Origin of the sequence: Jiangella aurantiaca (assembly GCF_004349105.1) — a bacterium.
In the GTDB taxonomy this organism is placed as follows: Bacteria; Actinomycetota; Actinomycetes; order Jiangellales; family Jiangellaceae; genus Jiangella; species Jiangella aurantiaca.
Genome location: NZ_SMLB01000025.1, coordinates 1 through 85,231, shown reverse-complemented (window position 1 = coordinate 85,231; position 85,231 = coordinate 1). Strand labels below are relative to the sequence as shown.

Below are 85,231 nucleotides of genomic sequence, written 5' to 3'. Positions count from 1 at the left end.
GGGGTGGGGGCGGTGGTGGCGGTGGCAGTGGCGGGTCAGACGGCACGCCGCCTCCTGGTGACCGCCCACCCGGCCGCGGCGAGCCCGCCGGCCAGGCCCACGACGGCGTACGGCAGCGGCCCGCGGGGGTCCTCGTCGCCCGCCGGGCCGGCCGAGACGGCGACGCCGCCGGCCGGGATCGCCGTCGGCACCGGGACCGCCGGCGCGGCCGGGGCGGGCGTCGCGGTCTCGGCCGGCGTCGGGGTCGGGGTCGGAGTCGGCGTCGGAGTCGGCGTGGGTGTAGGCGTCGGGCTGGGCGACGCGGTGGGACTCGGGCTGTCTGGCGTCTCGGACGGCGCCGGCGTCGAGACAGGGGGCGGCGAGACCCAGTCCGTCGGCGGGGGTCGCTCGCCGGCGGAACGAACCCCGCACACGAACCAGTCGGTGATGTCGCGGAGGTTCCCGCTCGGGTTCGACACGGACAGGCCGGTGAACGGCGGATCGGTGAAGATCTCGTAGTCGGGCCCGCCCCTCACGCCCACGGCGGTGATTCGGTAGCGCTGGTCGCGCACCGTCACACTGAGCCGGGTGCGATCATCGGAGAGCGACACGCGGATCGAGTCGCTGCCGGTGATGTCCGAGCCGCCCACGTCGCCGCAGCCCGCGCGGGCGTCCGTCCCGGCCGCATCGTCGGTGGCCGCGGCCAGGACGGCCAGCAGCAGCGCTGCGGCAGCCGTAGCCGGCAGCACTCGCAGTCCCTGCACGACGCCCCCCGACGTAGTGTTGCCCGGCCGCCGGCGACGGCACGGTCCCCAGTGTTATAGCGCGAAAGGCCTGAATTGTCAGCAGGTGCCCAGCATCTCCTGCAATGCCGCCTTCTCGGCGCTGGTGACGGTGAGGTCCCAGTCGTACTTCACGTCGGTCCAGTGCCGCGCGTAGTAGCACCACCAGTCGCGGTTCGGCGGCTTCCACTCCGACGGGTCGCTGTCACCCTTGGAGCTGTTGCTGGACGCGGTGACGGCGATCAGCTGGCCGCGGGCGAGGTCGTTGGCGAAGTCCTCGCGCCGCTCCTCGCTCCACTCGCCGGCGCCGGACCGCCAGGCGTTGGCCAGCGGCACCATGTGGTCGACGGAGACGTCGCCCGGCTCCTCGACCCAGACCTGGTCGTAGACGCTGTACCAGCGTCCCGCTGTCGGATAGCAGTCCGCGCCGGTGGTGACGCCGGAGCCGTCCCGGACCAGCACCATCTCGCGGGTGTTGCAGCTGCCCTCGGCCGGGCTCCAGTGCGGGAACCGGTCGCGGGAGTAGCCGTCGCTCGATCCAGGTGCGGCCACGGTGAGCTCGGCGAGCTGGCCGGCCGACTCCGCCGGCGACGGCGGATCCGGCGGGTAGGCGTTGGCGGGGCTGGCCGGCGCGAACGCGAGGATGACGGCGGTTGTCAGGGCGAGGACGAGGCGCACGAGGGCCGGATGGGACATGACCGTTACCTTTCAGGTAGCTCGCTGTTGTCCATCGTGTCAAGAATGTCCGGTCAATGCTGCGGATCGTCGACGACGAGGTGCCGGTCGAGTGAACACCCGGCCGGCCGGTAGCAGAGGTCGACGGCCCTGCCTTGCCAGAACCCCGGCCCAGTCGGACAATCCCGGGCGTGTCGTGCGGATGGAATCATCGTCCGTTACGCGGGGGGCCAGCGTTGGCTCGCGCTCCTCCGTGTCCAGTCGGCTGCTGCATAGGTGCCAGTCGTTCTGGAAGGAGGAGAGCACGCTATGCGACTACGTCTCCACGTGGCGGTCGTCACGACCGCATTGGCCCTGCTTGCCATGACGTTACCGGCCGCAGCCGATCACGCCTCTCGAGAAATGACCAAGAACATCCATGCCCTCGGGCACAGTGAACACATCGCCTCGTTCTTCGGTGTCGACACGGCTGTACGCCAGATCAGCTCCGACATCGCGTTCTGGGGTGACATCGCCTTTCACGGCAACTACGACGGGTTCCGGGTCGTGGACATCTCCGCGCCCGGCAACCCCAAGCTGATCCACCACCAGCGCTGCAACGGCGACCAGGGTGACGTCTTCGTCTGGGAGAACATCCTGGTCAGGTCATGGAACTCGCCCGCACCTGCGGGCCGGTTCTGCGACGGCGAACCGGTACCTGTCGGTTTCGAGGGCCTGCACATCTTCGATGTCAGCGACCTGTCCGACCCGGATCTCATCGGGTCGGTCACGCTCGACTGCGGCTCGCACACCACGACCGGCGCGCTCGACGCGGACAACAACCGCCTGATCGTCTACAGCAACGTGTCGAGCGGCTGCGTGAAGGGCGGCGTCGCACTGGGTAACGCGATCGACGTCGTCGGGGTACCGCTCGACGACCCGGGCAGCGCCAGTGTGGTCAACCAGGTGCCGATCGTCGGTGGCTCGCTCGGCACGAACAACGGCTGCCACGACGCCGGGCTGATCCTGGGCGAGGTCAACCTGCTCGCCTGCGCCAGCGGTCACGCGGCCAACGTGTTCAGCGTCGGGGCGCCGAACGGCGGCACGCTCGAGGAGCCGGTGTTCCTCTACAACGTGGAGGAGCAGGACGACCTCGGCAACAAGGTGGGCATCGGCGGCCGTTGGCACTCCGCGGCCTTCACCTGGGACGGCGAGGTGCTCGTGCTGGGGTGGGAGCCCGGCGGCGGCGCGGCCCCAAGATGCCGGGCTCAGGACGCCGACATCTTCAAGAGCATGTTCTTCTACGACGCCGACACCGGCGCGAAGCTGGGCCAGTGGGTCCTGCCCAGGCCGCAGTCGGAGGCGGAGAACTGCACCATTCACAACTACAACATCGTTCCGCTGAAGGACGGACGATACGTCGCGGTGGGCGGCCATTACCAGGCCGGCACCTGGGTCACCGACTTCACCGACCCGGCGAACGCCGAGACCGTCGCCTTCGCCGATCCGCCGCCGCTCCCGCCGGTCACCACACCGGGCGGCATGGTCGTCAACGAGCTCGGCGGCTCGTGGTCGTCCTACTGGTACAACCGCGTCATCTACGAGAGCGAGATCACCAAGGGCCTCAACCTGTACCGGCTCAGCGACAGCGTGACCGCACACGCCGTCAAGCTCGACCACCTGAATCCCCAGACCCAGGAGTTCAGCCTGCCCTAGCCAGCACGATCGCGGGGCCGCGCCCGGTACGCCGGACGCGGCCCCGTCAGTGCGGTACCGGTCAGACCCGGTGTGCTCGCCGTCACGTTGACGCTGGTACAAGCGGTGCTCGACTGATGCGTGTCCACCGAGCGGAACAGCAGGCCGCCGTAAACGGATACGTCGCCTTGCGAGCCGTTACACACGAAGTCCGACAGCGCCACGGGGTTCTCGGCCTCGGAGATGTCCAGCACCCGGAAGCCCCGGCTGTTGCCGGCGTACGCGAGCGTGCCGTCGAAGGCGAGGTCGGAGTTGGTCACGCCCGGCTTCGGGCTGTTGGCGAGCCTATTCGGGGTCGTGGGCCGCGGCCGGTAGGGCTGCGACAGGTGACCGGCAACGAGTGATCCGGTCCACCTGTTGCCGATTCCAGGGTCGGGGAGTAGGCACGAACGCGACCCGTTCCATTCCACGCCGGGCCAGCTGTTCGGGGAGCCAGAACCCGTCAGGGACAGAGACAGCTGATGCGAGGAGGCCGGCGGATGACACATCCATCGCGCCAGAGAAGAGCCACCCGCGCCGCCCTCACCTGCACGGCTGCGCTGTTACTCGTCACCGGGTTCAGCGCGGCGAGCGGACAAGGCGTACCGGCGCCCGACGGCTCGCCGGACGACCACGCCCACGACCAGCACGGGCCGAGCTCCGGCCACCTGCCCGGCTCGGTGGAGAACGTCGAGCTGCTCAGCTCGATCAAACTGACCGCTCACGAGGGCGACATCTCCGACGTCTCGGCACTACAGACCGCGGACGGCCGGTGGTTCGCCTACGTCGGCGACTGGGCCGCACACTGCGAGACCGGTGGCGTCCACGTCGTGGACTTCACCGATCCGGAGAAGCCCCACCGGGCCGGGTTCCTGAACAGCCCCGGCTTCGGCTATGTCACCGAAGGCGTGCAGGCGCTGCACGTCGAGACGTCCGAGTTCAGCGGCGACCTGCTCGTCATCAGCAACGAGTGGTGCCGGACCAGCCCGAACCCGGCGAACATGCCCGGCGGCATCACCCTCTGGGACATCACCGAACCCACCGACCCGCAGCTGCTCGTCCAGGCGTTCGGCGACTTCGACATCCACGGCAACCGGGCCAACGAGTCACACAGCGCGATCGCCTGGAACACCGCCGCCGGCAACGCCTACGTAGCGGCCATCGACAACGAGGAGGTCGACGACGTCGACCTGTACGACATCACCGACCCGCGCAACCCGGTGCTCATCGCCGAGACCCGGCTGCCGGGCGTGCACGTCGACGGTTACGGGCAGGAGAAGACCTCGCACGATTTCGACGTGCTCCAGTTCCCCGACGGCACCTGGCACCTCATGGTGTCGGACTGGGACGCCGGCTGGATCGACGTCGAAGTCACCGACCCGGCCGTCCCGGTCATCGTCGGCGACTTCGACTACGCCGAGTGTGACCAGGTCGTGCCAACAGCGTGCCCGCCGGAGGGCAACGCGCACCAGGGTGAGTGGAACAGCGACGCCAGCGTGTTCGTCGGCACCGATGAGGACCTCAGCCCGTTCCGGACGCCGATCACCGTGCTCGACGGGCCATTGGCGGGCCAGAGGATCGACGCCGGCGAGTTCGGCTGGACCAAGCCGGTCGCGACATTCCCGGACGGGAAGGTCAACGGCCCCACGATCTTCGGAGGCTACGGCTGCCCCGGCGATCCCGTCCCACCGGTATCGGCGCTCGGGCCCCTCGGCCCGGACGAGGAAGCGATCGTCATGTTCCAGCGCGGTCCGGTGAATGATCCCAACGACCCCAGGAACGCGTGCTTCTTCTCCGACAAGGTTCGCTCGGGTGAGGAGGCAGGATACGACGTGGTGATCGTGGCCAACCACCACACCGGCGCACAAGGGGGCGAGACCCCGGCCGCCTTCTTCTGCGGTGGCCAGGGAAGCCCGGTGCTCGGCACCGCGGCCGGCCTGTGCGTGGGTCACGAGTTCATGCACGAGGCCTTCGGGCGTACGCCGGACTACACCCTTCCGTATCCGCTGGGTGACCCCGGCGACCTCGAGCCGGACTTCGGTGACCTCGGTCCCCGGGTGTCGGCCCAGGCCGAGTTCGACGGGTGGGGCTACGCACGGGTGGTCGACACGTCGAACCCGGCCGCGCCCACCGAGATCGCCCAGATCACCATTCCCGAAACGGACGACCCGGCGTTCGCCACGGGCTTCGGTGACCTCGCTGTCCACGAGGTCGAGGTGCCGCGTGGCGACCCGAACGAAGGTGGCCCGAACGTGGACGACGACCTGCTCGCGTACTTCGCCTGGTACTCAGGCGGGTTCCGGGTGGTCGACATCAGCGACCCGGCCAACCCGGCCGAACTCGGCCACTACATCGACGAGGACGGCAACAACTTCTGGGGCGTCGCCCTCGCCACCGACCAGAACGGTGACCGCATCGTCCTGGCCAGCGACCGCGACTACGGACTGTTCATCTTCCGCTACACCGGCCCACTACCCGAGTGATCAGTTCCGCCGGGGACGACGGGGTGGGGCGCACGCGCCCCACCCTGTCCCCTGGGCTCAGTCAGCGGCACCAGCATGCCGAATGCTCACATCTCGTCTCGTCCGAGGTGGGCGGCGCATCTGCGGATTCTCGAGCATGCTCCAGCCGCCGCCGGCCGGATCGGTTTCCACTCATCCGTCGCCGTCACCCCCAGCCGACTTGTCGATCCGGACCGCGTCCCCCAGGTTCGAGTTGCCCTCCAGGAACGACAGGCTGGAGATCTCGTTGGCGCGCCGGCCGGTGTACTCCAGGATGTACAGCCCGTTCCGGACGTCCACGACGTAGATCAGCCCGTCCTCGACGATCGGGAAGCTCCACATCACCACCTTGTTCGTGCCCATGGACAGGGCTGGATCCTCATTGGCCACGGCCTGCAGCGGCGTGGGCGAGAGCCAGCCGACCTGGGTCATCTGGCCGGGGTCCTCGATGTCAATCACCTGGAACCCTCCGGAGTGCCAGGTGACCAGGGCGAGGTTCCTGGTCAGCGTGGGATTGTGGGAGGCGTAGCTGGCCCGCTCCTGGTCGGGCCGGCTGGGAGGCGGACAGGAGTTCTCCGGAAGCTTGTACTCGCCCAGCACCTGCGGCCGCGCGGGCCGGGCCACCTGAAGGGCTCGAGCCCAGCCCCACGGGCAGCCGAAGCCCGCGCTGGTGAACGTCCCGTAGACCTCGTCGGTGACGAAGGAGAAGGGCCGGCCCGGGAAGGGCACCGCGGAGTGCCCCGGATTGGGGTTCTCCCACGTCGGGCGATTCTCCACCGGCGTCAGAAGGTTGTCGTTCAGGTCGAGGACCTCACCGGGGGCATACCTACCCTCGGCCACGTCGGTCGTGTCCAGGATCAGGAAGAACCCGGACAGGTACGCCAGGTGCGTCTGCGTGCCGTCGACGGTCGGGGTCATCGAGTGCAGGGCGACGTTGGGCAGCACGGGGAACTGGTCGTTCCAGGTCCCCTGGGCCACCAGCGTCGGCGAACCGCCTTCCGGCACGGCGCTGATGTCGGCGATCAGCAGGTTCGAGTTCACCGGATTCCGGTTCCCGGTCGGGGTAGAGATCCACAGCAGGCCCCGGTCGGGGTCGTCCGGGTCCTCCCACAGGTAGAACTCGTGGGGCGTTCGGATCACGCCGTTGGCCTGACGAGGCACCCACTCGGAGAGGAAGGTGGGGTTGGCCGGGTCCGAGAGGTCGAAGAACCGGAACGTCGGGACCACGCCCGCCGCCACACAGGAGTGAATCACTGTGGAGCATTGGAAGGACTCCACGATGAGCAGCTCCTTGCCCGGCCACACCCGCAGCTCCCTGGTCGTCTCGCCGACATTGCCCGCAAACGGGGGCTCGATCTCCTCGACGACCCGGGGGTCCGAGGGATCGGAGGCGTTGACGACCAGGATTCCCGGGTGGACGTGGGGACAGGAGTCGAGATCGACCTCCCGACGCGGATCACCCGGCCCGCACCGGCTGGACCCGTCGGTCCGGTTCCCTACGTACACGAAGTCCTCGAACACAGCCAGCGCCGCGTTCATCCCGCGGTCGAACAGCGGGTCGTGCCCGACAAGGTCCACGTTGGACGACGTACCCGGCGTTCCCCCTCCCGGCCCCTCCTGCCGCTCCTGAGCGAAGGACGACCCTCCGCTGAGCGTGGCGGCCACCAGAGCCGCCACGACGGCGTTCACACGAATGCGCATGGCTTCCTCCTTACTCACATCTCGCCCAGGTACGCCGCCCGCATCTGCGGATCATCGAGCAGCTCACGTGCGCTGCCGGCCAGCACGATCGCACCGGTCTGGAGCACGTAGCCGCGATCGGCGATCGACAACGCCATGTTGGCGTTCTGTTCGACGACGAGGATGGTGGTGCCCTGCTGGTTGACCTGCCGGATGATCTCGAAGTTCTGCTCGACCAGCACCGGCGCCAGGCCCATCGACGGCTCGTCCATCAGCAGCACCTTCGGGCGGGCCATCAGCGCGCGGGCCACGGCGACCATCTGCTGCTCGCCGCCCGACAGTGTGCCGGCGCGCTGGTCGATCCGGTCGGCCATCCGCGGGAACAGGGTGAATACCCGGTCCAGGTCCGCCGCGATCTCGGCGCGGTCCATGCGCAGGTAGCAGCCGAGCTCGAGGTTCTCCCGCACGGTCATGCGCTGGAACAGGCGGCGGTTCTCCGGGACCATCGACAGGCCCAGCGCGACCAGGCGTTGTGTCGGAAGGCCGTTCACCCGCTGGCCGTCGAACACGACGTCGCCGTGAGTCGGCACGACATAACCGAGGATGGTCTTCAACGTCGTGGTCTTGCCGCTGGCATTGCCGCCGAGCAGACAGACGATCTCGCCCGGCTGGATCTGCAGGCTCACCTCGCGCAGCACCTGGATCGGTCCATAGTGGGCGCTGACCCGTCGCAGCTCGAGAACCGGCCGGGTCGTCATGCCGTCGCCTTCCGTCCCAGGTAGGCCTCGATCACCCGCTCGTCGCGGGCGACCTCGCGGTACGGCCCTTCGGCGATCTTCTGGCCGTGGTCGAGCACGACCACCCGCTCGGAGACACCCTTGACGACACGCATGTCGTGCTCGATCAATGCCACCGGTACCCCGGTCTCGTCGCGTATCCGCCGGATCAGCTCGGTGAGCTCCTGGGTCTCCCGCGGATTCATGCCCGCGGTCGGCTCGTCGAGGAACAGCAGCTTCGGCTCGGCCGCCATGGCCCGGGCGATCTCCAAGCGGCGCCGGTTGGCGTAGGAGAGCGACCGCGCCGGCGTGTCGAAGCGCCATCCCACGAGCCGGGTCCCGAAGAACGCCAGTGCTTCCTCCGCGCGCCGGCGGGTATCGGCCTCCTCCCGCCGGAACGACGGCGTCCGCAGAATCGCGCCGACGACCCCGGCCCGGGTACGGCAGTGCCGCGCCACCATGACGTTCTCACGCACGGTCATCTCGGGGAACAGCCGCACGTTCTGGAACGTCCGCGCGATGCCGAGCTGGATGATCTGGCTCGGCCGCAGGCCGACGATGTTCGTCCCGTCGAATGTGATCGTGCCGTCGTCCGGGCTGATCATCCCTGTGACGATGTTGAACACGGTGGTCTTGCCGGCGCCGTTGGGCCCGATGATGCTGACGACTTCGCCGTCGGCGACATCGAGATCGAGTTCGGTGATCGCCCGCACGCCGCCGAAGACCTTCGTGAGGCCGCGGATCTCCAGGAGCGCCATGGTGGGTTCCCTACTCTGTCTCTTTCGCACGCAGCCAGGCGTCCTGCTGGAGCTCCTGTTCGTGCAGCTCGGTCACGCGCCTGGTGTTGGGGATGAAGCCCTCCGGTCGCCGTACCATCATGAAGATCAACAATGCGCCGTAGAGGAGGAACCGGTACTCCTCGAACTCGCGCAGGATCTCCGGCAGGCCGACGAGGATCAGCGCGCCGACGACGACGCCGGGCACGCTGGCGATGCCGCCGACGATGATGAGCACCAGCACCGTGATCGACACGATCACCTCGAAGCTGTGCGGGAAGACCGACCCGACCTTGGCCGCGAACAGCGCACCGCCGAAGCCGGCCAGTATGGCGCCGATGACGAACGCCCACAGCTTGGCGGCGACGATGTTCACCCCCATGGTCTCCGCCACCAACTCGTCCTCGCGCATCGCCATCCATGCCCGGCCGATCCTGGAGTCCTGGAGGGCGTAGGAGATGTAGGCGGCGAGCAGGACGAAGGTGAAGACCACGTAGAAGAACAGCCGCGGTTGTGCACCACCGGCCTCGACGCCTGGAGCCAGCGGCACGTCGCCGACCCTGATGATGCCCTGCGCGCCACCGAAGATCGGCTTGAGCCAGTCGGACAGGAACAGCAGCCGAGCGATCTCGCCGAATCCCAGCGTGACGATCGCGAGGTAGTCCCCTCGCATGCGCAGCACCGGCGTGCCGACGAGAAGGCCGGCCACGGCGGCCGCCAGCACCACGAACGGGATGGCAGCCCAGAAGATCCACCCCACCCCGAGGCTCGACTGCGGCGACGTGAGCACCGCCGCCGTGTAGGCGCCGACAGCGAAGAACGCGACGTAACCGAGGTCCAGCAGGCCCGCGAAGCCGACGACGATGTTCAGACCCAGCGCCATCAGCAGGAAGATGCCCGCGAAGTTCAGGACGTCACTCAGGAACGGCCCCAGCACCTGCGGCAGCAGGCCGAGCAGGAGCAACGCCACGGCCAGGGTGGCGACCCTCACGATGCGCTGCGATCGGTCCGGGAGTCGGCGCACCCGCACTCGAGCTGGGGTCCGGCGCGGTCGCGTGAGCAGCAGGTAGAGCCCGGCACCGACGACGAAGACCACCGCGGCAGCCGGAGCGGTGAGCGCACCGCCCTGGTACAGGGCGTCGGCCAGCGGTGCCGTCCAGATGTTGGTCGTGGACTGAATGCCCCGTAGCACCTGACTGACCAGGCTGGACAGCACACCCATGACGATCAGCCAGACGACGCCTGCGACCACGGCCCGGCGCCACCGATCGGGCAGCAGGTGAAGTGCGCCGCCGAGCGCGCCCAGTGCGGCGTAGACCGCCAGGACGAGTGCGACGCCCGCGCCGACGCCCTGGCCGAAGGTCAGCAGTCGCGGCTCGGTCTCCACCAGATCCGGACGCACGTTGATCAGTACGTCGCGGACGTTCACGGCGTCGATCAGCAGGATGAAGGCCGCCATGACGACCGCGGCCAGGAGGCCGGCAAGCGCACCGCCGGCGGGGTTGCGCCACCCCGGGCGCGGCGCCGCGAAGCCCTGGAGCACGGCCGGCGCCTGCCCGGCGAGTGAGCCGACGATGAGCGGGATCATCAGCACCCACAGCACGCCGAGCGACAGCTCTGCGATGACGTCCCGTTCGGCGAACTCGCTGACCATCCCGTTGGCGGAGACGAACACGGCGACGACCCCGGCGACGAGCCCGAGCGTGACGGCCCGGCGGGCGCTGACCCCCTGCGCGGGCAGCAGGCCGGCCCCGGCGCCCACCGGCGCGTCGGTCGGGACGATCTGGTCGGCCATCGCTACCCGCGCTCCCCGCCCACGCGCTCACCCAGGATGCCCGTCGGCCGGAAGATCAGCACCAGCACGAGCGCGGAGAATGCGACCACGTCCTTGAGCTGGTGGGCGGCGGGGATGTCGAGTCCGGACAACACCAGGCTGGGGCCCAGCGACTCCACGCTGCCGAGGGTCAGGCCGCCCACCATCGCGCCGAGGATGTTCCCGATGCCGCCCAGCACCGCGGACGTGAACGCCTTGATGCCGGGCAGGAAGCCGCTGAAGAAGTTGACGTTCTGGAAGACCAGCCCGAACAGCAGCCCCGCGGCTCCTGCCATGGCGCCACCCACCGCGAACACGCGGGCGATGGTGCGGTCGACGTCGATGCCCATCAGGCGGGCGGTCTCCTGGTCCTCGGCGACCGCGCGCATCGCCCGGCCGGCCCTGGTCTTCTCGATGTAGAAGTAGAGCGCGATCATCATCACCACGGCGGCGACGATCACGAGCAGGTGGACCCGGAGGATCCGGAACCCGCCCACGGATATCGACCCGTCCAGCACGGGTACCGCCGGGTAGGCCTTGACGTCGACCCCGAACAGCGTGGCCACCGTGTACTGCAGGAAGAACGACGCGCCGATGGCCGTGATGAACGGGATCAGCCGTGGTTTCCCACGCAGTGGCCGGTAGGCGATCCGCTCCAGTCCCAGCGCCACCAGCGCGGACATCGTCATGCAGCAGAGGAGGACGACGAAGAGCCCTGCGAACGGCGCGGACCGCCACAGCGCTGTGCCGGAGAGCGCGCTGGACACGTAGTAGCCCGTCATCGCCCCGATCATGAACACCTCGCCGTGCGCGAAGTTGATGAACCGGAGCACGCCGTAGACCATCGAGTAGCCCAGCGCGATCAGGCCGTAGATCGAGCCTTGCGCGATGCCGAACACGATCAGGTCGCGCCATTGCTGGCCGCTCAGCCGCCCGCTGGTGAGGCTGTTGTAGGCGCCGACGACGATGACGACGACGGCGGAGATGCGAACGACCCACAGGAAGCCGTCGACCAGCGGCAGCTGAAGGACCCGCCTGGCGGCAAGCGGACCCTTCGGCGCCAGCGGAGTTTCTGCCATGCGCCTCCCTTGGCCGTCGGGTCACTCGGCGCTGATGCCGAGGGTCACTCCCCGGGCTCGAAGGTGAACAGGACGTTCCCACGGACCTGGTCGATCGTCTGCTGCTCGGCCGTGTTCTGCACGATGTCGATCTTGGGGTCGGCGCAGTCGCCGAACTCGTCGCAGGTGAGCGTCCCGGTCAGCCCCTCGAAGTCCTCGGTCGCATAGAGCTGGTCCATGAGCGCCTGGCGGTCGATCTGCAGCGTGCCGTCATCCTCCTCGACGGCGACCTCCTCGACCGCGTCCATGAGCATGTTCGCCGCGTCGTAGGAGTGTGCGTGGAACGCCTGGATCGGTGCTTCCCCGAACTCCGCCTGGTAGGCCGCTACGAAGTCCTCATAGGCCGACCCGGTGGGGGTCGCCGGACCGGAGAAGTACATGCCTTCGGTCTGCGGGATCACCACGAACGTGTCGGACAGCAGGCCGTCGGCACCCATCATCTTCTGGGTCTCGGCCAGCGCCGGGAAGTCCTTGGCCTGCTGGACGATGAAGTCGGCCTCCGGCTGGAAGATCGGGAAGAACACGATGTCGGGCGTGGCGGCGGCGACCTCAGTCAGCACCGGGCGCATGTCCGTATCGCCCTTGCTGATCGCGGTTGCCAGCACGACCTCGCCGCCCAGCTCGGTGAACGACGTGCCGAACGCGGTGGCCAGGCCCTCGGTGTACGGGTCACCGTCGTGGATGGTAGCCGCACGCTGCGCCCCGAGCTCGGTGAAGGCGAACTCGGCCGCGGCCTGACCTTGCACGACGTCGTTGTGTGACGTGCGGAAATAGCCGGGCTGGTTCGCCGCGCCCTGGGTGCCTTCGAGGTCCGAGGTCAGCGCGGGCGACGTGTTGGATCCGGAGATCGTCGCGATGCCCGTTTCGGCGAGGATCTCCATCGCGGGCACCGCCGCTCCGGAACAGCTCGTGCCGAGAACACCCATGACCTGCGGGTTGGCGACCAGCGCCTGGGCTGCCGTCGTGCCGCCTTCTGCCAAGCAGGCGTCGTCCTCGACCTGCGTCTCGACCGGATGGCCGAGCAGTTCACCGCCCCGGTCGGCGATGGCCAGGTCGATGGCACGCACCTGGTCCACGCCCAGGCTGGCGGTGTCACCGCTGATCGCCTGGATGACGCCGATCATGATGGGGTCATCGGGAGCGACCGTCACCGCCCCCAGCGGGCCCGGGGAGAACTCCTCGGGCGCTGCTTCTTCGTCGTCTGGCGCACACGCCGCCGCTATCAAGGCGATGACACTGATGACGGCGGGCGCAACCAGACTTCTGTGACCACTCATTGGCTCCTCCTCTCGTGGAGCCCCGGCGAGGCCGGACGGGTGGTTCCCGCGGCGACGCCGCGCATACCAGCAAAATACTGCGCAAGCCAGACAAATCGGAATAACGTGACCTGACCGCAACACCCTGCGCTGCCGCGGGCTGCGGACCGCTCGGCTGGTCCCGTCAGAGGTCGGCGAACCGCAGCCCGGCCGTAGCCAACTGGGTGAGCAACGGCGACGGCGCCAGCCCGGGCTCGCGGACCTCGGCCTGCAGCCGCTCCAGTGTCGCCAGCGCGGCCGCCGGGCCGAGCGCGTCCAGCAGCTCGAACGGTCCCGCCGGCAGCCGGCAGCCCAGCCGCATCGCCGTGTCGACGTCGGCCGCCGAGGCGTACCCGGTCTCGAGCATCGCGACGGCGTCGTTGAGGTACGGCACCAGCAGCGCATCGACGACGAAGCCGGCGCGGTCGGCGCAGACGACGGCCGTGAGCCCGGCGGACGCGGCGACCTCGGCGACGGTGGTCACGGCGGACGGCGACGAGACGACGGTGCGGACGACCTCGGCGACGGTCGCGGCCGGCCCGGCGAGGTGGAGCCCGACGACGTCCGCGGGCCGGCCGCTGGCGGCGGCGCTGGCGACCACGGGCCCGGCGCCGGTGGCCGCGAGCACGGCACCGGGGGCGGCGTCGGCGGCGATCCGCGCGAACGTCTCGGGGTCTCCCGGCGCGACGACGAGGTCGGCGTCCTGGCCGGCAGTACCGCGGACGACGTCGTGGCCGGCCTTCGCGAGCGCCTCGGCCAGCGGTCCGGGCGACGGGTCCAGGAACGCGACGCGGTGGACCCGGCTGTCCTCGGGGGTGACCACAGCGGAGCTCGCACCCACCCCGTCGATATCTGAGTAGTCGTAGAAGCCGCGACCGGTCTTGCGGCCGAGGAACCCCAGCGTCACCAGCTGGCCCAGAATGGGCGCCGGCGTGTGCAGCCGGTTGCGGCCCTGCCGGTACATCGTCTCGAGGATCTCGTACGCCGTGTCCAGCCCGATCAGGTCGAGCAGCGCGAGCGGCCCCATCGGGTAGCCCAGCCCGGCCGTGATCGCCGCGTCGATGTCCTCGCGGCTCGCGTGGCCGCTCTCGAACATCGCGGCGGCCCGGTTGAGGTAGCCGAACAGCAGCGCGTTGGTGACGAACCCGGCGCGGTCGCCGCACTCGACCGGGGTCTTGCCCAGCCGGCGGGCGAGCTCGGTGACGGCGGCGATGACCTCCGGCGCGGTGACGACGGTCCGGACGACCTCGATCAGTTCCTGCACCGGCGCCGGATTGAAGAAGTGCAGGCCGACCACCCGCTCCGGCCGCGAGACGGCGACGCTGATCGCCGTCACGGAGAGGGAGGAGGTGTTGGTGGCGAGGATGGTGTCCGCGCTGACGACGCCGTCGAGACGGCCGAACAGGTCGCGCTTGATTTCCAGCCGCTCCGGGACCGCCTCGACGACGAGGTCGGCGGCGCCCAGCGCGGCGAGGTCCGTGGTGAACTCGATCCGCCCGACCAGCGCGGCCTGCTCGTCCGCGGTGAGCTTGCCGCGGCGGACCGCGCGCCCCGTGGACGCGTCGACGTGGCCACGGCCGGCCGCGAGCGCCGCGTCGTCTCGTTCCACCCCGACGACGTCGAGGCCGGCGCGCGAGAACACCTCCGCGATGCCCGCACCCATGGTCCCCAGCCCGACGACGCCCACCCTGGCGATCCGCGCACTCATGCCGCGCAGTCTAGGTTCCCGGCCGGGCGGGACGTGGTCGTCAGGGTGTCGGCATCGTCGTCGCAGTGTCGGTGGCGGGCGAGAATTTCTTGATCATGTTCGCTGGCGGTCGCTGACACGCCGCCAGCGAACATGATCATGCTGGTCGGCGACGGCGCCAACGTCGTCATCGAACGCGGCGGCTAACTGCCAGGGGCGGTCACCGTTTACCCAGCGGAGGGTCCCCTCCGAGGGGTTCGGTCACCGTCCACCCCGGCGCGGTCCCCGCCCGGTTGGGCGGGAGTCCCCACCCTACGGGCGGGCTCTGACAAGCGCCCAGGGCCGGCGCGTCCAGCGCCGTGCGAACGTGACGCATCAGCCAAGCGCACGGCTTGCGAATTAGCTTAGGCGTACCTTACGTTGGCGCGGTGACCATTTCGCCCACTCTGCCCGCCGGCGGCCTGGCCGCGCGCGCGGTCGACCTCGCGTACGGGCGCGAGGTGGTCGTACGAGCCGCGTCGATCGAGCTGCGGCCCGGGATGGTCACGGCACTCATCGGCCCGAACGGCAGCGGCAAGTCCACTCTGCTGCGCGCCCTCGCCCGCCTGCATCTCCCCACGTCAGGCGACATCAGCTTCCACGACGGCACCGACGTCCTCAGCCTCGACCCGCGCGAGCTGGCCCGCCGCGTCACGCTGCTGGCGCAGAGCCGGAGCACGCCGGGCGGCCTGAGCGTCCGCGAGCTGGTCGAGTACGGCCGCCACCCGCACCGCGCACGCTGGACCGGCCGCGACCCCGGCGGGGAGCGGGCGATCGCCCGAGCCATGGCGCTCACCGGCATCGAAGCGCTGGCCGATCGCCCGGTGCAGGCGCTGTCCGGTGGGCAGGCGCAGCGGGCGTGGCTGGCCAGCTGCCTCGCGCAGGACACCGGCCTGCTGCTGCTCGACGAGCCGACGACCTTCCTCGACCTGCGCTACCAGATCGAGATCCTCGACGTCGTGCGCGAGCTGGCCGACGAGCACGGCATCGGCGTCGGCCTGGTGCTGCACGACCTGGACCAGGCGGCCGCCGTCGCCGACCGGATCCTGCTGCTCGAGGCCGGCACGGTGACGGCCGACGGCACGCCGAACGAGGTGCTGACGCCCGAGAACCTGAGCCGTGCGTACGGCATCCGCGTCGACGTCGACGTCGATCCGGTCGACGGGCGCATCTCCACCCGCGCCGTCGGCCGGCACAACGACGTCCGGCCGCACGCCACGGCCTAGCGGCCGTTCCACCCCACTGAAACCCACGATCACGAGGTACACCATGAGAAGAGCGCGCGCCCTCGCGGGCCTGTCCGTCGCGTTCGTGCTGCTCGCCACCGCCTGCGGCACGACGGAGGACGCGTCCGACGACTCCACCGAGGCCGGGTCGACCAGTGAGGCCACCGACGGCGGCGACGCCGCGGCCGGGCCGATCACCGTCACCGACTCGCGCGGCGTGGAGGTCACGCTGGACCAGCCCGCGGTGCGGGTCGCCGCCACCGAGTGGAACGCCGTCGAGAACCTCGTCTCGCTCGGCGTCATGCCGGTCGGCGTGTCGGACATCCAGGGCTACAACAACTGGGTGAGCGGCGCGCCGCTCGACGACACCGTCACCGACATCGGTACCCGCGGCGAGCCGAGCATGGACACCCTCGCCACCCTCGACGTCGACCTCGTCGTGGTCACCGACAGCCTGATCGAGGGCGCGATCGAGCAGATCGAGGCGACCACGCCGGTCGTGGTCATGCCGGGCGGCGACGTGCAGGACAACATCGGCCAGATGTTCGCGAACCTCGACCTCATCGCCGAGCTCACCGGCACGCAGGACCGCGCCCAGGAGCTGCGCGACGAGTTCGACGCGAAGGTCGAGGAGGGCAAGGCCGCCGTCGAGGAGGCCGGCGCCACCGGCGACCCGGTCGCGTTCGCCGACAGCTGGGTCGACGCCGGCACCGTCAGCATCCGCCCGTTCGCCGAGGGCTCGCTGGTCTCCGACGTGTTCGGGGAGATCGGGCTGGAGAACCCGTGGCCCATGGAGGGCGACCCCGTCTACGGCCTGGCGCAGACCGACGTCGAGGGGCTGACGGCGCTGCCCGGCGACGTCCGCTTCTGGTACATGGCCAACGACAATGACGGCGGCGACGCGTTCGCCGACAACCTGGCCGGCAACGCGATCTGGGAGTCGCTGCCGTTCGTGCAGGCCGGCAACGTGGTCCGGTTCCCCGACTCGCTGTGGATGTTCGGCGGCCCGACGTCGATGATGCAGTACGTCGACGCCGCCGTCGACGCGCTCGGCTGAGGCGGTACCGCCCGTGAAGTCCGGCCGCCTGGGCCTGGTGGCCGTCACGCTCGCGGTGCTGATCGCGGGCCTGGCGGTCGTCCACCTCATGCAGGGCACCGCGCAGGTCGGTGCCGGCGAGGTGCTGCGCTGGGCGGCCGGACAGGGGACCGACGAGGCCGGCGCGATCGTGCTGGCCTCGCGGCTGCCCCGGCTGCTGGCGGCGGTCGTCGTCGGCATCGCGCTCGGTGCGGCCGGCGCGGTCATGCAGTCGGTGTCGCGCAACGTCATGGCCTCGCCCGACACGCTGGCCGTCAACGCCGGTGCGCACCTGGCGCTGGTGGCGGCCGCGACGGCCGGGTTCACGGTGCCGCTGCTGGGCGCGGCCGGGCTCGCCTTCCTCGGCGGGCTCGGCGCGGCGGTGCTGGTGCTCGCCCTGTCCGGTCTCGGCGGGACCGGCGCGGTCCGGCTGGTGCTGGCCGGCACCGCCATCGCGCTGGCGTTCCAGTCGCTGACCAGCTCGCTGATCATCCTGTTCTCCGAGGAGACCCGCGGCCTCTTCGCCTGGGGAGAGGGGTCGCTCGGGCAGAACGGCCTCGGCGGCATTCGCATCATCGCCCCGCTGGTCGCTGTGGTGCTGGCCGGGCTGCTGCTGCTCGGTCGCAAGCTCGACCTCGTCTTCATCGGCGACGACCACGCCCGCATGCTCGGCGTCAACGTGCGCCGGGTCCGCGCCGGCGCGATCGTACTCGCCGTCATGCTGGCCGCGTGCGCCGTCACGCTGGCCGGCCCGGTCGGGTTCGTCGGCCTGGCCGCGCCCGCCGTCGTGCGGCTGGCCACGCCGGTGGTGCCCGGGTTGCACAAGCACGCCGTGCTGCTGCCGGTGTCGGCCGCGACGGCCGTGCTCATGCTGCTCGCGGCCGACGTCGGCCTGCGGGCGGCGATCGGGTCGCAGGGCGCACTCGAGGTGCCCACCGGCGTCGTCACCACGATCCTCGGGGCGATCTTCCTCATCGCGCTGGCCCGGAAGATCCGCGCCTCGGACACCGTCGGCGAGCCGCCGGCCGCGGGGGTGCGGGGCGGTGTGACACGGCGGCGCTTCGGCTTCGTGCTGGGCACGATGGCGGTCGTGACGGTCGCGGCCGCCGTCGGCGGCACGCTGCTCGGCGACTCCGTGCTGCTGCTCGGCGACGTCGTCAACTGGCTGAGCGGGCAGGCCGGACCGATCGTCAGCACCGTCATGGACACCCGGCTTCCCCGCGTCGTCGCCGGGCTGCTGGCCGGCGCCTCGCTGGCGCTGGCGGGCGCGATCATCCAGTCGGTCGCCCGCAACCCGCTGGCCGAGCCCGGCATCATCGGCGTGGCCGGCGGCGCGGGCGTCGGCGCCGTCACCATGATCACGCTGGTGCCGATGGCCGGCTTCTGGGCGCTGGCCGGTGCGGCCGGCCTCGGCGCCGGCGTGGCCGCGACGCTGGTGTTCGCGCTGGCCGCGCGAGGCGGCTTCGCCAGCGACCGGCTGGTGCTGATCGGTGTCGCGGTGTCTGCGGCGGCGCAGTCGCTGATCGTCGTGCTCATCACGCTCACCGACCCGTGGAACGAGACCAAGGCGCTGACCTGGCTGGCAGGGTCGACCTATGGGCGCTCGTTCGAGCACCTGGTGCCGATGTCGCTGGCGGTCCTCGCGGCGATCCCGCTGCTCTACGGCATGCGGCACACGATGGACCTGCTCTCCGTCGACGACCACACGCCGCGAATCCTCGGCGTGCACGTCCCGCAGGCCCGGCTGGCGCTGCTGGCCGGCGCCGTCGTGCTGACCGGTGCCGCCGTCGCCGGCGTCGGGGTCATCGGCTTCGTCGGGCTGGTCGCGCCGCACGCTGCGCGGGCCCTCGCCGGCCGGCGGCACGCGCGGATGCTACCGGTGGCCGCGCTGCTCGGCGCGAGCCTCGTCTGCCTGGCCGACGCCCTGGGCCGGACGGTGATCGCGCCGGCCCAGCTGCCGGCCGGGCTGGTCACCGCGATCGTCGGCGCGCCGTACTTCGTCTGGCTGCTGTTCCGCACCCGGGTGCGGGGGAATACGGCGCCGCGACGGCTGAGTTGGCGTGGACATGCCCCTCACCGGAAAGTACGAGCGGAGCACGTCTGACTGGGCGCGCAAGCAGGCGGAGGCGTACGAGGCGTCCGGCGGTACCGCGGCCCTGACGCTGCGCGGCAAGCCCGTGGTCGTCGTGACCTCCGTCGGCGCGAAGACCGGCAAGCTGCGCAAGACACCGCTGATGCGGGTCGAGCACGGCGGCGAGTACGCCGTGGTCGCGTCGGACGGCGGCAGGACCACGCACCCGGTCTGGTACCACAACCTCAAGGCCAATCCGCACGTCGAGCTGCAGGACGGCCCCGAGAAGCACGACTACCTCGCCCGCGAGGTGGCCGGCGAGGAGCGCGAGCTCTGGTGGAAACGCGCCGTCGAGGCGTGGCCCGACTACGCGACCTACCAGACCAGGACCAGCCGGGTCATTCCGGTCTTCGTGCTGACGCGGCTGATCGACTGACGGCGTTTCGCCGGCGGCCGGCCGGGTAGTTGCCAGGCATGAGCACCGATCAGGCCGCCCGCCCCAGTGAGTTCCCGCCGCAGCAGCAGGAGCCGCCCGGCCTCACCACCGAGATGACCCCGACGCCGGACCACGGCGAGGAGAGCTACCGGGGCTCGGGCAGGCTGACCGGGATGCGCACACTGATCACCGGCGGCGACTCCGGTATCGGCCGCGCGGTCGCCCTGGCGTTCGCCCGCGAGGGCGCCGACGTCGCGATCACGTACCTGCCGGAGGAGCAGGACGATGCCGACGCGACGATGCGCCTGGTGCGCGACGCCGGCCGCCACGGCGCCGCGTACGCCGCCGACCTGCGCTCGCACGACGCCTGCGTCGAGGTCGTGACCCGCGCGGTGGCCGAGCTGGGCGGTCTGGACGTCCTGGTGAACAACGCCGGCTTCCAGATGGCCCGCGAGGGCGGCATCGAGAGCATCGACCCCGAGCGGCTGGACCGGGTGATCAAGACCAATCTCTACGCGCTGTTCTGGATGACGCAGGAAGCCGTCAAGCACCTGAAGCGCGGCGGCTGCGTCATCAACAACTCCTCCATCCAGGCCTACGACCCATCGGTGTCGCTGCTGGACTACGCCAGCACGAAGGCCGCGATCAACAACGCCACCGTCAACCTGGCGGCCGAGCTCGGGCCGCGCGGCATCCGTGTCAACGCCGTCGCGCCGGGACCGGTCTGGACGCCGCTGCAGCCGGCCACCCAGCCGCCGGAGAAGGTGGCGAAGTTCGGCCAGGACACTCCGCTCGGCCGGGCCGGCCAGCCCGCCGAGGTGGCGCCGGCCTTCGTCTTCCTCGCCTCCCCGCGGGACGCGAGCTACGTGTCCGGCACCGTCCTCGGCGTCACCGGCGGCAAGCCCGTCTTCTGACGGCGACGGCGGTTACTGGTTGCCGCTGAGGATGTACGGTGGCCGAACGTCGTGGTGGTCGACCTCGCGCACCGGGGCGGCCAGCTCGCACTTCCCGTCGAGAGCGCAACGGACCAGTCCAACGCGGTTCTCGTCCTCCCACGCCTCGAAGATGAGGCTCCCGTCGGGCTGCCAGATAACGCCCCTGGGATTGATGCCCTCGACCGTCAACACTCGCTCGCCGGTGCGCGCGTCCGCGACCACGACCTGGTTCGCTAGCTCGGTCCCCGTGGAGGCCTCACCGGCGCGCTCGAGATCCTCGAGCTCCTCGGCCTTGGATCTGGTCGGTGCGACCGTGATGACCAAGTAGCGGCTATCCCAGGAGAGCGCCTGGCGGGCGACGAAGTCGTTCTGTCCGGTGGTCCACAGGACCTCCTCCGTGGCCGTGTCGACGACGCCGCTGCTGAGTTCGTCGGAACCGTTCGGCGACGTGAGGACCGCCAGGTCGCCGGCGCGGCTGATCGCGCTGGTGAAGCCGTAGTCGGTCCACGAGGTGACGGTGTCGGCGACCAGGTGCCATACGTGGACGCCGCCCGGGGCGTTGGTGGCGCTGTCGAGCACGACGCGGCCGCCGTCGAGGAAGCCCTTCACGATCCCGATGGATCCGTCATCGCCTATCTGCTCGCGCTCGTGCAGCACCTCGCCGGTGGTGGCGTCGGCCACGTAAAGCACTGTTCGGCCGGGGCCGGTGTTCCGGGATGTCGTCCAGTCGTGCTCAGCCCATGCGAGCAGCGTGCCGTCGGACGAGACGGCGAAATCGTAGATCTGGCCGGCGCCCAGCAGGATGCGCCCGCCGTCACGGGAGACCAGCGAGAGCTCGAAATCGCCTGCCTGGCCCTCGTCGTCGGTTGGCACTGTGAGCACGGCGAGTCCACTGTCGGCCACCTCGTACATCGCACGGAAGCCGCTGAAGTCGCCCTCGAACGGGATGGCCTCGCCGCCCACATACAGTGCGCCGTCGACGTACCACGGCGCCGACGGGGGTCTTCCGGTGGGCAGCTCGTCCAGGTCGATGGTGACGGCGGCGGGCGCGTTCGGTTCCTGGACCTGCTCGGGCGCGTCGCCGCCGGCCGCCGGGTCGACGATGCCGAGGCCGCCGCCGTCAGTGGCCAGCGGATCGGCAACGACGAACGCCGTCCCGGCGGCGACGGCGACGACGGTGCTGCCGGCGGTAGCGAGCCGGACCTTGGCCCGGCGCCTGCGCGCCTCCCGGAGTACGGCGTCGGCCAGGCCGGCCCGGGGCGGAACCCGCAGCGCGAGATCGTCCAGCGCGTCGCGCACCTGGTCTTCGAGGGTCATGCTGAGGCCTCCTCAGGAGTGGGCAGAGCGGCGCCGGCGGCCAGCTCCGGGGCGAGCACGCGCACCCGGGCCAGCGCCCGGGCGGTCTGGCTGCGGACCGTGCCGACGGAGCAGCCCATGATCTCGGCCACCTCGCGTTCGGGCAGGTCCTCGTAGAACCGGAGCACCAGGACGGCCCGCTGCCGTGCCGTCAGCCGGAGCAGCGCCTGGCGGAGGTCGAGCCGGTCGTCGACCTGGCCGGCGCCGTCGCCGACGGACCGGACCGGCAGGTCGGCGACCGTGTCTTCGCGGACGATCTTCCGGCGACGCCAGCGGCTGGCGTGGTCGTGGTAGATCGTGCGGCGGACATAAGCCTCCGGGTTGTCCACCTTGTGCCAGCGGCGGACGAGCTTGACCAGCGCGCCCTGGACGAGGTCCTCGGCCAGGTGCAGGTCACCGGTCAGCGCGTAGGCGGTACGCCGCAGCGCCAACGAGCGGGACTCGACGAACTCCCGGAACTCGCTCTCGGCTCGAGTATCCATCTCGTCCCTCTCGTCGGCGCTGCTTCCACGATCACAGACGCACGAGCATGGGGCTCACTATGTCAGTCGTCGTGGCGATCGTCGTCGTGGTCATCGTGGTCGTCGTCGGAGCCACGGCCGCTGTCGTCGTCGTGGTCGTCGTCGCGGCGGTCGTCGTCGACGTCGACGCGCGTGATCTCGCCGGAGAGCGCGTCCACGCGGACGTCGTGCTCGACGCCGTCGAGGTGGATCTCGACCTTCCACTCCAGCCGGCCGTGCTCCCACTCGGCCTCGACCTCGGTGACTGTGCCGCCGCCGACGTGAGCCAGGGCGATCCGCTCGGCCTCGGCGCTGCCCATCTCGACGTCGCTGCTCGGCGCGCTGGTGGCCGAGTCGCTCGGGGACGGCGACGGACTGTCGTCCGGCGTAGGCGACGGCGACGGGCTGTCGTCAGGCGTGGCGGACGGCGATGCGCTGGCCGAGTCGTCCGGCGTGAGGTCGCTGGGCGACGGGCTGTCGTCGACGACCGACGCGCGCGGCCGGCTCTCGACGTCGTCGGCGGTCGTGACGGCGTAGGCGACGCCGCCGGTGACGAGCAGGGCGGCCGCGGCAGCGGTGGCGGAGATCAGACGGTTGCGGTTCATGGTGGTGTCCTTCCTGTGCGGTGCGTGGCCACCACGTTCCCGCCGGCCGCCCTAGTGCCGCGCTGGGCGACGGTTAACGCCCGGCTAAGCCGCACGGCCCGAACCGAGGTCGACGACGACGGTGAGGCCGCCGCCCGCCGGGCTGTCCAGCCGGACGCCGCCGCCGGACTGCTCGGCCGTCCGCCGGACGATGTCCAGGCCCAGGCCGCTCGACCCGGACCCGCTGACGCCCCGCCGCAGCGCTCCCGTCGTCTGGCCGGACGGCAGACCGGGTCCCTCGTCGGCGACGACCAGCCGGGCGCCGCCGCCTTCGCGGGGCTCCAGCCGGACCGTGAACGCCGTCCCGTTCGGGGTGTGCGCGAAGACGTTGCCGAGCAGCGCGTCGACGCACGCCTCCAGGTCGCCGCGGGCCAGCGCGACCGGCAGCGGGCCGGGCGCGACGTCCACCGTCAGCTCCCGGTCGGTGTCCTCGGCCAGCACCGCCCAGAACGCGGCCCGCTCGCGCACCACGTCGGCGGCGTCCACCGTCACCGCCTCCGGGGCCGTGCCGCGCCGCCGGGCCTGCTGGATGACGTCGGTGACCGCGCGGTCGACGGCGTCGACGCCGGCCACGATGCGCTCGGACTGCTCGCCGGCGGGCAGCGCCTCGGCGTCCATCCGTAGCGTGGTCAGCGGGGTGCGGACGCGGTGCGAGAGGTCGGCGATGGTCTCGCGCTCCTCGCGCAGCAGGTCGGTGATGCGGCCCGCCAGCCCGTTCAGCGCCGTCGCGACGACGCCCAGCTCGCCGGGCGCGGCCGGGTCGGCGCGCGCGTCCAGCTCGCCGCGGCCCAGCCGATGCGACACCGCGGCGAGGTCGGCCGCGCCACGCACCAGCCGCCGCCCGAGGCGGTCCGCGACCAGCAGGCCGACCAGCAGCAACGCGACGCCCAGCCCGGCCAGCGCCAGCCAGGCGCGGGTCACGCCCTCCCGCAGCTCGGCGTCCGGGACGAACGTGCGGATGACGCCGAAGTCGCCGTCCGGCCGGCCGACGGCGAACACGATCTCGCGGCCGCCGTCGGCATCGGCGGACGCACTGGACCCGCGCCCGGCCAGTTCGACCAGCGGCGACCGGTCCGCTTCGGCGCCGAGCCGCGCGCCGTCCGGCAGGAACACCGTCACATCGAACCGCGAGGTGGCGTCGACCTGGTCGACGGTGAGCGCCAGCGACTCCCCCTCCGCGGTCGCGACCAGCGACGTCAGCGCCTGCGCCTCGACGGTGGCCGCCTGCACGGCGCGGTCGCCCGCGACATCGCGGACCAGCAGCGCCAGCGGCACGAGGAACGCCACCAGGACCAACGTCGTGGTGGCGGCGACGAGGACGAGGAGCCGGCGGCGCACTCCGTCACTCCTCCGGCGCGGCCAGTCGCACCCCGACCCCGCGGACGGCGTGCAGGTAGCGGGGCTCCTGTGCGGTCTCGCCGAGCTTGCGGCGCAGCCAGGACAGGTGGACGTCGACGGTCTTGTCGGCGCCGCCGTACGGGAGCCGCCAGACCTCCGTCAGCAGCTCGCGCTTGCTGACGACCTCGCCTGCGCGGGCGGCCAGGTAGTGCAGCAGGTCGAACTCGCGCGGGGTCAGCTCGAGCGCGGCGCCGTTGAGCGCGGCCTCGCGGCTGCGCGGGTCGACCCGCAGGCCGCCGACGGTGACCGCCTGGTCGCGTTGGTCCTCGCCGCCGCGCCTGAGCACGGCGCGGATGCGGGCGTCCAGCTGGGCGACGCCGAACGGCTTGGTCACGTAGTCGTCCGCCCCTGCATCCAGGACGGCGACCACCTCGCTCTCGTCGTCGCGCGCCGTGGCGACGATCACCGGGACGTCACTGACGCCGCGGAGCATGCGCAGCATCGCGGTGCCGTCGAGGTCCGGCAGCCCAAGATCCAGCACGACGACGTCCGGACGGTCGCCGACCGCCTGCTCCAGCCCGGCCATCGCCGTCGGCGCCGACCGGACCGCATGCCCGCGCTCGGTCAGCCCGCGGATCAATGCGGACCTGATCGTCGCATCATCCTCGACGACGAGTACCTGGGCCATGCGGTCGACATTAGGGCACGGTGGGCGGCGGGCCGGCCTCGTTCGGTGGTCGCCGGACGTCCGTTGAGGCTGCCTTAGCCGTCCCTTAACCCGGCCGGCGGGCATAGTGGGCCCATGGCGAGTCCGAGGATCGTGCGGGTCGGGACCGGCCTGCTGCTGTGGCTCGCCGCGGCGACCGGCGCCACGGCGGTCGGCATGGCGGCGGTCGGCATGATCGGCAGCGACATCCTCGGGTCGTCGCAGGAGCCGCTCACCCAGGCCGAGGTCGAACGGCGGCTGGCCTCCCCCACTGGGTCGCCGTCCGGGTCGCCGTCCGCGACTGGGACGCCCTCGCCGTCCGCGACACCGTCACCGGACCCCACGACTCCCCCGGCCGCGCGCCCGCGCGTGGTCGACGCCAACGGCGCCGGCACCATCACCGCCCAGTGCAACCCCGACGGCACCGTCCTCGTTCTGGCTGTCACCCCTGCCCAGGGCTACGACGCCGACGCGGACGACGAGGAGGCCGACGACCACCCCCAGATCAAGTTCGAGAACGACGCCGTCGAGGTCGAGGTCAGGTTGCGCTGCATCGACGGCGTCGTATCCGACGAGATCCGCCAGAACTCCGAGGACTGAACCGGCAGAGAAGCGATCGGCGTGCACGGCGACGGCATGCTGACCGGAAGCGGTGGCACCTCGAGGATCGACCCACGCACGATCGCGCGGCGACGCTGACCTCGATAGCCGGAATGGCGCTCTGCACCCGTGCCGGCGCCGCGAACGGATCGCTCGCTTTCGAGGTCGTCCGCGCGACCGGACACGTCAGGCGCTCAGCCGGCAGGTCAGCGGATCGACGCCATACACGTTGATCATTTCCTAGCCGCCGAACGGGCATTGCCGGTCCAGCTCGATGCCCAAGAGGAGGTTTCTGACCTGCTGTATTGCTCACACGCTTCCCGTAATCCAGGCCAGGTGTGTGCGGGCAGATCGGTCGTCCGAGGTCCGCTATCGTCGTGGCGGTCACCGCGGCATCCAGGTGCGCCAAATGCGGTGCTGGTGGCCGGAAGCCGGTCACGAACACTGACCTGAGCCGACGAGCCGCGTGTTGCCGTTCGACGGCAGGGAGACGCTGCGGTGCGTCTCGGGCAGCTGGGATCGAGAAGTCGCTGACGAGCCGATGGGTGAAGGAGAACGCCAGGTGACTGCAGTACTGACCGCGGCCGTCGTGGGTCTGGTGGTCTCGATCCTCGGAACCCGGGCAGCGATCTGGGGGCTCGTCCGGCGTGGCTACGGCCAGCCGATCCGGGACGAACTCTCGACGAGTCATCAGACCAAGAGGGGCACGCCCACAATGGGCGGGATGGTGATCATCCTGGCGGCGCTTTTCGGCTACGCAGTGGCCCACCTGATCGGCCGGTCCGAGCCGTCAGTCTCGGCGTTGCTCGTGCTCGGCCTGATCGTCGGGCTCGGTCTGGTCGGATTCCTCGACGACTACATCAAGATCTTCAAGCAGCGGAGTCTGGGCCTGCGCAGCCGGGCGAAGATGGCTGGGCAGGTGGTCGTAGCGCTCGCGTTCGCGCTTCTCGCGATCCGGTTCGAGGACGACCAGTCGTTGACCCCGGCGTCGCAGGCCGTGTCATTCCTTCGCGACACCCCGATCGTCCTGCCGGTCGTGCTGTTCGTGGTTTGGGCGCTGCTGATCATCTCCGGTACCTCGAACGCGGTGAATCTGACCGACGGTCTGGACGGCCTAGCCACCGGCGCGTCCGTCATGGTGTTCGGTGCCTACACGCTCATCGGGATCTGGCAGTTCAACCAGAACTGCGGTACCACTCCTGGACCGGCGTGCTACGACGTGCGCGACCCGCTCGACCTTGCCGTCGTGGCAGCCGCGCTGGTTGGCGCGTGCATCGGGTTCCTGTGGTGGAACGCACACCCCGCCAGGATCATCATGGGCGACACCGGGGCGCTGGCGCTTGGCGGAGCAATGGCCGGGTTGGCCATCACAACCCGCACCGAGCTACTGCTCGTCATTCTCGGCGGCCTGTTCGCGATCATCACCATGTCCGTGGTGCTGCAGGTCGGCTTCTTCAAGCTGACCGGCGGCCGACGGCTGTTCCGGTTGGCGCCGCTCCACCACCATTTCGAGCTCAAGGGCTGGAGCGAGGTCACGATCGTTGTCCGCTTCTGGATCATCGCCGGCATGTGCGTCGTCATGGGGCTCGGCATCTTCTACGCGGAGTGGGTTGTCGGGACGTGATTGCCATGGGGCCGCACTAGGCGCGATGCGCTGCGCCCTACATGTTGATCACGTGGCCGGAGATGCCGTGCACAGCTTCCTTGACCGCCTCCGAGAGCGTCGGGTGGGCGTGGATGTTGCGGCCGACCTCGTCCGCCGTCAGGTCCCAGAGCTGGGCCAGGGTGAGCTCGGGCAGCAGCTCCGTCACGTCCGGGCCGATCAGGTGGGCGCCGAGGAGCTCGTTGTGGGCGGCGTCGGCGACGATCTTGACGAAGCCGACGGGGTCGCCGAGGCCGTGCGCCTTGCCGTTGGCCATGAAGGGGAACTTCGAGACCTTGACCTCATGACCGAGTTTGCGAGCCTGCTCCTCGGTGTAGCCGAAGCTGGCCACCTGCGGCTGGCAGTAGGTCGCCCGCGGGATCATGTCGTAGTTGACGGGCATCGTCTCGGCGCCTGCGATCGTCTCGGCCGCAACGATCGCCATGGCCTCGGCCGCGTGCGCCAGCAGCAGCTTGCCGGTGACGTCGCCGATGGCGTAGACGCTGGGCACGTTGGTGCGCAGGTACTCGTCGACCTCGATCGCGCCGCGTTCGTTCAGGCGTACGCCGGTCTTGTCGAGGCCGTAGCCGTCGACGCGCGGGGCGAAGCCAATAGCCTGCAGCACCTTGTCGGCCTCGAGGACCTCCTGATTGTCGCCGGAGGTCACCGTCACGCGAACCTTGTCGCCGCTGTCGTCGATGCTGTCGACTCGGGTCGAGGTGCGCACGTCGACGCCGAGTTTCTTGTACTGGCGGGCGAGTTCCTTGGAGACCTCGGGGTCCTCCAGCGGGAGGATGCGCTCGAGGAACTCGACGATGGTGACCTGGACGCCGTAGTTGGCCATGACGTAGCCGAACTCGACCCCGATGGCGCCGGCGCCCGCGATGATGACGCTCTGCGGCAGCTCGCTCTCGAGGATCTGCTCCTCGTACGTGACGACGCGTTCGCTCAGCTGGGTGCCGGGCAGCAGCCGGGTCGTCGCCCCTGCCGCGATGATGCAGTGCTCGAACGTCACCGTCTCGTTGCCGCCGTCGTTGAGGCGGACGTCGAGGGTGTTCGCGTCGGTGAAAGTGCCCCACCCGTCGAACTCGGTGATCTTGTTCTTCTTCATAAGGTAGTGCACGCCCTTGACGCGGCCGTCGGCCACGGTGCGGCTGCGCTCGTACGCCTTCGAGTAGTCGGCCTTGACCTCGCCCTCGAAGACCAGCCCGAAGGTGTCGGCCTCGTTCTTGACGATGTGGGCCAGCTCCGCGTTGCGCAGCAGCGCCTTGCTCGGGATGCAGCCCACGTTGAGGCAGACGCCACCCCAGTACTTGGACTCCACGACGGCGACGGACTTGCCCAGCTGGGCCGCGCGGACGGCCGCGGTGTACCCGCCCGGGCCGGCGCCCAGGACGACGACATCGAAGTGCGCACTCATGATGAACAGCCTAGAGGGCGCGGGTAGCTGTATCGGCGTGACGTTCAGAACAACCGCGAGGTGGGGTCGTCGACACCGCGGAGGGCGTCGTAGTCGACGGTGATGCAGGTGATGCCGCGGTCGACGGCGAGGGTGCGGGCCTGCGGCTTGATCTCCTGCGCGGCGAACACGCCGCGCACCGGGGCCAGCAGCGGGTCTCGGTTGAGCAGGTCGAGATAGCGGGTGAGCTGCTCGACGCCGTCGATCTCGCCGCGCCGCTTCACCTCGACGGCGACGGCGACGCCCTGCTCGTCGCGGCAGAGGAGGTCGACCGGGCCGATCGGCGTCGGGTATTCGCGGCGCACCAGGCGCCAGCCGGCGCCGAACGTCTCGACCTGCTCGGCCAGGAGCACCTGCAGGTGCGCCTCGACGCCGTCCTTGACCAGCCCGGGGTCGGCGCCGAGGTCGTGGGTGGAGTCGTGCAGGATCTCGTGCAGGTTGATCACCAGGCGGTCGTCGGACTTGCCGTTCTGCACCGTCCACACCGCGGTGACGCCGTCCGACGTCCCGTCCTCGCCCGGATCCGGCTCACGGACGGTGAGCGTGCAGGGCGGGCTCATCCAGTTCAGCGGCTTGTACGAGCCGCCGTCGGAGTGCACCAGCACGCTGCCGTCGGCCTTCACCATGATGACGCGGGTGGCGAGCGGGAGGTGGGCGGTCAGCCGCCCGGCGTAGTCGACCTGGCAGCGTGCGATGACGATCCTCACCGCCCGAACTCTAGACCGCGCGGCGAGCCGAACCGAGCACCTACGCGTCGTGCTCGGCAGCGTGCTCGACATCATCGGAGCCGCCACGCAGGGACCACCGGCGCCGGAACGGCGTAGCGTGCGAACCGTCACGCACACCGAGGTGCGGGGGTCGGTCATGAATCGGATCGCGCTGATCGTGCTGGGACTCGTCGTGCTGGTCGTCATCGGTGTGGGCGGGGTCGTCCTCCAGCGGCAGGGCGAGCGGATGGACGAGCTGGAGGCGTCCGTCCGGGAATTGCGGCTGGCGGCCCAGGCGTCCAGTGCCGAGACCGCCGCCGACCGGCTGGACGAGATCGAGCGGCAGCTCGGGTTCGACGCGCCGTCGTGGCCGGCCGAAGCCGTCGACGAGCGCATCACACAGCTGGAATGGGATCTGGGCCTGATCTGCGGTTATCTGCACCGCACCGGCGCCGAGGTGCTGTGCTGACGGCGCTCAGCCGCTGAGCGCCGCGGCGAGCGCGGCCCGCTGCGACCGGAACCAGTCCTGACTGCGGCGGATGTTGTCGCCGGCGCCGTCGGCCCACATGCGCGACCAGCCGCCGCCATCGGTCTCGGCGCGGTGCTTCATGACGTGCCAGGTGCGGGTGAACCGGCGGTCGGCGACGTCGAGCAGGGCGGTCCGCTGGGCGGCGTCCAGCCCGTAGGCGTCGGCGAAGATCCGCACCCGGCGGCCGGCGTCGGCGTCGCGCAGCGCCGGGTCGCGGTCGGCCGGTCCGGCCAGCGGCGCCCAGTACCGCAGGGTCGTGACGACGTCGAGCAGCCGCGTGGTCGGCCCGGCGAGGTCGAAGTCGATGATGCCGACCGGCCGGCCGTCGACGAAGATCGTGTTCTCGAACGTGATGTCGTTGTGCCCGACGACGTCCGCGGTGCCGTCGTACGCGGGCCGCACGCCGGGCAGCTCGACCGGCGCCCGCCAGCTCACGCCGTCCGGCGGCACGAAGCCGGCGGAGCAGTCGTGCAGCCGGCGCTGGATGACGGCGATCTCGCGTAGGGCGTCCTCGGTGACGGCCCACGGCGCCAGCGGCCGGCCGCCCATCTCGCCGTCGAGGTAGGTGAGGATCTCGCGGCCCCGCTCGTCGAGGCCGAGGAAACGCGGCGCGTACGGGAAGCCGGCCCGCTCCAGGTGCCGGAGGTAGGCGTGGACGGCGGCCGCGCCCTCGGCCGGGTGCCTCCGGACCGTGCCGCGGACGCGCACGACGCCGTCGCTGACGTCGCCGCCGAGCAGCGGGATCTCGACCACGTCGTCGAGGAACGCGTCGACCGCGGCGCGGAACTCGGCCGGCCGCTCGACCCACGGATAGTGGCCGCAGTCCTCCACGACGGCCAGCCGCCCGGCCGGGAACCGCTCGGCCAGCGCGGCGACCGGCGCCAACCCCGTCATCGCGTCGTCGGCGCCGGCGACCACGAGAATCGGGGCGGTGACCGACGCGAGCCGCTCGGCGAGGTCGGCGGGCGGGTCGAGGCTGAAGTAGGCGCGGTTGGCGGGCAGGTCGTAGTGGCCGGCGGCGGCGTGGTCCCGCTCGGCCGCACCCCAGTGCGCGTAGCTGGACGGCGCGACCAGCCGCTGCCAGGCGTTGAAGCCCTCGTCGTCGAGGACGGCGGGCCCGGCGGCCAGCGCCGCCCAGGCGTCGTCGAAGGCCGGACCGCCGCCGCGGCGGCGCGCCGCGAGGCGCTCGGCGATCCGCTCGGCGTCGGGCTCGGCGTCGACGAGGTGGGTGGACGGCGGCGTGATGAGCAGCAGCGCCGCGACGTGCGCCGGGTACTGCACGCCGTACGCGACTGCGAGCCGGGTGCCGGCGGAGTGCCCGGCGACCAGCAGACGGTCCTGCCCGAGGTGCCGGCGCAGCGCCTCGAGATCGCCGGCCTGCCGCCAGTACGAGCCTGCCTCCGGCCGGTCCGGAGCCGGTGACTCGCCGACGCCGCGCAGGTGCGGGATCACCAGCGGGTGCCGGTCGGCCAGCCCGGCGAGATCGCCCAGGTAGGCCGGGTGCCGGGCCGCCCCGCCGGCGAGGACGACGACGGGCGGGCCCGCGGCGGCCGGCCCGGCCAGCTCGTCGTAATGCAGGGACGTGTCGTCGGCAGCGCGGTAAGCAGGCACGGCCAGGACGCTACCGCGTAGTGCCGGCGCGGTCGTCAGTGGAAGTCGCGGGAGCGGTGCCGGGCGTGCAGGGCGCGGGCGGCCTCGGGGTGCAGCTCCGCCAGCGAGGCCAGCTTGTCCGCGACCAGGTTGATGACGCCGTCCTTGCGCTCCAGGATCCCCCGCACGATCATGCAGGCGGCGTTGCGGGCGACCCGCCGGTGCCGTTGCCACAGCCCGCCGCCGCAGACGACGTTGACCATGCCGGTCTCGTCCTCGATGTTGAGGAACGTGATGCCGCCCGCGGTGCCGGGCCGCTGCCGGTGCGTGACCACGCCGGCGACGCTGACCCGGCGGTTCGGCTCGGCGGTGGCGAGGTCCTCGACGGCGAGGATGCCCTCGCGGCGCAGCAGCGGCCGCAGGTGCGCGAGCGGGTGACCATCAGGTGAGATCGAGGTGGCCCACAGGTCGGCCAGGGTCAGCTCGACGTCGCTCATGCCGGGCAGCTGCGGCGGGGCCGGGGTCGCGGTGACGGCCTCCAGCTGGCCCACGGTCTCGACGTAGCCGGCGTTCCACAGCGCCTCGCGGCGGGTGAGGCCGAAGCCGTCGAACGCGCCCGCGGTGGCCAGCGCCTCCAGCTGCCGGGCGTCGAGGCCGGCCCGGCGGGACAGGTCGGTCGGGTCGCGGAACGACCGGCCGGCGCGGGCCTCGACGATCGCCTCGGCGACGTCCTTGCTGATGCCACGGACGGAGTCGAGGCCGAGCCGGACCGCGTACCCGGTGTCGCGGCGGTGCTCCGGCGTGGGGTCGGGCGTCCCCGGGACCCACTCGGTGCGGCTGTGCTCCGGGATCAGGCAGTCGGCCCGCCCGATGGGCCGGGAGTCGCCGTCGCCGTCGGGCTCGATGCCGGCCGTGGCCCCGGACCGCGTGATGTCCGGACGCAGGACCCGCACGCCGTGCCGCCGGGCGTCGTGGACCAGCGACTGCGGGGAGTAGAACCCCATCGGCTGGGCCCGCAGCAGCGCGGCCAGGAACGCCGCCGGGTAGTGCAGCTTGAGCCAGGAGCTGACGTAGACGAGCTTGGCGAAGGACAGGGCGTGGCTCTCGGCGAACCCGAAGTTCGCGAACGAGAGGATCTTGGTGTAGAGCTGGTCGGCGTCGGCGCCGATGATGCCGCGCTTGGCCATGCCCTTGTACAGCTTCTCCTTGATGCTCTCGATGCGCTCGATGCCGCGCTTGGAGCCCATGGCGCGGCGCAGCAGGTCGGCGTCGTCGGGGGTGCAGTCGCCGACGGCGATGGCCATCTGCATGAGCTGCTCCTGGAACAGCGGGACGCCGAGGGTCCGCTCGAGCACCGGCTTCAGGTCGTCGTGGACATAGGTGGCCTCCTCTTTCCCGGTGGCGCGGCGGATGTAGGGGTGGACGGCGCCGCCCTGGATCGGGCCGGGGCGGATCAGCGCGATCTCGATGGCGAGGTCGTAGAACTCACGCGGCCGTAGCCTCGGCAGCGTCCCGATCTGGGCCCGGCTCTCGACCTGGAACACGCCGATGGAGTCGCCGCGGCAGAGCATGTCGTAGACCGCCGGCTCCTCCTTGGGGACGCTCTGCAGCTCCCACGCCTCGCCGAGGTGCCCGGCCACCAGGGTGAACGCATGGTTCAGCGCGCTCAGAATGCCGAGCCCGAGCAGGTCGAACTTGACCAGCCCCATCGACTCGCAGGCGTCCTTGTCCCACTGCAGGACGGTGCGCTTGTCCATGCGGCCGCGCTCGATGGGACACACCTGCCCGATCGGCCGCTCGGTCAGGATCATCCCGCCGGAGTGGATGCCGAGGTGCCGCGGCGCCCGCATCAGCTGGTTGGCGAGGTCGACCACCTGCACCGGGATGTCGTGCCCGTCGGCGTCGGCCTCGGCCACCGCGCTCCAGCTGTCGACCTGCTTGGACCAGGCGTCCTGCTGCCCCGGCGAGTAGCCCAGCGCCTTGGCGGCGTCGCGGACGGCCATCTTGGGGCGGTAGCTGATGACGTTGGCGACCTGGGCGGCGTTACGGCGGCCGTACCGGTCGTAGACCCACTGGATGACCTCTTCGCGCCGGTCGGAGTCGAAGTCGACGTCGATGTCGGGCTCCTCGTCGCGGTTGACGGAGATGAACCGCTCGAACGGCAGGTCGTGGAAGACCGGGTCGATGGCGGTGACGCCCAGCGCGTAACAGACCGCCGAGCTGGCCGCCGAGCCCCGTCCCTGGCAGAGGATGCCTTCGTCGCGGGCGAACGCGACGATGTCGTGGACGATGACGAAGTAGCCGGCGAAGTCCTTCTTGTCGATGATCTTCAGCTCGTAGTCGACCCGCTCGCGGGCCGCCCGCTCGTGCTTCACGCCGCGGTAGTAGCGCTGGAAGCCGAGGTCGACCAGGACCCGCAGCCAGCTCATCGCCGTGTGGCCGTCGGGGATGTGCTCCTTCGGCAGCCGCGGGCTGGCCTTGTGCAGGTCGAACGCGATCTCGTCGGCCAGCTGGACGGAGCGCGCGACGGCGCCCGGATAGCCGGCGAACCGGTCGGCCATCTCCCGCCCCGTCCGCAGCGACGCCGCGCCCCACGCGGGCAGCCAGCCGTTCATCTCGGCGAGACTGCGCCGCGCCCGGATCGCCGCCATGGCCGAGGCCAGCCGGTGGTCGCCGGGGTCGGCGTAGTGGACGTTGTTGGTGGCGACGACCGGCAGCCCGCGATCGTCGGCCAGCCCGGCCAGCAGCCGGTTGACGTCGTCGTCGCTGGGATGGCCGTGGTCGAACAGCTCGACCACCACGTGGTCGCGGCCGAACATCGCGGTCAGCCGGTCCAGCTCCGCCGCCGCCGCGGCCGGTCCCCGCGCGGCGAGGGCGGACCGGACGGTGCCCTTGCGGCAGCCGGTGAGCACCAGCCAGTGCCCGCGGCCGGTGTCGGCCAGCTCGTCGAGGTCGTAGACGGGCTTGCCCTTCTCGTCGCCGCGCAGCTGGGCCTCGGTGATGGCCCCGGCCAGCCGGTGGTAGCCCTCGACGCCGCGAGCCAGCACCAGCAGATGCTCGCCGCGTGGGTCGGGGACGCCGTTCTGCGGCGCGTCGAGGCCCAGCGACAGCTCCGCGCCGTAGACGGTGCGCAGGTTCTCGGCGGCGTACTTCTGGGCGATCTCGGCGAACAGCGGCGCGCCGTAGAAGCCGTCGTGATCGGTGAGCGCCAGCCCGTGCAGCCCCAGCTCGATGGCCGCCTCGACCAGCCGGTCCGGCCCGCTGGCGCCGTCGAGGAAACTGAAGTTGCTGTGCGCGTGCAGCTCCGCATATGGCGTGACCGGCTCGTCCGGGCGTTGCACCTCGGCCTTGCGCTTGTACGGCTTGCGCTTGCGCGACCCGGGGCCGTCCTCGGGCGGCACCGTCGGCCGGTCGGACAACCGGCGCTCCAGTTCGCCCCAGGGGATCGGCGGATTGTTCCACCCCACGTCACGCCCCCTCTCGGTCAGTCATAGCCGGCCTCGACCCACCAGCCGTCGTCGGCGCAGGTCATCAACCACGCCCGGCCGTCGACGGTGACGATCTGGAAGCGGGCGACCCAGCTGGCGGGGTTCTCCCACCACAGCTCCTCCACCGGCCACGGCCCGGACCACGCGCTGACGGGCTGCCAGCCGTCGCCGAGCCCGTCCGCACGGAACCGGGCCGGCGGGGCGCTGACCACGCCGCGTTCGCTGACCCATACCAGCTGGCCACGGTCGTCGACGACGACCACCGGGCGCGGCTCGGCGAAGACGCGGACCGGCGCCGGCGGCGGGAGGCTGCCCGGCCACGGGAGGTCGACCGGACGGAGCCCGACCGGCCGCTCGCCCCACGGGACCAGCGCCTGCCGGTCGGCCGGCGCCCGGCCGCCCTGCACGGTCGGGACGGTGACCGCGTGCGGGCCGAGCATGCCCTGGACCCGGGCGACCGCCCGCTCCACGCGTTCGTCGGTGCCACCGCCCCACAGCGCGGCGGCGTGCGCGCCGGCCGGCTCGACGGTCTCGGGGACGAACCGCACCAGCTCGACCGGCGCCGTGACGCCCTGGGTGTTCCGGAGCTGTCCCCGCAGCTGCCAGTGGACGCGGTCGACCAGGTCGGCGGCGCCGAACCAGCGCGAGTGCGCCCACACCCGCGACGACGCGACCTCGTGGTCGCACTCGGCCTCGATCAGGACCTCGGTGCAGACCAGCCCGCGGCCGGCCAGCTGGGCGACGAACCGCTCGGCGGTCTGGCGGACGCTGAAGCTGACGGCCTCGACGGTGTCGAGCGGCGGTTCGAACCGGATCTGGCACTCCAGGTCGGGCGGCGGAGTGCGGGCTCCGAGCAGGGATTCGTCCTCGCCGCGGGCGAGCCGGTGCACCTTGGCGCCGTAGCCGCCGAACCGCGCCTGGACGTCGTCGCCGTCGAGTTGGGCGAAGTCGCCGAGCGTCCGCAGCCCCAGGCGGCGCAGCAGGCCCGCGACATCGTCGTCGTCGATGACGCCGACCGGGAGATCGCGCAGGAACGCCGCCGACCCGCCCGCCTCGACCACGACGGTCTCCTGCGGCCCGGCCCGCCGGGCGGCCTGCTCGGCGGTGAACAGGTCGTCGGCGACGCCGATGCGGCAGTCCCACACGCCGGCCCGGACCAGCCGTTCGGCGATGAGCGCGCCGGCGGGGTCCTCGCCGCCGTAGAACCGGCCCGGCGCGCGCACCGCCAGCAGTCCCGGCCGCAACGGCGCGACGCCCGGCCGCAGCTCCTCGACCGCCATCAGCACCGGCTCGAACACCCGGGCGTCGCGGTCGGGATTGTGGTCGATGAGTCTGAGCTCGGGACAGCGCGACTGGGCGTCGCGGCGGCGCATCCCCCGCCGAACGCCCTCGGCCCGGGCCGCCTCGTTACAGGCGACGACGGCGTTGGCGGCCAGTACCACGGCCGGCGCGGTGCTCTGGACGGAGTCGTCCTCGGCCATGGCCGCGACCACCGGCCAGTCCGGACACCACACGACGAGGACGCGGCGGCGGCTCATCCCGCTACCTCCAGCCCGGCCGCGGCCGGGGCCGGGGTCGTCGCGTCGGGGATGGGCCCGCCGGTCTCCAACGCCTCGAGGTCGGCGCCGGACACCGTGCCGTCCGGCCCGGGCAGCCACAGCCACGCCGACCGCGGCCGGCCGCCGGCACCCCGTCCGTACGCCTCGACCTTCACCCGCCGACCGCGCAGGTGACCGCCGCCGTGCTCGGGCCCCACCCACAGCGATGACGACACCCGCAGGCGGGTCTGCGCGCCCTCCCAGTCGCCGACCGAGACCAGCGCCGTCCCGTGCCGCCGCGCCAGCGCGACGAGCCGCCTGGCCAGCTGCCCGGTGACCTGGCCGGGCGGCCGCACCAGCACCACCTCGACCGACGTGAGCAGCACCGCCACCACCTCGGCCCACTGGTCGCCGGGGTCTTCGACGACCACCACGCGGCCGAGATCGGCGCCCATGTCGGATGCCGCCAGCACGCCGAACTCGGACAGCCCCACCACCGCCGACCACGCCCCGGCCGCCGTGGCCCCGGCCAGGAGCGCCAGCGGCAGCACGCCCGCGCCGTCGACCGCGACCACGTGCCCACGGCGCAACCCGCCGAGCAGCGTGCGCAGGGCCGGCAACACCGCGACCAGCTCCACCGGCTGTACGGCGAAACCCGCTCTGGCCAGCGCCGCTTCGGCCTGGTCGCGTCCGAGTACCGTCACTCACTCATCGTCGAACACATGTTCGAGAGGTGTCAAGTCGATCTGCACTACCCCAGCTGGTCGCGGCGGCGGGTCAGGTAGGCGGTCTCGGCGGTGTTGCCGGCCAGTTCGATGGCTTTGTCGTACGCCGCGCGCGACTCCTGGCTGCGGCCCAGCCGGCGCAGCAGGTCGGCGCGGGTCGCGTGGTAGGCGTGATAGCCGGCCAACGCCTCGGTGAGGCGGTCAACGATGGCCAGTGCCACCTCCGGCCCGTCGAGCTCGGCCACGGCGATGGCTCGGTTGAGGGCGATGATCGGGGAGGGGTCGAGGTGGACGAGCTGGTCGTAGAGGGCGAGGACCTGCGACCAGTCGGTGTCGCGGATGTCGCGGGCGGAGGTGTGCACGGCGTTGATCGCGGCGAGGATCTGGTAGCGCCCCGGAGCCACCCCGGCAGCGGCAGCGGCGAGGCGCTCGCGCACCAGCCGATGACCCTCGGCGATCAGTTCCGCGTCCCAGGCCCCACGGTCCTGCTCGTCGAGGGCGACCAGTTCGCCGCTGGCCGAGATACGGGCGGTGCGGCGGGCCTCGATGAGCAGCATCAGCGCCAGCAGCCCGGCCACCTCACCGTCCTCGGGCAGGAGGGCACGGATCAGGCGGGTGAGCCGGATGGCCTCGGTGGTCAGGTCGTGTCGTACGGGGTCGGTGTCGGGGCCGCTGGCCAGGTAGCCCTCGTTGAAGACGAGGAACAGGACGGCGAGTACACCGGAGACGCGTGCCGGGAGATCCTCGGCGGACGGCATCCGATAGGGGATGCGCGCCGCCTTGATCTTGGCCTTGGCGCGGGTGATCCGCTGCCCCATGGCGGTCTCCTGCACCAGGAAGGCACGGGCGATCTCGGGCACGGTCAGACCGCCGACCATGCGCAGCGTCAGCGCCACGCGGGTCTGCATCGCCAGCGCCGGGTGACAGCAGGTGAAGATCAGCCGGAGCCGGTCGTCGTCGATGGCGCCGGGAGGCTCGGGTGGGGTGTTGTCATACACCATCTGAGCCTCCTTGTGCTTGACGTCGCGCTTGCTCTCGCGCCGGATCCGGTCGATGGCCTTGCGAACGGCGGTGGTGGTCAGCCAGGCGCCGGGGTTGGGCGGCACGCCGTCGGCCGGCCACCGCTCGACGGCGGTCGTGAACGCCTCGGCGGCCGCCTCCTCGGCGATGTCGAGGTCACCGAAGCGCCTGGTCAGGGCGGCGACCACCCGGGCCCACTCGTCGTGGTGGGCCTGAGTGATCGCCTCCTCGACGTCGCTCACTGGAACGGCCGCACCTCGATCTTCCGATCGCAGACCTTCGACGCCTCGGCGGCGAGCTCGAGCGCCACATCCAGATCGGGGGCCTCCCACACCCAGACGCCGGCGAGGTACTCCTTCGACTCCACGAAAGGCCCGTCACTGAACACCGCCTGCTCGCCCCGGTTGTCGATGACCTTGGCCGCGTCGGTGTCCGCGAGTCCGCCCGCGAAAACCCAGTAGCCCTCGGCGATCAGTCGTTCGTTGAACGCGCTGATGGCAGGCTGCCTGTCCGTGCTGCCGGGATTGCTCTTGTCATCGATCACGGAAACCAGGTACCGCATCTGAAGATCATCTCCTGTGGTGTCAATGCGTGGTTCGGTCAGGGACTTCAGGCCGCTGCATACCGCGGGCGCCCGGCCGGCCGGTAGACCTGGATCGTCACGCCCTTCGAGTCGACCCGCGACTCGATCAGGTCGAGCGCAAGATCCGGACCGGTCTCCGGGAACAGTCTCGCGCCCTGGCCGAGGATCACCGGGATCACGATCAGAATCATCTCGTCGACCAGATCGTTCTCCAGCAGCCACCGGGTCAGGGCGCCACTGCCGTGCACCTGCAGCTCACCCTCGGCCTCGGCCTTCAGCGCACTGATGGCCGCAGCGAGGTCACTGCGGAGAACGGTCGTGTCCTCCCAACGCGGCGCGGTGAGCGTGGTCGAGGCAACGTACTTGGAGGCCTCGTTCAAGGCCACGCCGATGGGATGTGCGCGCATCTGGTCGATTGATCCCCAGGAGCCGGCGAACAACTCGTAGGTGCGCCGGCCGAACAGGAACGCCTCGGCGCGCTGGTAGGTCTGCGTGATGAACGTCCTGGTCTCGTCGTCACCCGCCCCCCGGGCCCATCCGCCGCGCTCCAATCCGTTCCTGCGGTCATCCGACGCGGTGCCGTTTCCCTGCATCACTCCATCGAGAGTGACCTGGGTCATGGTCGTCAGCTTCATGATCGCGGTTTCCTTTCCTTGGGGCACCCTCGTGGGCGGCCTCTCACCGCTGCTACGAACACCGCTGCCCCGATCCGACACCGCCTCCAGGAACTCTTTCGACCTTTCTGGTCCGCCGGCTGTCCGCGCGGTCATCATGCCGATGCCCGACCGGCCACGCGGCGCTGGTGCCGGACCACCCGCGCGCGGGTGCCGCACGCGTCGCCGCACCAGCGCTGGTTGCGGCGATCGCGCAGGTAGAGCTGGCCGCAGCCGGGAGCGTCGCATAACGCGAGCCGGTCGGCGTCCGGACCGGCGAGCAGTTCGACCACCTCAGCGGCCACCGTAGCGAGCAGCGCCGACAACGGCGGGCCGTCCCCGGCCACGCGCACCTCGGCGCCCCTCGCCTCCGGCCGCAGCAGCCGCACCACCGGCCGGCGCGCCAGGAGCTCGTTCAGCCGGCCTACGGCATCCTTCGGCCACGACTCACCCCGGGCCGCCGCCCGCAGCACTGCGAGCACGTCGTCGCGCAGGTCGCCCACGGCCCGTACCGCACCGTCGTCGACGGGCACCGGCGGCACCCGGCCGGCCTCCGCCGCCAGCCACTCGCGTACGCCCTCGGGCTCGGCGATGAAGTCCACGTACCGGTCGCCCCGGCGGCGGACGGTGTTGGCGAGATCGATCGCCAACTGGTCGCCCAGCCAGCTCCACCGCTCCATCGACGCCACCTCGCCTTAACGGTTTTCCTCCACAATACCGTTTTGAGTGCGGTCCAGCGGGAACGAACGACGACATGCTCCCGGTCGTCATCCTCTGCGTCGCCGAGTTGGTCAACGTCCTCGGCGTCACCGTCGTTGTGCCGGCGCTCCCCGCGATCGAGCGCGGCCTGGACACCTCCGGCGAGCTGGTGGTGACGGGGTACGCGGCGACGTTCGGCGGGCTGCTGATCCTGGCCGGGCGGCTGGGCGACCGGCTCGGGCACCGTCGGCTCCTGCTGGCCGGTCTGACGGTGTTCGGGACGGCGTCCGCGGCGGCCGGGCTGGCGCCGTCGGCGGAGTGGCTGGTCGCCGCCCGGTGCCTGCAGGGAGCGGGCGCGGCGGCGATGATCCCCAACGCGCTCAGCCTGCTGGTCGCACACGCCGGCGACCGGCACGGCCGCGCCGTCGCGCTGTGGACCGCGGTCGGGGCGGTGGGCGGCGGCAGCGGGTTCTTCGTCGGCGGCGTGCTGACGGACGTCGCCGGCTGGCGGTGGATCCTCCTGGTGAACGTGCCGGTGACGGTGGTGCTGGCGGCCGGGGTCGCGACGGTGGTACGGCCGGCCCCGCGGCACGACGGCGGCGGGCTGGACGTCGCCGGCGGGGTCACCGTCACGGCGGCGCTGGTCGTGCTGGTGCTGACGGCGTCGGCGAGCGGGCCGGCCGCCGTCGCCGGGGTCGCCGCGACCGGCCTGCTGCTGGCGGCGTTCGTGGTCGTCGAGCGGCGGGCCGAGGATCCGATCCTGCCGCCGCGGACGTGGTCGGACCGCCGGCTGTCCTCGGCGTCGGCGGTCGCCCTCGTCAACAACGCCGCGACCGGGTCGGCCGTCGTCGTCGGGGCCGGCTTCGCCCAGCGCGAGCTGGCGCTGACACCGTCGGCCGCCGGGCTGGTCCTGCTCTCGTTCAACGCGGCGGTCATCGCCGGGTCGGCGCTGGCCCCGCGGCTGTCGGGCGGCCGGCCGGACCGGGCGATGCGCATCGGGCTCGCCGTGATGGCCGCCGCCGCGCTGGCGCTGGCGACCGGCACCGCCACGGTGACCGGGACGACGGGCACCGGCGCGCTCGCCGCCGGGCTCGCGCTGCTCGGCGCCGGGCTGGGCGTCTCCGCCGTCGGTTCCACCACGCTGGGCACCGCGGGCCGGGAGGACCGGCGCGGGACGTCGTCGGCGCTGATCAACACCGGTGCTCAGGTCGGGACCGCCGTGGGCGTCGCCGTCGTGCTGGGCCTGGCCGGGACGGACGGCCACCGCCCCGGCTGGCTGCTGGCCGCCGCGATCGCCGTCGCCGGCCTCGCCGCCGTCATCCGCCCGATACGCCCCGAACCACCGCAACCCGCCACGTCTCCGGCCACCCCTTACCAGCGTGCCGGGGATGCAGCATGATCAAGTGATGCAGTCGAGTCACGTCGTGCGGCAGGCGCTGCGCTCCGACGTCGGCACCGTCGCGCGGGTGCTGGCCGAGGCGTTCGACGCCGATCCGGTGATGCGGTTCATCGTGCCGGCGCCGCACTACCGGAAGCGGCTGACCGCGTTGTTCGCGTTCGAGACGCTGCTGAGCCCGCGCGGGTCGTGGGTCGACGTGGTCGACGGCGAGATCGCCGGCGCGGCGCTGTGGGGCCTGCCGGGCACCGGCCCGCCGGGGTTCTGGCCGACGCTGCGGCACAGCCGGTACCTGCTGCGAGCGTTCGGGACCGGGCTGCCGAAGGCGATGCGGTCGTTCCGGGTCATCGAGGACGCGCACCCCACGTCACCGCCGCACTGGTACCTGCAGACGCTCGGGGCGGCGCGGCCGGGACGGGGCGTGGGTGGCGCGCTGCTGCGGGACGGGCTGGCCCGGGCCGACGCACAGGGGCTGCCGGCGTACCTGGAGTCGTCCGCGCCGGGGAACGTCGCGATCTACGAGCGCTACGGTTTCCGGCCGACCAGGGAGATCGTCCTGCCGGGCGGCCCCACCCTGACGGCCATGTGGCGCGAGCCGGTCCGAGGGGGTCAGTAAGGTCGGAGTCGTGGCCATCGACGCATCGACCTTCCCGCAGCCGTATCCGTCCGCCCCGCGCGGCGACGACGCCGACGTGCTGCACGGCATCACGGTGCCCGACCCCTACCGCGCACTGGAGGACGAGGACGACCCCGTCACGCAGGCGTGGTCCAAGGCGCAGCGTGTGCTGTTCGACGAGCACCGCGCCGGCTGGCCGGCCCGCGCGGCGTTCGCTGACCGGCTGACGCAGCTGCTGCGGGCCGGCTCCGTCGGCACCCCGGCCTGGCGCGGCGAGCGGGCGTTCCACACCCGGCGCACGCCCGACCAGGAGCACGCCGTCCTGCTCAGCGTCGATCCCGACGGCACCGAGCGGGCGCTGGTCGACCCCGTCGCGCTGGACCCGTCCGGCGCCACCACGCTCGACGCCTGGCAGCCGTCCAAGGAGGGCGGCCTGCTGGCGTACCAGATCTCCGAGGGCGGCACCGAGGAGTCGGTGCTGCGGGTGCTCGACGTCGCGACCGGCGAGGTGGTCGACGGCCCGATCGACCGCGCCCGCTACTCCCCTGTCGCCTGGCTGCCCGGCGCCGAGGCGTTCTACTACGTGCGCCGGCTGCCGAAGGAGTCCGTCCCGGAAGGCGAGGACCAGTTCCACCGCCGTGTCTACCTGCACCGGCTCGGCACCGACCCCGCCGGCGACGTCGAGATCTTCGGCGCCGGCATGGACAAGACCAACTACTACGGCGTGTCGGTCAGCCGCGACGGCCGCTGGCTGACGGTCAGCGCCGCGCAGGGCACCGCGCCGCGCAACGACGTGTGGATCGCCGACCTCGGTGCCGACGGCGCCGACCCCGCGCGGCCCGAGCTGCGCCCCGTCGTCGTCGGCCAGGACGCCAAGACCGGCCTGCACGTGGGCCGCGACGGCCGGTTGTACGTGTGGACCGACCTCGGGGCGCCGCGCGGCCGGCTCGCCGTCACCGACCCCACGACACCCGAGCCGGAGCACTGGCGCGACCTGCTGCCCGAGGATCCCGAGGCGGTGCTCGAGGACTTCGCCCTGCTCGACGGCGCCGAGCTGGACGCCCCGGTGCTGCTGGCGTCGCGCACGCGGCACGCGATCTCCGTGGTGACGGCGCACGCGCTGGCCACCGGCGAGCCGCTGCACACGCTCGAGCTGCCCGGAATCGGCAGCGTCGGCGGGCTGTCCGAGCGGCCCGAGGGCGGGCACGACGCGTGGCTCGCCTACACCGACCACACCGTGCCGGTGCGCATCCTGCACTACGACGCGCGGTCCCGGACGGTATCGACGTGGGCCGACGCGCCCGGCGAAATCGAACTGCGGGCCATCTCATCACAGCAGGTGACGTACCGCTCCAAGGACGGCACCGAGGTCCGCATGGTCATCGTGTCGCCGGCCGACGGGGCCCGGCGGCCTCGGCCGGCGGTGTTGTACGGCTACGGCGGCTTCAACATCGCGCTCACGCCCGCCTACTCGGCCAGCATTTTGGCCTGGGTCGAGGCAGGCGGCGTGTGGGCCGTCGCCAACCTGCGCGGCGGCTCCGAGGAGGGCGAGGAGTGGCACCGCGCCGGCATGCGCGAGCACAAGCAGAACGTGTTCGACGACTTCGCCGCTGCCGCCGAGTACCTCGTCGCCGAGGGCTGGACGACGCGCGACCAGCTGGCGATCTTCGGCGGGTCCAACGGCGGGCTGCTGGTGGGCGCCGCGCTGACCCAGCGGCCGGAGCTGTACCGCGCCGTCGTCTGCTCCGCGCCGCTGCTCGACATGGTGCGGTACGAGAAGTTCGGTCTCGGCGAGTCCTGGAACGACGAGTACGGCACCGCCGCCGACCCCGTCGAGCTGGGCTGGCTACTCGGATACTCGCCGTACCACCGCGTGCGCGACGGCGTCGAGTACCCGTCCGTCCTGTTCACGGTCTTCGACGGCGACAGCCGCGTCGACACCCTGCACGCGCGCAAGATGGCCGCCGCCCTGCAGGACGCCACGTCGGGCGACCCGGTCGCTCGGCCGATCCTGCTGCGCGCCGAGGCCAACGTCGGACACGGCGCCCGGGCCGTCTCCCGCACCGTCGACCTCAGCGCCGACCAGCTCGGCTTCGTCGCCGCGCAGCTGGGACTGGAGCTGCCGTGATCCCGATGATCGGCCTCATGGCGGCCGGCGGCGTCGTCGGCGCGGCCGGCGTCGTCGCAGCGCCCGACATCACCGAGGCCGAGCGGTACTCCGCCGAGTGGTGGCGCGACGTCCTGCTCGACGTGCCGCTGCGCCTGGTCGGCCTGATCCTCATCGCCGTCGTCACCCGGTACCTGTTGCACAAGTTCATCAACCGGATGGTCCGCCGGACGGTCGAGAAGGAGCCGCCGAAGGCCGTCCTCGGGTCGGCCCGGGCCGCCCGCATCGTGTTCGGCGGCGCCGGGGCGTATTCCGAACGGCGGGCGCTGCGGGCCGAGACGCTCGGGTCGGTGCTGCGCAGCATCACGACAGTGCTGATCAGCGCTATCGCCGTGGTCACTGCCCTGGAAATGCTCGGCTACGCCGTCGGGCCCGTACTCGCGTCCGCCGGTGTTCTGGGCGTCGCGCTCGGTTTCGGCGCGCAGAACCTCGTCAAGGACTTCCTCGCCGGCGCGGCCATGATGCTCGAGGACCAGTACGGCGTCGGCGACGTCGTCGACATGGGCCACGCGGTCGGCACCGTCGAGGCCGTCAGCCTCCGCATCACCCGCCTGCGCTCGGTCGACGGCACCGTCTGGTACGTCCGCAACGGCGAGATCGTGCGGGTCGGCAACTCGTCCTACGGCTGGTCGCGGGCGCTGCTGGACGTCCACATCCCCGCCGACGCCGACGTCAGCCGCGCCCGCCGCCTGCTCGAAGATCTCGTCGCCGACCTCGCCGCCGAGGACCACTGGGACGAGCTGATCCTCGAACCCCCCGAGGTCTGGGGCGTCGAGGACCTCACCCCCGACGGCGTGCTGATCCGGGTGGTCATGAAGACCAAGCCGCTGGAGCAGTGGGCGGTGGCGCGGGAGCTGCGCGAACGCATCAAGCGCCGGTTCGACGCCGAACGGCTCACGCTGCCGGTCGCGACGGAGACGTCGGCGGCCGGTTCGGGAGGCGCGGGCGACCCTACCAACCCGCCGCCGGCAACGTCCGCCCCGCCGCCGTCGGCTCCGCCACCACCGCCGACGTCGTCCGACAACAACCCTTGACGGTGGCCCGGGCGGCACTGGAGGTCTGCGGTCGACCTCGACAGCAGACCTCCGGCGGCCGGGCGCTCAGGCGTCGGCGAGTGCGGCGTCGAGCGTGATGGTCGTGCCGGTCAGCGCCTTGCTGACCGGGCAGTTGGCCTTGGCGTCCTCGGCCGCGGCGACGAAGTCCTCGCTGGAGATGCCCGGCACCACGCCCCGCACCGTGATCTTGATGCCGGTGATGCCCTCACCCGGCTGGAACGTCACATCCGCAGACGTCTCCAGCGACGTGGGCGGCGTGCCCGCCTTGGCCAGCCCGTTGGAGAACGCCATCGAGAAGCAGGACGAGTGCGCGGCCGCGATCAGTTCCTCGGGCGACGTCTTGCCGTTGGGCGCCTCCGTGCGCGCGGCCCACGTGACGTCGTAGGTGCCGAGTCCCGACGAGTCGAGCGTGACGCGGCCGGCCCCCTCGAACAGCGAGCCTTCCCAGCGCGCGGTGGCGGTACGGGTCGTTGCCATGAACGTGTCCTCCTATGCGACGTGTCAGAGACCGCGACCATCCTCTCCTGCCCGGCCCGAGGCTGTGTGGCCAGGGGCACTGGTTCCCTTTTCCTTGTGGGACTCGCCGCCGTTTGGGACCTCGCGGTCGGCTATGGACTTTGCATCTGGGGGATGCGGGCGACGACTATGGAGGACGTGACCATGCGCCTGGACAACTTCTACGACGCCGTCGGCGGGCACGAGACGTTCGCGAAGCTCGTGCACCGCTTCTACGAGGGCGTCGCCACCGATCCGCTTCTGAAGCCGCTGTACCCCGAGGAGGACCTCGGCCCGGCGGAGGAGCGGCTGCTGCTGTTCCTCGAGCAGTACTGGGGCGGCCCGACGACGTACTCCGACCAGCGCGGTCACCCGCGGCTGCGCATGCGGCACGCGCCGTTCAAGGTCAACCCGGCGGCGCGCGACCGCTGGCTGCTGCACATGCGCACCGCGGTCGACGAGCTCGACCTGCCGCCGATCTACCGCGACACCCTGTGGGACTACCTCGAGCGGGCGGCGCACTCCATGGTGAACACCTTCGAGGACTGACGGAACCGGCTCACTCCGAGCGGGCCGCCGGGGCGCGGTGGCGCTGGGTGGCGCGGTAGCGGCGCATCCGGGCGCTGGCGCCGCAGGTGTCGTCGCTGCACCAGCGCCGGTTGTGGTTCTTGGTCCGATCCAGGTAGATCCACCGGCAGTTCACCGTCGAGCACTCCGCCAGCCGGGTCAGGTCGGTCATGCTCAGCAGGTCGACGGCCTGCCGGGCGACGGGCCACAGCACGCTGTCCGGGTCGGCCGACGACGCCGGCCATTGCCAGCCGTAGGCCGAGCGGCGGGTCAGCCGCGCGTGCGCCAGCGCGGCGAGGTAGGCGTCGCGAATTGCCTCGAGGTGGTCCTCCGCCGGCGCACCTCCGGCCAGTTCGGCCCGGATCACCGCATCGAGGTCCGCGCGCAGTCGTCGGGCGGCGGACAGCGTCGCCGCGGCCGCGCCGGGCTCGCACTCTGCGACCCTGCGCAGCCGCGCGGCGTGGTCGTCCGTGATGAGCCCCGCCTGCTCGGCCCAGGCGACCAGGTCCGCGTAGCCCGGCAGCAGCTCTACCAGCGCGGGCTCGAAACCACCGACCGTGTTGACGAAGTCCACGGCCGGGTGGCCACCGATCAGCTTGAACGTCACCTTCGACCGCCCTCCCATTGATACGGGCAATCTATGTGTTTGAGCGTAACAGCCTCGGGTAGTGGTGACGAGCGAAAGGCCTTGTGGACCGTAACGCTGGGTGGTGAACGGAGGAACCGTGACGGCCCTGCCGCGTGCCGCGTACGCCGGATTCGCCGCCTTCGGCTGCTTGTGGGGCGTGTGGGGCGCCATGCTGCCAGCGGTGCGTGAGCAGGCCGGACTCGGGCATGGGCAGCTGGGTACGGCGCTGCTGTTCATCGGCGCCGGGGCGCTGCCGGCGATGCTGCTCACGGGCCCGGCGGTGGACCGGTTCGGGCACCGGGTCACAGCGGTCCTGCAGGTGGCGCTGGGCTGCACCGGCGTGATCGTGGCACTCACCGGCCACGGGTTCGTCGGCCTGGTTACGGGGCTGGTCGCCCTCGGCGCGGTGTCCGGAGCCGCCGACGTGGCGAACAACGCGGCGGCGGCCTCGGCCGAGCGGGCATCTGGCCGCCGCCCGGTGATCGCCCGGGCGCACGGCGTGTTCTCCGCCGGCGTCGTGGGGGCCAGCCTGGTCAGCGGCGTCCTCCGTGGCGCCGGCGCAGCGGTCGCCGTGCCGTTCCTGCTGGCTGCCGCTGTGGGTGCCGCGGCGGGCATTCTCACGTGGGCCGGCGCCCGCACCGACGACCGCGTCCGCGCCGGCGTACGTCCGCCGGCCGCGGGCTCGCCCCCACGCCGGTTCTTCGGCACGCTGCGGCCGCTGCCGTTGCTCGTCGTCGGCGGTCTCGCGGCACTGGCCTTCGCCGTGGAGAACGCGCACCAGAGTTGGAGTGCGGAGTATCTGGACGACGTCCTGTCCGCCGGGCCCGCGGTGGCCGCCGCCGGGCCGGCGGTCTTCGCCGCGGTCGTCGCGGTCGCCCGGTTCGCCGTCGCCGGTCTCAGCGCCGGGCACCCGCTCGCCGTCCTGATCATCGGCGCCGCGGCTGCCGCAGCCGGCACCGTCGTGGTCGCCGCTGCACCCACCGTCGCGGTCGCGCTGACCGGGGTCGGCCTGGCCGCGGCGGGCACCGCCGTGCTCTATCCGACGCTGCTCGCCCTGGCCGTGCTGCGGGTCGACGAGTCCGCCAAGGGCACCGCGACCTCCGTCGTGGCCACCATCGCCTACCTCGGCTTCCTCGCCGGACCCGTCTACGTCGGGTACTGGGCCGCCGTCGCCGGGCTGCCCGGAGCGATGGTCGCCGTCGCAGCCGTGGCCGCCGGGCTGGCGCTGCTCACCTGGCCGGCGCTCCGCGCGGTCTCCGCCGTCAGGCGACGCCGAGCCGGGTCAGGACGCCGCGCACGAACGCCGCCTGGCCGATGTGCTGGTAGCTGTCGCCGATGACGCTGACCAGCCGCACGCCCATCGTCACCGGCGGGTCCCAGCTCTCGTCGACGACGCGGCCCAGCGTCTCGTCGTCGAGCTCGCGCAGGAAACCCTCGGTGATCTCATGCGTGGCGTCGTGGTAGCCGATGAGCAGCGCCGGGTCGTCGACCACGACCGCCCCTACGTCGGAGCTGCGGTGCCCGTAGCCGGTCGCCGCGGGCGGGAACGGCAGGCCGAACCGCTCGTGCCAGCCACCCGACGTCCACACCTGGTCGATGCCGGCCACGTGCGCGACGTGGTCGTCCTGGATGCGGGTCAGGTGCCAGACCAGCCAGGCGATCGTGTTCGCGTCCGGGTCGACGCGGTAGGCGAGTTGGCTCGGCGTCAGTCCGCCGACCGTCGCATGGACCCGCTCGCGGATCCGGCCGAACGCGTCGATCAGCAGGTCGGGACCATGCACGATGTACCACTCCTCGGCGTTGGCGTGAACCGCCATGACACCACACCCGGTGCGAGCCGCAAGGTCGGCCGCGAGGTTCCCGGCGACGGCGAGTCCCATGAGGGAAAGAAGAATCGCGGTGCTGCTCGACGCCGCGGCCGGCACGCGCGACGTCGCACGTGCCGTAGGGCTGTTCTAGGCTGGTGTCCCGTGACTCAGGCTTCCCGTGACTGGTGGAGAGACGCCGTCATCTACCAGGTGTACATCCGATCCTTCGCCGACGGTAACGGCGACGGCGAGGGCGACATCGCCGGTCTTCGCGAGCGGCTCCCGTACGTGCGCGACCTCGGCATCGACGCGCTGTGGATCAACCCGTGGTACCCGTCGCCGCTGAACGACGGCGGGTACGACGTCGCCGACTTCCGCGACATCGATCCGCGGTTCGGCGACCTCGTGCAGGCGAAGTCGCTGCTCGACGAGGCACACGGGCTGGGCCTGAAGGTCCTGCTCGACATCGTGCCGAACCACAGCTCGTGGGACCACCGGTGGTTCAGGGAGGCGCTGGCCGCCGGTCCAGGGTCGCCGGAGCGGGCGCGCTACATCTTCCGCGACGGCCGCGGACCCGACGGCGCGCTGCCGCCGAACAACTGGCGCAGCGTCTTCGGCGGACTCGCGTGGGAGCGGGTCACCGAGCCCGACGGCACGCCCGGCCAGTGGTACTTCCACATCTTCGACGTGTCGCAGCCCGACTTCGACTGGGAGAACCCCGAGGTCAGGGCCGAGTTCCTCGACATCCTGCGGTTCTGGTTCGACCTCGGCGTCGACGGCTTCCGCATCGACGTGGCGCACGGCATGGTCAAGAACATGGCCGGGCCGGACCTCCCGTACGACGAGTCCGGCCTGCTCGACCGCCCCAGCATCGCCGACCACCCGTTCTTCGACCGCGACGGCGTGCACGACATCTACCGCGGCTGGCGCGAGGTCGCCGACTCCTACGACCCGCCGAGACTGTACGTCGCCGAAGCGTGGGTCGAGCCGGCCGAGCGGCTGGCCCGTTACCTGCGCGACGACGAACTGCACAGCGCGTTCAACTTCGGCTACCTGAAGTCCGCGTGGACGGCCGCCGACCTGCGCCGCTCCATCGACGACTCCGTCAGCACGCTCGCGTCGGTCGGCGCGCCAGCCACCTGGGTGCTCGAGAACCACGACGTCGAGCGGGTCGTCACGCGGTACGGCCGCGACGTGACGGCGGCCGGCACCGGGCACGCCGGCAAGGCGAAGGGCCCTGTCGACGTCGAGCTGGGGACGCGGCGGGCGCGGGCGGCGGCGCTGCTCATGCTGGCGCTCCCCGGCGGGGCGTACGTCTACCAAGGCCAGGAGCTCGGCCTGCCGGAGGTGCTCGACCTGCCGGAGGGGTCCCTGCAGGACCCGGTGTGGGAGCGGTCCGGCCACACCGAGCGCGGCCGCGACGGCTGCCGGGTGCCGCTGCCGTGGTCCGTCTCGGGGTCCTCGTACGGGTTCGGCTCGGGCGGCGCCTGGCTGCCGCAGCCGGCCGGCTGGGGCGAGCTGTCCGTCGAGGCCGAGGACGGCGACCCGGCGTCCATGCTCTCCCTGTACCGCGACGGTCTCCGGCTGCGCCGGTCCATCCCGTCGGTCGAGCCGCTGACCTGGATCGACGAGACCGCCGACGACGTGGTGGCGTTCCAGCGCGGCCGCGGGTTCGCGTGTGTGGTGAACCTGGGCGCGACGCCGTCGACGCTCCCGGCGCACCGCGAGGTCATTCTGGCCAGCGGGCCGCTCGACGCCGACGGCCGGCTGCCCACCGACACCGCCGTCTGGCTCGCCGTCTGAGTCGTCGTCTCGACGGGGCGTCACCGCTCACTGGGTGGTGACGCCCCGTCCCTGCGTCCACAGTCGATACCGACCACCTCTCCCGTGCGTTGATCACGGAGAACTCGGGCTTCCCAGTGTCGCAGAAGCCCGATTCCTCCGTGATCAACCGGCTGGGCAGAGACGCACCGAGGTAGGAGCGGCCCGCGTCAGAGGGCGAAGAGCGCGAGGCCGCTGCGGGCGAGCACCGAACCGTTCGGAGCGTCCAGCCGCCACCAGGCGCCGACCGAGCGCAGCGCGACCTCCGCGCCGTCGGGCCCGCCGAGGAACCCGTACGACGAGGCAGCGTGCGCGAGCCGCAGCGGCATGCCGGCGGCCAGCTCGCGGTCCCAGATCTCCGTCGCCAGTCCCTCCAACGCCGCCCGGCCCGCTCGCAGCGACTTGCCGTCGGCGACCCCGGCCGCGCGGGTGCGGAACTCCTCGACGCCGCGCTCGACATCGGCGACGACGGCGGTCAGCGGGAGCCGGGCGAGCTCGGTCCAGCCGGACCGCGGCGGCAGGCTGCTGGCCCACCGTAGCGCAGGCAGCGCCGGCGGCAGCTCGAACGTGCCGGCCGCGCCGACCGCCCGGGCGGCGAGGTTGCCGGCCTCGACGACCACATCGAAGTCGGCGGGCTCGGCGAGCGCGACGGCCCGCAGCGCGAGCGCGTCGAACGGGGTCTCGGCGAAGCAGCCGAGGACCGTCCCGTGGGCGACGATGCGCAGCACTGAGTCGGGCTCGTACTTGGCGACCCGGCGGGCGAACGTCGCGAGGTCGGCGGCAGCTCCGGGATGGGCGGGGACGAACGACGTCACGACGCCGGCTCGAGGTAGCGCTCGAGGATCTTGCGCTCGACCGGGCTGACCGGCCGCGGCGTGTTCGCCCGGACGTCGAACGCGACCAGCACGCCGGTGGCCCGCGCGTACAGCGTCGTCTCGTCCTTGACCTCGTACGCGACCTCGAACGACGTCGTACCGATGCGCGTCACCCACACCTCGACCTGCAGCGGCTCGGTGCGGAACGGGACCGGCGCGAGATAGTCGATGCTCTGCTGCACGACGACGGAGCCCTCGTGCGGCGCGTTGCCCGACGACACGAGCTGCCGGTGCGCGAAGTCGACCCGCGCCTCCTGCAGGTACTCGGCGAACGTCACGTTGTTGACGTGCCCGAACGCGTCGAGGTCGTCGAATCGGACGGAGCATTCGTAGACGTGCCTCACGCCGCCGCCTTCCCCGGCTCGGGCCCGTCGGGCTCGAGGAACGTCTCGAGCACCAGCCGTTCCTCGTGGGCCACCCGCCGCGGGTGCGCGTCGTCGAGGTCGTAGGGGACCAGCACGCTCGACGCGACCGCGTACACCGTGCGGGCGCCGTCACCGTCGACGTCGAGCACCTCGTAGCCGAGTTCGAACGACGAGTTGCCGACGCGGCGCACCCATGTCTCGACGCGGACCGGCTCGGCCCGGTAGTGCAGCGGCGCGTGGTAGCTGATCTCGTGCCGCGCCACGACGACGCCCTCGGCGAGCTGCTCCGCGCCCTGCTTCGGGGCATGGACGAACAGCATGTCGACGCGCGCCTCCTGCAGGTAGCGCAGGTAGACGACGTTGTTGACATGGCCGTAGGCGTCCATGTCGGCCCAGCGCAGGGGCACCTGTGTCACGTGGCGCGGCACGCCGGTGCCCTAGTCGCGGCTGAGCTTGCGATAGGTGACCCGGTGCGGACGCGCGGCGTCGGCGCCGAGTCGCTCGATCTTGTTCTTCTCGTAGCTCTCGAAGTTGCCCTCGAACCAGAACCACTTGGCCGGGTCCTCGTCGTCGCCCTCCCACGCGAGGATGTGGGTGGCGACGCGGTCGAGGAACCACCGGTCGTGCGACGTGATGACGGCGCAGCCGGGGAACTCCAGGAGCGCGTTCTCGAGCGACTGCAGCGTCTCGACGTCGAGGTCGTTGGTGGGCTCGTCGAGCAGGATCAGGTTGCCGCCCTGCTTGAGCGTGAGCGCCAGGTTCAGGCGGTTCCGCTCACCACCGGACAGCACGCCGGCCGGCTTCTGCTGATCGGGGCCCTTGAAGCCGAACGCCGACACGTACGCGCGGCTCGGCATCTCGACCTGGCCGACCTTGATGTGGTCGAGCTCGTCGGACACGACCTGCCAGACGTTCTTCTTCGGGTCGATGCCGGCACGCGACTGGTCGACGTACGACAGGCGGACGGTGTCACCGATGCGGAACTGGCCCTCGTCGGGCGTCTCCTGCCCAACGATCATCTTGAACAGCGTCGTCTTACCGACACCGTTCGGGCCGATGACACCGACGATGCCGTTGCGCGGCAGCGAGAACGACAGGTCGCGCATCAGGGTGCGGTCGCCGAAGCCCTTGGTGACACCGTGCGCCTCGACCACCAGGTTGCCCAGTCGGGGACCCGGCGGGATCTGGATCTCCTCGAAGTCGAGCTTGCGGGTCTTCTCGGCCTCCGACGCCATCTCCTCGTACCGCTCGAGGCGGGCGCGCTGCTTGGTCTGCCGGCCCTTCGCGTTGGACCGGACCCACTCGAGCTCTTCGCGCAGCCGGCGCTGGCGCTTGGCGTCCTTCTGCCCCTCGACCTTGAGCCGGGCCTCCTTGGTCTCCAGGTACGTCGTGTAGTTGCCCTCGTAGCCGTGGACGCGGCCGCGGTCGACCTCGGCGATCCACTGCGCGACGTGGTCGAGGAAGTACCGGTCGTGGGTGACCGCGATGACCGCACCGGGGTACTTCTCGAGATGCTGCTCCAGCCACAGCACACTCTCGGCGTCGAGGTGGTTGGTCGGCTCGTCGAGCAGCAGCAGGTCGGGCTGCTGCAGCAGGAGCTTGCAGAGCGCGACGCGGCGGCGCTCACCACCGGACAGCACCTTCACGTCGGCATCGGGCGGCGGGCAGCGCAGCGCGTCCATGGCCTGCTCGAGCTGGGAGTCCAGCTCCCACGCGTTGCGGTGGTCGAGCTGCTCTTGCAGCTTCCCCATCTCGTCGAGCAGCTCGTCGGAGTAGTCGACGGCCATCTTCTCGGTGATCTCGTTGAACCGGTTGAGCAGCTCGAGGGTCTCGGCCACGCCCTCCTGGACGTTGCCGAGCACGGTCTTGTCCTCGTTGAGCGCCGGCTCCTGCGCGAGGAACCCGACCGTCGCGCCGGGCGCCAGCTGGGCGTCACCGTTCGACGGCTGGTCGAGCCCCGCCATGATCTTCAGGATGCTCGACTTACCGGCGCCGTTCGGCCCCACGACGCCGATCTTCGCACCGGGGAGGAAGTACAGCGTGACGTCGTCGAGGATGACCTTGTCACCGTGCGCCTTACGCGCCTTACGCATGGAGTAAATGAAGTCCGCCATAACGAGTCCAAGAGTACGGCCTCGCGCGCTCCCGAGACGACCGCGTCCCCCTCTACGAGGACGGCCGCCCGCCGTACCGGGCAGCGTCCGACGCCCGTCGGCGGTCAAGACAGGTCAGGGCTCGCCGCGGGACGAGGATCTGCGCTGGAGTCCATGAGAGGGGCGACGACGCAGGCTGCGGTGCCCACGGCGCGGCCAGCCGCTGCGTGGTCCAGCCGCTTCGTGACCACATGCGGCGCAGCATCCCTTGATCATGTTCCCTCGCGGTCGCTGGGACGCCGCGAGCGAACATGATCAAGGGCGAAGACGCCCGGTCGGCACGGGGTCGGTCAGCCGGCGACGCCGGTCTTCTCGCGCCGCGTACGACTGCTCGACCGCGGAGTCGGAGGACCCTCCGCGAGCGGGCCGGTTCCCGGATCGGCCTGGTCCGGCTCGGTTCCCGGCACAGATCTGGAAGCGGGCCTCGACTCCGCACTCGACGCGGTCGTCGACGTGCGCGTCGTCCGGTCGTCGCCCATCATGCGGTCGCCGGCCGCGGTGCGATCACCCGCCATCAGACGGTCAACCGCTGTGGCTGGGTCGTGGGGCACGGTCCGATCGCCGCCGGCGGCGCGGCCGTTCATCGGCGACGCGCCGTCCGCCGGCCGTTCGTGACCCGGCTGCGTCCCGGGCGGGCGCGGGCCAGAGGCGATCGCGCCGGTCCGGTGATCGACGACGCCGCGCTGGTCCTCGGCGGCGAAGTAGGCGGCTCGTACGGAGTCGACGGCGTCGTCGTCCTCGGGGACGATGGGCTGCCGGGTGACCTTGGTGAACGAGGACGTGCCGCGGTAGAGGTCGTGGCCGAGACTGCGGGCGGCGATCTCCGGCGAGACGCGTACGAGGTTGTTGTCGTCGCGCCACTCGCGATTCTTCAGCCGGCCGTACACGACCACCGGATCGCCCTTGCGCAGCGACGCCTTGATGTTGTCGGCCAGCGGCGATCGCCAGCAGTAGACGGTGTAGAAGGACGTGTCCTCGTCGACCCACGACCGTGTTCGGGAGTCGTACCGTGCGCCGCTACACGCCAGCCGGAAGCTCGCGAACGCATCGCCGTTCTTGTTCTTGTCCAGCCGGGGTTCCGTCGCGACGTTCCCGACGACGGTGATCATGACCTCGCTCATGTGGCGTCTCCTGTGCTCGTACCCGATGAGGTTGACGAGCATGAGATTTCCGCGTGGCGCGGCCGATCGAAAGGCCGGTTCGGCGAAATGTGGACAACTCCGAGAGCTCGAACGGGCTGTGGAAAACGGGTGTGCGGTTCAGGAGCGGCCGCGATCCAGGGCGGCCCTGAAGTCGCCGTACTTGCGCAGCTCGGCGTCGATCGGCTGGACGACGACCTCACCGGCAACGGCGTCGACGAGGTCGCGGAGTCGGCGCCGGACCCGAGCCTCCTGCCGCCGGCTCCCCCGCCGCGCGGCCACCAGGCCGAGCAATCCGAGCAACAGGCCCAGCACCAGGCCGCCGGCCAGCAGGACCGTCGGCACGGGGATCCCGCCCACCGACGGCTCGGCGACGTCGAAGCGGAGGAACGAGGTGCCGGCCAGCGCGAGCAGCCACAGCACACCGGCCGCCGCTGTCAGGAGAGACAGCCACTGCAGCACGTTCAACAGCCGCCACCAGCCGGGCCGCGACGCGATGCCGAGGTCGGACGCGGCGACCCGCCGGTCGAGCTCGTCGGGCAGCCGGGTGCCGGCCGACGCTGCGACGGAGCGGACGGCGTCGCGCCACGCGGGCGGCAGGCTGCCGGCCGCCGCGTCGCCGTACTCGCGGACGGCGGCGTCGGACCGCGACCGCTGCACCGGCGTCGGCGCGGGCAGCGAGATCCGGCCACCCCCGCCGCTCGCGCCGGACGAGTCCCCGGCCGACGCGCCACTCGAACCCGACGGCGATCCCGACGACGAACCCGACAGCACCGACGACCGGATCCGGACGCCAAGCTTGGCCAGTGGATCGCGTCGAAACCGGCCCAGCCACCGGGTGATCGGCCACCCGGTCGCCACGCGTGCCCGCTGCAGGTACGACCGCCCCGCCGCCGTCGCGACGACGTCGGCGCCCGACGCCTCGGCGACCGCCTCCGCCAGACGACGCCGCTCGGGCTCCCCCACCGAGCCGGCCTCGCCGTCCCCCACCGCCGACGCCACCAGCTCCGCCGTCATCCTGATGTCGGCCTCGATCCGCTCGTCGACGGCGCGGCGCTTGGTCACGGCGGTGCGGATCAGGTCGACCAGCACCTCGACGCCGTCACCCGTCTCTGCCGACAGCGCGACCACCGGCACCTCGTCCAGACCGTCCTTGTCGAGCAGCCCGCGCAGGTCGGTGACGCACTCGACGACGTCGGCGCGGCTGAGGCGGTCGATCTGGTTGAGCACGATGACGGTCACGCCCTGGTGCGACGCCAGCGGCCGCAGGTACCGCTCGTGCAGCGCGGCGTCGGCGTACTTCTGCGGGTCGAGGATCCACACGAAGAGATCGACCATCTCGACGAGACGGTCGACGGTGTCGCGGTGGCCCCTCTGGGTGGAGTCGTGGTCGGGCAGGTCGAGCAGCACCAGCCCGTCGAGGTCGTCGCCCTCGCCGGAGTCCAGCACACTCTCGCGGGCGACCCGGTGCCGCGGCGGCACGCCGAGCCAGTCCAGCAGCGGGATCACCCCCTGGGTGCCCCACACGCACGCCAACGGGTCCGACGTCGTCGGGCGGCGCACGCCGACGACCGAGACCTCCATGCCGGCGATGCGGTTGAACAGCGTCGACTTCCCGCTGCCTGTGGCGCCGGCCAGCGCGACGACGGTGTGCTCGACCGACAGCTGCCGGCGCTCGCCGGCGCGGTCGACCACCACCTGTACGGTCTCGGCGAGGTCCGACGGCAGCCGCTTGCCGCCCGCGGCGACCGCCTCCTGCAGCGCGGTCACCCGTTCCGGCAGCGTGATGCGGCCACGGCGGGACCACCTCTTCATTCGGCGTCCTCCCGGGCCTGCTCGACGGTGACGAGTGCGGCCCGCAGCGCGTCGCCCGCGCCCGCCTCGACGGGTAGCCCCCCGAGCCGGTCGGTGAAGCGCGCGGACTCCGTCCGCAGCAGCTCCTCGACCCGTTGCGACAGGTCGGCGCGGGCCCTGGCGGCCAGCCGCCGCACGGCCTCGTCGCCGAAGAACGCCTCGAGCAGCTTCTGCCCGACGACGGCGGTCCCGCCGGCGACGCCGACTTCGGCGCCGGTCAGCCCGGCCGTCGACGCGAACACGACGATCATCAGCGCGAGCCCGAGCCCGTTGACGCCGAACGACAGCAGCCGGGCGTTGAACCGCTTGTCCGCTCCCTCGGCCCGGACCATCGCCAGGACCGCGTCCTGCCACTCGCGGACGGTCTTGGCGCTGCGCTCCGGGAGGTCATTCGCGGTGCGGGAGAGGTCGTCGCCGGCCAGGAGCGCCCGTCCGGCGGCGGAATCGCGCCACCTGCCGTCGGCCTTCTCGGCGGCCCGGTTCGCCTCCTCGACGATCATCGACGCGACGCCGCTCTCGATCGCCTCCTCGACCGCCGCCGCGGGTTGCGGCCGTCCCCTCAGGAACGCCGCCACCTTGTCGCGCAGCCGGCCGACCCGCGCCTCGAGCGACCGCATGAAGTCGCCGGTGCCGACGAAGTCCTGCCAGCGGGCGAGCACCTCGCCGCGAAGCAGGCTGCCGTCGGCGGACGCGGCGTCGATGCGCTTGGCCGCCTTGCCGTAGACGTGGGCGATCTCGTTCTGCAGCAGCGTCAACGCCTCGACCTGGTGGTCGGCGGCGTCGGCGAGCATCGGGACCTGCCGCAGCGCGCCGCTGATGGCGCCGTCGAGCGTCCGCCGGACGATCTCGTTCCGGGCCGACTCGTCAGCGGCCAGCCCGTCCAGCCAGGCCCGAACCGACGCGACCGCCTCCTCGGGCAGCAGGCCGGCGTCGTCCGGCGCGGTCTCCTCGACGACCAGCAGCGGCGCGTCGCCGAGGCCGTGCTCGGCGAGCATCGCGGCCAGGTGGGCGCGCACCTCGCTGACGGCGTCGGGCGCGACGCGGTCGAGGACGACCGCTACGGCGGCCTGCCGGTCGGCGGCGGCGCGGAGGAAGTCCCACGGGACGGCGTCGGAGTAGCGGGCCGCGGTGGTGACGAACAGCCACAGGTCAGCGGCCGCCAGGAGCTGCGCTGCGAGCGTCCGGTTCTCCGTGACGACGGAGTCGACGTCGGGCGCGTCGAGGATCGCCACACCCGCCGGTAGCCCGTCGTCGGCGACCAGCCGCAGCGCCCCGCCGGCCTGGTCGTGGATCGCCACGCGTGGCAGGTCGGGCAGCACCCGCAGTTCGTCGAACCAGCCGACGTCGTCGGGATGGTGCACCAGGACCGGCGAGCGCGTCGTCGGCCGCAGCACGCCGGCGTCGCTGACCTTCCGCCGGACCAGCGAGTTCACCAACGTCGACTTGCCGGCGCCGGTCGATCCGCCGACGACGGCGAGCAGCGGCGCGTCCAGCTGGTCCAGGCGCGGCAGAATGTAGTCGTCGAGCTGAGCGAGCATGTCGCGGCGCGTGCCGCGGGCGGCCTCCGCGTCGCTGACCTCCAGCGGATACTGCACACCGGAGAGCCGGCCGCGAAGAGCGGCGAGAGCACCATGGATGCTCACCTCAGCGGTTTCCACTGGCGAATCTTGCACTCTCGCACCGCCCCTGGCCAAGAGCCATGGGCCCATTGATGCCAATCGTTCACATGACGAGTCACATCGATCAGTCGATGCACTAACGTCGGGCGTGCCGGAATGCCTTCGATGGAGGACTCGATGTCGCTCGACCGTCCCACTCCGCCCGACCCGTACACCCTGCTACCGGCCGTTCCGTCCATGACGCTGACCAGCGACGACGTCCGCGACGGCGAGCAGCTCGCCAAGGACTTCGTCTCGGAGGCGGCGGGCGGGGCGAATCTCTCCCCGCAGTTGTCGTGGTCCGGCGCACCCGACGGCACCCGTAGTTACGCGCTCACCTGCTTCGACCCCGACGCGCCGACGCCGAGCGGTTTCTGGCACTGGGTGGTCGTCGACATTCCCGCGACGACGACGTCCATCGCCCGCGGCGCCGCGCTGCCCTATCCGGCGTTCGCCGTGAAGAACGACGCCGGCACGACGGAGTACTTCGGCTCCGCCCCGCCGCAGGGCGACGTCCCGCACCGGTACTACTTCGTCATCCACGCGGTCGACGTCGAGACGCTCGGGGTCGACCGCGACGCCTCACCGGCCGTCGTCTCGTTCAACCTCGCGTTCCACACGCTGGCGCGCGGCATGGTCGTGCCGGTCTACTCGCACTAAACCCGTTGAGGCGTCGCCGTACCGGTTCCTAGGCTGCGACGGTGATCCATCAGCATCCGCTCGCGTACCTGATCGGCCTCGAGGGCGTCGCGCTGCTGCGCGCGTTCGCCGGTCAGCACGGCGAGGAGTTCGTGGCCGCCCGCCTGGCCGAGGTCCGCGCGCTCCTCGACCGCGCCGACGAGCTGGGTTCCGGCGGCGCGGCGGCGGAGCTCACGTCGGCCGAGGCGTACGCGTCGTGGGCCGCCGCGTACGACGAGCCGGGCAACCAATTGCTCGACATCGAGGGTCCGCTGGTGCGATCGCTGCTGGACGAGCTGCCGGTGGGCGTCGCGCTCGACGCCGCCTGCGGAACCGGCCGGCACGCGGAGTACCTGGCCGAGCTCGGGCACGCGGTGATCGGCGTGGACAGCTCGCCGGACATGCTGGCGGTCGCGCAGACGAAGGTGCCGTCGGGCCGGTTCGTCGAGGGCGACCTCGCCGCGCTGCCGCTGCCCGACGACCACGTCGACGTGGTCGTGTGCGCGCTGGCGCTGTCGCACGTCCCAGACCTGAAGCCGGTGTTCGCGGAGTTCGCGCGGGTGCTGCGGCCGGGCGGGTCGCTCGTGGTGTCGGATCCGCGTGGGAGGCTGGGCGACGTCGGCTTGCCGATCGTGGTCTCCGGGCCCGACGGCCGGCCCGGTTACCTGGTCAACCGCAGCAGGCTGGCCAGCGAATATCTGTCCGCCGCGCTGCCGCTGGGCTTCGAGGTCCGGCATTGCGAGGAGCCGCTGCGCCCGTCGCCCTTCGTGGATCCCGACGGCGTGCCGCCCGGCGCCCCGGGCGCGGCGCCACCGCTCACGCCGTCGAGGACGCCGCCGAGCATCTGGTCGCTGCACCCGCTGATTCCCGACGCCGCGAACGCCGCCTACGAGGGCAGCCCGATGGCGATCGTGTGGCGGTTTCAGCTGACGCCATAGGACGCGAGCTAATTGCAGAACTCCTTTGCAAAAATCGCTTGCAGTTCTAGTCTGGCCACCATGGCGCACTCCCATTCGTGGCCGCCGTCGTGGTTCGATCCGGACCGGCACGACCTGCTGACCCCGCTGAACGTGCGGGCTCTGGCTCATCCGGTCCGTCTCACCCTGCTCCGGCTGCTTCGCGAGGACGGCCCGGCCACCGCCTCCGGGCTCGGCGAGCGCATCGGCCAGTCCAGCGGCGTCACCAGCTATCACCTGCGGACCATGGCACAGGCCGGGCTGATCGTGGAGGAAGCGTCGCTGGGCAACCGGCGGGACCGATGGTGGCGAGCCGCCCACGAGGCGACGACCTTCTCCTTCCGGGTCCCAGGGCAGGCCGGCGACACCGAACAGCTCGAAGTGGCCGAGCAGTACCTGCGCATGGTGGCCCAAGTCGGCTACGAACGGGTGCTGTCCTGGATCGGCACGCTGGTGGAGCGACAGGACGAGCTCACCACCCTGCCGTGGCAGCTGGGTGAGGCGTCGCTGAGCCTCACCCACGAGGAGGCCCGCGAGCTGTCCGAGCAGATCGTCGCGCTCCTTGCGCGGTATCGCCGCGACCAGGCGGGTCGAGCCCGCGGCCCGGGTGGACCGGACGAGGCGCGACCGCCCGAAGGATCGGAGCGGCGGCGAGCGGTGTTCCAGTTCCAGCTGCTACCGGATCCGCATCCCGCCCGCGCGGAACCCGCCGGGTGAACGCGAAACGGGCACGCACGGACGCGGCGACGCGGAGCCGCCGGCTGCCACTCGCCGCGCTCCTGATCGCATACCTGACCTCGGTCACCTGTACGGCGGTCTCCGCGATCGCCATTCCCTGGCTGGTGCTCAGCACCACGGGCAGCGCCACCCGGACCGGCCTTGTCGTCTTCGCCGAGATGGCCCCGTACGTCGCCATGCAGGCGGCCGGCGGGCCGTGGGTCGAACGGTTCGGCCCTCGCCGGGCCAGCTGGTCGGCCAACCTGGTGGCCGGGCTGGTGCTGCTCCTCGTGCCGACGTTGTACGTGGCCGGACAGCTCGGATACGGCGCATTGGTGGCGGTGGTCGCCGTGGTGGGCGCGCTGCGCGGCGGGGCGGACTGCGGCAGCGCCCCGCTGGTCCCAGGCACCGCCTCACTCAGCCGGACGTCGTTGGAACGTGCGGCGGGGCTGCACTCCTCCGCCAGCCAGGCCGGCCACCTGCTCGGCGCGCCACTGGCCGCGGTGCTGCTGAGCGTGACACCGGCGCCGCTGGTCCTGCTGGCCAGCGGCGGCGGGTTCGTGCTCGCGGCGCTGCTCGTCCGGCTCCTGGTGCCGGCCGACGTCGGCGCCGCAACGGATCCTGCCGAGCCGTATCTTCGCCGGATCGCCGCCGGCCTGTCCTTCCTCGCCAGGGACCCCGTACTTCGCGCCCTCGTGGTCATGATCGCCGCCACGAACCTGCTCAGCGCCGGCTTCATGAACGTGCTGCTGGCGTCCTGGGTGCGGGACAGCGGGCTGCCAGTGGCGGCGGTCGGCACGGTTGCGGCCGCCTACGGCACAGGCTCGCTGGCGGGCAGCCTCCTCGGCGCCTGGCTGGCTCCGCGGGTCGATCGGTGGCTGGTGTATGCCGTGGGGTTCCTGATCAGCGGATCACCGCTGTTCGTCAGCCTGGCCCTGAGCGATGCGCTGCTTCCCGTCGTGGTGACGGCGGCCTGCTGTGGTCTGGCGGGAGGCGGCATCAATCCGATCCTCGGCGCGGTGCAGTACGAGCGCATTCCGGTCGACATGCTGCCCCGGGTGCTGGGCGCGGTGAAGGCATCCGCCTGGGCCGGCATTCCGCTGGGACCGGTCCTGGTGGGCGCGCTCACCGATCAGGCCGGCGTCCGGCCCGCACTCGTCGCTGTCGGGGTCGTGATGTTCGTGCTGACTCTGGGCCCATTCGTCATCCCGGCCTTCCGCTTGATGAACGACGGACGTCGTAGTCGAGCCTGATGATCCAGCACGCGCTGGTCTCGTCCTCGCTCAGGTGGACGCTGCTGGTCGCGGCCCGGGGACGGCCGACCGTGACGTCGAGGTCCCGCTGCTCGCCGAAGGCGGCCCGGATCGCCTCGGCCGGGTCGGCGCCGTGCTCGAGCAGCCCGCCGACGGCGTCGCCGTCGGGCCCGCGCCCGTAGGCCGCGACGCGGTGCTCGACGCGGACGCCGTCGGGCACCGGCGGGTTGGGCTCGCGGGGCGCCACCGGCACGCCGTCGCCGTCGTCGTACATGGCCAGACCCAGCTTGACCCCTGGTACCGCGGGGAGATGCGCCAGTTCCTCGCGCGACAGCCACGCCGCGAGATCGCTGGTGCCGCCGACCTCGGGCGTCAGCTCGCCGCCGGTGACGTGCCCGCGGTAGAAGATGCGCACGGCGTGGACGTCGACGCCGTCGTACCCGTCGGGCACATGCCGATCGCTGACGAAGTGCTCCGCGTCGACGCCGATGAGCGCGTCGAGCTCGCAGGCGTAGCCGGTCTCCTCGAACAGCTCCCGCACCGCGCCCTCCTGCGGGTGCTCGACGGGGTCGAGGCCGCCGCCGGCCAGCGACCACTGCGGGCCGTCGTCGTAGCCGATCCAGCGCGAGAGCAGGACGCGCCCGTCGTCGTCCTCGCAGATGACGTAGGCGGAGACGCGCAGACGCAGGAAGAGGGCCACGAAGACGTGACCGTAGCATCGAGGGGTGACGACTCCGATGATCGGCCGGCTGGCGACGGAGCCGGCGCTGTCCCGGCCGGACCTGCTGGCCGGCCCGGTGAAGTCCGCGATCGAGGGCTCCGGCGCCGCCGGCTCGGTCTTCGTGGCGCCGATCGATCCGTCGCTGGCCGACACGTCCGAGTTCTGCGCGGCGTACGACGTGTCGCCGGCGGAGTCGGCCAACTGTGTGGTGGTGGCCGGCAAGCGCGAGGGCGTCGAGCGGGTCGCGGCCTGCATGGTGCTCGCGACGACGCGTGCCGACGTGAACGGCGTCGTCCGGAAGTTGCTCGGTGTGCGGAAGGCGTCCTTCCTGCCGATGTCGTCCGCCGTCGAGTCGACCGGCATGGAGTACGGCGGGATCACGCCGCTGGGGTTGCCGGCCGACTGGCCGATCCTGGTCGACCCGGCCGTGGCCGCGCTACCCTTCGCGGTGGTCGGCAGCGGGGTGCGCGGCTCCAAGCTGGCGATCCGCGGGGCGGTGCTGGCGGCGTGGCCGGGGGCGCAGGTGGTCGAGGGTCTTGGCCGGCCTGTGCAGCGGGGGTGAGCCTTCGGTCACAATGTCCCTGTCCGCGACTGCGCCTGTAGCTCAGCTGGATAGAGCAGGAGCCTTCTAAGCTCTTGGTCGGGGGTTCGAGTCCCTCCAGGCGCACCCAGCTCACAACACATCTCGATCATGAACACCTCCCCTCGGGTCGGCGGTTGGTCGGTACGTGGTCGGTGACTGGGCGGCCTCGGGTCGTTGCGACCGGCCGTCGCGGCGGTACGAGCCTTCGCGTTCATGCGCTTGGCCACGTCGCCCAGGTCGTTGGGGAACAGGCTCGCGTAGTGGCGCAGCGTCGTCGCGGCATCCTCGTGGCCCAGCATTCGAGCGACGGCGACGACCGAGGCTCCGGCATCGATGGCGAGACTGGCCGCGGTGTCGCGCAGGTTGTGCGGCGTGATCGGCTTGATCTTCGCCGCCGCGAGGCCCCGGCGTGAGGGCGCTACGTCGCCAGTTCTGGTTGCGCAGCGGCTTGCCGTTGCCCGTGGGGAACAATAGGAAATGATCCAACGAACAAACGGCGATAACGTCTCTGGACGGCCGCCAACTTACGGTCACCAGTGATCAGGCACAACGGCAGACGTGCATGGTGTAGAGCACGGACACACTCGTTAGCCAGCCGAAACCGATGCCGCAACCGTGATCACCGTGGTCACTATAGCTGCCTTGACTCACCTGATACTTGACGGATCTGTGTCAGCTGATACATGACGCCTAGAAGCGCCCGGATGCGCACGGATCTGCCGATGAGCGGGCGTGCATTTCTCGCTGGACAGAAAAGGATTGCCATTGCCCCTGCTGCTCGGTGGGTGCATGCTGAGTCGATGGCACGAAAGTCGTTGCGGTGCTGGCTCGGGTGGCATAAGTGGGTGTCCAAGTCGAACGAGGACGGCACCCGTTACATCGGCTGCGCGCGTTGTCCGAAGCAGACCGACGACCCCGGACCCTGGGGCCCGATTCCTGGCTGAGCAGGCCACGACTGCACCAATCTGCCGAGAGTGGGCGCATCCCGCGCCTAGGGATGCTTGCCGCGTGACGGGTACCGAACCAGATGCCAACGCCGAGATCATGCGGATCATCACGACCTCATGCACCAGGCCGCGACCGAGTGGCTCGCGCTGGAGGATCCGGGCGCGGACGAGCTGCACGCCTACTTCGACCGATGGAGCGATTGGCCGGGCTCACTGACCTCCGAACACGCTCATCTACCGCGATGCGCGCGGCGGCAGTGTCAAGGATCTACCGACACACGACTGTCAAGGATCACCCGCGACAGGACACGTGGTCACTATGGCGATTTGCCGAATGCGCCTCTTCACGATCAAGGCGGCGCGCAAGCGCGCCGCAGCACGCCCGGCCACGCGCCGGGCATGCGGCCTGGCGGCCGTTCCGGGCGCGGACCGGGCGTGCACACGAGTTGGCCGACGCCGACTCAGGCCACGCAGGCACGTCACCGGACGGCGCCCCCTCATCGCAGCCATTCTTTGACCTCCACTCCGGGCGTCAAGGGCGTCAAGATCGTTCGCCTGGCCGGGCGGACACAGTCACGCTGCGTCGACGAGGGCGAACCATCTTGACGTCGCTCCGCGATGGCGCGAGCGCCACCCTTGACGCCCTGCGCTCCGGCCAACGACCGGCAGCTATGAGGACGACGCCTTGGAGTGAGTCAACGCCAGGCAAGTCACCGCTGCTGCATTGTCGCAAGCCCTGCGCGCTGTCACACTAGCTCGCCATGGACATCAAACATCGCATGATCGTCTTCGACGCCGCAGATATCGATGCGGAGAGTGCGTTCTGGGCCGCCTTCCTGGGTGGCACCGTCAAGATGTGGGGCGACCGGTGGCGGGCCATCTGGGTCGAGGGAACCTGGGCGCTCGGTGTCCAGTCAGCTCCGAACCATGTGCCGCCAGATTGGCCCGATGGTGCTCCTCAGCAAATGCATCTCGACTTCTACTTCGAAGGCATCGACGCCCACGACGCTGCCCACGAACAAGTGATCAGCCTGGGTGGTCGACTGTTGAAGGCGGCCGACGATCGCACAGCCGCTCGTGGCGTCCAGGTTTACGCCGACCCCGCTGGCCACCCATTCTGCCTGTGCTGGGTGCCCCGTGCGGCCAACTGATCACCACACCTCGACGTCCGGCATCATTGCGACGGGACTGGCCGGACGTGGCAGACGGGAGCTGCACCCGGGCAGTCCGCTGCTAGGACCGACGAGTCAGCACAGCGTCAGCGACCACGACGAGCACCACCGCCTGGCGGCAACTGCCGATGACAGACTTACGTGCGCACATGCCGCACGTATAGAGCGGATGACACTGGGTGGCAAGCCGTAGCCGCGTTCACACCGAAGTGATCAGGCGTTTCGTGGCCAATCGCGGCCGCCGTGGGGCTACGAGCGCCTGCCGGCCGCCTTGGGCCCGAACTTGCGATGAGCGGCCTGACGGGAAGTCCCGAGCACCGCACCGATGGCCGTCCACGAGTCCCCCGCAGCCCGGGCATCCGCAATCGCCTTCTCCAGCGCACGCTCAGCATCTTCGAGGTTGGTGAGGGCCTGGCCGATCTCCCGAAGATGTCGGGCGTCCTTGGCTGGCGTCGTCGCCGGGTCCAGGGTGTCCAGCCACTCCTCAACGTCGGTCTTGTGCTGTGTCCTGGCCATCGTCATCACCCCTTCACAGGTAGTCGTAGAACTTCGGACGCATCCGGTCGGCGTGGATCACCCGCTGAGGCTAGTCAGCTGGCACGACGACCACCTCCAACAGGCGCCCGGTCCGGTCGGCACCCAGGATCAACAACCGCAGCTCGCCCTTGTACTCCTGCTCGACGTAACGGAACGGGTTCCGTATGGCGCGCAGCATGTCGTCATCCTCGATGCCGTGCTTCCGAGCGCTGTCCGCGATCTCCACCGGCGTCATCATAATGTTGACAAGCTCCCATTAGTGTCAACGGTTCGTTGACAGTCGGACGAGCTGACGCCTCAGCTACGACACCCGCCAGCGGCCGCGTGGCGACGAAGATCGGCACGACGCGTGGCATCGACACTTCGAAGAGTCGGGCGAACCTAGATGCGTTGCTCGTGTGCGCGTCATCCGTGATGGCAGCGGCCCACGATCGTGCCGTGTCGACGACGAAACGACGTTGGGGCTTCTTCGCTCTTCGGCTTGTACATCTCCACCGGTGGACGCACCGACACGATGAGCGGGTGGCGCCGCGGTTGGCTCTGCGGTCCGGATACCTATTGACCACCTATGGGGCGGCTGTTACGGTCCCAGCCGTTACCTGACCGTGCCCGCGCCGACCCGCGGCCGGGCTGGAACGCAGGGGGGACCATGGGCGACACCACCGACCGCGCGACCACCAACACCACTCCTCCGAGCCGTCGACGTATCCTCGCCGCCGGCGCCACCGGAGCCGCTGGAGCCGCCGTCCTGGGCGTCGCCGGCGCCACACAGGCGCAGGCCGCGGCCGGCCAGGCGCTCATCCTCGGCCGCTCGAACACCTCGGGCTCCGCCTCGACCGGCGTCAGCTCCACGACGTCGACGCCCACGGTCGCCGTGCACAATGCGGGCTCGGGCGCCGCCGCTCTGATGACGTCCGCCCGGTCCAACGGCTTCGCCGGCGGCAGCTACTCTCAGGATGGGTACGGCGTCTCCGCCGCCAACTACGCCAACACAGTCGGCTTCGGCGCCGCCATCGCCGCCAGCGGCAAGTTCAACGAGGGCATCCGGGCCTCGACGATCGACGCCAGTCGAGCCGGAGTTGTTGGCATCAACGACACCGACGTGGTGGGTCCCGGCGCGGGCGTCGTCGGTCTCGGTGCGAACATCGCCGGCATGGTCGCGTACACCGCGACCCCTGACGACGCGGGCATCGTGGCCATCAACGAATTCGGCCCGGCGTTGGTCGCCCAGGGTTCGGCGCAGTTCGACGGCGATGTGGTGGTCTTCGGCGACCTCTACGTCATGGGCACGATCTACTGCGACAACCCAATACAGCCGCTGCCGGAGGAGTTGCCGGGTGCTCTGGCGTCGTCGCGCACTGAGACCATCCGGGCGCGCGCGAAGGCACTCGTCTCCCGGCTGCTGCCTGGTCGCTGAGGCCGCGGGGTTGACCGCCGCCGTCACTCCGCGGCGACGATCGGGGCGTCGTCCCGGTCGGCCGGCGTCTCGACGGCGTCCTCGTCCTGATGCTCGGGCACGCCCTCCGCGTCCATCGCGGGGACTGCCTCGGCACCGTCCTGCGACGAGAGCGCCGTCGAGACCAGGGCGGCCGGCACCTCGCGGCGTTCCACGGTCTCGGGCTCGGGGCGGAGCCGCGGCGGCGCGGCCGACCACGCCTTCAGGTGCTGGATGACCTCACCGTAGAAGGTGTCGACGGCGGCGAGGACCGAGTCGATGAAGGAGGCGCGGCCACGGCCGCGCTTGCCGCCCATCGGCACGCTCTGGGCGACCCGGAACGAGCGGAGGTCCTTGGCCGGGTCGGCGACCAGCACGCCGGGGTTGTCGCGCACGGTCGTGAGGAGCTCGGCCGCGCCGGCGCCACGTCCGTGCATGACGTAGGCCTCGATCCTGAGATCTGCGGGGGCGTTCCTGAGCTGCCGGACCAGCCAGTTGACCCGGGTCGTCTGCCGCCCTTCCCTGGGCGCGTCGACGTCGACGTGGCAGGTGACGCGGCCGGCCCGCAGATCCGCCGTCACCACCAGCTCACCGACGGCGTCGGGGATGCGGATGGCCCCGGTGAGCGTGCCGTGCTCGGCGAGGTCGTCGACGAGCGACTGCGTGCGCAGCGAAGGGTCGGCGAGCTCCTTGCGCGACAGCACCGGGGTCACCTCGGTGCCCAGCTGACGGCCGAGGCGGAGGCTGGCGAACCGGAGCAGCGCGTCGAAGCGGTTGGCGACCTCGCTGACGCCCTTGTCGGTCGGCCGTAGTGTTCCGGCCGCGATGGCGTTGCGAGTCCCGACCCAGTTCTCGCCCATGTCGTCGAACTCGAGGGCGCCGGACCGCGGGTGCTCGAGGTAGCGGATGAGCTCGCCGAGGATCCACGCCTGGTCCGGATCGGCGATGCCACGGAACTCCTTTTGCATCACCGCCTCGGTGAGGACGTTCGTCCACGACAGGTGATGCATCGCCACCTTGTGCTGCTTGCGCTTGTCGACCTTCGTCGGGTGCTGCCGCGCGATGGCCGGGATCTCGTTGGAGATGGTCAGGACCGCGTCGAAGCCTTGGCCGCGAGCGATGTCGAGGTAGTTCTCCAGTTGCTCAGGCGCCAGCTCGTTGCTACCCGTCTTGACCTCGACCAGCGCGGTCCAGGACTTCTGACCGCGGCTGACCCGGATCAGCCCGTCCGGGTACAGCTTCTTCTCGCCCAGGACGAACGGCACCTCGATGTAGGTCTCGACGTTGCCGGCCGGCGCTCCGAACGGCTTGGTCAGCGCACGCCCGAACTCGCGCACTGCCGTCATCACCGCCAGCAGCGCCGACGTCGCCCGGCGCTCCTGCTCTTCGGCGCCGTTGATGCCCGATGTCGGGATCAGCCGTGCTTCGTGCCAGGTCTCTTCGGTCATGTCCACCCGCCCCCTCTGGCGATCTGCCCTGGTCCGCAGAGGATAGTCGCGGGATCGGACATTTCTCGCGGGTGAGCGGCCCGCTGCCGGCCCCGTCAGCGGGCCGCGAGGAACTCCTGCGCGCCTCGGAGACGGGTGCGGAGCAGCTTCTGGGTCGTCCGGCAGTCCAGGCGCACGTCGAGCGGACCGGGCGGCCCGGAGGCGGCCCGCGTGCCGGCCGGCAGCGAGGCTTCGTCGAGCCCGTCTCGTCGCGCGATGAGGAGGCCGAGCTCGTACCGGCTGACGGCGTCCGCTCCGGCGACGTGGTGGACGCCCGGCCGGTCCGCGGCCGCAAGCTCCAGCAGCGCGGCCGCGAGGTCGGCGACGTGTACCGGGCAGCGCACGTCGTCGGTGAAGAGGACGCCGTCGCGCCGCCCTGCAGCCAGGTCGTGGACGAACGCCTCGTGGGGCGACCCGCCGTCGCCGATGATCAGCGACGTCCGGGCGATGACGCCCTGCGGGACGATCGCCTTGATCGCGGTCTCCGCCGCCGCCTTCGCCGCTCCGTACGGGTTGACCGGATCGGGGACGCACGTCTCGTCGTAGTGGACGGCGGCGCCGGAGAAGACGGCGTCGCTGGAGACGTGGACCAGGCGCGCGCCGGTCGCCGCGGCGGCGAGGGCCACATGTGCGGCGCCGTCGGCGGTGATCGCCCAGTCGGCCTGCCGGTACGCCGCGTTGATGACGACGTCCGGGCGGACCGCGTCCGTCAGCGCGGCGACGTCCTCCCGGCGGCGCACGTCCAGCGGCCGCCAGTCGACCCCGTCGGCCTCTCCTGGCCGCGTCAGATGGGTCGCGACGACGTCATGGCCCGCCACCCGGGACTGTCGCACGACCTCATGCCCTAGGAAACCGCTGCCGCCGACGACGAGAATCCTCACAGCCGGCCACGATAGTTGGCAGCACGATGGTTCGCCGTGCGGGTCGCCGGCCAGCTAGCGGCGGCGAGGGCATGGCTTGGCACGCTGGAGGCGACCTCGGGCGCCCGAAATACGGCTTCCGTGGAGCGCCTCAGCGTGCCAAGGGTTCCGACGGCGCCGCCATGCGGTCGATCCGGCGGCTGAGCCGGAGAGCACCAACGACGCACGCGGCGGCACCGCCCAGCTAGCCGAAGGCAACGAGGTCGAGCTCACCTGGAACGGCCTCGCGCACCGCGCCATCCTCGTAGACGCAGGCGTACTCCATCGGCAGGTAGGAGTGCCGGATCTCCGCCAGCGGAGCGCCGTCGTACCCCGTTCTGTGGCTGCACTCCTCGTCGAACTCACCGATCGAGGCCAGGAAGAAGTACCGTACATCCACACGAAGACGACCAGGAGGATCGGGACCGCGGCCCAGAGGTAGTCGCGCACGGATCCGAGGCGCCGCAGCCTCACCGCAGCAGCGCCCACAGCAGCACCCCCAGGGCGACCCAGAAGACGGCCACGATACCGAGCGCCAAGGCAAGGCCACCCATCGTCGTGAGGCGGCGGTCGGCGGCGCGGGAGCGCGTCGGTCCGGTTATGACGGCGCGGCCGGTCGCCGTGGCGGACCCAGGGGACGGCTGTCCGACGACGGACAGCTCGCCGCGGAGCTGCGACAACCGCAGCAGAAGGTCGTCGACGGCGCCCAGGGCGGCGTCCGCGGCCGCGCCGCTGCCGTCGCCGTCGTCCGCGAGGTTGCGTAGGGCAGCCTCCAAGGCGGCGACGCCGTCCCGCACGCCGGCGAGCGGCACGGACCGCTCGACGCCCGCCAGCGCCGTCAGCCGGTCCGCCAGCAGTTGCGCCTCGGCCGGCCCGAACGCCGCCACCCAGTGCAGCGACCCGTCGGACGAGGACGGCAGGACGAGGTCGACGATCGGACGGCCGGCGTCGTCGGCGGAGGCGACGAGGTAGCCGGCACCGAACGACGACCATGCGAACGGGCCAGAACGCGCTGCGGACACGATCCCTCCCGGGGCACTCGCGGGCACCGTATCGCGAATCGCGACAGTTGACGCCCCTGTCAGGGTTCGACTGCCACACTCTCCGCCATGAGCGAACAGCCGCCCGCCCACATCGCCCGGTTGATCCGTCGGCTCGAGCTGACCGGGACCGAGCGGATTCTCGAGCTGGGCGCGGCACCGGGCGCCGCCGTCGCAGGAATCGGCCCGCTGCTCACCGGCGACGGGCACATCACGGCGCTGGACCGCTCCGCCGTCGGCGTCCGGCGAATCCGCGAGCGCAACCAGGCCCTCGTCGACGCCGGGCGGGTGACCGTCGTGCAGCAGGACCTGACGACGCTCGCGCCGGAGCCGCCCGGGCGGTTCGACCTGATCTTCGCGTCGAACGTCAACGTGTTCTGGACGCAACCGCGCAAGGCCAACGTCGACGCGCTCGCGGCGCTGCTCAGACCCGGCGGACGGCTGCGGCTGTTCTACGGCTACGGGCCCGGCGACGGCACCGACGGCGTCGGCGGCGGCCGCGACACCGGGTCGCTCGTCGCAGCGGCCCTCCGAAACTGCGACGCGCTGACCGCCGTCATCATGGACGGGGCCAGCGCGCCGCTGGAGATCAGCGCCGTGAGGCGTTAGCGCGACTCGAGGAACGCCTGCAGGCCGGCGAGGTCGTCGGTGTTGAGGTGGTCGACGCCGGCGGCGAGCAGCTCGGTCCAGATCGCCTCGCGGGCTGGGCCGGGCGTGTCCGGCGTCGCCCAGAAGCGGACGCGGTACCCGGCGGCGTGCGCCGTCGCGACGATCTGCTGCAGCTTGGCCCGCTCGGCCTCCGGGATCGGGCCGACGCCGCGCCAGGTGAAGTGGTTGCCCCAGTTGTCGCTGACCAGCGGCATGAAGCCGGCCGGCAGGCCGCTGGAGAGGTCGCCGAGGCGGCCGTCGTACCCGGCGAACCGCAGCCGCTGCGCGAGCATCGTCGCCCGCGGCCGGTCGCCGCTGATGACCGCGGTGACGGCGCCCTCCTGCACCCGCCCGCCGACGTACCGGCTCATGATGTCCTGGTACCGGCGAAGCGCGGCGTCGACTTCCGCGTACGTCGCCTCGCCGGTGTTCTTGATGTCGATGAGCAGCTGCAACGAGCCGTCCCAGCCCGGGTACACCGAGCCGCCGTTGGCGTGGACGATCTCGCGCAGCGGGTCGAGGTACAGCGACTCCAGGGTCCGGCCGGGCTGGACCTCCCAGGCGTCGTGCGCGACGAGCAGCTCGCCGTCGACGAGCCAGACGTCGGCCTCGACACTGGTGAACCCGTGGTCGAGCGCGTCGAGGAGCGGGCGCTCGTGCTCGTAGTCGTTGTGGGCGTGGGCGGGGTCGTAGGGGCCGGTGACGGCGTGCGCGGCGGCCGTGGCGGCGATGCCGAGGGCGGCCGCCAGCGGGACCGCCACGACGGCGCGGACGATTCGACGGAAACGGGACCGTTCGCTCATGACCGCTACCGTCACGGCGATTGACAACGAGTCAATGTCCGGTTCGCGACCGCCGGACGACGTCTATGCGAACGGTTGCACCGGCCGCGGCTACGTCTGGTCGGTGTCGGAGTCGATGGAGAACTCGACGGCGTCCCAGTCGCCGTAGTCGTCGAAGCCGATGAACTGGGCGTCGACGGAGTCGCCGGCGGCCAGCTCGGTGGCCGACGTGGTCAGCGTCGAGACCGGCTCGCCCTGGTAGAGGACGATCGCCGTCCAGGAGACGTAGTCGACGGTCTCGTCACCGGTGTTCGTCACCGTCGCCCGGACCTCGAAGTCGCCGGCGAAGTCGCGCAGCACCTGCACGTCCGTGAACGTGAAGACGCCGTCGGTGAACTCGCCCTCGAACGGCGTCGGCTCGGACTCCTGCGACTCCTCCTCCGGCGGCTCGGTCTCGCGCGAGTCCAGCTCGGCACGCGCCTCGTCGAGCCGACGCTTGAGGTCGTCGCGCTGCTGCTCCACCTCCTCGAGGCGCTCGCGCAGCTGCTCCAGTTCCTCGTCGTTCTCGCCGCCGGTCTCGCCGCTGGTATCCTCGGGCGCCGGGGTCTCCTGCGCGACCGGGGAGGACTCGTCGTCGTCGATGCTCATCCCGACGGCGACGCCGGCGCCAGCGCCCGCGAGCAGCGCGAGCACGGCAACCAGTGGCCACACCCAGCGGCGACGGGGTGCGGCCGGCGGCGGTGGGGGCGGCGGCGGAGCCGGCGGCAGGGGCTGGAAGCTCATCGGCCCAAAATGCTACCCCTTTGCGCCGGTCAACTCGTTGGGGATCTGCGGCAACGGCGCCGAGGCGGCGACGGTGCCGCCGGCGAGATCGACGGCGTGCAGCTCGCCGGCCGCCGGATCGGTGACGTAGGCGGTGTCGCCGTCGACGACGATGGCCGGCCGCGGCTGCTGCCAGTCCTGCGGCTCCGTCCACGCGTCGATTACCGGAATCGTGCTGGTGACCTGCGCCGTCACCGGGTCGATGACGTGGATGGCGCCGTCAGTGCCGAGCACCAGCGCCTCGCCCTCCGGGCCGCGGGCGAGCGAGCGGAACGTGTAGCTGACGCCGAGGTCGACCAGCCGGAGCGTGTTCGTCGCCGTGTCGATGAGCGACACCCGCTCGGGCCGCTCCAGCTCCGCGTCGGGGTCGACCTTGTAGTCGCCGAGGACGACCGTGGACTCGTCGGACCCCGCCTGGTTGCCGATGCGGCCGTACGGGTCCGGGCTGGCGATCTTCGTGAACGCGCCGTCGCGGTAGACGAGGACGCCGTTCTCGCACCCGACGACGATGGTCTCGTCGTCGGCGACCGCCTCGCCGTGCACGCCGGGGCAGTCCTCGTTGCGGGCGATCTCGGTGCGCTCGGCGTCGAGCACCTTGGCCCCGGTGCGCGTCGTCTCGTCGCCGAGGGTGACGAGCAGTTCGTCGTTCTCCAGCTGCACGGCCACCCCGTGGTGCGGCTGGTCGGCCATGACGACCTCTGTCACCGGCCGGCCCTCGGCAAGGTGGTCGGACTCGAAGATCTCGATGCGCCCGGAGCCGTCACTGAACAGCACCGTCGCGCCCGCGTGCCGGACGACGTGGCCGGGATGGTCGGCCTCGAACTCGAGGTCGGTGAGCGCGGGCTCGCCGACGTAGTGGTGCTGGTGGTCGCCGTGGTCGATGCTCCAGGCCCCGGTGTCGAGGATGCGGAACGCGTTGCCCGCCGACACCAGCACGTGCCGGCCGTCGCCCGCCGGGTTGACCCGCGTGAAGCCGTCCAGCTCGAACGTGTCGACGACTTCCAGCGACTCCCCGTCGATCACCATCACGCCGCCGTCGTAGGTCGCGACCAGCCGCGACTCGGCCTCCTGTACCTCCCGCGCGCCGAACGCCTGCGACGACGACGTGCTCTGACCGCGAGCGGGCGAGTCCTCGGAGCCGCAGGCGGCGAGGAGCAGCGCCGACAGGGCGAGCGTGGTTGTGGCGGCAATGCGTGGTGTGGTCATGTTAGGCACCATAAACGAGAACCGTTCTCATCCTCAAGTTCGCTTCGGGTGGGTTCGCCGATCGGTGAGGACTAGGCTCTGCGGCACACCCGATCGTCCGTCCCACGCTGCGAGGAGTGCCGGTGGCGAAGCGCCGTCAAGCTGGCCGGCGGGCGGCGAGCCGATCCGGGGACGCGCCCGACTCCGACGCGCCCGATCCGGCCGACGCGCCGCCCGACGGGGCCGAGGACCGGCTCGCCGCCGGCGGGGTGGCGCACGAGCGCGTCACGGCGGACGAGGCTGGCGCCGGCTTGCCGGCGGAGGGCCGGCGCTCGGGCCGACGGGCCGGCCGTGCAGAGGGACGGGTCGGAAGCGGCGGCGAGTCCGGGCGGATCGACGGTCCGGCGGCCGAAGGGACCGCCGCGACAGGCGGCGCGGCCGAACGAGCCGCCGCCGGGGGACGTGCGGCCGAGCGGTTCGCGGCCGGGCGGCGAGCCGCCCGCCGTGCCCAGCCCGCGGACCCCGCGCCCGACCGCACGGGGTCCTTCCCCCGGCCGGTCACACCGGCAGAAGGCGACGCTCCGACCCGGCTCGGAGCCGAACCGTGGACGGCCTTCCCCGACGCCCCTCCGCGGCCGCGCCGGGCCGCCCGTCAGGCCTCCACTTCGCCGCCGACCTCCGCGGCTTTCCCCGCGCCGCCGCCGACCGCCGACACCCGCCATAGCGACGCCGTCCGGCCGGCCCCCGACACGCTGCCCGAGCCGGACCCCGTCCCCCGTCGCCCGCTCCCGGTCGTGATCCCGTCGGTCGCCGAACTGGCCCTCTACGGATCGCTCGCGACCGCCGTCGCCGTCGTCGTGATGATCGTGAACGGCCGGCCGTACTGGCAGGCCGCCGCGGTCGTCGTGGCGGCGGCGGCCGTCATCGCGCTGGTGTCGTTCGTGGCGTCCCGATCGCGCCCGGAACGGACCGCCGACGACTCCACCGACCAGACACGGCAACGCCCCGGAGGGCGTCGGCGCAGGCGACACTAGCTGGGCGCCGACCGCGAGGTCCCAGGCGGCGGCGAGTTCCACAAGGGAGAAGGGGGAATCGCCGGTGTGCCAATAGGGTGGTCCGCGTGACCAACGATCGAATGGTGTGGATCGACTGCGAGATGACCGGCCTCGACCTGCAGCGCGACGCGCTCATCGAGGTGGCCGTGCTCGTGACCGACGCCGACCTCAACGTCCTCGGCAACGGCGTCGACGTCGTCATCCGCCCGCCCGACGACGCGCTGGAGCACATGAACGATGTGGTGCGCCAGATGCACACCGCCAGCGGCCTGCTCGCCGAGCTCCCCACCGGCGTCACCATGGACGAGGCGAACGCCCTGGTCATGCAGTACATCAAGGCGCACGTGCCGGAGCCGTCCAAGGCTCAGCTGGCCGGCAACACCGTCCACATGGACCGCTTGTTCCTCGCCCGCGACCTGCCCGAGGTCGAGGGCTGGCTGCACTATCGCAACATCGACGTGTCGTCGATCAAGGAGCTGGTGCGCCGCTGGTATCCGCGCGTCTACTTCGCCAGCCCGACGAAGACCGGCAATCACCGCGCGCTCGGCGACATCAAGGACTCCATCGACGAGCTGCGGTACTACCGGCGGACGGTGTTCGTCCCGATGCCCGGCCCCGACAGCGTCAGCTCGCGCGCCGCCGCGGTCTCCGTCATGAAGGAGGCGCGCGCCGAGGAGGCCCCCGAGAAGGCGCCGGAGTAACCCGTTCTCGACCACTCCGTCGGGCACCGTATACTTGTTCAGCCGTGCCCCGCAGGGGGACGCATGGTGGGTGTAGCTCAGCTGGTAGAGCACCTGGTTGTGGTCCAGGAAGTCGCGGGTTCAAGTCCCGTCACTCACCCCACACAGAACGGCCCCGTCGATCCCGGCGGGGCCGTTCCGCTGTACTGCGACGAACGACCTCAGCCGGCCGGGGCGCGGACACCGACCTCCGCGAGCACGGCCCAGCCGTTCGACGAGGTGATGCTCACGCGCACGGCGTCCGCCACGCCGAACGCGTCGAACCAGGTGAGGTCGTCGCCCCAGCGGACGACCGAGTCCAGCGTGCCGACGTCGCGCCATTCGCCGTCGCCGCCTCGCACCGAGACGACCGCGGCCGACGCGTAGCCGGGCTTGAGCGCCACCCCGACCTCGCTCAGCCGGCGCGGCGTGGCGAACTCGACGGCGTACGACGCCGGAGCGGCCCGCGGCGCCCACGCGGCATCCCAGTAGCCGACGACGCCGTCGATCGCGCCCAGCACGCCCACTCCCGGCCGGCCCGCCTGCACGTGCGTCATGTCCGTCGACACCGAGGCCTCGCCGGCCGCCACCAGCGAGCCCAGGTCCACCCGCCGGGGGTCGGGCCGCTCCGCCCGGATCTCGGCGACGTCGACGAAGGTGCCGACGAGCCGGCTGGTCGCGGAGTCGAAGCCGATGACGAGCACCCGCCCGGGACGCACCTCGACGACGGCGGGGTTGGCCTGGTCGCCGGTCCCGGAGTCCCAGACCAGCTCGCGCGCCGCCCCGTTCCACGGCGACAGCGGCGACCGGATCACGGCGCCCACCGTGCCCCGCTTGTCCGTGAAGTGCCCGGACAGGTCGCCGTAGGCGAGGAACACGTCACCGTTGCTCAGCACCTCTGTGTGCGCCGACGACGTGACCAGGTCGATCGCCGCGGGCGCGGACCAAGTCAGCCCGCCGTCGTACGACCACGACTCCTGGGAGTACACCGCCCCCATCGTCGACGCGGCCGTGCCGATGCGAAGCAGCGCGTGCACCACGCCGCCGGGCAGCACCGTCAGCACCGGCTCCTGGTAGTGCGTGCCGGTCGCCGACGCGATCAGCGACTCCGTCGACGCCGACCAGGTCTCGCCGCCGTCAGTGCTGCGGACGACTGTCGCCTTCTGCCACTTGTCGTCGGGGATCGTGCCGTACAGCGGGACGACGAGGTCGCCGCCGGGCAGCTCCTTGATCTGGCCGTGGCTGGCGTTCCAGCCCAGCTCGTAGGTGTCGACGATGTCGGACTCGCCGCTGAGCATCGACTGCACCGCGACCGGCGCGGACCACGTCTCGCCGCCGTCGTCGCTGTGCGCCACGAACGTGCCCATGGGCTCCGGCGGGCGGACGGAGTAGTCGTTCTGGAACCAGCTCAGCAACAGCCGGCCGGAGGCGAGTTGCGTGATCATCGGGTCGCGGTCGTCGTACGGGCTGTCGTGGACGACCTCGGGCGGCGACCAGGTGCTGCCGCCGTCGCCGCTGGTCAGCATCAGCAGCCGGCCATCCTGGCCGGTGTGCCCGGCGCCCTCGCGTGCGACCGCGACGATGGACCCGTCGGTCAGCCGCTCGGCGTTCGGGAAGTGGAGCTTCTTACCCGGGGCGGCCTGCGCGATCACGACGTCGGGGGTGCCGGGCGACCAGCTGGGGCCGCTCGCCGCGGTGTCCGGGACGGGGGCCGACGGCGGCGACGGCGTGCCGCTCGCCGGGCTGCTCACGACGCCGAACGCGACGACGCCGGCCAGCACGATCGGAACGGATCTCATGGTTCCTCCAGGCCGGATCGCGGGCGCGAGAGCCGGCGGCCGAGGGCGGGGGTGCTGATCATGCAATACGGCACACCGTTCCATGTCAATGGAACGGTGCGCACCCCAGAGACATGAGAAGACGCCGCGCCCGGACGTGTCCGGACGCGGCGTCGGAGGAACCGCGGAGTCGGCCTCAGGCCTGCTTGATGGCCGAGACCTCGAACTCCAGCGTGACCTTCTCGCTGACGAGGACGCCGCCGGCCTCGAGCGGGGCGTTCCAGGTGACGTTCCAGTCCTTACGGTTGATCACCAGGGAGCCGTCGAAGCCGACGCGCTGGTTGCCGAACGGGTCGGTCGCGGCGCCGGTGAACTCCAGGTCGAAGGTGACGGACCTGGTGACGTCCTTGATCGTGAGGTCGCCGGTGACCTGGAACGTCGTCTCGTCCTTCTGGCCGATCGCGGTCGACGCGAAGGTGATCTCTGGGTAGGTGTCGATCTCGAAGAAGTCGTTGGTGCGCAGGTGGCCGTCGCGCTGCTCGTTGCGGGTGTCGATGCTGGCCGTCTTGATGACGATCTTCACCGAGGACTGGCTCGGGTCGCTGCCGTCGATGTGGGCCGTGCCGTCGAACTCGTTGAAGGCGCCGCGCACCTTGGTCACCATCGCGTGCCGGGCGACGAAACCGAGCCGCGTGTGCGCCACGTCCAGCGTGTAGTCGCCGGTGAGCTGGTTCAGGTCGGTCGTCGTGGTCATGTTCACTGCTCCTTGCCGAGGGGTCTGTGGTCAACTTTGTTGACGCGTCACAGATTATCGAACTTGGATGACGTGTCAACTATTCCGTAGACTCTTTGGCATGGCAGAGACACGGTGGCTCGACGACCACGAGCAGCATGCCTGGCGGGCCTATCTGCGCATGAACACGGTCCTCGGTGCCGCCCTGAGCCGTCAGATGCAGACCGCGTCGATGCTGTCGATGCAGGACTTCGAGGTGCTCGTGCACCTTACCGACGTCGAGGACGCCCGGCTGCGGGTGTCCGAGCTGGCCCGGGCGATGCGCTGGGAGAAGAGCCGGCTGTCGCACCACCTCAGCCGCATGGAGAAGCGCGCTCTCATCGGCCGCGAGGAGTGCACGTCCGACGGCCGCGGCGCGTTCATCGTCCTGACCCCCGAGGGCCGGGCGGCCATCGAGGCCGCCGCGCCGTCGCACGTCGACGCCGTCCGCCGGCAGTTCTTCGACGTCCTCACCGGCGACGACGTCAAGGCGCTCACGTCCATCGCCGACCGCGTCATCGCCCGCGTCGAGGCGACCGACGTCTGTCCCTCCGAATAGTCAGGCGACCCTGGGGTACAGGCCGACCAGGGCACACGAGGGAGGTATCACCCATGGGTGGCGACGACAAGATGAAGAACGCCGCCGAGAAGGCCAAGGGCGAGGCCAAAGAGGCGCTCGGCAAGGTCACCGACGACGAGAAGACTGAGACCGAAGGCAAGGCCGAGCAGTCGAAGTCCGATCTCAAGCAGGCCGGCGAGAAGGTCAAGGACGCCTTCAAGGGCTGACGCCGCGCCAGACCCGTCCGTCCCCGCCCGACACGCCCAGCGGGGGCGGGCGTACGTCCGGCTCAGATCAATAGCGTGAGCGCGATGCCGCCGGCAGTGGCGCCGAGGATCATGAACGTCTCCTGGAACGACGCCTTGCCGGCCCGCGCGACCCGCTCCGAGCCGTCCGGCAGGTACAGGATCCGGACCGTCTCGCCGACGGTGAACCGTCCGGGCAGGAGCGACGTCCGTTCGGCGCCGTCCTCGTCCTGGAACCTGACCATCGAGACCCAGCGGCTGGTCCGCTGCCCCTGCCCGCCCGTCCGGTGGTGCAGGGTCGACTCCGTGACGACGGCGTCGGCCGGACGCCCGTGACGGCGCATCCGCAGCGTCCGCGAGGCGGACCAGGCCGCCGCGACCAGCCCGGCCAGGCCGATGACGATGCGCAGGAGATTGCCCACGCGCGTTAGGAGTCTTCCGGCGCCCGGCGCTTGACGCCGTGGCTGCGCTCCCACATGGACAACTGCTTCTCCAGGCCCTTCATGATCTCGAAGACCTGGCTCGGTGGCACCCGCACGCGCGTCACCACTCGGGTTGGCACCTTCAGCACGCGGCTCCCGTCCTCGGCGACGGACGGTTTCGGCGGGCGCTTCAGGACGGCGAAGTCGAGGACGAAGGAGTCGGCGGTGTGCCAGATGGAGGCGAAGTCGGCGTACGTGCCGGGCTCCACCTCGGCCGGGATGTCGATGTCGTACTCACGGCGTTCGGGCGGGTTGGCCATACGTTCTACCCTGCCATAGCGGGGTGACCCTCCGGTGCTGCTTCGCTGACGGCGCAGTCGTACCTGGTCAGCGCTCGATTTCAGCTCTGGAGAACGGCGATGGTAAGCTTCAGCGTCGTTGCGCCATTAGCTCAATTGGCAGAGCAGCTGACTCTTAATCAGCGGGTTCGGGGTTCGAGTCCCTGATGGCGCACTCACACCGGGTCTGACCAGCGGCGGAGCCCAGTATGGGGCCGCCGCTTCGTCGTCCTCGGGGCCGGATCCCCCACTTCCCCCCCGGATTGGCTGGCCCGCGAGCAGTTGGCCAGCGGCTGTCAGCAGCGTACCGACAACGGCGCCAGCGACTGCGGTCCACGTCGCGATCTGCCTGGTGTATCTGTTCGAGCGAACCTCGCCGCGAGATCGGATAGATGATGACGCCCAGCCGGCCCCGAGGCACGTACCGATCGATTTCGGCGAGACTACGCGCGACAGCGACGAACGCCACGCTTCCCAGCACCTCGACTGGCCACAGCAAGCCATCGATCCCGTGTCGACCGATCTAGACGGCGCCGGACACCGAGTACGCACTCACCACGAGCGTGAAGGCGGCCCGCATGCCGTATCGCAAGTTCCAGCGACGACTGGCCCGCTTGACGATGTGGTCGGAGATGTTGCGCTCAAAGTACGGCGTCATGGGGCACCTGACCTTTGAGACGCCGTCTCTGGTCAGGTCGATCTCGACGTGTTTCTCGTCACCATCAGTGAGGTGATCTCAGCAAGATCGGCTTGATGTAAGCGGTTCTGCCTGTGTCTGTGGGGATGGCTGGCTTTGGCGGCTTGATTTGGCCCCCACCTGACGGTTTGATTCGGCCCCATCGGTCGGGGTGCCGAATGTTGTGTCGGTTTGATTTGGCCCCATCTGGAGGCTTGACAGGAGCGCTACCCGGTCTACCTCAGGGCGTCGTCGAGCGGCGCCGCGAGCTGGACACGAGCATCGCCGCCGATCGCGCATTGATGGACCGCATCGCCGACCTCCAGGCGGCGCACCTCCACCAGCTCGCCGCGCTCCCGACGGCCGCCCGCCAGGCCATCACCTAGGTCAGGCCCGCCGGCGTGGGATCGGCGCCGACGGCGCGGGCCGGGTCGAGGCGGCGGGCGGCGTCGAGGAAGACCGCGAGGCGGTTGCGGCCCTGCTCGTCGGCCAACCGGTCGAGGTCGCCGTCGGGCAGCCGCCCGGTCAGGGCTGCACCCGCGTCTTCCCAGGAGGACCAGCTGCCGAACGTTCTCATCAGTCGCCGTCGGGCAGCGTCGGCTGGAAGTCGGTCCAGCTGGGCAGCGGCTGGGCGGGCTCGTCGAGGCGCACCCGCACGTGCTCAAGCTCGTGCGCGATGCCGCGGCGGCGCAGCTCCTCGGCGGCGGCCGTGACGGCGGCCTGCGCGGCCTGGGCGTCGACGAGGCGGAGTCGAATCGTTTGGCGTTGAACCGGTACACGTTGTACGGCTCCGCGCCGGGGTCGCCGGGATCGGGCGCGTCGGCGCCGGTGAACTGGGTGTCGTCGTCCTTGCCGTAGGCGGTGTAGCCGTAGGTGGCGCGGGTGTTGCCGGTGGTGTCGGTGAGGGTTTCGACGTCGGTGTGCGGGTTGTACCCGTAGTAGGAGTCCTCCTCCACCGACCCGCCGGTGTCGGTGGTGTATTTGATCTGGGAGAGCCGCTGACCCCACGGCGAGTACTGGTAGGAGGTCTGGATCTGCCCGGCGACCTCCTCGGACAGCACCTCGCCGGACAGCCCGAGGTAGGAGAACTCGGTGATCTCCGCACCCGCTGTGCCGGCGTCGGAGGTGCGCGATGCGGTCCGGTCCATCGGGTCGTACGCGTACGCCGTCGTCGAACTGGACCCGTCGGACTCCAGGGACCGGTGGGTGGCGACGCGGTCGAACCCGTCGTAGGTGTACCGCTCGATGACCAGGCCGGCGCTGGTGACGGTGTCCAGGCGGCCGAACGGGTCGTAGTTGTAGGTGCCGACCACGCCGGCCGAGGTCGCGGTGAGCAGCCGGTTGCGGTCGTAGAGGAACGACGTGGTCACGCCAGCGACGGTCTGGGAGATCACGTTGGAGGCGGCGTCGTGCACGTAGGTCTCGGTGGACAGGACGGAGCCGGTGGAGGTGTCGGTCTTCTCCACGCCGGCGACCCGGTCGCGCGGGTCGAACGTGTACGCGTAGGTGCGGTCCAGGTAGGTGCCGTGGTTGTCGGCGTCCATCGTGCGGGCGACGTCGGACGTGCGGTTGCCGTTGGCGTCGTAGCCGATGACGTGCGAGGCGACCAGGGTGCACCGATCGCCATCAATTCCTGCGGCGTAGGCCGCGCAAGATCTCCGCTCTTGATCGCCAACCGGATGGGTCGGCTGTTATCTCTCGATCGGCCTCACGGATCCACTTTGGCTTCAAGAACTTGGGAGGGCGAAAGAAGGTGATAAACAGCAGGGCTAAGGATGCCAGCAGGGCGAGCAGAACAAGATTCTGAAACGGGGTGTTCTCGAAGCTGCCGCTATTCTGCTGCCCAGGAAGGCTCAATACGTATCCACAGAGAATAACAACTCCTGTTGGCAGCGAAGCGAAGATTCCATTCCGGAATATCGCTGGCCAAGTTAGGTCAAAATATATCCAGGCGACCTTGCGGAAGTGTCCGATACGCAAACCAACGCCGAGGAACAAGAAGGGCAGAGCGCCAATAAAGAGCGCCGAGTCTCCGGCAAGCATTCCCGTCCCGTTCTGTTGTCAGTCAAATGGATTCAAGAACGACCCTACGTCAGCAGCGACGTCTCCTGCCCCTCCCACAATGCCCTGGACACTGTCAATCGCGCTAGGTACCAAGGGTACGGCCCAATTGGCTACCTGATCCCCAAGCCAGGCCCCAGCCTCGGCGCCAGCCACGCCGCAGCCTGCTGCGAGGAGGCCCCCGCTGATGACGCCACAAACGCCAGCGCCGGCAACGGCGCCGGCGCCACCGATACCGGCCACGAGAGTCGTTCTGACTGTAGTCCTCGCAATGCGGTCGGCGGTGGACAGCGATGGGTCGTTGGCATCATTTTGCCATTGCGTGATGGCGGTGGTTCCGGCGGAGCTAAGCGCGCCGAGGATGCCGACGCCGCGGAGTGCCTCGCCTGCCGCGCCAGTTCGATCGACCTGCGCCATGAGTTCGTCGATGCGGTCCGCCAGGCCGCGTGCACGTGCGCTACCTCGATCGAACATGTCCCGAACGGTGTTCTGCGCTTGCCGGAACGACCGTATCTCACCGCCTGCACCATAGGAGGTCATGGCGGTTGCAGTCAGGAAGTAGTAGTCCAGCGGTGTTCGCACACCCGCCCACGGAGCAGAATATGTGCTATGCGTTCCGCCAGGCGAGGGTGCACCGCTGTCCGTGGGGTTGCCGGCGAGCGGCGCGACTCCTGGGAGTTCTGTGCTCTCTGATGTATCGGTGGGTGGTGTGCTGATGCCGCCGCCGTCGATCGCGACGGGGCGGTGGCCGTCGAGTTCGACGAATCCGAGTGGGTTGCCGCCGGCGTAGGCGTAGCGGTTCATGGTCCAGGGACTGAGGCCGAGGTTGAGGTCGGCGAGGGCGCCGTTGTAGTTGTCGCGGGTGAGGAACCGGTTCAGGCCCGGTGAGTAGTCCCGGAATCCCATGTCGTAGCTGTCGGAGGCGGGGTCGAATCGTTTGGCGTTGAACCGGTACACGTTGTACGGCTCCGCGCCGGGGTCGCCGGGATCGGGCGCGTCGGCGCCGGTGAACTGGGTGTCGTCGTCCTTGCCGTAGGCGGTGTAGCCGTAGGTGGCGCGGGTGTTGCCGGTGGTGTCGGTGAGGGTTTCGACGTCGGTGTGCGGGTTGTACCCGTAGTAGGAGTCCTCCTCCACCGACCCGCCGGTGTCGGTGGTGTATTTGATCTGGGAGAGCCGCTGACCCCACGGCGAGTACTGGTAGGAGGTCTGGATCTGCCCGGCGACCTCCTCGGACAGCACCTCGCCGGACAGCCCGAGGTAGGAGAACTCGGTGATCTCCGCACCCGCTGTGCCGGCGTCGGAGGTGCGCGATGCGGTCCGGTCCATCGGGTCGTACGCGTACGCCGTCGTCGAACTGGACCCGTCGGACTCCAGGGACCGGTGGGTGGCGACGCGGTCGAACCCGTCGTAGGTGTACCGCTCGATGACCAGGCCGGCGCTGGTGACGGTGTCCAGGCGGCCGAACGGGTCGTAGTTGTAGGTGCCGACCACGCCGGCCGAGGTCGCGGTGAGCAGCCGGTTGCGGTCGTAGAGGAACGACGTGGTCACGCCAGCGACGGTCTGGGAGATCACGTTGGAGGCGGCGTCGTGCACGTAGGTCTCGGTGGACAGGACGGAGCCGGTGGAGGTGTCGGTCTTCTCCACGCCGGCGACCCGGTCGCGCGGGTCGAACGTGTACGCGTAGGTGCGGTCCAGGTAGGTGCCGTGGTTGTCGGCGTCCATCGTGCGGGCGACGTCGGACGTGCGGTTGCCGTTGGCGTCGTAGCCGATGACGTGCGAGGCGACCAGGGTGC

At 71.2% G+C, this 85,231-nt stretch carries 80 protein-coding genes, 3 tRNA genes and 2 pseudogenes; 32 read left to right on the top strand and 53 right to left on the bottom strand.

All coding sequences use genetic code 11. The features are described 5' to 3' along the window. Positions 1 to 35: 35 nt before the first annotated feature. Positions 36 to 743, bottom strand: a complete 708-nt coding sequence (locus tag E1262_RS17965; RefSeq protein WP_132104507.1) for a hypothetical protein — start codon at positions 741 to 743, stop codon at positions 36 to 38. A 78-nt stretch (positions 744 to 821) separates the two neighbouring features. After that, the gene (locus E1262_RS17960; protein ID WP_132104506.1) at positions 822 to 1,457 is read right to left on the bottom strand and encodes an HNH endonuclease family protein; all 636 of its coding nucleotides are present in this window, start codon (positions 1,455 to 1,457) and stop codon (positions 822 to 824) included. Between the two features lie 381 nt (positions 1,458 to 1,838). Between E1262_RS17960 and E1262_RS17955 the strand changes: the two genes are divergently transcribed. After that, positions 1,839 to 3,131, top strand: a complete 1,293-nt coding sequence (locus tag E1262_RS17955; protein WP_162605968.1) for an LVIVD repeat-containing protein — start codon at positions 1,839 to 1,841, stop codon at positions 3,129 to 3,131. On the opposite strand, the gene E1262_RS17950 is transcribed toward E1262_RS17955, so the two are convergent. Then, the gene (locus tag E1262_RS17950) at positions 3,128 to 3,430 is read right to left on the bottom strand and encodes a hypothetical protein (RefSeq protein WP_132104504.1); all 303 of its coding nucleotides are present in this window, start codon (positions 3,428 to 3,430) and stop codon (positions 3,128 to 3,130) included. The two genes, E1262_RS17955 and E1262_RS17950, sit on opposite strands and share 4 nt — an antisense overlap. Before the next feature lie 219 nt (positions 3,431 to 3,649). Here E1262_RS17950 and E1262_RS17945 point away from each other — a divergent pair, with 219 nt between their 5' ends. Next, entirely contained in the window at positions 3,650 to 5,632 is a 1,983-nt protein-coding gene (locus E1262_RS17945) for a hypothetical protein (RefSeq protein ID WP_162605967.1), read from the top strand. 171 nt (positions 5,633 to 5,803) lie between these two features. Here the strand turns inward: E1262_RS17945 and E1262_RS17940 are convergent, their stop codons facing one another. The 7 genes from E1262_RS17940 to E1262_RS17910 all read right to left on the bottom strand — a co-directional run bounded on the left by E1262_RS17940 (position 5,804) and on the right by E1262_RS17910 (position 14,816). After that, positions 5,804 to 7,351, bottom strand: a complete 1,548-nt coding sequence (locus E1262_RS17940; protein WP_132104502.1) for an LVIVD repeat-containing protein — start codon at positions 7,349 to 7,351, stop codon at positions 5,804 to 5,806. A gap of 14 nt (positions 7,352 to 7,365) precedes the next feature. After that, positions 7,366 to 8,088 (bottom strand): ABC transporter ATP-binding protein, encoded by a 723-nt coding sequence (locus E1262_RS17935; RefSeq protein ID WP_132104501.1) that lies wholly within the window; start codon positions 8,086 to 8,088, stop codon positions 7,366 to 7,368. After that, a complete protein-coding gene (locus E1262_RS17930; RefSeq protein WP_132104500.1) occupies positions 8,085 to 8,864 on the bottom strand; it encodes an ABC transporter ATP-binding protein in 780 nt (259 codons plus the stop codon). Before E1262_RS17930 ends, E1262_RS17935 begins: the two co-directional genes overlap by 4 nt. Before the next feature lie 10 nt (positions 8,865 to 8,874). Next, positions 8,875 to 10,677 carry a branched-chain amino acid ABC transporter permease gene (locus E1262_RS17925; RefSeq protein ID WP_132104499.1) on the bottom strand — a complete coding sequence of 601 codons (1,803 nt, stop codon included), beginning with the start codon at positions 10,675 to 10,677 and terminating at the stop codon, positions 8,875 to 8,877. Between the two features lie 2 nt (positions 10,678 to 10,679). Further along, the gene (locus E1262_RS17920; protein WP_132104498.1) at positions 10,680 to 11,774 is read right to left on the bottom strand and encodes a branched-chain amino acid ABC transporter permease; all 1,095 of its coding nucleotides are present in this window, start codon (positions 11,772 to 11,774) and stop codon (positions 10,680 to 10,682) included. A gap of 44 nt (positions 11,775 to 11,818) precedes the next feature. Beyond that, positions 11,819 to 13,090, bottom strand: coding sequence for a branched-chain amino acid ABC transporter substrate-binding protein (locus E1262_RS17915; protein WP_132104497.1), 1,272 nt, complete (start codon positions 13,088 to 13,090; stop codon positions 11,819 to 11,821). 163 nt (positions 13,091 to 13,253) lie between these two features. Next, positions 13,254 to 14,816, bottom strand: coding sequence for a 3-hydroxyacyl-CoA dehydrogenase family protein (locus E1262_RS17910; RefSeq protein WP_132104496.1), 1,563 nt, complete (start codon positions 14,814 to 14,816; stop codon positions 13,254 to 13,256). Positions 14,817 to 15,223: 407 nt separating this feature from the next. On the opposite strand from E1262_RS17910, the gene E1262_RS17905 reads away from it, so the two are divergent. From E1262_RS17905 to E1262_RS17885, 5 genes are read left to right on the top strand one after another with little or no spacing between them, the layout of a single operon-like run. Then, on the top strand, positions 15,224 to 16,060 hold the full coding sequence (locus E1262_RS17905; RefSeq protein WP_238992978.1) for an ABC transporter ATP-binding protein: 837 nt from the start codon (positions 15,224 to 15,226) through the stop codon (positions 16,058 to 16,060). Positions 16,061 to 16,103: 43 nt separating this feature from the next. Continuing rightward, entirely contained in the window at positions 16,104 to 17,117 is a 1,014-nt protein-coding gene (locus E1262_RS17900) for an ABC transporter substrate-binding protein (protein ID WP_132104495.1), read from the top strand. Positions 17,118 to 17,130: 13 nt separating this feature from the next. Beyond that, complete coding sequence (locus E1262_RS17895; protein ID WP_132104494.1) at positions 17,131 to 19,239, top strand: iron ABC transporter permease; 2,109 nt, start codon at positions 17,131 to 17,133, stop codon at positions 19,237 to 19,239. Then, complete coding sequence (locus tag E1262_RS17890; protein WP_132104493.1) at positions 19,202 to 19,642, top strand: nitroreductase family deazaflavin-dependent oxidoreductase; 441 nt, start codon at positions 19,202 to 19,204, stop codon at positions 19,640 to 19,642. Before E1262_RS17895 ends, E1262_RS17890 begins: the two co-directional genes overlap by 38 nt. 38 nt (positions 19,643 to 19,680) lie before the next feature. Then, positions 19,681 to 20,556, top strand: coding sequence for an SDR family oxidoreductase (locus tag E1262_RS17885; RefSeq protein WP_132104492.1), 876 nt, complete (start codon positions 19,681 to 19,683; stop codon positions 20,554 to 20,556). A 12-nt stretch (positions 20,557 to 20,568) separates the two neighbouring features. Here the strand turns inward: E1262_RS17885 and E1262_RS17880 are convergent, their stop codons facing one another. The 5 genes from E1262_RS17880 to E1262_RS17860 form a co-directional block, all read right to left on the bottom strand. Continuing rightward, positions 20,569 to 21,894, bottom strand: a complete 1,326-nt coding sequence (locus E1262_RS17880; protein ID WP_132104491.1) for a TolB-like translocation protein — start codon at positions 21,892 to 21,894, stop codon at positions 20,569 to 20,571. Further along, positions 21,891 to 22,415 (bottom strand): SigE family RNA polymerase sigma factor, encoded by a 525-nt coding sequence (locus tag E1262_RS17875; RefSeq protein ID WP_132104490.1) that lies wholly within the window; start codon positions 22,413 to 22,415, stop codon positions 21,891 to 21,893. Before E1262_RS17875 ends, E1262_RS17880 begins: the two co-directional genes overlap by 4 nt. A 62-nt stretch (positions 22,416 to 22,477) precedes the next feature. Then, positions 22,478 to 23,038, bottom strand: a complete 561-nt coding sequence (locus E1262_RS17870; protein WP_132104489.1) for a PepSY domain-containing protein — start codon at positions 23,036 to 23,038, stop codon at positions 22,478 to 22,480. 84 nt (positions 23,039 to 23,122) lie between these two features. Further along, positions 23,123 to 24,415 carry a sensor histidine kinase gene (locus tag E1262_RS17865; protein WP_132104488.1) on the bottom strand — a complete coding sequence of 431 codons (1,293 nt, stop codon included), beginning with the start codon at positions 24,413 to 24,415 and terminating at the stop codon, positions 23,123 to 23,125. A gap of 4 nt (positions 24,416 to 24,419) precedes the next feature. Continuing rightward, positions 24,420 to 25,103, bottom strand: a complete 684-nt coding sequence (locus E1262_RS17860; protein WP_132104487.1) for a response regulator transcription factor — start codon at positions 25,101 to 25,103, stop codon at positions 24,420 to 24,422. A gap of 114 nt (positions 25,104 to 25,217) precedes the next feature. Between E1262_RS17860 and E1262_RS17855 the strand changes: the two genes are divergently transcribed. Together E1262_RS17855 and mraY are read left to right on the top strand one after the other, a co-directional pair. Next, positions 25,218 to 25,721, top strand: a complete 504-nt coding sequence (locus E1262_RS17855; RefSeq protein ID WP_132104486.1) for a hypothetical protein — start codon at positions 25,218 to 25,220, stop codon at positions 25,719 to 25,721. A gap of 541 nt (positions 25,722 to 26,262) precedes the next feature. Next, the gene (gene mraY, locus E1262_RS17850; protein ID WP_420810538.1) at positions 26,263 to 27,345 is read left to right on the top strand and encodes a phospho-N-acetylmuramoyl-pentapeptide-transferase; all 1,083 of its coding nucleotides are present in this window, start codon (positions 26,263 to 26,265) and stop codon (positions 27,343 to 27,345) included. Positions 27,346 to 27,382: 37 nt separating this feature from the next. Here mraY and lpdA read toward each other — a convergent pair whose 3' ends face one another. Together lpdA and nucS are read right to left on the bottom strand one after the other, a co-directional pair. Continuing rightward, the gene (gene lpdA, locus E1262_RS17845; RefSeq protein WP_132104485.1) at positions 27,383 to 28,783 is read right to left on the bottom strand and encodes a dihydrolipoyl dehydrogenase; all 1,401 of its coding nucleotides are present in this window, start codon (positions 28,781 to 28,783) and stop codon (positions 27,383 to 27,385) included. A gap of 44 nt (positions 28,784 to 28,827) precedes the next feature. Continuing rightward, entirely contained in the window at positions 28,828 to 29,529 is a 702-nt protein-coding gene (gene nucS / locus E1262_RS17840) for an endonuclease NucS (protein ID WP_132104484.1), read from the bottom strand. On the opposite strand from nucS, the gene E1262_RS17835 reads away from it, so the two are divergent. Then, entirely contained in the window at positions 29,516 to 29,998 is a 483-nt protein-coding gene (locus E1262_RS17835) for a hypothetical protein (protein ID WP_132104483.1), read from the top strand. The genes nucS and E1262_RS17835 overlap by 14 nt on opposite strands. 6 nt (positions 29,999 to 30,004) lie before the next feature. Here the strand turns inward: E1262_RS17835 and E1262_RS17830 are convergent, their stop codons facing one another. From E1262_RS17830 to E1262_RS17795, 8 genes are all read right to left on the bottom strand, one after another. Further along, positions 30,005 to 31,669: an alpha/beta fold hydrolase gene (locus tag E1262_RS17830; protein WP_132104482.1), complete on the bottom strand. Its 1,665-nt coding sequence runs from the start codon at positions 31,667 to 31,669 to the stop codon at positions 30,005 to 30,007. 35 nt (positions 31,670 to 31,704) lie between these two features. Continuing rightward, positions 31,705 to 35,115, bottom strand: coding sequence for an error-prone DNA polymerase (locus tag E1262_RS17825; protein WP_132104481.1), 3,411 nt, complete (start codon positions 35,113 to 35,115; stop codon positions 31,705 to 31,707). A 17-nt stretch (positions 35,116 to 35,132) separates the two neighbouring features. Beyond that, complete coding sequence (locus E1262_RS17820; protein WP_132104480.1) at positions 35,133 to 36,674, bottom strand: DNA polymerase Y family protein; 1,542 nt, start codon at positions 36,672 to 36,674, stop codon at positions 35,133 to 35,135. After that, positions 36,671 to 37,378 carry a hypothetical protein gene (locus E1262_RS17815; RefSeq protein WP_203453981.1) on the bottom strand — a complete coding sequence of 236 codons (708 nt, stop codon included), beginning with the start codon at positions 37,376 to 37,378 and terminating at the stop codon, positions 36,671 to 36,673. The genes E1262_RS17820 and E1262_RS17815 overlap by 4 nt, the downstream gene beginning before the upstream one ends. 47 nt (positions 37,379 to 37,425) lie before the next feature. Next, complete coding sequence (locus tag E1262_RS17810) at positions 37,426 to 38,661, bottom strand: RNA polymerase sigma factor (protein WP_132104479.1); 1,236 nt, start codon at positions 38,659 to 38,661, stop codon at positions 37,426 to 37,428. Then, on the bottom strand, positions 38,658 to 38,981 hold the full coding sequence (locus E1262_RS17805; protein ID WP_132104478.1) for a YciI family protein: 324 nt from the start codon (positions 38,979 to 38,981) through the stop codon (positions 38,658 to 38,660). Before E1262_RS17805 ends, E1262_RS17810 begins: the two co-directional genes overlap by 4 nt. 47 nt (positions 38,982 to 39,028) lie before the next feature. Beyond that, complete coding sequence (locus E1262_RS17800) at positions 39,029 to 39,637, bottom strand: dihydrofolate reductase family protein (protein WP_132104477.1); 609 nt, start codon at positions 39,635 to 39,637, stop codon at positions 39,029 to 39,031. Positions 39,638 to 39,771: 134 nt separating this feature from the next. After that, on the bottom strand, positions 39,772 to 40,335 hold the full coding sequence (locus tag E1262_RS17795) for a CGNR zinc finger domain-containing protein (protein WP_132104476.1): 564 nt from the start codon (positions 40,333 to 40,335) through the stop codon (positions 39,772 to 39,774). Between the two features lie 74 nt (positions 40,336 to 40,409). Between E1262_RS17795 and E1262_RS17790 the strand changes: the two genes are divergently transcribed. From E1262_RS17790 to E1262_RS17775, 4 genes are read left to right on the top strand one after another with little or no spacing between them, the layout of a single operon-like run. Continuing rightward, positions 40,410 to 41,753: an MFS transporter gene (locus tag E1262_RS17790; protein WP_132104475.1), complete on the top strand. Its 1,344-nt coding sequence runs from the start codon at positions 40,410 to 40,412 to the stop codon at positions 41,751 to 41,753. A gap of 7 nt (positions 41,754 to 41,760) precedes the next feature. Next, complete coding sequence (locus E1262_RS17785) at positions 41,761 to 42,366, top strand: GNAT family N-acetyltransferase (protein WP_132104474.1); 606 nt, start codon at positions 41,761 to 41,763, stop codon at positions 42,364 to 42,366. Positions 42,367 to 42,376: 10 nt separating this feature from the next. Beyond that, complete coding sequence (locus E1262_RS17780) at positions 42,377 to 44,494, top strand: prolyl oligopeptidase family serine peptidase (protein WP_203453980.1); 2,118 nt, start codon at positions 42,377 to 42,379, stop codon at positions 44,492 to 44,494. Positions 44,495 to 44,499: 5 nt separating this feature from the next. Then, positions 44,500 to 45,567 (top strand): mechanosensitive ion channel family protein, encoded by a 1,068-nt coding sequence (locus tag E1262_RS17775; protein ID WP_238992979.1) that lies wholly within the window; start codon positions 44,500 to 44,502, stop codon positions 45,565 to 45,567. 66 nt (positions 45,568 to 45,633) lie between these two features. Here E1262_RS17775 and E1262_RS17770 read toward each other — a convergent pair whose 3' ends face one another. After that, positions 45,634 to 46,065, bottom strand: coding sequence for an OsmC family protein (locus E1262_RS17770; RefSeq protein ID WP_132104472.1), 432 nt, complete (start codon positions 46,063 to 46,065; stop codon positions 45,634 to 45,636). A 183-nt stretch (positions 46,066 to 46,248) separates the two neighbouring features. Here E1262_RS17770 and E1262_RS17765 point away from each other — a divergent pair, with 183 nt between their 5' ends. Beyond that, the gene (locus tag E1262_RS17765; protein WP_132104511.1) at positions 46,249 to 46,632 is read left to right on the top strand and encodes a globin; all 384 of its coding nucleotides are present in this window, start codon (positions 46,249 to 46,251) and stop codon (positions 46,630 to 46,632) included. Between the two features lie 10 nt (positions 46,633 to 46,642). On the opposite strand, the gene E1262_RS17760 is transcribed toward E1262_RS17765, so the two are convergent. Then, positions 46,643 to 47,257: a CGNR zinc finger domain-containing protein gene (locus tag E1262_RS17760; protein WP_162605966.1), complete on the bottom strand. Its 615-nt coding sequence runs from the start codon at positions 47,255 to 47,257 to the stop codon at positions 46,643 to 46,645. A gap of 118 nt (positions 47,258 to 47,375) precedes the next feature. Between E1262_RS17760 and E1262_RS17755 the strand changes: the two genes are divergently transcribed. Next, positions 47,376 to 48,617 carry an MFS transporter gene (locus tag E1262_RS17755; protein WP_203453979.1) on the top strand — a complete coding sequence of 414 codons (1,242 nt, stop codon included), beginning with the start codon at positions 47,376 to 47,378 and terminating at the stop codon, positions 48,615 to 48,617. Here E1262_RS17755 and E1262_RS17750 read toward each other — a convergent pair. Then, the gene (locus E1262_RS17750; RefSeq protein ID WP_238992976.1) at positions 48,541 to 49,095 is read right to left on the bottom strand and encodes a mycothiol transferase; all 555 of its coding nucleotides are present in this window, start codon (positions 49,093 to 49,095) and stop codon (positions 48,541 to 48,543) included. The genes E1262_RS17755 and E1262_RS17750 overlap by 77 nt on opposite strands. A gap of 153 nt (positions 49,096 to 49,248) precedes the next feature. Here E1262_RS17750 and E1262_RS17745 point away from each other — a divergent pair, with 153 nt between their 5' ends. Next, positions 49,249 to 50,889 carry a glycoside hydrolase family 13 protein gene (locus E1262_RS17745; RefSeq protein WP_238992975.1) on the top strand — a complete coding sequence of 547 codons (1,641 nt, stop codon included), beginning with the start codon at positions 49,249 to 49,251 and terminating at the stop codon, positions 50,887 to 50,889. 188 nt (positions 50,890 to 51,077) lie between these two features. Here the strand turns inward: E1262_RS17745 and E1262_RS17740 are convergent, their stop codons facing one another. From E1262_RS17740 to E1262_RS17710, 7 genes are all read right to left on the bottom strand, one after another. Beyond that, on the bottom strand, positions 51,078 to 51,722 hold the full coding sequence (locus E1262_RS17740) for a DUF8185 domain-containing protein (protein ID WP_132104468.1): 645 nt from the start codon (positions 51,720 to 51,722) through the stop codon (positions 51,078 to 51,080). Continuing rightward, on the bottom strand, positions 51,719 to 52,126 hold the full coding sequence (locus E1262_RS17735) for an acyl-CoA thioesterase (protein WP_132104467.1): 408 nt from the start codon (positions 52,124 to 52,126) through the stop codon (positions 51,719 to 51,721). Before E1262_RS17735 ends, E1262_RS17740 begins: the two co-directional genes overlap by 4 nt. Then, positions 52,123 to 52,575, bottom strand: coding sequence for an acyl-CoA thioesterase (locus E1262_RS17730; protein ID WP_132104466.1), 453 nt, complete (start codon positions 52,573 to 52,575; stop codon positions 52,123 to 52,125). Before E1262_RS17730 ends, E1262_RS17735 begins: the two co-directional genes overlap by 4 nt. A 9-nt stretch (positions 52,576 to 52,584) precedes the next feature. Further along, a complete protein-coding gene (ettA, locus tag E1262_RS17725) occupies positions 52,585 to 54,261 on the bottom strand; it encodes an energy-dependent translational throttle protein EttA (RefSeq protein ID WP_132104465.1) in 1,677 nt (558 codons plus the stop codon). A 329-nt stretch (positions 54,262 to 54,590) separates the two neighbouring features. Further along, the gene (locus E1262_RS17720; protein ID WP_162605965.1) at positions 54,591 to 55,421 is read right to left on the bottom strand and encodes a single-stranded DNA-binding protein; all 831 of its coding nucleotides are present in this window, start codon (positions 55,419 to 55,421) and stop codon (positions 54,591 to 54,593) included. Between the two features lie 138 nt (positions 55,422 to 55,559). After that, a complete protein-coding gene (locus tag E1262_RS17715) occupies positions 55,560 to 57,254 on the bottom strand; it encodes a GTPase (protein ID WP_132104463.1) in 1,695 nt (564 codons plus the stop codon). Beyond that, the gene (locus tag E1262_RS17710; RefSeq protein WP_132104462.1) at positions 57,251 to 58,936 is read right to left on the bottom strand and encodes a GTPase domain-containing protein; all 1,686 of its coding nucleotides are present in this window, start codon (positions 58,934 to 58,936) and stop codon (positions 57,251 to 57,253) included. The genes E1262_RS17715 and E1262_RS17710 overlap by 4 nt, the downstream gene beginning before the upstream one ends. 153 nt (positions 58,937 to 59,089) lie before the next feature. Here E1262_RS17710 and E1262_RS17705 point away from each other — a divergent pair, with 153 nt between their 5' ends. From E1262_RS17705 to E1262_RS17690, 4 genes are read left to right on the top strand one after another with little or no spacing between them, the layout of a single operon-like run. After that, positions 59,090 to 59,611, top strand: a complete 522-nt coding sequence (locus tag E1262_RS17705) for a YbhB/YbcL family Raf kinase inhibitor-like protein (protein WP_132104461.1) — start codon at positions 59,090 to 59,092, stop codon at positions 59,609 to 59,611. Positions 59,612 to 59,652: 41 nt separating this feature from the next. Beyond that, positions 59,653 to 60,567, top strand: coding sequence for a class I SAM-dependent methyltransferase (locus tag E1262_RS17700; protein WP_132104460.1), 915 nt, complete (start codon positions 59,653 to 59,655; stop codon positions 60,565 to 60,567). 60 nt (positions 60,568 to 60,627) lie between these two features. Beyond that, entirely contained in the window at positions 60,628 to 61,302 is a 675-nt protein-coding gene (locus tag E1262_RS17695; protein WP_132104459.1) for a winged helix-turn-helix domain-containing protein, read from the top strand. Further along, the gene (locus tag E1262_RS17690) at positions 61,299 to 62,555 is read left to right on the top strand and encodes an MFS transporter (RefSeq protein ID WP_162605964.1); all 1,257 of its coding nucleotides are present in this window, start codon (positions 61,299 to 61,301) and stop codon (positions 62,553 to 62,555) included. Before E1262_RS17695 ends, E1262_RS17690 begins: the two co-directional genes overlap by 4 nt. Here E1262_RS17690 and E1262_RS17685 read toward each other — a convergent pair. Continuing rightward, a complete protein-coding gene (locus E1262_RS17685; RefSeq protein ID WP_162605963.1) occupies positions 62,506 to 63,255 on the bottom strand; it encodes an NUDIX hydrolase in 750 nt (249 codons plus the stop codon). The two genes, E1262_RS17690 and E1262_RS17685, sit on opposite strands and share 50 nt — an antisense overlap. A 37-nt stretch (positions 63,256 to 63,292) precedes the next feature. Between E1262_RS17685 and E1262_RS17680 the strand changes: the two genes are divergently transcribed. Continuing rightward, positions 63,293 to 63,838, top strand: coding sequence for a YbaK/EbsC family protein (locus E1262_RS17680; RefSeq protein ID WP_203453982.1), 546 nt, complete (start codon positions 63,293 to 63,295; stop codon positions 63,836 to 63,838). Between the two features lie 31 nt (positions 63,839 to 63,869). After that, positions 63,870 to 63,943: transfer RNA gene (locus E1262_RS17675), tRNA-Arg, on the top strand. Between the two features lie 224 nt (positions 63,944 to 64,167). On the opposite strand, the pseudogene E1262_RS32140 reads toward E1262_RS17675, so the two are convergent. After that, positions 64,168 to 64,221: pseudogene (locus tag E1262_RS32140) on the bottom strand (hypothetical protein); the annotation flags it as partial. Between the two features lie 1,346 nt (positions 64,222 to 65,567). Between E1262_RS32140 and E1262_RS17660 the strand changes: the two are divergent. Continuing rightward, positions 65,568 to 65,957 (top strand): VOC family protein, encoded by a 390-nt coding sequence (locus tag E1262_RS17660; RefSeq protein WP_132104455.1) that lies wholly within the window; start codon positions 65,568 to 65,570, stop codon positions 65,955 to 65,957. Between the two features lie 270 nt (positions 65,958 to 66,227). Here E1262_RS17660 and E1262_RS17655 read toward each other — a convergent pair whose 3' ends face one another. Together E1262_RS17655 and E1262_RS30945 are read right to left on the bottom strand one after the other, a co-directional pair. Then, the gene (locus E1262_RS17655) at positions 66,228 to 66,494 is read right to left on the bottom strand and encodes a hypothetical protein (RefSeq protein ID WP_203453978.1); all 267 of its coding nucleotides are present in this window, start codon (positions 66,492 to 66,494) and stop codon (positions 66,228 to 66,230) included. Positions 66,495 to 66,567: 73 nt separating this feature from the next. Then, a pseudogene (locus E1262_RS30945) lies at positions 66,568 to 66,741 on the bottom strand (hypothetical protein); the annotation flags it as partial. A gap of 423 nt (positions 66,742 to 67,164) precedes the next feature. Between E1262_RS30945 and E1262_RS17650 the strand changes: the two are divergent. Continuing rightward, positions 67,165 to 67,932 (top strand): hypothetical protein, encoded by a 768-nt coding sequence (locus E1262_RS17650; protein ID WP_132104453.1) that lies wholly within the window; start codon positions 67,165 to 67,167, stop codon positions 67,930 to 67,932. Positions 67,933 to 67,955: 23 nt separating this feature from the next. Here E1262_RS17650 and E1262_RS17645 read toward each other — a convergent pair whose 3' ends face one another. The 4 genes from E1262_RS17645 to E1262_RS17630 all read right to left on the bottom strand — a co-directional run bounded on the left by E1262_RS17645 (position 67,956) and on the right by E1262_RS17630 (position 71,358). Then, positions 67,956 to 69,398, bottom strand: a complete 1,443-nt coding sequence (locus E1262_RS17645; protein ID WP_203453976.1) for a hypothetical protein — start codon at positions 69,396 to 69,398, stop codon at positions 67,956 to 67,958. Positions 69,399 to 69,493: 95 nt separating this feature from the next. Then, positions 69,494 to 70,318 (bottom strand): SDR family oxidoreductase, encoded by an 825-nt coding sequence (locus E1262_RS17640; protein WP_132104452.1) that lies wholly within the window; start codon positions 70,316 to 70,318, stop codon positions 69,494 to 69,496. Positions 70,319 to 70,541: 223 nt separating this feature from the next. Then, positions 70,542 to 70,736 (bottom strand): hypothetical protein, encoded by a 195-nt coding sequence (locus E1262_RS17635; RefSeq protein WP_132104451.1) that lies wholly within the window; start codon positions 70,734 to 70,736, stop codon positions 70,542 to 70,544. Positions 70,737 to 70,806: 70 nt separating this feature from the next. Beyond that, positions 70,807 to 71,358: a hypothetical protein gene (locus E1262_RS17630; protein WP_132104450.1), complete on the bottom strand. Its 552-nt coding sequence runs from the start codon at positions 71,356 to 71,358 to the stop codon at positions 70,807 to 70,809. 87 nt (positions 71,359 to 71,445) lie between these two features. Here E1262_RS17630 and E1262_RS17625 point away from each other — a divergent pair, with 87 nt between their 5' ends. Continuing rightward, positions 71,446 to 71,985: an SAM-dependent methyltransferase gene (locus E1262_RS17625; RefSeq protein WP_132104449.1), complete on the top strand. Its 540-nt coding sequence runs from the start codon at positions 71,446 to 71,448 to the stop codon at positions 71,983 to 71,985. On the opposite strand, the gene E1262_RS17620 is transcribed toward E1262_RS17625, so the two are convergent. The 3 genes from E1262_RS17620 to aztD all read right to left on the bottom strand — a co-directional run bounded on the left by E1262_RS17620 (position 71,982) and on the right by aztD (position 74,834). Next, the gene (locus tag E1262_RS17620) at positions 71,982 to 72,827 is read right to left on the bottom strand and encodes a phosphatidylinositol-specific phospholipase C/glycerophosphodiester phosphodiesterase family protein (RefSeq protein WP_132104448.1); all 846 of its coding nucleotides are present in this window, start codon (positions 72,825 to 72,827) and stop codon (positions 71,982 to 71,984) included. The genes E1262_RS17625 and E1262_RS17620 overlap by 4 nt on opposite strands. A gap of 90 nt (positions 72,828 to 72,917) precedes the next feature. Further along, positions 72,918 to 73,589, bottom strand: a complete 672-nt coding sequence (locus E1262_RS17615) for an FxLYD domain-containing protein (protein WP_132104447.1) — start codon at positions 73,587 to 73,589, stop codon at positions 72,918 to 72,920. A 12-nt stretch (positions 73,590 to 73,601) separates the two neighbouring features. Next, entirely contained in the window at positions 73,602 to 74,834 is a 1,233-nt protein-coding gene (gene aztD, locus E1262_RS17610) for a zinc metallochaperone AztD (protein WP_132104446.1), read from the bottom strand. A 122-nt stretch (positions 74,835 to 74,956) separates the two neighbouring features. On the opposite strand from aztD, the gene E1262_RS17605 reads away from it, so the two are divergent. The 3 genes from E1262_RS17605 (at position 74,957) to E1262_RS17595 (ending at position 76,711) form a co-directional block, all read left to right on the top strand. Then, the gene (locus tag E1262_RS17605; protein WP_132104445.1) at positions 74,957 to 75,847 is read left to right on the top strand and encodes a hypothetical protein; all 891 of its coding nucleotides are present in this window, start codon (positions 74,957 to 74,959) and stop codon (positions 75,845 to 75,847) included. Between the two features lie 101 nt (positions 75,848 to 75,948). Continuing rightward, positions 75,949 to 76,569, top strand: coding sequence for an oligoribonuclease (gene orn, locus E1262_RS17600; RefSeq protein ID WP_132104508.1), 621 nt, complete (start codon positions 75,949 to 75,951; stop codon positions 76,567 to 76,569). 66 nt (positions 76,570 to 76,635) lie between these two features. Then, positions 76,636 to 76,711 (top strand) — tRNA-His (locus tag E1262_RS17595). Positions 76,712 to 76,769: 58 nt separating this feature from the next. Here E1262_RS17595 and E1262_RS17590 read toward each other — a convergent pair. Together E1262_RS17590 and E1262_RS17585 are read right to left on the bottom strand one after the other, a co-directional pair. Continuing rightward, positions 76,770 to 78,386, bottom strand: coding sequence for an exo-alpha-sialidase (locus E1262_RS17590; protein ID WP_162605962.1), 1,617 nt, complete (start codon positions 78,384 to 78,386; stop codon positions 76,770 to 76,772). Between the two features lie 175 nt (positions 78,387 to 78,561). Continuing rightward, positions 78,562 to 79,119 (bottom strand): YceI family protein, encoded by a 558-nt coding sequence (locus E1262_RS17585; protein WP_132104443.1) that lies wholly within the window; start codon positions 79,117 to 79,119, stop codon positions 78,562 to 78,564. Between the two features lie 100 nt (positions 79,120 to 79,219). Here E1262_RS17585 and E1262_RS17580 point away from each other — a divergent pair, with 100 nt between their 5' ends. Both E1262_RS17580 and E1262_RS17575 read left to right on the top strand, forming a co-directional pair. After that, positions 79,220 to 79,696: a MarR family winged helix-turn-helix transcriptional regulator gene (locus E1262_RS17580; RefSeq protein ID WP_132104442.1), complete on the top strand. Its 477-nt coding sequence runs from the start codon at positions 79,220 to 79,222 to the stop codon at positions 79,694 to 79,696. Between the two features lie 53 nt (positions 79,697 to 79,749). Beyond that, positions 79,750 to 79,923: a CsbD family protein gene (locus tag E1262_RS17575; RefSeq protein WP_132104441.1), complete on the top strand. Its 174-nt coding sequence runs from the start codon at positions 79,750 to 79,752 to the stop codon at positions 79,921 to 79,923. A 62-nt stretch (positions 79,924 to 79,985) separates the two neighbouring features. On the opposite strand, the gene E1262_RS17570 is transcribed toward E1262_RS17575, so the two are convergent. Together E1262_RS17570 and E1262_RS17565 are read right to left on the bottom strand one after the other, a co-directional pair. Beyond that, the gene (locus E1262_RS17570; RefSeq protein ID WP_132104440.1) at positions 79,986 to 80,363 is read right to left on the bottom strand and encodes a DUF3592 domain-containing protein; all 378 of its coding nucleotides are present in this window, start codon (positions 80,361 to 80,363) and stop codon (positions 79,986 to 79,988) included. A 5-nt stretch (positions 80,364 to 80,368) separates the two neighbouring features. After that, complete coding sequence (locus E1262_RS17565; RefSeq protein WP_119659902.1) at positions 80,369 to 80,683, bottom strand: DUF3467 domain-containing protein; 315 nt, start codon at positions 80,681 to 80,683, stop codon at positions 80,369 to 80,371. A 120-nt stretch (positions 80,684 to 80,803) separates the two neighbouring features. Between E1262_RS17565 and E1262_RS17560 the strand changes: the two genes are divergently transcribed. Further along, positions 80,804 to 80,876: transfer RNA gene (locus E1262_RS17560), tRNA-Lys, on the top strand. Positions 80,877 to 81,224: 348 nt separating this feature from the next. Here E1262_RS17560 and E1262_RS31745 read toward each other — a convergent pair. The 3 genes from E1262_RS31745 to E1262_RS30935 form a co-directional block, all read right to left on the bottom strand. After that, on the bottom strand, positions 81,225 to 81,359 hold the full coding sequence (locus E1262_RS31745) for a hypothetical protein (RefSeq protein ID WP_275261783.1): 135 nt from the start codon (positions 81,357 to 81,359) through the stop codon (positions 81,225 to 81,227). Positions 81,360 to 81,613: 254 nt separating this feature from the next. Further along, positions 81,614 to 82,921, bottom strand: coding sequence for a hypothetical protein (locus E1262_RS30940; protein WP_203453974.1), 1,308 nt, complete (start codon positions 82,919 to 82,921; stop codon positions 81,614 to 81,616). A gap of 517 nt (positions 82,922 to 83,438) precedes the next feature. Further along, positions 83,439 to 85,231 (bottom strand): RHS repeat-associated core domain-containing protein (locus E1262_RS30935; protein WP_203453973.1); only part of this gene is annotated, 1,793 nt, incomplete at its 5' end.

What these genes read in the sequence shown, in the direction of transcription:
- E1262_RS17960 (WP_132104506.1), bottom strand. Translation starts at nt 1,457, where the DNA reads ATGTCCCATCCGGCCCTCGTGCGCCTCGTCCTCGCCCTGACAACCGCC.
- E1262_RS17955 (WP_162605968.1), top strand. Translation starts at nt 1,839, where the DNA reads ATGACCAAGAACATCCATGCCCTCGGGCACAGTGAACACATCGCCTCG.
- E1262_RS17945 (WP_162605967.1), top strand. Translation starts at nt 3,650, where the DNA reads ATGACACATCCATCGCGCCAGAGAAGAGCCACCCGCGCCGCCCTCACC.
- E1262_RS17940 (WP_132104502.1), bottom strand. Translation starts at nt 7,351, where the DNA reads ATGCGCATTCGTGTGAACGCCGTCGTGGCGGCTCTGGTGGCCGCCACG.
- E1262_RS17935 (WP_132104501.1), bottom strand. Translation starts at nt 8,088, where the DNA reads ATGACGACCCGGCCGGTTCTCGAGCTGCGACGGGTCAGCGCCCACTAT.
- E1262_RS17930 (WP_132104500.1), bottom strand. Translation starts at nt 8,864, where the DNA reads ATGGCGCTCCTGGAGATCCGCGGCCTCACGAAGGTCTTCGGCGGCGTG.
- E1262_RS17925 (WP_132104499.1), bottom strand. Translation starts at nt 10,677, where the DNA reads ATGGCCGACCAGATCGTCCCGACCGACGCGCCGGTGGGCGCCGGGGCC.
- E1262_RS17920 (WP_132104498.1), bottom strand. Translation starts at nt 11,774, where the DNA reads ATGGCAGAAACTCCGCTGGCGCCGAAGGGTCCGCTTGCCGCCAGGCGG.
- E1262_RS17915 (WP_132104497.1), bottom strand. Translation starts at nt 13,090, where the DNA reads ATGAGTGGTCACAGAAGTCTGGTTGCGCCCGCCGTCATCAGTGTCATC.
- E1262_RS17910 (WP_132104496.1), bottom strand. Translation starts at nt 14,816, where the DNA reads ATGAGTGCGCGGATCGCCAGGGTGGGCGTCGTCGGGCTGGGGACCATG.
- E1262_RS17900 (WP_132104495.1), top strand. Translation starts at nt 16,104, where the DNA reads ATGAGAAGAGCGCGCGCCCTCGCGGGCCTGTCCGTCGCGTTCGTGCTG.
- E1262_RS17890 (WP_132104493.1), top strand. Translation starts at nt 19,202, where the DNA reads ATGCCCCTCACCGGAAAGTACGAGCGGAGCACGTCTGACTGGGCGCGC.
- E1262_RS17885 (WP_132104492.1), top strand. Translation starts at nt 19,681, where the DNA reads ATGAGCACCGATCAGGCCGCCCGCCCCAGTGAGTTCCCGCCGCAGCAG.
- E1262_RS17880 (WP_132104491.1), bottom strand. Translation starts at nt 21,894, where the DNA reads ATGACCCTCGAAGACCAGGTGCGCGACGCGCTGGACGATCTCGCGCTG.
- E1262_RS17875 (WP_132104490.1), bottom strand. Translation starts at nt 22,415, where the DNA reads ATGGATACTCGAGCCGAGAGCGAGTTCCGGGAGTTCGTCGAGTCCCGC.
- E1262_RS17870 (WP_132104489.1), bottom strand. Translation starts at nt 23,038, where the DNA reads ATGAACCGCAACCGTCTGATCTCCGCCACCGCTGCCGCGGCCGCCCTG.
- E1262_RS17860 (WP_132104487.1), bottom strand. Translation starts at nt 25,103, where the DNA reads ATGGCCCAGGTACTCGTCGTCGAGGATGATGCGACGATCAGGTCCGCA.
- E1262_RS17855 (WP_132104486.1), top strand. Translation starts at nt 25,218, where the DNA reads ATGGCGAGTCCGAGGATCGTGCGGGTCGGGACCGGCCTGCTGCTGTGG.
- mraY (WP_420810538.1), top strand. Translation starts at nt 26,263, where the DNA reads ATGGGTGAAGGAGAACGCCAGGTGACTGCAGTACTGACCGCGGCCGTC.
- lpdA (WP_132104485.1), bottom strand. Translation starts at nt 28,783, where the DNA reads ATGAGTGCGCACTTCGATGTCGTCGTCCTGGGCGCCGGCCCGGGCGGG.
- E1262_RS17835 (WP_132104483.1), top strand. Translation starts at nt 29,516, where the DNA reads ATGACGATCCTCACCGCCCGAACTCTAGACCGCGCGGCGAGCCGAACC.
- E1262_RS17820 (WP_132104480.1), bottom strand. Translation starts at nt 36,674, where the DNA reads ATGAGCCGCCGCCGCGTCCTCGTCGTGTGGTGTCCGGACTGGCCGGTG.
- E1262_RS17805 (WP_132104478.1), bottom strand. Translation starts at nt 38,981, where the DNA reads ATGCGGTACCTGGTTTCCGTGATCGATGACAAGAGCAATCCCGGCAGC.
- E1262_RS17800 (WP_132104477.1), bottom strand. Translation starts at nt 39,637, where the DNA reads ATGAAGCTGACGACCATGACCCAGGTCACTCTCGATGGAGTGATGCAG.
- E1262_RS17795 (WP_132104476.1), bottom strand. Translation starts at nt 40,335, where the DNA reads ATGGAGCGGTGGAGCTGGCTGGGCGACCAGTTGGCGATCGATCTCGCC.
- E1262_RS17790 (WP_132104475.1), top strand. Translation starts at nt 40,410, where the DNA reads ATGCTCCCGGTCGTCATCCTCTGCGTCGCCGAGTTGGTCAACGTCCTC.
- E1262_RS17785 (WP_132104474.1), top strand. Translation starts at nt 41,761, where the DNA reads ATGCAGTCGAGTCACGTCGTGCGGCAGGCGCTGCGCTCCGACGTCGGC.
- E1262_RS17775 (WP_238992979.1), top strand. Translation starts at nt 44,500, where the DNA reads ATGATCGGCCTCATGGCGGCCGGCGGCGTCGTCGGCGCGGCCGGCGTC.
- E1262_RS17770 (WP_132104472.1), bottom strand. Translation starts at nt 46,065, where the DNA reads ATGGCAACGACCCGTACCGCCACCGCGCGCTGGGAAGGCTCGCTGTTC.
- E1262_RS17765 (WP_132104511.1), top strand. Translation starts at nt 46,249, where the DNA reads ATGCGCCTGGACAACTTCTACGACGCCGTCGGCGGGCACGAGACGTTC.
- E1262_RS17750 (WP_238992976.1), bottom strand. Translation starts at nt 49,095, where the DNA reads ATGGCGGTTCACGCCAACGCCGAGGAGTGGTACATCGTGCATGGTCCC.
- ettA (WP_132104465.1), bottom strand. Translation starts at nt 54,261, where the DNA reads ATGGCGGACTTCATTTACTCCATGCGTAAGGCGCGTAAGGCGCACGGT.
- E1262_RS17720 (WP_162605965.1), bottom strand. Translation starts at nt 55,421, where the DNA reads ATGAGCGAGGTCATGATCACCGTCGTCGGGAACGTCGCGACGGAACCC.
- E1262_RS17715 (WP_132104463.1), bottom strand. Translation starts at nt 57,254, where the DNA reads ATGAAGAGGTGGTCCCGCCGTGGCCGCATCACGCTGCCGGAACGGGTG.
- E1262_RS17705 (WP_132104461.1), top strand. Translation starts at nt 59,090, where the DNA reads ATGTCGCTCGACCGTCCCACTCCGCCCGACCCGTACACCCTGCTACCG.
- E1262_RS17695 (WP_132104459.1), top strand. Translation starts at nt 60,628, where the DNA reads ATGGCGCACTCCCATTCGTGGCCGCCGTCGTGGTTCGATCCGGACCGG.
- E1262_RS17680 (WP_203453982.1), top strand. Translation starts at nt 63,293, where the DNA reads ATGATCGGCCGGCTGGCGACGGAGCCGGCGCTGTCCCGGCCGGACCTG.
- E1262_RS17660 (WP_132104455.1), top strand. Translation starts at nt 65,568, where the DNA reads ATGGACATCAAACATCGCATGATCGTCTTCGACGCCGCAGATATCGAT.
- E1262_RS17655 (WP_203453978.1), bottom strand. Translation starts at nt 66,494, where the DNA reads ATGGCCAGGACACAGCACAAGACCGACGTTGAGGAGTGGCTGGACACC.
- E1262_RS17650 (WP_132104453.1), top strand. Translation starts at nt 67,165, where the DNA reads ATGGGCGACACCACCGACCGCGCGACCACCAACACCACTCCTCCGAGC.
- E1262_RS17645 (WP_203453976.1), bottom strand. Translation starts at nt 69,398, where the DNA reads ATGACCGAAGAGACCTGGCACGAAGCACGGCTGATCCCGACATCGGGC.
- E1262_RS17625 (WP_132104449.1), top strand. Translation starts at nt 71,446, where the DNA reads ATGAGCGAACAGCCGCCCGCCCACATCGCCCGGTTGATCCGTCGGCTC.
- E1262_RS17620 (WP_132104448.1), bottom strand. Translation starts at nt 72,827, where the DNA reads ATGAGCGAACGGTCCCGTTTCCGTCGAATCGTCCGCGCCGTCGTGGCG.
- E1262_RS17615 (WP_132104447.1), bottom strand. Translation starts at nt 73,589, where the DNA reads ATGAGCTTCCAGCCCCTGCCGCCGGCTCCGCCGCCGCCCCCACCGCCG.
- aztD (WP_132104446.1), bottom strand. Translation starts at nt 74,834, where the DNA reads ATGACCACACCACGCATTGCCGCCACAACCACGCTCGCCCTGTCGGCG.
- orn (WP_132104508.1), top strand. Translation starts at nt 75,949, where the DNA reads ATGGTGTGGATCGACTGCGAGATGACCGGCCTCGACCTGCAGCGCGAC.
- E1262_RS17590 (WP_162605962.1), bottom strand. Translation starts at nt 78,386, where the DNA reads ATGAGATCCGTTCCGATCGTGCTGGCCGGCGTCGTCGCGTTCGGCGTC.
- E1262_RS17585 (WP_132104443.1), bottom strand. Translation starts at nt 79,119, where the DNA reads ATGACCACGACGACCGACCTGAACCAGCTCACCGGCGACTACACGCTG.
- E1262_RS17580 (WP_132104442.1), top strand. Translation starts at nt 79,220, where the DNA reads ATGGCAGAGACACGGTGGCTCGACGACCACGAGCAGCATGCCTGGCGG.
- E1262_RS17575 (WP_132104441.1), top strand. Translation starts at nt 79,750, where the DNA reads ATGGGTGGCGACGACAAGATGAAGAACGCCGCCGAGAAGGCCAAGGGC.
- E1262_RS17565 (WP_119659902.1), bottom strand. Translation starts at nt 80,683, where the DNA reads ATGGCCAACCCGCCCGAACGCCGTGAGTACGACATCGACATCCCGGCC.
- E1262_RS31745 (WP_275261783.1), bottom strand. Translation starts at nt 81,359, where the DNA reads ATGACGCCGTACTTTGAGCGCAACATCTCCGACCACATCGTCAAGCGG.
- E1262_RS30940 (WP_203453974.1), bottom strand. Translation starts at nt 82,921, where the DNA reads ATGGACGCCGACAACCACGGCACCTACCTGGACCGCACCTACGCGTAC.